General features: G+C 41.1%; 89 protein-coding genes, 4 tRNA genes and 2 pseudogenes (1 of these 95 running past the window's edge). 14 read left to right on the top strand and 81 right to left on the bottom strand.

The window, feature by feature from the left end:
• The 8 genes from DWW33_RS09970 to DWW33_RS10005 all read right to left on the bottom strand — a co-directional run.
• Positions 1-1,015, bottom strand: the 5' portion of a protein-coding gene (locus DWW33_RS09970) for a PTS transporter subunit EIIC (RefSeq protein WP_118639420.1). The gene continues 365 nt to the left of window position 1, outside the view; 1,015 of the gene's 1,380 nt are visible here — the first part of the coding sequence; the start codon lies at positions 1,013-1,015; its stop codon lies off the left edge, out of view.
• 38 nt (positions 1,016-1,053) lie between these two features.
• Positions 1,054-2,943, bottom strand: coding sequence for an oxidoreductase (locus DWW33_RS09975; protein WP_199650768.1), 1,890 nt, complete (start codon positions 2,941-2,943; stop codon positions 1,054-1,056).
• Between the two features lie 318 nt (positions 2,944-3,261).
• On the bottom strand, positions 3,262-5,169 hold the full coding sequence (gene glgB, locus DWW33_RS09980) for a 1,4-alpha-glucan branching protein GlgB (RefSeq protein ID WP_118639421.1): 1,908 nt from the start codon (positions 5,167-5,169) through the stop codon (positions 3,262-3,264).
• 27 nt (positions 5,170-5,196) lie between these two features.
• Positions 5,197-7,620 (bottom strand): tetratricopeptide repeat protein, encoded by a 2,424-nt coding sequence (locus DWW33_RS09985; protein ID WP_118639422.1) that lies wholly within the window; start codon positions 7,618-7,620, stop codon positions 5,197-5,199.
• Between the two features lie 344 nt (positions 7,621-7,964).
• On the bottom strand, positions 7,965-9,299 hold the full coding sequence (locus DWW33_RS09990) for an AI-2E family transporter (RefSeq protein ID WP_242995133.1): 1,335 nt from the start codon (positions 9,297-9,299) through the stop codon (positions 7,965-7,967).
• A gap of 26 nt (positions 9,300-9,325) precedes the next feature.
• The gene (locus DWW33_RS09995; RefSeq protein WP_118639423.1) at positions 9,326-11,611 is read right to left on the bottom strand and encodes a hydratase; all 2,286 of its coding nucleotides are present in this window, start codon (positions 11,609-11,611) and stop codon (positions 9,326-9,328) included.
• Between the two features lie 176 nt (positions 11,612-11,787).
• Positions 11,788-14,172: a histidine kinase dimerization/phospho-acceptor domain-containing protein gene (locus tag DWW33_RS10000; protein ID WP_118639424.1), complete on the bottom strand. Its 2,385-nt coding sequence runs from the start codon at positions 14,170-14,172 to the stop codon at positions 11,788-11,790.
• A 15-nt stretch (positions 14,173-14,187) separates the two neighbouring features.
• Positions 14,188-14,877 carry a response regulator transcription factor gene (locus DWW33_RS10005; protein ID WP_022242854.1) on the bottom strand — a complete coding sequence of 230 codons (690 nt, stop codon included), beginning with the start codon at positions 14,875-14,877 and terminating at the stop codon, positions 14,188-14,190.
• Between the two features lie 234 nt (positions 14,878-15,111).
• Here DWW33_RS10005 and DWW33_RS10010 point away from each other — a divergent pair, with 234 nt between their 5' ends.
• Complete coding sequence (locus DWW33_RS10010) at positions 15,112-15,702, top strand: hypothetical protein (RefSeq protein WP_022242853.1); 591 nt, start codon at positions 15,112-15,114, stop codon at positions 15,700-15,702.
• 30 nt (positions 15,703-15,732) lie between these two features.
• Here DWW33_RS10010 and DWW33_RS10015 read toward each other — a convergent pair whose 3' ends face one another.
• The 6 genes from DWW33_RS10015 to DWW33_RS10035 all read right to left on the bottom strand — a co-directional run bounded on the left by DWW33_RS10015 (position 15,733) and on the right by DWW33_RS10035 (position 22,765).
• Entirely contained in the window at positions 15,733-16,464 is a 732-nt protein-coding gene (locus DWW33_RS10015) for a hypothetical protein (protein ID WP_117698888.1), read from the bottom strand.
• 21 nt (positions 16,465-16,485) lie between these two features.
• A complete protein-coding gene (gene purM / locus DWW33_RS10020; protein WP_118177324.1) occupies positions 16,486-17,424 on the bottom strand; it encodes a phosphoribosylformylglycinamidine cyclo-ligase in 939 nt (312 codons plus the stop codon).
• 61 nt (positions 17,425-17,485) lie between these two features.
• Complete coding sequence (locus tag DWW33_RS10025; RefSeq protein ID WP_118173479.1) at positions 17,486-19,435, bottom strand: bifunctional metallophosphatase/5'-nucleotidase; 1,950 nt, start codon at positions 19,433-19,435, stop codon at positions 17,486-17,488.
• A 113-nt stretch (positions 19,436-19,548) separates the two neighbouring features.
• Entirely contained in the window at positions 19,549-19,710 is a 162-nt protein-coding gene (locus DWW33_RS15695) for a hypothetical protein (RefSeq protein ID WP_158552118.1), read from the bottom strand.
• Positions 19,711-19,974: 264 nt separating this feature from the next.
• Positions 19,975-21,084, bottom strand: coding sequence for a DUF362 domain-containing protein (locus DWW33_RS10030; protein ID WP_118639425.1), 1,110 nt, complete (start codon positions 21,082-21,084; stop codon positions 19,975-19,977).
• A gap of 268 nt (positions 21,085-21,352) precedes the next feature.
• Entirely contained in the window at positions 21,353-22,765 is a 1,413-nt protein-coding gene (locus tag DWW33_RS10035; RefSeq protein ID WP_118639426.1) for an aspartate ammonia-lyase, read from the bottom strand.
• Positions 22,766-23,102: 337 nt separating this feature from the next.
• On the opposite strand from DWW33_RS10035, the gene DWW33_RS10040 reads away from it, so the two are divergent.
• Positions 23,103-23,549: an Lrp/AsnC family transcriptional regulator gene (locus DWW33_RS10040; RefSeq protein ID WP_022242847.1), complete on the top strand. Its 447-nt coding sequence runs from the start codon at positions 23,103-23,105 to the stop codon at positions 23,547-23,549.
• On the opposite strand, the gene DWW33_RS10045 is transcribed toward DWW33_RS10040, so the two are convergent.
• The 15 genes from DWW33_RS10045 to DWW33_RS10115 form a co-directional block, all read right to left on the bottom strand.
• Complete coding sequence (locus DWW33_RS10045) at positions 23,512-25,977, bottom strand: cation-translocating P-type ATPase (protein WP_243088637.1); 2,466 nt, start codon at positions 25,975-25,977, stop codon at positions 23,512-23,514. The two genes, DWW33_RS10040 and DWW33_RS10045, sit on opposite strands and share 38 nt — an antisense overlap.
• A 371-nt stretch (positions 25,978-26,348) precedes the next feature.
• Positions 26,349-26,756: an ATP synthase F1 subunit epsilon gene (gene atpC / locus DWW33_RS10050; protein WP_022242845.1), complete on the bottom strand. Its 408-nt coding sequence runs from the start codon at positions 26,754-26,756 to the stop codon at positions 26,349-26,351.
• An 11-nt stretch (positions 26,757-26,767) separates the two neighbouring features.
• Positions 26,768-28,159, bottom strand: coding sequence for a F0F1 ATP synthase subunit beta (gene atpD, locus DWW33_RS10055; RefSeq protein WP_117841866.1), 1,392 nt, complete (start codon positions 28,157-28,159; stop codon positions 26,768-26,770).
• 41 nt (positions 28,160-28,200) lie between these two features.
• A complete protein-coding gene (gene atpG / locus DWW33_RS10060) occupies positions 28,201-29,055 on the bottom strand; it encodes an ATP synthase F1 subunit gamma (protein ID WP_118639427.1) in 855 nt (284 codons plus the stop codon).
• Between the two features lie 32 nt (positions 29,056-29,087).
• Positions 29,088-30,593: a F0F1 ATP synthase subunit alpha gene (gene atpA, locus DWW33_RS10065; RefSeq protein WP_022242842.1), complete on the bottom strand. Its 1,506-nt coding sequence runs from the start codon at positions 30,591-30,593 to the stop codon at positions 29,088-29,090.
• Complete coding sequence (atpH, locus tag DWW33_RS10070; protein ID WP_118057587.1) at positions 30,590-31,156, bottom strand: ATP synthase F1 subunit delta; 567 nt, start codon at positions 31,154-31,156, stop codon at positions 30,590-30,592. The genes atpA and atpH overlap by 4 nt, the downstream gene beginning before the upstream one ends.
• A complete protein-coding gene (gene atpF / locus DWW33_RS10075; protein ID WP_117698877.1) occupies positions 31,144-31,659 on the bottom strand; it encodes a F0F1 ATP synthase subunit B in 516 nt (171 codons plus the stop codon). Before atpF ends, atpH begins: the two co-directional genes overlap by 13 nt.
• Before the next feature lie 48 nt (positions 31,660-31,707).
• Positions 31,708-31,962: an ATP synthase F0 subunit C gene (atpE, locus tag DWW33_RS10080; RefSeq protein WP_007890533.1), complete on the bottom strand. Its 255-nt coding sequence runs from the start codon at positions 31,960-31,962 to the stop codon at positions 31,708-31,710.
• Positions 31,963-31,987: 25 nt separating this feature from the next.
• Positions 31,988-32,674, bottom strand: coding sequence for a F0F1 ATP synthase subunit A (atpB, locus tag DWW33_RS10085; protein ID WP_117698891.1), 687 nt, complete (start codon positions 32,672-32,674; stop codon positions 31,988-31,990).
• Between the two features lie 79 nt (positions 32,675-32,753).
• Positions 32,754-33,161, bottom strand: a complete 408-nt coding sequence (locus DWW33_RS10090; RefSeq protein WP_117841863.1) for an ATP synthase subunit I — start codon at positions 33,159-33,161, stop codon at positions 32,754-32,756.
• Complete coding sequence (locus DWW33_RS10095; RefSeq protein WP_022242837.1) at positions 33,142-33,396, bottom strand: AtpZ/AtpI family protein; 255 nt, start codon at positions 33,394-33,396, stop codon at positions 33,142-33,144. Before DWW33_RS10095 ends, DWW33_RS10090 begins: the two co-directional genes overlap by 20 nt.
• Before the next feature lie 232 nt (positions 33,397-33,628).
• On the bottom strand, positions 33,629-34,114 hold the full coding sequence (locus tag DWW33_RS10100) for a deoxycytidylate deaminase (RefSeq protein ID WP_022242836.1): 486 nt from the start codon (positions 34,112-34,114) through the stop codon (positions 33,629-33,631).
• A 422-nt stretch (positions 34,115-34,536) separates the two neighbouring features.
• On the bottom strand, positions 34,537-35,166 hold the full coding sequence (gene upp, locus DWW33_RS10105; RefSeq protein WP_022242835.1) for a uracil phosphoribosyltransferase: 630 nt from the start codon (positions 35,164-35,166) through the stop codon (positions 34,537-34,539).
• Between the two features lies 1 nt (position 35,167).
• The gene (locus DWW33_RS10110) at positions 35,168-35,626 is read right to left on the bottom strand and encodes an arsenate reductase/protein-tyrosine-phosphatase family protein (RefSeq protein ID WP_117698873.1); all 459 of its coding nucleotides are present in this window, start codon (positions 35,624-35,626) and stop codon (positions 35,168-35,170) included.
• 11 nt (positions 35,627-35,637) lie between these two features.
• Entirely contained in the window at positions 35,638-36,687 is a 1,050-nt protein-coding gene (locus tag DWW33_RS10115; protein ID WP_118639428.1) for an L-threonylcarbamoyladenylate synthase, read from the bottom strand.
• Positions 36,688-36,859: 172 nt separating this feature from the next.
• On the opposite strand from DWW33_RS10115, the gene DWW33_RS10120 reads away from it, so the two are divergent.
• Complete coding sequence (locus DWW33_RS10120) at positions 36,860-37,900, top strand: aldose epimerase family protein (protein WP_118057584.1); 1,041 nt, start codon at positions 36,860-36,862, stop codon at positions 37,898-37,900.
• 86 nt (positions 37,901-37,986) lie between these two features.
• Here the strand turns inward: DWW33_RS10120 and DWW33_RS10125 are convergent, their stop codons facing one another.
• From DWW33_RS10125 to DWW33_RS10140, 4 genes are all read right to left on the bottom strand, one after another.
• Positions 37,987-38,745: an N-acetylmuramoyl-L-alanine amidase gene (locus tag DWW33_RS10125; RefSeq protein ID WP_117698870.1), complete on the bottom strand. Its 759-nt coding sequence runs from the start codon at positions 38,743-38,745 to the stop codon at positions 37,987-37,989.
• 226 nt (positions 38,746-38,971) lie between these two features.
• On the bottom strand, positions 38,972-40,795 hold the full coding sequence (locus DWW33_RS10130) for a glycosyl hydrolase family 18 protein (RefSeq protein ID WP_199650770.1): 1,824 nt from the start codon (positions 40,793-40,795) through the stop codon (positions 38,972-38,974).
• Positions 40,796-41,154: 359 nt separating this feature from the next.
• Positions 41,155-41,715 (bottom strand): hypothetical protein, encoded by a 561-nt coding sequence (locus tag DWW33_RS10135; protein WP_118087993.1) that lies wholly within the window; start codon positions 41,713-41,715, stop codon positions 41,155-41,157.
• 6 nt (positions 41,716-41,721) lie between these two features.
• Positions 41,722-43,005: a serine/threonine protein kinase gene (locus tag DWW33_RS10140; RefSeq protein WP_158561858.1), complete on the bottom strand. Its 1,284-nt coding sequence runs from the start codon at positions 43,003-43,005 to the stop codon at positions 41,722-41,724.
• A gap of 227 nt (positions 43,006-43,232) precedes the next feature.
• Between DWW33_RS10140 and DWW33_RS10145 the strand changes: the two genes are divergently transcribed.
• Positions 43,233-44,015: an adaptor protein MecA gene (locus DWW33_RS10145; protein WP_118639429.1), complete on the top strand. Its 783-nt coding sequence runs from the start codon at positions 43,233-43,235 to the stop codon at positions 44,013-44,015.
• 146 nt (positions 44,016-44,161) lie between these two features.
• On the opposite strand, the gene DWW33_RS10150 is transcribed toward DWW33_RS10145, so the two are convergent.
• From DWW33_RS10150 to DWW33_RS10170, 5 genes are all read right to left on the bottom strand, one after another.
• On the bottom strand, positions 44,162-44,806 hold the full coding sequence (locus DWW33_RS10150) for an ATP-binding cassette domain-containing protein (RefSeq protein WP_118087991.1): 645 nt from the start codon (positions 44,804-44,806) through the stop codon (positions 44,162-44,164).
• A 2-nt stretch (positions 44,807-44,808) separates the two neighbouring features.
• The gene (locus DWW33_RS10155) at positions 44,809-45,651 is read right to left on the bottom strand and encodes a hypothetical protein (RefSeq protein WP_117698865.1); all 843 of its coding nucleotides are present in this window, start codon (positions 45,649-45,651) and stop codon (positions 44,809-44,811) included.
• Positions 45,648-46,445 carry a hypothetical protein gene (locus DWW33_RS10160; RefSeq protein ID WP_117947278.1) on the bottom strand — a complete coding sequence of 266 codons (798 nt, stop codon included), beginning with the start codon at positions 46,443-46,445 and terminating at the stop codon, positions 45,648-45,650. The genes DWW33_RS10155 and DWW33_RS10160 overlap by 4 nt, the downstream gene beginning before the upstream one ends.
• 4 nt (positions 46,446-46,449) lie before the next feature.
• A complete protein-coding gene (locus tag DWW33_RS10165; RefSeq protein WP_147404719.1) occupies positions 46,450-47,634 on the bottom strand; it encodes a hypothetical protein in 1,185 nt (394 codons plus the stop codon).
• A 654-nt stretch (positions 47,635-48,288) separates the two neighbouring features.
• A complete protein-coding gene (locus tag DWW33_RS10170) occupies positions 48,289-48,498 on the bottom strand; it encodes a DUF1858 domain-containing protein (protein WP_117699346.1) in 210 nt (69 codons plus the stop codon).
• A 217-nt stretch (positions 48,499-48,715) separates the two neighbouring features.
• Between DWW33_RS10170 and DWW33_RS10175 the strand changes: the two genes are divergently transcribed.
• Positions 48,716-48,886: a DUF362 domain-containing protein gene (locus DWW33_RS10175; protein WP_022242564.1), complete on the top strand. Its 171-nt coding sequence runs from the start codon at positions 48,716-48,718 to the stop codon at positions 48,884-48,886.
• 92 nt (positions 48,887-48,978) lie between these two features.
• Here the strand turns inward: DWW33_RS10175 and DWW33_RS10180 are convergent, their stop codons facing one another.
• Both DWW33_RS10180 and DWW33_RS10185 read right to left on the bottom strand, forming a co-directional pair.
• On the bottom strand, positions 48,979-49,560 hold the full coding sequence (locus DWW33_RS10180) for a MerR family transcriptional regulator (RefSeq protein ID WP_118173603.1): 582 nt from the start codon (positions 49,558-49,560) through the stop codon (positions 48,979-48,981).
• 112 nt (positions 49,561-49,672) lie between these two features.
• On the bottom strand, positions 49,673-50,536 hold the full coding sequence (locus tag DWW33_RS10185) for a hypothetical protein (RefSeq protein ID WP_118639431.1): 864 nt from the start codon (positions 50,534-50,536) through the stop codon (positions 49,673-49,675).
• 329 nt (positions 50,537-50,865) lie between these two features.
• Here DWW33_RS10185 and DWW33_RS10190 point away from each other — a divergent pair, with 329 nt between their 5' ends.
• Positions 50,866-51,231, top strand: coding sequence for a zinc ribbon domain-containing protein (locus DWW33_RS10190; protein WP_118639457.1), 366 nt, complete (start codon positions 50,866-50,868; stop codon positions 51,229-51,231).
• A 130-nt stretch (positions 51,232-51,361) separates the two neighbouring features.
• On the opposite strand, the gene DWW33_RS10195 is transcribed toward DWW33_RS10190, so the two are convergent.
• The 20 genes from DWW33_RS10195 to DWW33_RS10290 all read right to left on the bottom strand — a co-directional run bounded on the left by DWW33_RS10195 (position 51,362) and on the right by DWW33_RS10290 (position 71,675).
• Positions 51,362-52,177, bottom strand: a complete 816-nt coding sequence (locus DWW33_RS10195; protein WP_243088639.1) for a Fic family protein — start codon at positions 52,175-52,177, stop codon at positions 51,362-51,364.
• Positions 52,178-52,329: 152 nt separating this feature from the next.
• Positions 52,330-53,661 (bottom strand): replicative DNA helicase, encoded by a 1,332-nt coding sequence (gene dnaB, locus DWW33_RS10200; protein ID WP_117699176.1) that lies wholly within the window; start codon positions 53,659-53,661, stop codon positions 52,330-52,332.
• A gap of 16 nt (positions 53,662-53,677) precedes the next feature.
• Positions 53,678-54,124, bottom strand: a complete 447-nt coding sequence (rplI, locus tag DWW33_RS10205; RefSeq protein WP_118639433.1) for a 50S ribosomal protein L9 — start codon at positions 54,122-54,124, stop codon at positions 53,678-53,680.
• Entirely contained in the window at positions 54,121-56,172 is a 2,052-nt protein-coding gene (locus tag DWW33_RS10210; protein WP_022242557.1) for a DHH family phosphoesterase, read from the bottom strand. The genes rplI and DWW33_RS10210 overlap by 4 nt, the downstream gene beginning before the upstream one ends.
• Before the next feature lie 90 nt (positions 56,173-56,262).
• Complete coding sequence (locus DWW33_RS15700) at positions 56,263-56,439, bottom strand: hypothetical protein (RefSeq protein ID WP_158577477.1); 177 nt, start codon at positions 56,437-56,439, stop codon at positions 56,263-56,265.
• A gap of 114 nt (positions 56,440-56,553) precedes the next feature.
• Entirely contained in the window at positions 56,554-57,954 is a 1,401-nt protein-coding gene (locus DWW33_RS10220) for an alanine/glycine:cation symporter family protein (protein ID WP_117842215.1), read from the bottom strand.
• A gap of 172 nt (positions 57,955-58,126) precedes the next feature.
• Positions 58,127-58,915, bottom strand: coding sequence for a polysaccharide deacetylase family protein (locus DWW33_RS10225; RefSeq protein ID WP_243088641.1), 789 nt, complete (start codon positions 58,913-58,915; stop codon positions 58,127-58,129).
• Positions 58,912-59,553: a beta-phosphoglucomutase gene (gene pgmB / locus DWW33_RS10230; RefSeq protein WP_118639435.1), complete on the bottom strand. Its 642-nt coding sequence runs from the start codon at positions 59,551-59,553 to the stop codon at positions 58,912-58,914. Before pgmB ends, DWW33_RS10225 begins: the two co-directional genes overlap by 4 nt.
• 1 nt (position 59,554) lies before the next feature.
• Positions 59,555-60,376 (bottom strand): alpha/beta hydrolase, encoded by an 822-nt coding sequence (locus tag DWW33_RS10235; RefSeq protein WP_118639436.1) that lies wholly within the window; start codon positions 60,374-60,376, stop codon positions 59,555-59,557.
• A 26-nt stretch (positions 60,377-60,402) separates the two neighbouring features.
• Positions 60,403-62,712, bottom strand: a complete 2,310-nt coding sequence (locus DWW33_RS10240) for a glycoside hydrolase family 65 protein (protein WP_118639437.1) — start codon at positions 62,710-62,712, stop codon at positions 60,403-60,405.
• Between the two features lie 15 nt (positions 62,713-62,727).
• Positions 62,728-63,576, bottom strand: coding sequence for a carbohydrate ABC transporter permease (locus DWW33_RS10245; RefSeq protein ID WP_022242550.1), 849 nt, complete (start codon positions 63,574-63,576; stop codon positions 62,728-62,730).
• Positions 63,576-64,445 (bottom strand): carbohydrate ABC transporter permease, encoded by an 870-nt coding sequence (locus DWW33_RS10250; RefSeq protein ID WP_118639438.1) that lies wholly within the window; start codon positions 64,443-64,445, stop codon positions 63,576-63,578. The genes DWW33_RS10245 and DWW33_RS10250 overlap by 1 nt, the downstream gene beginning before the upstream one ends.
• A gap of 65 nt (positions 64,446-64,510) precedes the next feature.
• Positions 64,511-65,773, bottom strand: a complete 1,263-nt coding sequence (locus DWW33_RS10255; protein ID WP_118057747.1) for an ABC transporter substrate-binding protein — start codon at positions 65,771-65,773, stop codon at positions 64,511-64,513.
• 327 nt (positions 65,774-66,100) lie between these two features.
• Positions 66,101-67,057 carry a LacI family DNA-binding transcriptional regulator gene (locus DWW33_RS10260; protein WP_118057746.1) on the bottom strand — a complete coding sequence of 319 codons (957 nt, stop codon included), beginning with the start codon at positions 67,055-67,057 and terminating at the stop codon, positions 66,101-66,103.
• A 206-nt stretch (positions 67,058-67,263) separates the two neighbouring features.
• Positions 67,264-67,998, bottom strand: coding sequence for a hypothetical protein (locus DWW33_RS10265; protein ID WP_118057745.1), 735 nt, complete (start codon positions 67,996-67,998; stop codon positions 67,264-67,266).
• A 251-nt stretch (positions 67,999-68,249) separates the two neighbouring features.
• Positions 68,250-68,561 carry a hypothetical protein gene (locus tag DWW33_RS10270; protein ID WP_118057744.1) on the bottom strand — a complete coding sequence of 104 codons (312 nt, stop codon included), beginning with the start codon at positions 68,559-68,561 and terminating at the stop codon, positions 68,250-68,252.
• A complete protein-coding gene (locus DWW33_RS10275) occupies positions 68,561-68,959 on the bottom strand; it encodes a hypothetical protein (RefSeq protein ID WP_118057743.1) in 399 nt (132 codons plus the stop codon). The genes DWW33_RS10270 and DWW33_RS10275 overlap by 1 nt, the downstream gene beginning before the upstream one ends.
• Positions 68,960-69,016: 57 nt before the next feature.
• Positions 69,017-70,123 carry a lysylphosphatidylglycerol synthase transmembrane domain-containing protein gene (locus tag DWW33_RS10280; RefSeq protein WP_118057742.1) on the bottom strand — a complete coding sequence of 369 codons (1,107 nt, stop codon included), beginning with the start codon at positions 70,121-70,123 and terminating at the stop codon, positions 69,017-69,019.
• Entirely contained in the window at positions 70,065-70,616 is a 552-nt protein-coding gene (locus DWW33_RS10285; RefSeq protein WP_117947264.1) for a hypothetical protein, read from the bottom strand. Before DWW33_RS10285 ends, DWW33_RS10280 begins: the two co-directional genes overlap by 59 nt.
• Positions 70,617-70,649: 33 nt before the next feature.
• A complete protein-coding gene (locus DWW33_RS10290; protein ID WP_118542057.1) occupies positions 70,650-71,675 on the bottom strand; it encodes a glycosyltransferase family 2 protein in 1,026 nt (341 codons plus the stop codon).
• Positions 71,676-72,334: 659 nt separating this feature from the next.
• Here DWW33_RS10290 and tyrS point away from each other — a divergent pair.
• Complete coding sequence (gene tyrS / locus DWW33_RS10295) at positions 72,335-73,561, top strand: tyrosine--tRNA ligase (protein WP_022242538.1); 1,227 nt, start codon at positions 72,335-72,337, stop codon at positions 73,559-73,561.
• Positions 73,562-73,665: 104 nt separating this feature from the next.
• Here the strand turns inward: tyrS and DWW33_RS10300 are convergent, their stop codons facing one another.
• The 14 genes and pseudogenes from DWW33_RS10300 to DWW33_RS10365 form a co-directional block, all read right to left on the bottom strand.
• Positions 73,666-74,565 carry an Rpn family recombination-promoting nuclease/putative transposase gene (locus DWW33_RS10300; RefSeq protein WP_118639439.1) on the bottom strand — a complete coding sequence of 300 codons (900 nt, stop codon included), beginning with the start codon at positions 74,563-74,565 and terminating at the stop codon, positions 73,666-73,668.
• Between the two features lie 357 nt (positions 74,566-74,922).
• Complete coding sequence (locus DWW33_RS10305) at positions 74,923-75,360, bottom strand: hypothetical protein (protein ID WP_117699244.1); 438 nt, start codon at positions 75,358-75,360, stop codon at positions 74,923-74,925.
• A 9-nt stretch (positions 75,361-75,369) separates the two neighbouring features.
• On the bottom strand, positions 75,370-76,128 hold the full coding sequence (locus DWW33_RS10310; RefSeq protein ID WP_158577478.1) for a putative ABC transporter permease: 759 nt from the start codon (positions 76,126-76,128) through the stop codon (positions 75,370-75,372).
• Positions 76,122-76,592, bottom strand: coding sequence for a phosphohydrolase (locus DWW33_RS10315; RefSeq protein WP_117947259.1), 471 nt, complete (start codon positions 76,590-76,592; stop codon positions 76,122-76,124). The genes DWW33_RS10310 and DWW33_RS10315 overlap by 7 nt, the downstream gene beginning before the upstream one ends.
• A 128-nt stretch (positions 76,593-76,720) precedes the next feature.
• A pseudogene (locus DWW33_RS10320) lies at positions 76,721-76,969 on the bottom strand (Gfo/Idh/MocA family protein); the annotation flags it as partial.
• A 157-nt stretch (positions 76,970-77,126) separates the two neighbouring features.
• Positions 77,127-78,350, bottom strand: a complete 1,224-nt coding sequence (locus tag DWW33_RS10325; protein WP_118639441.1) for a hypothetical protein — start codon at positions 78,348-78,350, stop codon at positions 77,127-77,129.
• Positions 78,340-78,822, bottom strand: a complete 483-nt coding sequence (locus DWW33_RS10330; RefSeq protein WP_118639442.1) for an RNA polymerase sigma factor — start codon at positions 78,820-78,822, stop codon at positions 78,340-78,342. The genes DWW33_RS10325 and DWW33_RS10330 overlap by 11 nt, the downstream gene beginning before the upstream one ends.
• Positions 78,823-78,961: 139 nt before the next feature.
• Complete coding sequence (locus DWW33_RS10335; RefSeq protein WP_118639443.1) at positions 78,962-79,936, bottom strand: PfkB family carbohydrate kinase; 975 nt, start codon at positions 79,934-79,936, stop codon at positions 78,962-78,964.
• 122 nt (positions 79,937-80,058) lie between these two features.
• Complete coding sequence (locus tag DWW33_RS10340; RefSeq protein ID WP_118639444.1) at positions 80,059-81,540, bottom strand: glycoside hydrolase family 32 protein; 1,482 nt, start codon at positions 81,538-81,540, stop codon at positions 80,059-80,061.
• A 24-nt stretch (positions 81,541-81,564) separates the two neighbouring features.
• Positions 81,565-82,671, bottom strand: coding sequence for a glycoside hydrolase family 172 protein (locus tag DWW33_RS10345; protein ID WP_118173683.1), 1,107 nt, complete (start codon positions 82,669-82,671; stop codon positions 81,565-81,567).
• Positions 82,672-82,691: 20 nt separating this feature from the next.
• Positions 82,692-83,519, bottom strand: coding sequence for a carbohydrate ABC transporter permease (locus DWW33_RS10350; RefSeq protein WP_118639445.1), 828 nt, complete (start codon positions 83,517-83,519; stop codon positions 82,692-82,694).
• Positions 83,516-84,448 (bottom strand): carbohydrate ABC transporter permease, encoded by a 933-nt coding sequence (locus DWW33_RS10355; RefSeq protein WP_117842185.1) that lies wholly within the window; start codon positions 84,446-84,448, stop codon positions 83,516-83,518. Before DWW33_RS10355 ends, DWW33_RS10350 begins: the two co-directional genes overlap by 4 nt.
• 87 nt (positions 84,449-84,535) lie before the next feature.
• Positions 84,536-85,825, bottom strand: coding sequence for an ABC transporter substrate-binding protein (locus tag DWW33_RS10360; protein ID WP_118639446.1), 1,290 nt, complete (start codon positions 85,823-85,825; stop codon positions 84,536-84,538).
• A 1-nt stretch (position 85,826) separates the two neighbouring features.
• Positions 85,827-87,287 (bottom strand): glycoside hydrolase family 32 protein, encoded by a 1,461-nt coding sequence (locus tag DWW33_RS10365; RefSeq protein WP_118639447.1) that lies wholly within the window; start codon positions 87,285-87,287, stop codon positions 85,827-85,829.
• Between the two features lie 146 nt (positions 87,288-87,433).
• Here DWW33_RS10365 and DWW33_RS10370 point away from each other — a divergent pair, with 146 nt between their 5' ends.
• Positions 87,434-88,597, top strand: coding sequence for a substrate-binding domain-containing protein (locus DWW33_RS10370; RefSeq protein WP_242986301.1), 1,164 nt, complete (start codon positions 87,434-87,436; stop codon positions 88,595-88,597).
• Positions 88,598-88,623: 26 nt separating this feature from the next.
• Positions 88,624-89,262: a YesL family protein gene (locus DWW33_RS10375; protein WP_118639448.1), complete on the top strand. Its 639-nt coding sequence runs from the start codon at positions 88,624-88,626 to the stop codon at positions 89,260-89,262.
• Positions 89,263-89,264: 2 nt separating this feature from the next.
• Here DWW33_RS10375 and DWW33_RS10380 read toward each other — a convergent pair.
• Positions 89,265-89,335: transfer RNA gene (locus DWW33_RS10380), tRNA-Cys, on the bottom strand.
• Positions 89,336-89,524: 189 nt separating this feature from the next.
• Here DWW33_RS10380 and DWW33_RS10385 point away from each other — a divergent pair.
• Positions 89,525-90,079: a hypothetical protein gene (locus tag DWW33_RS10385; RefSeq protein WP_118639449.1), complete on the top strand. Its 555-nt coding sequence runs from the start codon at positions 89,525-89,527 to the stop codon at positions 90,077-90,079.
• 76 nt (positions 90,080-90,155) lie between these two features.
• Here DWW33_RS10385 and DWW33_RS10390 read toward each other — a convergent pair whose 3' ends face one another.
• Genes DWW33_RS10390 through DWW33_RS10400 form a run of 3 tightly spaced genes read right to left on the bottom strand, consistent with a single transcriptional unit; the run spans position 90,156 to position 93,821 of the window.
• Positions 90,156-91,538: an NCS2 family permease gene (locus DWW33_RS10390; protein ID WP_118173679.1), complete on the bottom strand. Its 1,383-nt coding sequence runs from the start codon at positions 91,536-91,538 to the stop codon at positions 90,156-90,158.
• 26 nt (positions 91,539-91,564) lie between these two features.
• A complete protein-coding gene (locus DWW33_RS10395; protein WP_118639450.1) occupies positions 91,565-93,271 on the bottom strand; it encodes an adenine deaminase C-terminal domain-containing protein in 1,707 nt (568 codons plus the stop codon).
• Positions 93,255-93,821, bottom strand: coding sequence for a phosphoribosyltransferase family protein (locus tag DWW33_RS10400; protein WP_118639451.1), 567 nt, complete (start codon positions 93,819-93,821; stop codon positions 93,255-93,257). Before DWW33_RS10400 ends, DWW33_RS10395 begins: the two co-directional genes overlap by 17 nt.
• A 776-nt stretch (positions 93,822-94,597) precedes the next feature.
• Between DWW33_RS10400 and DWW33_RS10405 the strand changes: the two genes are divergently transcribed.
• Positions 94,598-95,476 carry a LysR family transcriptional regulator gene (locus DWW33_RS10405; protein WP_117842179.1) on the top strand — a complete coding sequence of 293 codons (879 nt, stop codon included), beginning with the start codon at positions 94,598-94,600 and terminating at the stop codon, positions 95,474-95,476.
• A 137-nt stretch (positions 95,477-95,613) separates the two neighbouring features.
• On the opposite strand, the gene DWW33_RS10410 is transcribed toward DWW33_RS10405, so the two are convergent.
• Positions 95,614-95,684 (bottom strand) — tRNA-Cys (locus tag DWW33_RS10410).
• Positions 95,685-95,753: 69 nt separating this feature from the next.
• A tRNA-Glu gene (locus DWW33_RS10415) sits at positions 95,754-95,825 on the bottom strand.
• 246 nt (positions 95,826-96,071) lie between these two features.
• On the opposite strand from DWW33_RS10415, the gene DWW33_RS10420 reads away from it, so the two are divergent.
• The 3 genes and pseudogenes from DWW33_RS10420 to DWW33_RS16325 all read left to right on the top strand — a co-directional run.
• Positions 96,072-96,965, top strand: coding sequence for an ABC transporter ATP-binding protein (locus DWW33_RS10420; protein WP_118639452.1), 894 nt, complete (start codon positions 96,072-96,074; stop codon positions 96,963-96,965).
• 1 nt (position 96,966) lies between these two features.
• Positions 96,967-97,761, top strand: coding sequence for an ABC transporter permease (locus DWW33_RS10425; protein WP_118639453.1), 795 nt, complete (start codon positions 96,967-96,969; stop codon positions 97,759-97,761).
• Between the two features lie 282 nt (positions 97,762-98,043).
• A pseudogene (locus tag DWW33_RS16325) lies at positions 98,044-98,214 on the top strand (IS91 family transposase); the annotation flags it as partial.
• 211 nt (positions 98,215-98,425) lie between these two features.
• On the opposite strand, the gene DWW33_RS10440 reads toward DWW33_RS16325, so the two are convergent.
• Positions 98,426-98,498: transfer RNA gene (locus tag DWW33_RS10440), tRNA-Asn, on the bottom strand.
• Positions 98,499-98,641: the final 143 nt, after the last annotated feature.

Genomic DNA, 98,641 nt, shown 5'->3' on the forward strand with positions numbered 1-98,641 from the left:
CTGCGTAGTTACCCATTCCACCTGCTGCCAGCGCCGGCTCAAAGCCCTGCTCTGCCATAATTCCAAGAAGAATCGGAGTAACTGCCCAGTGCATACCAAGAAGGATTACCAAGGAGAATAATCCACCAAATACAATGCCTACAAGAATCTTGCTTGCGCTTACTACACCGTATACGGCATTAATTCCATTTGCAACAAGTCCGCCCAGTGGTCCAAATACAAGAATGCTAAGTGGAACAAATACAATCAAACATAAGAATGGAACAAGGATAAACTGCACTACCTGTGGTAAAATCTTTTTCAGCCATTTTTCAAAATAGCTCATGCAGAATACTGCCAGTAAAATCGGAATAAAGGAACCGCTGAAATTATATGCGGTAAAGTTAATTCCCAATAAGGAAGCTTTCTCACCGGTTACCAGAAGGTCTGCTACGCCAGGATACATAATGGATGCACCCAGTGTTACGGCTACATATGGATTACATTTAAAATGCTTTCCTGCTGTAAATGCCAACAGAATCGGGAAGAAATAAATCAGCGAATAAAAAATAGAATAAAAGGTCTGGTAAGTAAGACCTGTGCTGTCTACTACGCCAAGGTTTGCCAGTAATCCAATTAATCCGGATGCGATACCACCGGTTGCCAGAATCGGAATATACGGTGCATATACATCGGACATCATTTTTGTAAATCTGTCTAAAAGTCCGACTTTCTTCTTCCCGTCATCCACAGCTTCTGCTGGATTTTCTACTTTTAATTTGGATTTCAGTGCCGGAACTTCTGCAAGCTGTGCATAAACATCACCTACATTTGGTCCGATTAATACCTGATAATATCCGGAGCCGATTAAGGTTCCCAGTACACCTTTTACTTTCTTTAAGGAAGCCTGATCAAATTTTGCTCCATCCTTTAATGTAAAACGGAGTCTTGTTGCACAGTGAATACAACTTTCAATATTATCTGTGCCACCCACGCCGGCGATAACCGCCTGAATTAATTCTGAGTAGTCTTTCATTCGTATTACCCCTTTCTTTTGTGTAATTCACATTTTTCTTATATATTTAATCCTGCTGCAAACCCTTCAAAATTTGCATTCATAATGTTCGATGGACTGATACAGTCCCCAATTGCTATGGTATCTTTACAAATTCCGTAAAATGCTTCTACAAGCTTTTTCTGTGCCGAAAGTCCGGTAGAAAGAATCAGGTTGTCATAGGAAATACTCTTCTCTTCTCCCTTTTCATCCTTATAAACAACAACATCCTCTTCGATTCTGCTGCAACCGCATTTTAACAGGCTGTGAAGATTCTCATACTGCAAAAACTTCTGACGTAATGCTTCCCGGTATAAAGAGTTGGCATTTGCTGCCAGTGTATCGGTCAGTTCCAGAATGGAAACATTCTTTCCCTGCTCGGCAAGCTCTAATCCTATCTCGCATCCAATACTTCCTCCACCGAGGATTACTATCTCCTGTCCTAGCTGTTCCGGATGCATAATCGCTTTTGTTGCAAGCTGTACCTTGGGATTATCAATTCCCGGAATCGGAAGAACCCGCTCCGTAGCACCAAGGGCAACTATCAATGAATCCGGCTGAAGCTCTTTTATAGACTCCGGTGTTGCTTCTGTGTTCAGACGAACCTCTATCTTTCTTTTTGCCATCTGCATCCGGTAATAGTTTAAAAGCCGCTTAACTTCTTCCTTGTGTGCTTCTTTTTCAATGAAGCGAAGCATGCCGCCCAGTTCACTTTCTTTTTCCAGCAATGTCACCTGATGTCCCCGGTCATATGCTGTCATGGCAGCTTTCATGCCTGCCGGTCCTCCACCAACGATTACCACATGTTTTTTCTCTTTTGCTTCCGGCAAATCAAGACCTGATGGAATAAATTCCTCATTGTGATATCTTGGATTTACCGAGCAGCCTACATTCCAGTGGTCTGTGGAAATGTGATAACAGTTGGAGCATCTGAGACACGGAACAATGTCTTCCGGATGCTCCTCCAGTGCTTTCTTCGGCCAGTTCGGGTCTGCCAGAAGTGTTCTTCCAAATGCCACCATATCCACGTAACCCTTTGCAATAATTTCATCTGCCATTTCCGGGGTCATAACGGCGCTGACCACAGAAACCGGAATCTTAAGCTCCTGTTTTGCAATTTTTGCCCATTTGAGATTCGGCATTTCTTCTTCCAGATTGGTTGTGATGCAATGCACATTTGCTTCAAACACTTTATCAATTCCAGATGAAATCTGAACAGTATCCACATACCGCTCTGCCTGCTTCAGGAAGTACATCACATCCTCAAAGCTTATGGAATCTTCAATCCATTCATAGGCACTGACACGCATATCAATCGGATAATCTTTTCCAACTGCTTTCCGGACGGTTTCTAATATCCGAAGTGGAAAACGGCTGCGGTTTTCGATGCTTCCACCGTAGGAATCTGTCCGGTGATTGTAATGTGGGGAAAGGAACTGTGCCGGAAGCCAGCCATGTCCGAAGTGAAGAAAAATGGAATCGAAACCAATTTTTCTTGCACTTGCTGCGGTCTCGGCATACCACTGCAACGTTTCTTCCATCAACGCTTCATCCATTTCCTTTACTTCCACTCCATCCGGGCGGATAAATCCAGACGGTCCTTTCGCATAATCCACCGTTCTTGCATCCTGTCCTGCGTGAAAGATTTCGATAGAAGCTTTCGCTCCGCCTTTGTGAATCTTCAACACTTTCTTTCTGGTTGCTTCTCTTTCATACTTGGCAAATGGATACGGTTCTTCCGGACTTGCAAAACTGGAACGTCCCGGTTCTACTATTGCATGTCCCGCAATTACAAGTGCTGCACCGCCCAATGCTTTTTCTTCAAAATCATCACCTGTCGGTGTTGCCACAATTCTATTTTTTAATATCATTCCATTAATAGAAATTGGCTGAAATAAATGATTATACACGTTCTTCTCCTTTCTGCTGTATTTTATTTACCTTCATCTTAAGGCACTTAAACCGCAGAAACAAGCCACTGAAAACAACTGGAAAATATTTTTCACAATCTCTATTTTTCATCATTTATTTATGAAATTTATTATCTTTTTATAATTTAGGGCTTCACTTTTTGCTTTTTTGTCTATTTTTATCTACAGAACCTGCCACCGGCACATTCTCGCGGAGCGTTTTTTACTTTATAGGAAAGTAATTTCCTGTAAAGCAAAAAAAGCACGTTAACCAACCTGGCTAACGTGCTGCTTTGTTTTCTTATTATTCTTTGCTTCCTACATTACCCGGAATACTGCGACGCCAAACGGTGGCAGCGGATAGGAAATGGAATATTCTCTTCCATCACATTCCGACTTCACCGCCTTATAGCTTGCCGGTCTGCTCTTATCTGCTTCTGTTCCGCCGAAACGCTCTTCATTGCTGTTCAGCAGAAGGTGATAGGTGCCTTTCTTCGGTACACCCACACGGTAATCATCTCTGGCTACCGGAGTCATGTTACAGACAAAGAGAAGTGAGTTCTTGCCATTCTTGCTCTTGCGGACAAAGCTGTAGATGCTTCTGTCTGCATCATCTGCATTAATCCACTCGAAACCGTTCCAGTCGCTATCCTGCTCATACATTGCCGGATATTTGCGGTAAATATGGAGCAGTTCACGGAAGTATTCATTCATCTGTCTGTGACGTGGTTCTTCCATAAGATACCAGTCTAATTCCCGTTCTTCACTCCATTCACGAAGCTGTCCGAAATCCTGTCCCATAAAGAGAAGCTTCTTACCCGGATGTCCCATCATAAAGGAGTATGCGCTCTTTAAATTGCGGAACTTGTCTTCCTCATCACCTGGCATCTTCTCCCACATGGATTTCTTCAGATGCACAACCTCATCATGAGACAGCACCAGTATGTATTTTTCAGAGCTGTTATAGCTCATGGCGAAAGTCATCTTGTGATGATTATTTTTACGGAAATACGGGTCTAAAGACATATAATCCAGGAAATCATGCATCCATCCCATATTCCATTTGTATGTGAAATTCAATCCACCCTTGTCTGCCGGTCCGGTTACCATCGGCCAGGCGGTAGATTCCTCTGCAATCATGACAGTACCGTGATTTCTTCCGGTGATTAAGGTATTGATATGGCGGAAGAATTCGATGGCTTCTAAGTTCTTGTTCTCACCATATTTATTGGCAATCCACTGTCCGTCTTTCTTGCCATAGTCAAGATATAACATGGATGCCACCGCATCTACACGGAGTCCGTCAATGTGATAATGTTCAATCCACATTAAGGCACTTCCGATTAAGAAGTTCTTTACTTCGGATTTGCCATAATCAAAAATCTTAGTACCCCACTCCGGATGTTCACCCATCCGTGGGTCAGAATATTCATATAACGGGCAGCCGTCAAAATCAGCCAGTCCGTGGGCATCCTTCGGGAAATGTGCCGGTACCCAGTCTAAGATAACGCCAATGCCATGCTTATGCAGGTAGTTTACCAGATAAACAAAATCCTCCGGCGTTCCATACCGTGAAGTTGGTGCATAGTAGCCGGTTACCTGATAGCCCCAGGAACCATCGTATGGATATTCGGAAATTCCCATTAATTCTACATGGGAATATCCCATGCCTTTAACATATTTTGTCAGTGCTTCTGCCATTTCACGGTAGGAATAGAATCCCTCATCTTCTCTTCCCGGATGGCGCATCCAGGAACCCAGATGTACCTCGTAAATTGCCATCGGCTCTGCATAGACATCTTCTGTCTGTTTCCGTTTGTCCATCCACTTATCATCTGTCCATTTGAAATGCTCAATATCAGCAATACGGGAAGCTGTTCCCGGGCGTACCTCTGCATAATTGGCATATGGATCTGCTTTATACAATTTCCGTCCATCTGGTGTGATAATCAGATATTTGTATAGGTCTCCTAATTTTGCCTTTGAAATAAATGTTTCATAAATTCCAATTCCTGACGGCTCTAACCGCCGCATCGGATTTGCTGTCTCATCCCAGTCATTAAAAGTTCCAATGACATAGACTTCTGCAGCATGTGGTGCCCAGACATCGAAAAGAATCCCCTTTTTCTTCCTTATCTCTGCCGGATGAGCTCCCAGTTTCTTGTAAATGTCATAGTGTGTTGCCTGGCCAAATAAATACATATCCAGTTCTGTGAAGTTCCCCATTTATACTACACCTCATTTCTTTCTTTCCTATTCTTCGAAATCCTTTTCATGAAGGATGACATAATCATCATCTTTGTATTTCTTTGAGAAAAATACTTTCTTAATGCTGAATTTCTCGGAATTGGCAATTGCTTCGTCCACGATTTCTTTCACCTCGGTCAGCGTGGTCGCTCTGTCTAAGCGTTGAATGTTACTAATTCTGTTGTATAGAGCAAGAACCGCCATCTCATCTATTTCATAGGTCAGTTCGTGGGCATACGATTTTGCAAAGGATACCAGCTCGTCACTGGTAAATATCGGAAGCGTAATCTTCTCGGTAAATCGTCTGGCAAAGGACTCATCTCTTCCCATTGCTTTGGTGATTCCCTCTCTGGTATCTTCTGCGATTACAAGGATTCCGGTGTCATCTGCTTCTAATGCCAGTGATAATTTCACGGCTGTTTCCCGGCTGATTCCTCCGATTTTTTCTATAATAAGACATCCACCGGCAACTTTCTTTAAAAGTTCCGGGATATTTTTCTGATTTAATGAAACGGCATCTATCTTTCCGACACGCTTGCCCGGCTTTCCGATTTCATTCTGGATTGCCTTCACCAGTGCGGTGGCAAGTACGGTCTTACCGCTTCCTCTTGCTCCCTGAATCAGGATGTTTCCACCTTTGATTCCCTTTTCTAAATGTTCAATGGATCCTTCCATTGCCTGACAAATCTGCGGCTCCATTCCGGATACCGGAACAAAATAAGTAAAGATAGCTTTCTGCTCCTTGGAAAGATGGGTAATCGGTTTTCTCTCTCCGATGTTATCCTCATCTGAATCCGGCTCTGCAATCTCCGGAAGTTTCTCCTCCGGCTTTGCATCCTCTGTCTCAGCTTCCGGTTCTAACTGTATCTTCGGTAAGACTTCTTCTGATTCTGTTGCTGCCACTTCTTCTGCTATATCATCCGGCAGTGCAATCTCTGGGAGTTCTTCTTCCGGCGAAAGTTCTGTCATTTCTTCTGTGCCAGCCGGTTCTTCTTCATCGGCAGCTGCAATACCTTCTCCTTCCGGAATTTCCATCGCATCTGCTGCACCTGCAGCCGCCTCTCCTCTCTGTCCCGGTACACCGGCAGCTAGGAATTCATCGATTTTCGCATTTGCCTGACTGATGGAATCAATCTGCTGCTGCAAAATATCATTCATATTGGCAACAAGTTGTCCGGCTTCTTCCTCCGGCAGCTTGCCTAAGTATTCTTTTTCTAATAATTCTTTGGAGGTAAGTCCTGCATCCAGCTGCGGAATTACATCTGCAAGACGCTCCATGATATCTCCGGCTTCTGCTAATGCCTTTGCCTTGGCAGATTCTAACTTCTGCTGCTCCGCTTCCTGTAATGCTTTCTCTGCGGCACGCTTGGTCTTCTCCCACTCCTCTAAAATATCCTGTATGCTCATCTGTCCGGTAATCTGTGCTTCTAATGCACTCTTCTCCGGGACTACCATACGCATCTGACCATCATAATCTTCGCCTAACATCTCCTGGAAATTAATTTTCAGGGAGCCATCGATTTCTTCATCGGTTGGGATATCCGCAAAACGCTCTTTCTGTGCCTCTTCATCCTGTGGGAGCTGCAAATACGGAATCTCTTCTACAATTTTCTTGATGCCCTGCATGGTATCTGCCACTTCTTCTTTCTCTGTGGCATTCATAATCTGCTGCATGCTGCGGGCTAATTCTTCCTGCAGATTTACCGTATTAAATTTCTCTGCATTGGTGGTTACCGGTTTAATCTGTACCGGCTCCTTGATAATCTCACCGGATTCCAGATAATCCTCCGGCCGCACTTCCACGATGCCGTCTTTCCGCTGTTTAAACTGGCGGTACTTGTCCTCCTGTGCCCGGTTTAATGGCTGATAAAGCATCTTTAATTCCAGTGCTTTCTCTACATATGGACCATCGCCAAACCAGAGAATCAGTTCATCACAGGCATTGATACATTCTTCGCTGCGTCCTGCCTGATGATATAAATATGCCAGTTCAAATGCCCATTTCTCGGTATATTCCTGTTCCTTTAACTCTTCGAGAATCTGAATTAAGACATCCAGACCTGCACCCTTTGCTTTATTCATCTCATAGCGGAGAATATATTTCAAATTATCATGGGGTGCAATCTCTACAAACTCATCATAATATTCCTGTGCTTCATCAAATTCCTTCGTTTTGATGGCAATCTCTGCCAGCTTATAGATAATCATTCGTCCGATAGGAGAACGGTCATATGCCATCAGGAGAATCTCTTTTGCTTCATCATAACGACCAATCTGTGCATAAATATCTCCGGCTTTCATCAGTGCGTTGACATTACGGACCTTTCGCCAGTTGATACTGTCAGCAATTTCAGCAGCTTCTGTATACTGCTTCTTCGCCATCAGATTTTTTATTTCATCTAGTTTTAATTTGTATTCATATTTATCCAAAATATGTCACCTCAATATCTATTTCAAGTAAACTTAAATTCATCTTTTTTCGTCAGGGTATACTGACCCCAATTATTGTTTTAAGTGTACCATAAGGGGTGCCTTCTGTCAAAAATAATCGAACCGGCACGACGGACTTTTTCATGTTTAAAAAAGAATGTACCTTGCACATTCTCGCGCCTGCGGCGGTCGCTTGCGACATCTACCTTATACGCCGCAGTGCGCATCCTTGCGGAGCGTTTTTTACTTTACAGGAAAGCAATTTCCTATAAAGTAAAAAATCCGAAGAATCATAACATTTTATCTGCTATCATTCTCCGGATTATTTATTTCTTTACCAGAATTTACTTTTTCTCTTTTTTCTTTAAAGATGGAATATGAAGTTCCTTTTTCTCAGAGGCTTCCTCTACCGGCTCCTTCAAAAGTACGATTTCATTGGTCTTTTCATCGACTTTTTCCAGGCAGATATATTCGTCCGTATCCTCCGGCAGCTTTCGTTTCCGCAGACAGTAATCCACGGTCTTATCGATAATATAATAGATGACTGCGAAGGTCGGAACACCAAGAATCATTCCGCCGATTCCAAAGAGTCCGCCGCCTACCATGATGGCAAATACCACCCAGAAGGAATTCAGTCCGGTGGAATCTCCTAAAATCTTCGGTCCGATAATATTTCCATCTACCTGCTGCAAAATAAATATAAATATCAGGAAATAGATTCCCTTAATCGGGTCTGCCAGTGCGATGATAATAACACTCGGTATTGCTCCGATAAAAGGGCCAAAGAACGGAATAATATTAGTCAGTCCCACAAATACGGAAACCAGCAGGGTATATGGCATCTTCATAATCAGAAGACAGATATAACACAATACACCGATAATGGCGGAATCCAATAATTTACCGGAAATAAATCCACCGAATATTTCATTGCTCTTCCGGAAGGTGTCAATAATTACATTGCCCCGCACCGGCTTGAAAATGGCATATACAATCTTTTTGGACTGACCGATAAATTTCTCCTTCGTCATCAGCACATAAACAGATACGATAAGTCCGATGATTGCATTCATCAGCACCTTAACCATATTGATTACACCACTGGTAATGGATGTAATGTAAGTCTGGATGTTTGGCAGGAAAGACTCCTTTACCCAGTTTTCAAGGTACGTTACCATATCCATCATGTTCGTTTCTAATGACTGTATGATTTCATTATCTGAATTTGTCAGTCCATTGAACCAGTCAATAAATGAATCCACCTGCTTTGGCAGGGAATTTACCATTCCAGAAATACTGCTGATTAACTGCGGAATCATCATGGCAAACAGCAGGATTACAATTAATACAAAGACAACTACCGCTCCACCGGTTGCAATACTCCTTGCAATCTTCCTGCACTTCTTCTCTTTCTGCACTCTTGGTTCTAAGAAATGCAGCAAATGCTTTTCAAAGAATTTCATAATTGGATTAATGAGGTATGCAATCACAAGTCCGAAGGTAATCGGCTGTAATACCCTCATTATAGTGTCCCAGCCCTTTGAGACACCATTGTACCGGTATATCATAAAGAAAAACATTGTGCAGCAGCAGAACAGTACAAATACCAGCACTGCAAGGCTGATGTACCAGCGCATCCCATGTTCTGTTTTCCCGCTCTTTTTCTTATCTTCTTCCATTCCGTTCTCCTTCTTTTTCCGGAATTTTATTTCCGGTTATAGTTAATGAGGCATCCTTTACGGATAATCTCTCTCTCCTCGTCAGTAAGGTCACCCAAGGTTAATGAGAACTCGGTTAACTGTCCGTCTTTTACGGCATACGCTTTTACTTCCGGAGCTTTCTCTTCTACTGCTTTGCGGATTTCCGGTACAAAGAGATAGTCTCCGTTGGCAAATGGCAGTTCTCCTTCTTTGATGATAAATGGAAGCATACCCCAGTTAATCAGGTTGGAACGATAACGCTTGGTTGCATATTCGTTGGCAATGTTTGCCCAGCCGCCTAATACTTTCTGGCAGGATGCTGCCTGCTCACGGGCAGAACCGTCGCCTGGTTTTACTGCAAAAATGGTACTTCCGATTCCGGTATTCTCTTCATTGATATCCGGGAACTGTGTACGGATTGCATCTACAGCTGCCTTTAATTCCGGCAGCACTGCGTATGGCTCTTCGCCTGCTTCTCTTGCCGCTTCTGCCTTCTGTACTTCTTTCGCACGTCCAACGTATGCAGGGTCTTTTCTGGAAAGTGTGAACTCTGCCAGTCCCAGCGGGTTAGAACGGTAAGAAGATGTCTCTCCGGAAGGAATCAGCTCATCGGTTGTAGTTACCGGATCATGAATCTCGGATACTACCTTTAAGATGAGGTTATCGGTTAATGCTACCATCTTTGGCCAGTCTTTGATGTTTGGTCCCATCTGGATTTCTACAGATGGATCTGCTACACCATGGCTGTCAAAGACGCGGTTCTCATATATGGTCTTATCAAAGAAATATTTTGGCTTACTGAAGTTCACATCCACATCAGTTGCTGCGGTTAAATATCCCTTGTTTGCTGCGGTTGCTGCAATAGAACGGGCATCCATCAATGCTACGGATGCAATCTGGCCGTTCTGTACCTTGGAGCCTTCACGGTTCGGGAAGTTTCTGGTAGAATGTCGGATGGAGAATGCATTGTTAGCAGGTGTATCTCCTGCGCCGAAACATGGTCCGCAGAATGCAGTCTTAACGATTGCTCCTGTCTCCATTAATTTTGCTACAGCTCCGTTTTTCACCAGTTCCATGTAAATTGGGGTACTTGCCGGATATACGCTTAAGGTAAATTCATCCGGTCCGATGCTGCTTCCCGCTAAGATGTCTGCTGCATCACAGATATTTTCAAATCCACCACCGGCACAGCCTGCGATGATTCCCTGGTCTACATATAGTTTTCCATTGCGGACTTTATCCTTAAGATTTAAGTCTACTGCTCCATTGAAGCTTACCTGTGCTTTCTTCTCGCAGTCATCCAGGATCTCCATAAGGTTTGCATTCAGTTCTTCAATGGTATAGGTATTGCTTGGGTGGAATGGCATTGCAATCATTGGACGAATGGTGCTTAAGTCAATTTCAATCATGCCATCATAGTAAGCAACCTGTCCCGGATTTAATTCTTTGTATTCTTCTACTCTTCCGTGAATGTCATAGAATTCTTTCACTTTCTCATCAGTTGCCCAGATAGAGGAAAGACAGGTAGTCTCTGTGGTCATTACGTCTACGCCGATACGGTAATCTACGCTTAAGTTTGCAACACCAGGTCCTACGAATTCCATTACTTTATTCTTTACATAGCCATTGGCAAATACTTCACCGATGATTGCCAGTGCGATATCCTGCGGCCCAACGCCTTTTACCGGTTCTCCGGTTAAATATACGGCTACAACGCCCGGCATATTGATATCATAAGTCTGCTCTAAAAGCTGTTTTACAAGCTCCGGTCCACCTTCGCCCATTGCCATGGTTCCCAGTGCTCCGTAACGGGTATGGGAATCAGAACCAAGAATCATTTTTCCGCCGCCTGCAAGCATTTCACGGGCAAACTGGTGAATAACTGCCTGGTGAGGTGGTACATAGATTCCGCCGTATTTCTTTGCACAGGTCAGTCCAAACATGTGGTCATCTTCGTTGATGGTTCCACCTACTGCACAAAGGCTGTTATGACAGTTGGTCAGTACATAAGGAATTGGAAACTTTTCCAGTCCGGATGCTCTGGCTGTCTGGATAATTCCAACATATGTAATGTCATGGGAAGTCAGCTTATCAAATTTGATTTTCAGCTTCTCCATGCTGCCAGATGTGTTGTGGTCCTTTAAAATACCGTATGCAATGGTATTTTTTGCTGCTTCTTCTTTGCTTACCGCAGTGCCTGTCATGGATGCAATAGCTGCGGATGCTTCGCTATTGTCTTCTACTACGGTACATCCGTTTACGAGATATGCCCCTGTCTCATGTAACTTCATGAATGTTTCCTCCTGTTTTCTGAACTGATTACTATTTTATACCTCTTCCTATATAGGAAGAAATCGGCGGGGAAAAAGCCACCGCCGATACTCTTTTTCTAATTCGTTATTATAAAGAAACGTCTGTTAAAAATCAACCCTTTTCAAGGATTCCCCACGGTTTGCAAGGTTCCTTATTATGCCAGCGGAAAGGTAATGGTAACAGAGAATAAATCACCGTCCAGAGTTACTTCAAAGGTTCCGCCCATAATCGTGGTAAGATTCTGGGCAATGGAAAGTCCCAGTCCGCTTCCTTCCGTGGTTCTGGATTCGTCTCCTCTTGCAAAACGCTCCGTCAGCTCTGCCGCACTTCCATGCAGTGGCTGCTCGGAAATATTTTTAATAGAGAAGATTACCTTCTGCTCCGATGTCTCCATGGTCACATAGACTCTGGTATGTGCCATGGCATATTTTGCCACATTGTTATAAAGGTTCTCTACCACACGCCAGATTCGTCTGCCGTCTGCCATAATGACAACGGATTCCTTCGGCAGCTTTGTAATCGTGGTCAAATCCTTGGCTTCGAATTTCTCATTAAATTCACCTGCAGTCTGGTAAATCAGTTCCACAAAATTAATTCTTGTCATCTGAAGTGTAATATTTCCGGAGCTGATTCGTGATGCCTCTACCAGATCTTCTGTAAGCTGCCTTAACCGCTGGGATTTTTCTTCCAGTACATTCAGATAATTCTGCATCCGCTCACTTTCCGGCTTCTCCATTTTCATAAGGTTTACATAATTCAAAATAGAAGTCAGCGGTGTCTTGATATCATGGGATACATTGGTGATTAAGTCTGCCTTCATACGCTCGTTTTTGGTATTCTCTTCCACCACAAGATGCAGGCTGTCTCCAATGCTGTTTACTGCCTCTGCCAGCTTTTTGCTGTCGCTGTGAAGATTCTCTAACGGAATCTTATAGGATAAATCTCCTTCCGTAATCTGTCTGATTCCCTTCATGATTTCCTGCTTCTGTACTACATCCCGGAGATAGATTACACCGATAACAATAATCTGAAGTGCCAGAAGAATTCCACCTAACAAATGTCTTCTTGTAAAGAACTGATACGCCAAAAACAAAAATAACAACGCATTAAATACAAAGGTAACAATGACACGCACCGATGCTTTCCATGTTCCAAGTACTCGCAAAGTGCTGACATATACCCAGTTGGTAAAGCTGTATTCCCAGAACACGCCGGCTTTCATACGCCTTATAACACTGGTATAGAAAATCTGGAACATGCCGTCATAGATAAAGGAAATCACTCCTACTACCACAAGCATTCCCGGAATATCCCACTCATAGGATGCCGCAGAAAAACTTAAAACCAATATCAGTGCAGAAAATACAATAAATATCAAAAAGAAAAATTCCGTCTTAATATGGTCAATCCAGTTTAAATGAATCTTATCATCCTTATTATTGCGTCCTGCTGCAAGGGTAAGATAAACCAGTGTTACAATCCAGCCTAAAAGGCTTACCACAATGGTAACAATAGAAATCATACCCCACGGATGCAGGGTCATAAATTCTGATTTTGCTTTTGTAAAGCCATCTTCATTTGGAAATGTGGTATCTACCGCTACCAGAAAGACTGCATTATTTCCAATGCCGGACATGGTTCCGTCGATGTATTTGTAATAATAATCTTCCATTCCCTTTACATTGCTGCGGAATTTCAAATCCTTATCATTACAGTAGAGATAACTTCCCTTTTCTTTTCCGTAATCTAAAAGGTTATGCGCTTTGTCTCCGAATACATAAGAGGTGATATCTTCTTCCGTATCCTCTAACATATTTGTGTAGATAACCTGCTCATTTTCAATAAAGACATAAGATAAATTCGTCTCGGAATCGTCAAATTCATTTAATGCTTTCCGATATGCGGTCTCTTCCTGTCCGATACGGTCCAAAGTCTTTGCCAGTGCCTGATACAGCTCCTGGCCTTCCTCTTCCGTAAGCCTGCCCTCCTGTATGCCCTGGGCAATGGAAATACCGCTCTGTGGCAGGTATTTTTCCTCGATTTTATCGGCATACTGCACATATCCTTCCTTCGACCATGCCACCAGATCACTTAAGGTATAATTTTCAAACTGTGCCTTGTCATTTTCCCCGTCATACTCTTCTGCGTTGGAGATACTGCTGTCATCATACATCCAGTATGCCGAGGCACCATTCCGCACCAGTGTCATGGTATAGCTTTCTTCTGCGTCGTTACGGATAATGCCGCTTCTTGCGTATTTGATAACATTGACCGGTTTCTCCGAATCGTATTCCCCGTTGGTCTCAAAATTTTTCCGGGTCATTAAGAAATTAGTCAGTTCCGTTACCTTCTGTTCATAGACATAGCTGTAGTAACTGGAATCCACATAGCTCTGATTCGTCAGATTATCCATGTCTATCATATGCTTTCCGTTTAATGCCGCTACCATAAAGACGGACATCAGCAGCAGGACAGAAAACAGTAACTGCAGGAGAATAATGGTATTTTTCCATACATTTCCATAGTGTCTGTTCTTCATATTTGCTTTCCTTCGTTAATTCTTCTCAACTTTATATCCAACGCCCCATACTACTTTTAAGTATCTTGGCTCTTTCGGATTAATTTCAATCTTTTCACGGATATGACGGATATGAACAGCAACGGTGTTATCTGCACCAATTGCATCTTCATTCCAGATATTTTCATAAATTTGTTCAATAGAAAATACTTTACCCTGATTCTTTACCAGAAGCAGAAGAATATTATATTCAATCGGAGTAAGCTTCACTAATTCACCATCCACAGTGACTTCTTTCAAATCATCATTAATCATAAGACCGCCAACCTGATATACAGTCTCATTGCTTTCGCTGACATTGCCAAGCTGGGTATAACGGCGAAGCTGTGATTTTACTCTTGCTACCAGTTCCAGCGGGTTAAAGGGCTTGGTCACATAATCATCAGCACCGATGTTAAGTCCTAAGATTTTATCAGAATCCTCGGATTTTGCTGATAAAATAATAATTGGAATGCTGCTTTCCTCCCGAATCTTTAAAGTTGCCCGGATACCATCCAGTTTCGGCATCATGACATCAATAATCAGAAGATGCACCTCATTTTTCTTAAGCATATCCAGTGCCTGTTCTCCATCATATGCTTTCAAGACATGATAGCCTTCCTGTTGCAGGTAAATCTCGATTGCTTCTACAATTTCTTTATCATCATCACATACCAGTATATTCATTTCGTCCTCCTGTCCTCATGCTCTATCTTTACTGATTTTTGAATACTTCATACTGCGAACACATAAACTACCTCATAATTATCTATAGCGTATCAGATTTTTCTTAATAGGAAAAGCGTACTTTTCTTAAAAAACATTTAAAATTGTGTTATACTATACTAAATCCGTATCTTTCATAGCATTTTGTTGTGAAAATATCTGTTTTATGATTGATTATTTTTGAAAGGACTGTTTATGAAGAAGCATTATACCTTTATTCCTTTAAAGGAAAAAGATTTATCCTCCTTCCGGAAAGCATTAATCAGCAGCCTGTGGTTCCGCCCCTGTGCCTGCCTGCTTGCCCTAATTGTCATTGGCATCATCGGTTACCGGAAGCTTGCGGTGCTCACCAGTGAGATGTATTTTCTTATTCTCTATGGAATTGCCGCCGGTTTCATTCTCTACCGCATGATACGAGAACTTGCCAATCTGCATCAGGTCAGCACCCTGCGTAAATCCAGCCTGCTTCCTTTTATTCATACTGCCAAAGAAGACGATACCTTCTATTCGGAGGAATTATCCGGCGGGTTTATTATCCAGACCGAGCCAATTAATCTGGTAGAGTTATCTACCAGCAAAGAAGTACTCGCTGAGCTTGCCGCCAACTGCGAAACTCAGAATCCACTCTTTGCTTATCTGGAATCCTGCATCAACAGCGGTGATGAAAAATTAATAAACAAAGGCGTCATCTATATTGAGATTATTAAAAAACAATTGGAAAAAGGAAATGTGGATATTCTTGCCACATATGACAAATTAAAAAATTGCAGGGAGGAACTTCTCTAAAGTCCTTCCTGCAATTTGGTTTACGTAGTTCTATTTCTTTTTGTTATCTTTTTCTTTTGCTTTCCACTTGAAGTACTCTGCATCCAGATCCACCGTAACTTCCGGAATCTCTTTCTTTCCTTCGGCCGCATCTTCCTCCGGTTCTTCATCCTCTAAAGGAATTCCTGCTTTCTTAAAGTATTCCGGATTAATCCGGATTTCCGGCTTGATTGCCTGATATGAGGATTTCTTTTCTTCCCTCGGCTCTTTCTTCTCCTTTTCACGTTCCTTTTCCAGTTCGTGGTTACGTTCTTCGATTAATTTCAGATACTTTTCGGTATCTACCATATCCTGAAGCTGGCTCTTAAGCTCTGACTGGTTCTCCCGGATAACCACCTTCTGGGTCTTCATATCATCCTGGGCTTTCTTCAGAATATCCTGAAGGGCATCTGTTGTATCCTGCATAATATGCTGTACCCGCTGAAGGGCATCATCGGTATACAACACAGCGGCTGCATAGACATCTTCAGCATTCCGGCTTGCTTTAAAAATCATGGCATCGCCTTTTTTGCGTGCCTCCCGTTCTGCCTTGTCCCTGCTCTGCTGCGTCACTTCATATTCATCCATCATCTCGTAAATACAGGCATTCAGATGATTGAGATATTCAAACATTTTCTTCTTCTCAACAATAATCTTCTCACCGGTATTGTCATAAAGTTCACTTCTGGATATTAATACATGTATATCCCGTAATACCCTCTCCAGTTTGTCCTGTGTACTCATGATATTCTCCCTTCACCTTGGCTATATATATCGTACAATGTCCGAGCCTGTCTCTGCAAGACCTAATTCCACCGGTTCTTCTCCCGCTGCTTCTAACAGTTCTACCACCCGGTCTGTATCTTCTTCTGCCACCAGTATCAGCATTCCGATTCCCATATTAAAAATATTTCTCATCTGCTCTTTGCTGATATTACCATCTTTATGCAGCATATCGTAAAGTGGTGGAATATCTTCTTCCCGCTGCTTTATCACTGCACCGGCAGCATTATGCATCAGAGTATGTACTGCCTTATCAATACCTCCATGAGCCACCTGTACGCAGGATTTGATTTCTATCTCACTCTGAAGCAATGCTTCCATGGCATCCCGGTACATACGGGTCGGTGCCAGAAGCAGATCTCCTAACGTAGAACCTAATGATTCATAATAGATTTCCATAGAAGTTTTCGTCAGATATAGTTTTCTCCTGGCTGCCACATAGCCGTTATTATGAAGTCCATTGGATGGAAGTCCAATAATAACATCTCCAGCTTTCACCGGTGCTATTCCTATTTTCTTCTTTTTCTCTACAACTCCGGCAATAAAGCCAACCAGATCATACTGGTCATAGGAGAAAATATCGGAAAGCTCCTTAATTTCACTTCCGGCATAAGTCACATTTCCCTGCCGGCAGCCATTTTCCATACCCGCTTCCATGTCCCGGATATATTCAAACTTGGGACGGGCACAGGAAATATTATCATAAAAGAGAAGTGGTTTTGCTCCCATTGCATACATGTCATTGATACAGACAGCTGCACAATCATAACCTACCGTATCAAACCTCGACATTTCCGAAGCCAGCAGCAGTTTTCCACTTACCGCATTAGTTCTCGATACCAGAACCGGCTCCTCATATTTTAAGAACTCTCCCAAAGGTATTTCATTTGTCAATTCTTTTAGGTCAAATTTATCTCGCACTTTCTAACTACTCCAAACTTTTTTCATCTGTTCTATAGCATACCACACTTCCACTCATGTGTTAACTTTTTTTCAATTTTCTTCTGCGGATGCGGCGTATGACTTTGACAATCAATACGATTATGAAAATCAGAACAAGGAGTACCACAAGAACAACCCCCACAATCATTGCTGCATATTTATTCGGATTTTTCAGTCTTGCGCCAAGGCTCTTATCATCATCTACCACCTTGCGGTCATGAAGTCCGTTATAATATTCCGGCATCTCTGCAATACCATTTTCTCCTTCTTCAAAGGATTCCATATAGCGGGCAATGGATACCCATGCCTTTAATTCCTGGTCACCATCATAAATAATGCAGTCTTCAAAATCTTCTACTTTACTTCCATCTGCATTCTTTGGCACAATGGAAAGCAGTCCATATGACATATCCGTTACTGCACTAAGCATCTGGCCGCTGTAAAGGTCAGCTACGACGCAGTATAATTTGTCATCTTCAATTTCTTCTCTCTTATCATCCTTCGTCAGATATACATCTGTTACCCGGTTTAGTATCAGACGGTTCGGATTATAGGTCATATTCAGTCCGGAGCAGTAAAGTCTTGCTGTTGTCATATAATCGGAAATGGAAGCATCAATCTCTGCTACCGTTTTTAATTCTTTTCCGGTCAGGTATACCTTAATCAGCGGGTAACCCGGCACGCCATCTGCCCCGATTCCAAGGGAAAAGGAGTTAAAGACATCTGTTACCGTAACATCCCCCGGCACATAGGTATCACGGACAGTTCCGCTTGGAACGACTGCCACATCAATTTCTTCGCCGTCATAATCCTTCGTATGGGTTGCCCCATAAATATAAGCATCCGCCATGAGATCCCCCAGATTGTGCTCCGTATGTTCCTCATACAAATCATCTACAGATGCAAATTCATATTCATTCTCACATAATACTTCCGATGCAGTATATCCAAACTGTTTTAAATATACTTCATCAATATTGGCTTCGAAAGTATCTATCTTCTCCTGGGCTGCTTCATCTGCCTCTATATCCGGCCGGATTGGAATAAGCTTATAATCTTCTACCTCCCAGCGTCCTTCCTTATTCTGTGCTAAATGCATGGTTCCAACATTGATTCCATACTCTCCGGCAGAAACAATTGCAGTATTTCCCTGTATAATCGGCTCTTCCAATGTGGTATGGGTATGTCCGCTGATGATAACATCCAGCTCCGGCACTGCCTTTGCAAGAAGTTCATCCTCGGATTTCTTTGGGTCTTCACTGGTTCCACTGTGGGAGAGGCAGACTATCATATCCACATCTTCTTTTTCCTTTATGGTTGCCACAGTCTCCTTCACCGCCTCGATTGGGTCTTTAAACTCAAGAGCACAGGTTGGTGCACAGGAAAGGGAATCCTTGCCGAATACTCCAAGTAATGCGATTTTTACACCGCCCTTCTCGATGACTTCATAATCCTTTACACCATAATGATCAAAGGCATCTTTTAAAAGCTGTCTCTCATCATTCATCTCTGACCAGTCAACATTACAGACCAGCAGGGACGGCACTACATCACCACTGGCTGCCGCTGTATCAAGCATCTGCGCTAAGCCTTTGCTTCGATAATCAAATTCATGGTTTCCAAAGGTCGTTGCATCATAGCCAAGATAGCCTAACATCCGAAGCTCAGATGCCTCTTCTTCATAAACTGTCTGGAACAGTGTTCCCATGGAAAAATCTCCACCGTCTACCACCAGCGTATCCGGATTTTCTTCCTTCTTCTCATCAATGACTGTTTTGATTCGTGCAAATCCGCCTGCTTCCACATTTTCTCCATCTACTACCGTACGGAAGCTGTTCAAATGGGAATGGGTATCATGGGTAAATACGATATCCACCGACTTCGGCTTTTCTTCTGCTGCGGATGCTGTTGTTACCTGCAGACTGCATACCCCCATGCATGCTGCCAGTAATAGTGCTTGTAGCTTTGCTCTTATTTTTTGTCCCCTCATATTGTTCTCCTTTTTTTCTATTTTAGATGCGAAAGAAATTTTTAGGGTATTGTAATTTTGTTTTCTGGTTTTATCCATTAGATTTTCTTTTAAGCAGAATACGCCTGCTTCTTTCAGACATTTTTGCTTTCTGCCGTTTTGTCTTTCCGGTTGCTTTGACCGGATACTTCCGACTGTCCGTCTGCTACGGATACCAACATTATGTCTGCAAGGGACTCTAAGAATTTCGATATACAATCTATATTTTGCGGCAACCGGCGCAAATTCACATCCATGTTCAGTTGCGCCTCGCTGGCACGTCCCTGCGCCAGCGTTGCCGGTTGCTGTCGAAATTCTAAGAGTCCCTAACAGACTGCATAAATGGTATCCGTATGCAGACGAACCGCCGGAAGTATACTGTCAAACATTGGAAAGACAGGACGCTATAAGAAAAATAAAAATGTCTGAATTAGAAGCAGCTGTGTTCTGCTTTTGGAAATCGTTGGATAAATCCGGAAAACGAAAACAATACATAAAATCTCTTCCGTATCGAAATTCGTTTAAATACGGACTAACTCGTAGTTCCGGGTTCCAAGTCCGATTTTTTCTGCATGCTCTACACAGGATTCCCAGTTGGTATCCGGATGCACCATATGAAAATGATCTTTCTCATGAACATGCTGCATCTGTTCTTCCAATACACTGCCGTGTACTACCGGCTGCTTATTGCAGGCATCTGCACATGCCATGTCCAGTGCTACCGGATCGAAGGATGCAAACATTCCTACATCCGGGATGATAGGAATATCATTTTCTGCATGGCAGTCGCAGTTCGGTGACACATCACATACCAGCGAAATATGGAAACACGGGCGGTTCTGGCAGACTGCCTTGGAATACTCTGCAATCCGGTAATTCAAAAGATTGGAAGCATCCCAGTTGGTTGGATTGACTGCGTCTTTTGGGCATACGCCGATACATCTGCCACAGCCCACACATTTACTTTCATCGATACCTGCCTTGCCATCTGTGATATGCGGTGCATCATGGGCACAGATTCTTACACAGGCTCCACAGCCTACACACAGGCTCTGGTCTACCGCCGGTTTTCCGGAACAATGCATTTCCATTTTTCCGGCACGGGAACCACAGCCCATTCCAATATTTTTTAAAGCACCGCCAAATCCGGCCCCCTCATGTCCTTTAAAATGTGTCAGGGAAATAAATACATCTGCATCCATCACGGCTCTTCCGATTTTGGCTTCCTTCACATATTCCCCGTCTACCGGAACCAGTGCTTCGTCCGTTCCTTTCAGTCCATCTGCGATAATCACATGGCATCCGGTGGAAAATGGTGTAAATCCGTTTTCATATGCTGTATCCATATGATCCAGTGCATTCTTTCTGCTTCCTACATAAAGGGTATTGCAATCCGTAAGAAATGCTTTTCCTCCACATTCTTTTACAAGATCCACCACTACTTTGGCATAATTCGGACGCAGAAATGCAAGATTTCCTAACTCTCCGAAATGAATCTTAATTGCTGCATATTTATCTTCAAAATCAATATTTTTCATTCCAGCTGTAATACAAAGGCGACGCAGCTTCTGCAACAAATTTTCTGAGCCGCTGGTTTTAAAACTGGTATAGTATACTTTGGACGCTTCCATATGTTTTTCTCCTACTTGTTTTTACTTATTATTTACACACTTTTTATACTTCATATCATAATATAATCCGCCGCTTTTTTCAATAAAATGCAGACTGTTTTGTATCTTTGTGCGTTCTTAAAATTATTTCAGCACTCGTTAAATCTGCATGCAGGTATGAAATTTTTTCTTCTATTATTCCACCAGAAAAAAAGCAGCATCCGGTTTCGTGGAATAAAACTTTCGTTTTTCCTCAATCGTGACGCTGCTTCTGTTATTTTTATATTGGCTACATTGCTTTTCTCTGTTCAAAATGTACTTCTGTCATCATTTCCGGATTCAGCACATGCTCTAAATCTGCTTCGCTCATCAGTTTCCGTTCCAGAACGATTTCTCTTACACTCTTGTTCTCCCGGAGTGCTGTCTTTGCGATGTCGGCAGATTCCTTATATCCAAGATACGGGCAAAGTGCTGTGGAAATTCCAACACTCTTGTCTACCAGACTGCGGCAGTGTGCCTCATTGGCTGTGATTCCATGTATACAATTCTTTGTCAGTGTCTCAACCGCTTCTTTTAAAGTATCGATGGAATCAAAAAGGCTGTAAAATACCACCGGCTCAAAAGCATTCAGTTCCATCTGTCCTGCCTCTGCCGCCATGGTAATTGCTGTGTCATTTCCAATGACATGGAACGCTACCTGGCTTACCACTTCCGGAATAACCGGATTTACTTTGCCCGGCATAATAGAAGAACCATTCTGTCTTGCCGGAAGGTTAATTTCACCAAACCCGGTTCTTGGTCCGGAGGATAACAGTCTTAAATCGTTACACATTTTTGAAAGGTCTACGGCGCATGCTTTCAGTGCACCGGATACCATCACGAATCCATCCAGATTCTCTGTAGCATCAAATAAATCCTCTGCCTGCTTCAGTGGATAACCGGTTATCTTTGCCAGTGTCGGCACCACGTTAGATAAATATGCCGGAGAAACATTGATGGCAGTTCCAATTGCGGTTCCTCCCAGATTTACAGTAAACATTTCACATCTTACTTCTTTTAACCGGTCATAATCACGTTTTATCATGGTTGCATAGGCATGAAAGGTCTGTCCGAGACGCATCGGTACTGCATCCTGAAGCTGCGTTCTTCCCATTTTTAAGATTCCATCAAATTCTGCTGCTTTAATCCGAAGCTCCCTCTCCAGTCCATCCAGCTCTGCCAGCAGCGGTTTTAACAGCTCCAGCACCGTAAGTTTTCCGGCTGTTGGAATCACATCATTGGTTGACTGGGACATATTCACATGGTCATTCGGATGAATCCGGCTGTAATCACCTTTTCTTCCTCCCATCCATTCATTGGCACGGTTTGCCAGCACCTCGTTCATATTCATGTTGGCACTGGTTCCGGCACCACCCTGAATAGCATCTACAATAAATTCATTGGCAAAACATCCACGAATCACTTCATCACAGGCTCTTATAATTGCTTCTGCCTTATCTGCCGGAAGCGTCAGCGCATTCCGATTACTCTGTGCCGCTGCCTTCTTTACTTTTGCAAGGTTACGGATAAATGCAGGATGCAGACGCTGTCCTGTAATCGGAAAATTCTGTTTTGCCCGCAAAGCCTGTACGCCATAATAAGCCTCTTTTGGCACTTCCATTGTTCCAATTGAATCGGATTCCATACGCATTTCTTCTGTCATGATGTTTCCCTCTCTCTTTCTTATTTTTTTACCCTTCTTAGTAACGCAAATAGCGTCAAGACAGTCTTATCCTGTCCTGACGCCATTGTCACAAGGGTTTGTTTTCAATTTTTATTTTTGTTTTTTGGTTCTGTCAAAGACTAGCACTCTTTGACCCGAAGGTAAATAGTTTTAAGTCAAAACATGCTTTATATTTGTTTTTAGTGTAGTTTTGATTAATTATTTTAATATTGTTTGTTGTTTTTTTTATTTTCTTAAGTGTCTGTCTTTTCAGAGAAATACTTTTGTGCTACAATGAGTGAAAGCAAAGCGCTGTATGAGAACGAAAGGAGCCTCTATGGAAAAAGAATTAGACAACATTGACAAAAGCATCATCCGAATCTTACAGGAAAATGCCCGCACTCCGGTCAAGGATATTGCAAAGGAAGTCTTTTTATCTTCCCCGGCGGTTTCTGCCCGGATTGAGCGGTTGGAAAAACGAGGGATTTTAACCGGCTATCATGCCACTGTAAATCCCATGCTCTTTGGCTATCACATTAAAGCTTTCATTAACCTTGAAGTGGAACCGGCACAAAAAAAGGAATTCTACCCTTTCATCGATAGAATTCCCAATGTGATTGAATGTAATTGTGTCACCGGTGATTATGCCATGCTGGTGGAAGTCATGTTTCAGACTACCATCCAGCTTGACCACTTCATCAACGAACTGCAGCATTTCGGACGAACCAAAACACTAATTGTATTTTCTACTTCTGTGGAGCACCGCGATGTGCCCGTGAACTGATGAATTTTGCAATTCCTTCCACCCCGATTGTCAGGTAACGGAACAGTGACTCTGCAGCAAAAGCAAATACAATCATCAGAAGAATACTAATCTTAGACATCTGGCTCATGGCAAATAACTGGTTTAAGCAGATGCCGCAGAAAAGCAGCCCGGCGATATTAAAAATTAAAATTCCATATTTAAACTTATTCATCGGATGGCTGATTTTAATCAGAATCATAAATCCTACAACACATAAAAGCATGGTGGATGCAGTTGCCACATCGGAGGCAGGTATAGAAAATACTTCTCCACAGACTACCAGCGAACCAACGATTAATACATCGGTCAGTCCTGCCGGAAATGCTTTTAATAATACTTTCCGTAAAAACCGTCCTTCAATACGGTTGCGGTTTGGCTCCAATGCCAGTAAGAATCCCGGTGCCCCAATGGTAAACATACTGATGAGGGAAATCTGTGCCGGCTCTAACGGATAAGTAATTGTCGATACCACTGCAAAGATTGCCATTAACAGTGAGAATATATTTTTTACCAGAAACAGGCTGGCAGAACGCTGCACATTGTTTACTACCTGCCGTCCTTCTGATACCACATCCGGCATATGGGCAAAATCGGAATCCAAAAGAACTACCTGTGCCGCCTGCGCTGCTGCTTCACTTCCGGACGCCATTGCCACGCTGCAATCCGCATCCTTCATTGCCAGAATATCGTTAACTCCATCGCCAGTCATTGCTACGGTATGTCCCGCATCCTGCAATGCATGTACCAGCTTCTGCTTCTGTTTCGGAGTTACCCGTCCAAATACGGTATAGCGGTCCGCCGCATCATAAATTTTCTCATCGGTATCCAGTGTGCCTGCATCCACATATTTCTCCGCATGCTCGATTCCGGCACATCGTGCCACTTCGGATACGGTCTCCGGGTTATCACCGGAAATTACTTTCACTGCTACACCCTGAGTCTTAAAATAACCAAAGGTCTTCTTCGCATTTTCACGAATTGGATTGGAAAGAATCACATAACCCAGCGGCTCCGGTTTTTCGGTCAGGGTTCCCTTGATATCACTGCCCGGATATTTTGCCAGCAAAAGCACACGATAACCTTTTTTCGTATATTCCCTAATCTCATCTGCAATTTCTTCAAAGGCATTTCCCATGACAAATTCCGGCGCACCCAGAAGATATTTTCCATCCTCAAATACAACGCCACTGTATTTTGTTGCAGAAGTAAACGGCATAACCTCCAGTGCTTTCCGCCGGGCAGCCATAAAGGTCTGTACTTCCGCTGTTTTATCTTTATTGCTGTCGTTATCGGTATCGGTATCACTATCTCTATCCTTATCTTTGCCCTTCCGCTCCAGATAATCACGAATTGCTTCCATAGTAGCATTATTATCCGGCACTGCTGACGCATAATCCCGAAGCAGAGACTGAAGAAATGTATTTTCCGCATCCTTCGCCGGAACAATTTTTGCCACTTCCATACCGGCTTCCGTTATGGTTCCGGTTTTATCGACACAGAGCACATCAACTCTTGCCAGTGCTTCGATACTCTTCATGTCATGGAGCAGTACATGCCGCTTTGCCAGACGCATGGTTCCAAGTGCCAGGGCAATGGTCGTCAGAAGATATAATCCCTCCGGTATCATTCCGATAATTGCTGCCACCATGGAAACGATGCTCTTCTGGAAAGTCTCTCCATTTACGATATAGCCCTGCCAGAATAAAATGATTCCAATCGGAATAATCACAATACCAATCCATTTTACCAACTGGTTAATAGAGCGGATCATCTCGGACTGTTCTTCATTTCCCATCGCTTTTGCTTCTGCAGTCAGCCTGGAAATGTAAGAATGCTTTCCTACCTTCTCCAGTCTCGCATAACATTCTCCGGATACCACAAAGCTTCCGGACATCAGCCTGCTTCCCGGTGTTTTCTCAATTTCATCGGCTTCTCCGGTCAGCAATGATTCATTTACCTGAATCGTACCTTCCAGAACAACGGCGTCTGCACAAATCTGGGTTCCTGCAGTCAGTAAAATGACATCATCCTTCACCAGCTGCTCCGATAAAATTTTCTTCTGCTCTCCATCCCGGATAACAATGGCATGGGGTGCATTCAGAAGGCTCATCTTATCTAAGACTTTCTTCGCCCGCAATTCCTGAATAATTCCAATCAGCGTATTTCCGATGATGATTGGCAGGAAAGTCAGGTTCCGGAAAGAACCGACCACACAAAGCAGAATCGTAATGACTAAGAAAATAAAGTTAAAGTACGTAAATACATTGGACTTTACGATTTCCTTTGCACTCTTCTCCGTGCTGATGTCTGTTTTATTTACAAATCCTTCTATAAAGCGTTCTTCTACTTCTTCCTTTGATAATCCCCGCAGGATACGTTTTTCTTCCGGCATTCTGTTTTCACTCATAAACTGTTTCTTCATCCTTTTCATTCTGTTTGAAATTCATTATATAGCTTTCCCCTATGGTATGGTATAAATATTTTCTTAAATTATTATAAACTATGTAGAAACCTCTCTTAAAACATATCCCCCTTTTTCACTCTACCGGAAAACAATTTCCTGTAAAGGAAACAAAGAATGTGCCTCGGCACATTCTCGCGCCTGCGGCGGTCGCTTGCGACATCTACCTTATACGCCGCAGTGTGCATCCTCGCGGAGCGTTTTTTACTTTACAGGAAAGTAATTTCCTGTAAAGTAAAAAATACCCTCTCTGCCGGTTTCTACGGTAAAGAGGGTATCTTCCTTATATCATATTTTATCTTTTGTATACACCGTTTTTAGTGTTTCACTTCAATTCGCACCAACGCCTTACGCAATGCAAATTCCGCACGAAGCATATCTGTATCTGCAGCCTTAGCTGCAATACGGGCTTCGGCACGCTCTTTTGCTGCCTCGGCACGCTTCTCATCGATTTCATCCGGCCACTCGGCAATCTCTGCCAGCAGTGTTACCTTATCGCCCAAAATCTCTGCAAAGCCTGCATGAACCGCAGCTTCTTTTACATCTTCGCCATTGGTAATGGTCACAACACCGGGAGCAAGCACCGTTGTCAGCGGAATGTGGTCCGGATAGACACCGATTTCTCCTTCTGTTGTATTGAATTCTATCATGGTTGCTTCCCCGGTATAAAAGATTCGCTCCGGGGTAATGATTTCTACCTCAAATGCTTTCTTCTCGTCTGCCATGGCTTCACCCCTTACTTCATACGGGCACGTACTTCGTCAATACTTCCGGCATTCAGGAAATAGCTCTCCGGTACATCATCATGCTTTCCTTCTAAGATTTCACGGAAGCCGCGGATGGTCTCGGCTACCGGTACATATTTTCCATCAAGACCGGTAAACTGGGTTGCTACGAAGAATGGCTGTGACAAGAAACGCTGTACTTTTCTTGCACGGCTTACTACCAGCTTGTCCTCTTCTGACAGCTCATCCATACCAAGAATTGCAATAATATCCTGTAATTCTTTATATTTCTGAAGAATCTCCTGTACTCCACGGGCTACTTCAAAATGCTCCTGCCCTACAATACGAGGGTCAAGGATTCTGGATGTAGAACCAAGTGGGTCTACTGCCGGATAAATACCAAGCTCTACGATAGAACGATCCAGTACAGTAGTGGCATCCAGATGGGCAAATGTAGTTGCCGGAGCCGGATCAGTAAGGTCATCCGCCGGTACATAGACTGCCTGAACGGATGTAATGGAACCATTCTTGGTAGAAGTGATACGCTCCTGCAATGCACCCATCTCAGTCTGTAAGGTCGGCTGGTATCCTACTGCGGAAGGCATACGCCCTAACAGTGCAGACACCTCAGAACCTGCCTGTGTGAAACGGAAAATGTTATCAATGAATAACAGTACATCCTTTCCACCTTTATCACGGAAATACTCCGCCATGGTAAGTCCGGTAAGACCTACACGCATACGTGCTCCAGGCGGCTCGTTCATCTGACCGAATACCATGGTGGTCTTATCAATAACTCCGGATTCCTTCATTTCATAATAAAGGTCATTTCCCTCACGGGTACGCTCACCTACACCGGTAAATACGGAATATCCACCATGCTCGGTTGCGATATTATGAATCAGCTCCTGAATCAATACGGTTTTTCCTACTCCTGCACCACCGAAAAGTCCGATTTTTCCACCCTTCTGGTAAGGGCAGAGAAGGTCAACAACCTTGATTCCTGTCTCTAACATTTCTGTAGAAGTTGCCTGTTCATCAAAGCTTGGGGCTTTCCGGTGAATCGGCATATATTCCACATCCTGTGGTGGAGCCTCATTATCAATTGGCTCGCCTAATACGTTAAACATTCTGCCTAAGGTATGCTCGCCGACCGGCACGGAAATCGGTGCACCGGTTGCCTCTGCATCCATACCACGGATTAAGCCGTCGGTAGGTCCCATGGCAATACAACGTACGACATCATCTCCTAAATGCTGTGATACCTCTACTACCAGAACTTCACCATCTTTTCTGGTAATACGGATTGCTTCGTTGATTGCCGGAAGCTTTCCTTCGGTAAATTTAATATCCAATACAGCACCTATTATCTGAGTGATTTTTCCAATATTTGTTTCTGCCATCTTTTTCTATCACTCCTTATTCTCTATTCTTATGGATATGATTAAGAAATTGCCGATGCTCCGGCTATAATCTCTGTCAGCTCCTGTGTAATGGAACCCTGACGGGCACGATTATACTTCAGCGACAGATCACTGATCATATCCTCTGCGTTGCTGGTTGCAGAATCCATTGCCTGCATTCTTGCACCATTTTCACTGGCTACTGCTTCTACCAGTGCTCCATAAAGAAGGCTTGTTACATACTTTGGTATGATTAAATTAAGCGCCTCCTCCTGGTTTGGTTCATAATTCATCAGCACATTATCTTCTTCCTGCTCCGGCATATCTTCGATATCCACCGGAAGAAGCTTGATTAATTTCGGCTCATGTACCACCGTATTCTTAAAATGTGTATATGCAAGGTAAATTTCGCCAACTTCACCTTTTTCATAGGCTGCCAGCACTTCCCTTGCCAATGTGGACGCCTCATCATAAGCCGGTGTCTCTATCAGCTCCGGAAGTTCCTTTACAATAGAATATCCCTTATGTTCTAAGGACTCTCTTCCCTTATTACCAACTGCATAAATGGAAAGCTTGTCCTTTGGAAGGTCACTCTCTGTAATCAGCTTTACGACATTCGCATTATAGCCTCCTGCCAGTCCACGGTTCGAGGTAATTACAATCACTGCCTTCTGCCCGGAATCTTTACCGGTAAGGTAAGGATGATTGATGGAACCGCTCTTTGCCAGCATGGAAGTTACGGTCTGATACATATAATTAAAATACGGATTTGCCTGTTCTGCATGTCCCTTCGCTTTCTGCAGTTTTACGGTAGAAACAAGCTTCATGGCCTTTGTAATCTGCTGTGTGCTGGAAATACTGCTTTTGCGCCGCTTTATATCACGCATGGACGCCATAGTCTCTCACCGCCTTTTACCATATTACATGCCTATTTGAAATCTTTCTTACATGCTTCAATTGCTGTAATTAATTTCTGCTCTGTTTCTTCGTCTAACTGTTTTGTTTCACGAATGGATTCGAAAATCTCCGGATACTTGGTATCAATCAGTTCTAACAATGCTTTTTCAAATGCCAGAATCTCATCCACCGGAATATCCAGTAAATATTTCTTGGTTGCAGCATAAATAATTGCTACCTGTTTTTCCACCGGCATCGGCTGATACTGTGGCTGTTTCAACATTTCACGGATTCTTTCGCCCTGTGCTAATTTCTCTTTGGTATCAGCATCCAGCTCAGAACCAAACTGTGCAAATGCTGCCAGCTCACGATACTGTGCCAGCTCTACTCGGATTGGTGCTGCAATCTTCTTGATTGCCTTAATCTGCGCAGCTCCACCAACCCGGGATACGGAAAGTCCTGCATTGATTGCCGGACGGAAACCAGCGTTAAACATATCTGTTTCCAGATAAATCTGACCGTCTGTAATGGAAATTACGTTGGTCGGAATGTATGCGGATACGTCTCCTGCCTGTGTCTCGATAATCGGCAGTGCAGTCAGGGAACCTCCACCCAAAGCATCGGAAAGTCTTGCTGCACGCTCTAATAATCTGGAATGCAGATAGAATACGTCTCCCGGATAAGCCTCACGTCCTGGTGGTCTCTTAAGCAGCAAGGAAAGGGTACGGTATGCAGCAGCATGTTTACTCAAATCGTCATAAACGATTAATACATCCTCTCCGTTCTCCATCCACTCTTCACCAATTGCACATCCTGCATACGGTGCAATATACTGTAATGGTGCCAGCTCACTTGCTGTTGATACAACAACTGTAGTATAGCTTAATGCACCGAATTCTTCTAATGTTTTTACCAGGGATGCTACGGTAGATGCTTTCTGACCGATGGCAACGTAAATACATTTTACGCCCTGTCCCTTCTGGTTAATGATGGTATCAATTGCAATTGCCGTCTTACCGGTCTGCTTATCTCCGATGATAAGCTCACGCTGTCCACGTCCAATCGGCACCATGGAATCGATTGCCTTAATACCGGTCTGTAATGGTGTATCTACAGATTTTCTGGAAATAACACCGGATGCCACACGTTCAATCTGGCGGTATTTCTCCGTCTCAATCGGTCCTTTTCCATCAATCGGCTGACCCAGCGCATTTACTACTCGTCCCAGTAATGCATCTCCGACCGGAACCTCTACTACACGTCCGGTGGTCTTTACGGTATCACCTTCGTTGATGGAACGCTTATCTCCTAACAGAACCGCACCTACATTATCTTCCTCTAAGTTCAGCACCATTCCATATACTTCGCCCGGGAATTCCAAAAGTTCTCCCTGCATTGCATTTTCAAGGCCGTGAATTCGTGCAATTCCATCTGCCACCTGAATGACAGTTCCTACGTCTGCCACTTCCAACTGGGATGCATACCGCTCGATCTGCTCTTTGATAACGGAACTGATTTCTTCTGGTTTCAATTTCATGAAGCGGTTTCACCTACTTTCAACTGTATTTTGGATAATTCACTGGTTAGCTTCTGCAGCCTGGTTTTGATACTGCTGTCCACTACCCTGTCTTTTATGCGGATGACCATGCCTCCAATGAGTGATGCATCCACCTCATAATTCATTTCAATTTCTACATAATGTGTGGTTTCTAATAGTTTCTTTACGATTTCGTCTTTCTGCTGCATTGACAGCTCCATCGCAGAAATGACATATGCCGTTCCGATATTTTTATATTCTTTTACGGAATCCACAAAGCATGCAAATACGCTTTCCATATCTTTAAAGTGGTCTTTTTCTATCAGCTGGCACATCAATCCCACGATCTCGTCCGCGGTCTTTCCCTTGAATATGTTTTCAATAATCTGAATCTTCTCTTCTTTTACAATCTGTGGATGATTCATCAATTTTGCCAGTTCCTCATTCTCATGGAGAATCTCAAGAAGTGCTTTCGCATCTTCTAACCAGGCATCTTCACATCCCTTTTCCACGGCGAGTTCAAACAATGCATCTGCGTATGTTTTGGAAACTAATTTTGCCATGTTGTATCACCCATCTCTTTCAAGGTTTCTTCCACGAGGGCATCCTGTATTGTTGTATCAATGGATGCGGCTACCACTTTGCCTGCCATCATAGATGCAATTTCTATCATTTCCTGTTTCATCTCATCCATCACGCGTTTTTTCTCCAGTTCTGCCTCTTCATTGGCACGCCGGATAATCCGCGCAGCCTCTTCCTTTGCCTCGCCAATGATGCGGTTCTCATTGCGCAGGGCTTTGGTTCTGGCTTCACTTAAGATAACCTCCGCCTCTTTATCGACGTTCTTAAGCTTCTCTTCATACTGCTGTCTTAATTCTGCTGCTTCTGCCTGGTCGCTTGCCGCAGATTCCAGTTCCGTCTTTATCTTCTCCTGACGTCCCTTTAACATCTTACGAACCGGCTCGAAAAGGTTATAAGACATTACGGTAAACAATACGAAAACGGATATCGCCATAAGGATGGTATCATGCAATAACTGAAAATCAAGATTAAATAATCTGGTCATTTTCTTCCTGCTGTGCCTCCTTTCTTTTCGTAATCATTCCTTCGCACTTTATACCAGTGGTTTTACGAAAAGCAGAAGCATTGCAATCAACAGACCATAAAGACCGGTAGTCTCTGCTACTGCCTGTCCAAGAAGCATGGTTGACATAATATCTCCTTTTGCTCCCGGGTTACGGCCTACAGCTGCTGCTGCGTGTCCTGCTGCAATACCCTGTCCAATACCAGGTCCGATACCTGCGATAACTGCAAGTCCTGCACCAATTGCTGAGCATGCTAAAATTAAATCCTGTCCTGTAATGTTCATAATTATAAATCCTCCTTATACTGTTCTATTCTGTTTCCATCTGCTGGTTCACATATGTCATAGTCAACATACAGAATACATACGTCTGAATTGCTCCTGAGAACAAATCAAAGTACACATGAAGCGCTGCCGGCCAGACAATTGCAATCTTGGACAACAGTCCATAGACCAATGCCATCATTACGGTTCCTGATAATACGTTTGCAAACAAACGAAGTGACAGAGAAATCGGCACGGCAATCTCGCTGATGATATTGATTGGCAGCCACAGTGGCAGCCATGGTGGTAACGGCGAACACATATCTTCCCAGATTTTCTTTGGTTTCTGGTACTTTATCTGGCAGATATGGATAAGCGAAAAGGTGATAAGTCCCAACGCCAGTGTCGTTCCATAATCTGCGGTAGGCGGTCTTAGCCCGAATAATCCAGATATATTACTCATGAGAATAAAGATAAAAATGGTGCTGATGTAATTCACCAGCTTCGGTGCATTTTTCCCCATGACACCGTCAACCACGCCATCTAATTTTTCCACCATAAGTTCTACTACATTCTGGAATCCGCCCGGTACCTCCGTTGCCGCTTTCATCTTATGCTTTACAATAAATGAAAAGGCAATCAGTATCAGCATGATTATCAGAATACATACATGAGAAGTCGTAATCCATACCTCATGTCCGAAAATCTTATAGGAAAACAGTCCATGAATCATAAAATCTATATCCTGGGCACCCGCTGCTAAAATTCCGTTATCCACGCTTTCACCTCCTTATATTATATTTTTCTTCACCCTAAGAAGATTCATCACCTCTCCCTAAAAGTTTTAAAATTACTTTATGTGTAAAGGGTTGAACGTAAGCTCCAACCTTCAATCCCATTACTCCCACAAATGCTACAATCACATTGCCTATTTCAAAGTATGCCGTAACAAAAAAGACTGCTACAACTACGAGATACCGCAGCACATACTGCAATGCGATCCGTCTTGTCCTTCCGGATTCTGCCATATCCATACTGTCCCGCAGAACCACTGCCATATGGACTGCCATTCCGATTGCGGTTGCTGCTCCAATCAGAAGGCCGATGGAATATCCCAATTTGTCCTTTACAAACCAGATACCGGTAAATTCCACCACAATTTCGTATATAAGGATTCCCAGAATCAATTCCGGTAATGCATCATTTATCCTTTTTAACATCTGATTTAACCTTTCCCGTGTCTTTTTTCTGCCAAAGCCTCTGTGCCATCCGGTAGCAATTCTGGAATCCCGCTGCCGCCCCAAGGAAAAACAGCAGAATCACCAGCCACGGATGCCCGTATCTTCGGTAAATAAAAACCCCGAGTCCAACACATAAAAAAATAGGAACTATCATGTTGATACCGAACTGCATGATTAAAATCAAGGAATCATACACTTTATTTCTGTTCTTCATGAATAGCTCCTTCCCTTACATTTTCGTGAAACGCTCTGCAAATACTAAGCTCATTATATCATTTTTTCATAAATTGTCTATAAACATTTTATGAAAAATGTCTATAAATCAGCTTTATCATTTTACAATTTTACATAATTTTAACAAATATTACCAGTGGGTTTTTCCTGCACCTTCGTCATTTGTTCAATTGGTTGTAAACCTCTGCCATTGTTCGTTATTTCTCCAGTCGTTACAAGGTAATATTTATTTCCCGGTTGGTGTGGGTGTACTGATAGTAGCGCACGCCTGCCGCATCTAACATCCGTTTGGAAGCAATAACTGCCGGTGTATTCTGATACTTGTCACTGTCATATACGATAGTCTTGATTCCAGCCTGAATGATTGCCTTGGCGCACTCATTACAAGGGAACAGGGACACATACATTTTCGCTCCCTCCAATGAACCACCCCGGTAATTTAAGATGGCATTCAGTTCGCTGTGTGTCGTATAAAAGTATTTATTCTCAAGCGGTGCACCTTCTCTTACCCATGGAAATTCATCATCGGAGCAGCCCTTCGGCAGTCCGTTGTATCCCATGGAAAGGATCTTGTTATCCTCACTGACAATGCAGGCTCCCACCTGTGTATTCGGGTCCTTGGAGCGCATTCCGGATAACATTGCCACGCCCATAAAATATTCATCCCAACTAATATAGTCTTCCCGTTTCTGGCTCATTTTATTTCCTCCTTGCTGCGTTTTTTCTGTTGCTATTTTACCATATTTTTTTATGGTTTTATACGCTTTCTGTAAGATTTTCACGGAAATGACACAGTTCTTAGCTGAATAAAGTACTTGCCGGGGCGAAGCCCGCTTCCTTCACTTGGGATACATGATAAAGGCTGTTAGGGGCACTTGGAATTTCGTCTGTTTCTAGGCAACACCGGCACAGGGATGTGCCGGTGAGGTGCAGATGAACATGGATGTGAATTTGCACCGGTTGCCGGAATAGACTGTATCTTTTTCGAAATTCTTAGTGTCCCTTGCAGGCTTTATGCCGTATTCAAAGTGAAGGATGTGGACTGCGCCAGACAGTAATGTAAAAAAGGTTCTCAAGCCTTTCAACTTAAGAACCCTTCACATTTCATATATCTTCGAACTTATTTTGTTCCGAATATTCTGTCTCCTGCATCACCAAGTCCTGGTACGATATAGCAGTGCTCATTCAATTTCTTATCTAATGCTCCGATATAAATGTCTACGTCCGGATGTGCTTCCTGCATTGCCTTTACACCTTCCGGTGCTGCAATGATGCACATAAACCGGATATTCTTTACACCTCTGTCTTTTAACATCTGGATAGCTGCTATAGAAGAACCACCGGTTGCCAGCATCGGGTCTACAACAAATACTTCACGCTCATCGCAATCCTCTGGAAGCTTGCAGTAATATTCTACCGGTTTTAATGTCTGTGGGTCACGGTAAAGTCCGATGTGTCCGACTTTTGCTGCAGGAATCATTGCAAGCATTCCGTCTACCATTCCAAGACCTGCACGCAAGATTGGTACTACTGCCAGTTTCTTTCCTTTTAACTCTTTTACAGTTGTCTTGCAGATTGGAGTCTCGATTTCGATATCGGTAAGTTTCAAATCCCTGGTTGCCTCGTAGCACATTAACATAGCGATTTCGCTGATTAATGTACGGAACTCCTTAGAACCCGTTTCTTTTCTTCTTATCCAGCCGATTTTATGCTGAATCAGTGGATGATCCATTACAAATACTTTTGACATATCATTCTCCTTCGTTTAATAATTTCACTAATTTTTTTATACTCTTATTCATGGTCTCAAAGCAAAGCCCGTATGACTGAAGTGTGCCGCCGTAAGGATCTAAGATTTCCAGTTCATCCCCTACTAACTCCGTCAGTACCTGGACATTTTCTTCCTTCGCCTCCGGAAACATTTCCAATAATTTCTGTCTCTGCTGTGCTTCCATTGTAAGCACCAATGTATCTTCGCCAAAATCCCCTGCTGTAATCTGGCTTGACATAAAACCTTCCATGTTAATGCCATTGCTTATCATAACAGCTTCTGCCTTCTGATTCAGTGGTTCCGGGAATAATACCACAAGACCTCTCACCAGCACTTCTACCGGATGATTCAGGGAATATTCCCGAAAAATACCGGCCGCCATGGGTGCCCTGCATGTTCCGCTTTCTGCCACGAATACAATGCGATTGTATGGCTTCATAAAAACCTCCTCTAAACTGTAATCACCTGATGTCCTGCAGCCTTCAGCAGACGATTCATAATTGCCTGCCCAATACGCGGAGTTGCAAAACTCTCAGAGTAAATAATATCTACTTCTTTCTCATCAAAGTCCCGCAACAGTTTATACAAATGCTTTGCAATTGCATCCTCATCACTGCGTGCACCAATACTTACCACTTCGCCTTCCGGATAACGGTCTATCGTTTCGTCTGTTCCGATGATTCCTACCTTCTTCCCCAGTAGAACCGCTTCCTTTGTCAAAGCATTAATCTTTGTTACTACCTTCTCTTCTTCTCCGTCTACCAGAATCAAATCTGCTTTCGGTGCATAATGCTTATATTTCATTCCCGGTGCTTTCGGCTTCTGCAGCGAATCCGAAGCAATAATTCCAGGATCCATTTTCACTTCCCCGATTACCTTTTCTAACATTTTCGGTGTAATATAGCCCGGTCTTAAAATCATTGGTATGTCTTCTGTCAGATCAACAATCGTGGATTCAATTCCAATTCCCACAGGACCCCCATCCAGTATCATCGGAATTCTGCCATCCATATCAAATGCTACATGCTCTGCCAGAGTCGGACTCGGTTTACCGGATGTATTGGCACTCGGTGCCGCAATATATCCACCGCTTCTCCTGATCAGTTCCAGTGCAACCGGGTGATTTGGCATGCGGACTGCCACCGTATCCATCCCCCCTGTAGTTTCATATGGAACCTTATCATTCTTGCGCACAATCATGGTCAGCGGGCCCGGCCAGAATGCATCTGCAAGTTTCTTTGCTTCTTCCGGCATCTCCTGTGCGATTTTCTCCATGTCTGAAAATTCTGCCACATGGACAATCAAAGGATTATCAGATGGTCTTCCCTTTGCCGCATAAATTTTCTTCGATGCCTCTGCACTCAGTGCATCTGCGCCCAGTCCATATACCGTCTCAGTTGGAAATGCCACCAGCCCTCCATCCCGGATAATTGCGGCTGCACGTTCCAGTGCTTCTGTATCCATATTATTCTGATCTATTTTTATCACTTCTGTTTTCATAACGCTTATTATATCACGTTCCCTTTATGTGTTCAAGAACTGGAATTGTTTTCAAAATCCATTTCCATCGAAAATCGAAAACACCCGAAAACCGCACTTCCTACTTGCTATGTAGCCCTAAGTGTGGCATAATCAGTATGTTCACTAGAATATTATGGAAAGGAGTTTCCAGATGAAAATTACAAAAAGCGAATTTGGCATGACCAAAGATAATCAGCCGATTTCCCTTTATACTATTGAAAATGCATCCGGTGCTTCCGTTACACTTTCGGATTATGGATGTCGTATTATTAAGATTATGGTTCCGAATAAAGAGGGAAAACTGACCGATGTAATTTTAGGCTTAATGAATGCCGATGAGTATCTTGCTGATGATGCCAGCCTGGGAGCTGTTGTCGGTCGATGCGCCAACCGTATCGCCAAAGGGCACTTTACCTTAAATGATAAAGAATACAATCTTGCCATTAATAATGGGCCAAACCACCTGCATGGTGGTCCTACGGGATTTGGTCAGCGTGTATGGACCGGAAAAATTACAGATGATAAAGTTACTTTTACCCGCATTTCTCCGGATGGAGAAGAAGGTTATCCGGGTAACCTTACAGTTTCCGTTACCTACGGATGGTCTGAAGACAATGAATTATCTATTGTTTACGATGCAGCCTGTGATCAGGATACTGTATTTTCTGTTACCAGCCATGGTTATTTCAATCTGAATGGGGAAGGAAACGGTACCGTATTAGATCAGGAATTACGCATTGATGCAGATGCGATTACAGAACTGGATGACACACAGTGTCCTACCGGTGCATTTCTCTCTGTGGAGGGAAGCCCATTTGATTTCCGTGAGATGAAGAAAATCGGTGACGGCATTCACTGTGACAATGCCCAGTTAAAATTAGGTGGTACTTATGACCATAACTTTGTAATCAACGGGGATGGCTTAAGAGAGGCGGCTGTTTTACAGTCTAAGGAAAGCGGCATACGGATGACCTGCTTTACCGACCAGCCGGGTGTACAGCTCTATGTCCCTTGTTATACCCTTCATCAGAAAGGAATTGATGGCAAAGATTATCCGCCATATTCCGCAGTATGTTTAGAGACACAGCATTATCCAAATGCAATTAATATCGAACATTTCCCTTCTGTTGTTTTAAAAGCAGGCGAGAATTTCCGTTCCAAGACACTCTATCATTTTTCTGTGATGGGCTAAACCCGAAAAAAATATAAGAAAGCAAAAGATTCCAGACCATTATGGCTGGAATCTTTTTTGTAATCTTTCTTTATTTCTGATGCATTTCAATGCTGTTTCACTTTCTGTTTTTCTGTATCTGCAGTCTCATTACTCATGCCGGCTTCTTCTGTATCTGCTGTTTCATTGCCCAGACAGTCTAGAATTCCATCTGCAATAGCTTCTGCCACTGCCTCCTGATATTCCCCGGTAGATAATTTCGCGGCCTCCTCAGAATTACTTAAGAAGCCGCATTCTACGATTACCGTAGGATATGCCGTTTTTTTCAGGAGATAATAACTCTCATTGGCTTTTGCTTCCCGCTTATTTTCCGTATCCAGATGCGACCGCAGGCTTTCCTGCATAATCCCGGCAATTTTTCTGCCCTCCTCGGACTGTCCAAAATAGAAGCACTGAGCTCCGCTTATGGACTCTTCCGTATAACTGTTCTGATGGACACTTATGGTAAATAACGGCTCCGCCTCATCAATCAGCCGGCAGCGGTTACGCATATCTGCCACCTTTTTGCTGCCGCTCTCCCCTTTATCAAGACTTTCGTCTGTCTCCCGGGTCAGAATCACTGTTATATTTTCTTTTTCCAGACGGGCTTTTACCTTCTTTGCAATGGCAAGGTTAATGTCCTTTTCCAGTTCGCCGTGAATCCCGATTTTGCCCGGGTCATCACCGCCATGGCCTGCGTCCACAACGATACATGGCTTTTCTTCTGCTGCCCGCATGCTGCTTACCAGCACTGCTCCTTCTTTTGATAACAGGCATACTGCCACCAGTAGAAGAACTGCCATATATAATTCCATTCTTTTTTTCAAACCACACTTCCTAATTCTTTTCTTTATAATAAATATGAAAGTGCCGGCTCAATTATCCTGTTTTATCTGCTAATCTACTTTAAACTTCGCAATTTCTTCGGTAATCTCTACTACAATCCGTTTCAGTTCCTGTCCGGCTTCCACTACTTTGTCGCCATCCCTGGAAAATTCTTCGGAAATATCCATAACAACTTTTTCACGGGCCTCTCCTTTGCGGTTTTACACTTTAGTTATTTGTATATTTTATAATGGTATCCCAGATGCTGTCTGTCTCAAAGCCAAGCTTCCAGAAAGATATTCCCGCCAGTTTATTTGACTTCATGACTTCTAACTTCTTCTCAAGGGAAGCTGCGTCTTCTATCCAGACTTTATAGGTAACCCCATCATTTACATATTCTGCGTAATTCTGCCCATCTTCTTCCGACCAGGTCGGCGTTGCTCCATTTAATTCCAGACGTTTCTGTACCGTATCCATACCTACAGCTTCGCTGGTCAAATCATATGGTACATAATCCTCTGCTGCTGCAGCTGTTGTATCTTCTTCATCATCTGCCTTTGGTGTCTCTGCCCATATTCTTGTATAGAACGGACATCCCAGAATGATCTGGTCTGCAGGTACTTCCTTTAAGGTATCGGCTACTCCGTTGGTTACAAATCCAATGGATGCAACAGATCCTTCATCTGAACCAGCATAATGCTCATCATATCCCATAATCACTACATAATCCGCAAAATTTGCCTGTTCTTCCCGGTCATAAAATGCGGTATAAGCACTCGGCACATAGTTGTCCACGGATAATACCACGCCGTTGTTTGCACATTTTAAGGAAAGTTCGCGGATAAACTGGATATAGCTGTCTCCCACTGCTTCACTGTTTAAGGATTCAAAATCCAGATTGATTCCATCCAAATCGTACTGGATTGCTGCTGAAATAATCTGATTGACCAGATACTGTCTGGTAGAGGTATGGGTCAGAACAGCAGCTGTGTCCACTTCTTTATTTTCAAGATTGCTTACCAGTCCCCAGACCTCAATATTATTCTGATGGCAGTAATTTACATAATCCAGCGATGCAAGGTTTGCAATGTTACCGTTATTATCATTTAAGTAGAACCAGGTCGGTGCGATTACATTGATTCCTTTGGTATTCTGCAATACCGTTGCAATGGTGCTGTTGGCATCCTTTGTTGTCACCTGATGCCATGCCATTTCTATGGTAAAGTCCTTGGAAATATGGGTAAATTCCGGCTCTGTAAAATCATTGTTCAAGGTTTCAGTGGTTACTTTTCCTACGAACTTATTCTTAAGGTATCCGATAACACCATCTTCTGTCATGGCTTTGGTCCATCTGTCACCTGCATCCAAAATTGTCAGGGTCTCACCTTTTTCTAAGTCTTTCACAATCGGGCTCTTGATACCGCCCTTTAAACGAAGCTGTGTTGCCTTCTTCGCCGGTGCTGTATCCACATCCCCCCACACGGTATTGATTACGGTACGATTCGGGCCTTCATATACTTCGTGGGTAATATTGGTATACTGCTCTACGAAATCAAGTGCAAGATACATGGTATTGCTGTCATTCCGGACAATTGTATAATCTGCACTCTGGTTTTCCTTCCCTACCTGATAAGTATTGCTGCCTGCTGCCACGGTAACGAGATTATCAGGCAGTGTATAAAGCAATACATTTTCATTGGCATCCCAGTAAAAACGGTCATTGAAGCGGTCATGTACCGTTTCATAATCCACATATACTTCGCCGTCTATATATTTGCCCGGTGTTTCTAACACTTCATGATCCACCACCAGCGAAATATCATCATCCGCCTGTAAATGATAATATTCTGTCATATCCTGATGCTCTTTACTCGGAATATATTTCTGAATGATTTTCGTTCCTACGGCAATCAGCAGCACCAGTAATATCAATACGATTACCACAATAACCGGTGCTAATTTCGTGTTTTTTCTGTTCCGTCTGCGGTTCCTGTTTCTATTTCTATTTCTATTTCCATTTGTCGGTCTGTTCGTTCGCTGCGTTCTCTCCAAGCCTGCGTCCTCCTGTACTTTACTGTTCTATTTTCTTATGGTTTTCCATTTTTGTTTTCTTTGCCATAAGCATACGTCATTGGTGGGAAAATTTCAAGTAAAAACCACCTGGAAACACGCTTTGCGAGTTTCCCGCGTAAAAAGAGGCACAGACTATCATTTTTGTCTGTGCCTCTTACCTTTCTTTTTCTTTACATTGTGCTGCATTCTGCAGCGGTGTGAGTAAGCATTCAGGGTAACCTTCTCACATCAAAAGCATATATTTCTATTTATTCATCTTTTTTTATTTTTGGTTTCTGTTAAATTTACATGCCTGCTTTCTACTTTCCTTTTCCAAAAGGATAAGCGTTCGTGATATGTTAAACTAAAGTTTTTAAAAACAGGCGCTCTGCTTCTTTTAAATGAAGCGGGTCCTCCATAAAAGGAAGGGTATGGATTGGTATGCGGTATTGTTTCTGAAAATCTTTTTTATCTTTTTTCATCCCAAACTGTGCCAGAAACGTCACGTTATCCAAATACTTTTCCTCTTCCCATATGACGGACATAAAATACTCTAATTCCTTTCGTTTCCATGGACTTAAGGAAACCAGAATCAGCTTCCGGTCACAGCGCAAGAATTCCCGACGAATCCTGTAAAACTCACTTCCGCCGTCTATGATGTAATATTCATAGCCCTGTCGGATATATTCCGGCATATTATCACTTCCCGCATTTGCAAAATAGTGTTTTCTGTCCGGCCGCCCCCATTTACCCTGCTGCTGTTTCTGCAGTTCTTCCAATTCGTGATTTCCACTTAATTCCACCAATGCCGTGTGACTTTTCAGGCAGTCCGCACAGTAATGGGTCAGCGCAGTGCACAGATGCGTCACACCCACGCCCTGCTGCACACCAAATATTCCGATACTTTTTCTTTCTTCCATGGTTTGTTATCTTCTCCCTTCCTTCGAAAGCATTTGTGTGAAGAATGCTTCCTTTTCTCTGCCACCATCAAATGGCATTGTGTCCCTCGGATAACAGTACACTTCTCTTCCGATGAAAGCTGCAAATTCTCTCGCCTCCATGGGGCTGCTGTGATTACAGATAATTTTAAGATTTGGTACACAACGTAACGTTTGCCAGGCTTTCATGGAAGCCTCCCGCTTCCACAAAGACAGATTCACTACGAGTACTGTAATCTCAGCCTCTTCCATGCAGGCTTCTTCCACTGCAGCTCCATAATCGAAAATGAGTGTATCTTCCCCGCTGCCGATAGACTCACTTCCCCGGAAATTCCGGCAGATGACGATATCTTCTTCGCACTCTGCCTCACGGCTCCGCCCAATTTGTTCCACCACATTACTTATCTTTTCCCTCTTTTCGGACTGAATTTCCCGATACAGGGCATTTGCGCCCCCTGCATTAAAAAATGAAGTCAGTGCAATGGCTATATGGGTGGTTCCGACTCCGGATTCTGCCCCCACAACAGATATGCTTTTTAAGAGATGCTCTTTCCGATTCCCCTTCTGCTTTAACGCACGGGTCAGTGCCTGTTGTAATTCCCCGGCGCTTTTGTAACGCTTGTTTGGATTTTTTCTTGTGGCTTTTTGTGCGATATGCCGGAATGCCGGGCTGCTTTTGTGGGAATGCTTCTTAATATAAAGTGAAAAAACAGCCCCGATTGCATAAATATCGCTTGCCGTATGCAGTTCATATTCCCCGTACTGCTCCGGTGCCGCAAAACCTTTTGTTCCATAGTTCTGATAATTTTTTCCACGACTGGTAATATATGATGCAATTCCAAAATCGATTAATTTTACCTGATTCCCACATACTATAATGTGTGACGGTTTTAAATCCTGATGTAATACCGGAAATGGTTTCTGGCTGTGCAGGAATGAAACGATTCCGCAAAGCTGTATGCCAATCTGTATCATATACTCCTGGGAAACTGACGTATTCCAAAGCAACTTCTCTAACGATTCCCCTTCAACATATTCCTCAATGATATAATAAAAGGCTTCGTCTTCCTCTATATCATATACAATTGGAATTCCGGGATGTCGTAACTTAGCGAGAATGTTCGCTTCAGAAAGAATTGAAGACGGCATAGAACGTGTCTTTGAAATACACTTTATTGCACGATATGTCTCCAACTTCAGATGTCTGGCAAGATACACCTTTCCTGCTGCGCCGCTTCCTAACTCCGACAACAGCTCGTATCTGTCAAACAAAATTTGTGTTTCTATATGTTCCGCCCCTTCCTTCTTTCAAAGGAACCGGAACGCATCTCTTGGAATAGTTTATAGCACAAAGCAATTATGCTTTGCAATAGAAAATCTGTTTTTTTAGACTTTTTAGAAAACTTTAATATTTTTTACCGGTTTACAAGTATTTTTGATTCCATTATAATATAGGCGTAAACTTCATACAATTTTCTATAGATAAGGAAGTGATTTTTATGAAAATTGAAAAAGTGAATGACAACCAGATTCGCTGCACACTTACCAGAGCAGACTTAGATGACCGCCATCTGAAGCTGAGTGAGTTAGCATATGGCACGGAGAAAGCAAAGTCCCTGTTTCGTGACATGATGCAGCAGGCGAATTATGAATTTGGATTTGAAGCCGAGGATATGCCTCTTATGATAGAAGCCGTTCCCCTGACACAAGATACAGTATTGCTTATTATTACCAAGGTAGAATACCCGGAAGAGTTAGACACCCGGTTTTCCAAATTTTCAGAGCCGGACGAAAATGAATATCCGGATTTTGCAGATGCAAAGAACACTCCTGCAGCCGGAGCCGATGATATTTTAGGCTTCTTCAAACAGCTTCAGGAGAAGCAGAAGAGCGAACTTGCCAAGTCAGTGAAGGCTGCTGCCCCGGCAGAAGCTCCTGTCAAGAAGGCTGCCGCTCCTGCTCCGAAGCCTGTCGTAGAACCGGTGGTAGATATTACCCGGCTGTTCGTCTTCGACAGCTTAGAGAAAATCAGCAATCTTGCCCGTATTTTAAATGGCTTTTATAACGACCGGAATTTCCTTTACAAGAATCCGAATAAGAGTGCCTTTTATCTGGTACTGCACAAGGGACACCATTCTCCGGAAGATTTCAATAAGGTCTGCAACATCTTATCGGAATACGCTTCCACCGAGAAATACAGCCGTGCTTCGCAGGCTTACTTCGATGAGCATTTCCTGCCTCTGATCAAAGAGCAGGCATTACAGGTACTTGCTGGTATCTAGGTCAGAAGATATATGCCCTGCAGTAATCTGACCGCACAACTGTGGGAAACACATTTTGTATATTTTCCGCGTACGCGTAAATGAAAAGGGAACTGCCTTTCTGCCTCATATCACATGAGACAGAAGCAATTCCTTTTTCTTATTCTCTATTCTTCTATTTTATGTAACCTTCCATGTTCCATTTCATATACTTCATCACATAGCAATTCGATGTCTTCCCTGTTATGGCTTGCCAGCAATAAAGTTTTTCCCTCTTCTTTAAAAGAAAGAAACAATTTTCTCATTTGTTCAACCCCATCTTTATCTAACCCATTCATCGGTTCATCTAAAATAAGAATATCCTGGTTCTCCATGGTTGCCTGTGCAATTGCAAGACGCTGCTTCATACCCAGAGAATATTTTCCCACCGGTTTCTTTAACTCCGGATCAAGTCCGACTTTTCTCATACTTTCTTTTACATATTCCCGATTTTTCTTATGATTAATCATATATAACAGTTCAAGATTTTTAAGTCCGCTGTACTGCTTTATAAATGCCGGTTCTTCAATAATTGTTCCCAGATTTTGAACCACATCCATATCTTTTCCAACCATTTTCCCACGAACTGTTATTGTTCCTTTTTCTACAAGATAGAATCCACTAATGCACTTAAAAAGTACTGATTTTCCTGAACCATTATACCCTACAATTCCATATATTTTTCCACTTTCACAAGTCAATGATACATCCTTTAATACTTTATGCTTTTTAAAAGATTTCTCAATATGTTCTACTTTAATAACCTCTGCCATAGCTATTCCTCCCTGCTTATCCAGTCTATTCTCTGAATCTGTCTCTGACCTGCAACCACCAGCAGAAACAGAATCAGAAAATAACCTACATAGATATATACAAAATTTGGTTTACTCAAATCATATCCATATCTCCAATTTCCCACATTTTCCCATGAAAATGGTGAAAAATATATAAGTCCTAATTTTGCACCGGCATCCAGATAGTTTACCATTGTAGAAAAGAAAATAAGCAAAATAGTGACTATATATGCACCTACTCTTCTAACATAAAGACTCAATGTATATAATAGCATTCCAATTACTGCAAATGCTAATATATCCATTAAAATTACATGCCCTATCATCTGGTAGGGTGTAAATGCTGACATTACTTTTGTATCCACAATCAGCGGAATCTGATATTTTTCCATACCATAAACAGAAACCGTCCTGTACAGACTTCCCCATGAATTGCTAAAATCAACTGCCGGAAAGTTCAATAAAATGCTTAATAATACCAGTATTACAGCTAATAAAATACTGCTTCCGAAAATATAAAAAATATTTCGACTTCCCCACCGCTTTTTTCCTATACGCTGTACAAAATATAATTCATTTCTCTCCATAAATGGAGCATTCGAATAAAAACATAACACACTTAAAAGTACAACCTTCATAAAGAAATCATCATTTTGAATAAAAGGTAATATTGCAAAACTGTCTTTTACGTTCAATTCCATTGCAAGATTCCGGTAGAGTCTTAACATATCATCTACCATAAATCCCCAAATGATAAGTAATGTCAAAAAACGCATGGACTTCATTCTGCAATAAAGATTCTGTATTTTTGACTGCAAATTCACATACTTTCCCCCCTTATCTCTTTTGTTACTCTGGCTGCAATCAAATTACCCAATACGATAACACAAAGTATTGTCATTAAGAATATGTATCCAAGACTTATCCATGCATTTCCAAATACATCTGTAGAAAACATAAACAGAGAATTCCAATCCCAAATACCACCTTGCGGAAATAATACGCCAAGATATGTAACTATAAAATAATAACCAGCCATAGGAATGCAGATTGCAAACATCTGATTCTTAGCCAATAGAGACAGCAGCATGGATACCAGACACAGAATGCCTCCTAACAATCCAAATATAATTGCAGAAAAAACCAAATATAATATTGGCATTCCATGCATTGCAAACCATCCAAAACAATTTCCACGCAAATCGACACCATTTGCTGTAAAAAATTCATCCTCTAACATCAGCAGGGGATGCCAAAAACTATCCTGCTGAAAAAAGAGTAACTGTCCTGCGAAAACAGTAATATCTGCTGCCAGAAATCCGCTTAATACTTTTGACCATATATAACTCTTTAAATCTCCACGCAAAATTTCATTCTGCCAAAAATGATGTTCCTGATCTTCTCTTAATGCATTTCCATATGCAAAGCTGCTAAATGCAAATATTGCAATTGTAACACTCTGAAATTTCATAACTTTATATCTGCTAATAACATCTATTGCCGGTTGTCCAACCTTCGCCATTAGATTCATCGTAATATATACACCTATCACTCCAAGCCAAAATGGTGCTGAAGTAAATACCCTGTATAAATCCATTTTTAAATATTTTTTCAGCATATTACTACTCTACCTCCAGTTCAACCATCTCTTCTCCTGTGACAGCATTAATTGGTATATAATTATATGATTCATTCCGTCCTTCTCCCTGATATTTCCCAATCTGACATATCCATACCGGCACCATATCATATACCCCGTTCTTCTTTTGTAATGGATACATTACAAGCTGACATTTCCGAACAGTTATTGGTTCTTCCGTAATAACACTTCCATAGTTCTTTTCTAAAACCTCTGCAATTTTATCAAAAGAAACCAGTGATAACTTCTTTTTTTCTAATTTGCAGGAATATAAAACAGGAATCTGAAGTTCCCCTAATCCATCTTTCATTACATACACCTGCATATCACCATACATTCCCGGATAATCCCTGATATTTTCATACCGGAAAATTTCGATTCCCTGTAAAGTCTGAGAAAAATAGAATAAATAACCCTCCTCGTCCTTTGACCAGCTTTCTTTTGCATCCTGTGCAGATAAACTGCCATCCTTTAATAATCTTTGCGTCTGCTCCTCCAAATCTTCTATGTGCATACAATAACTTTCCTTGTATTGTAAATTACCTTCCTCTATTCCAAGCTGATTCATTTGTTCACATGCACTTTCCCACGCCTGCGTTCTGTCAAAACCAGATAAATCATCTGCATCCCTAAATACAGCCTCATTATCCATTGGATCCTCTGCCCCATATTCACCATTCATATGCAGTACCTGCACTAAATATCTCATTAACGGTTCTTTCCAGTAAAGTCCCTGTTCGGCATCTAAACGTAAAAATCCCTCTAATTCATTATCGTAAACTTCAGCATTCAACCTGTCCCCATTTCGGCTTTCTGTTTCAAAATAGCTTTCTTCATAGTTTAAATTATCCTTTAAGAACATTGTTTTCCACTTATCCGCATCCGGATAAACAATGCTTGCTGTTGATGCATATAAATTTTCATAATCAATATTTTCCCCTGTAATTATCTTTGCATCAAACGCAAAATTATCGTTCACTGTTTTTTTATATTCTTCCGGAAAAGATACTGAACTCTGTTCCTTTTCTGTGTCATTTTCCGCTATCTTCTGATATTCTGTTCGTTCATATGGCAGATGAGCCTGCTGCCATAAAATTGCTATGCATATTATTACTACTGTATAAAAGGCAATTGTTTTAATAACTTTTTTACAGTTATTTATTTTCATATCTACTCCTTTTGCAGGTGGGGCTAACCCCACCTGCAATATATATAAGTTCTTTCCATTCTTTAAGATGTGTACCTTCCAGATATTGTTATGGTATGAGAATGTGCTGCGCGCCTGTGATTCATTTTTTACAGAAACAGCAAACGGACTTGCATCATTTGTCAATTTCCAATATTTTGGAAATAAATTTAAATATCACAAAATAGAATTCTCTTTTCTTTACTTAAAGAACCGGAATCCTCTGCTTACATTTCTCTATATCATTTTATTCTGGGAAATTTGATATCCAAGACTTTGAATATCAAATATAGCGATAACCGCAACTAAGAATTTTCTTGTCATCATAACTCCCTCTCCTCTTGTTTTCAATAACTATAAAAAGCTTAGTATTTTTCATTTTTTCTGTCAATATGAATTATTATCAAAACGAATTATAAATATTTGTATATTTTATACAATCTTACCTGTATATTTTAACTTCAAAACTCACTTTTTCTATCACACTATTTCTGTATCATTATAATCTGCAGAACCTGTCACTGACAGCTTCTTACGGATGCACGACTATAAAAAAAAGACCAGAACGCACGATATCTTCAAGCCTTAAGGCATTCGATTATCGGACTGTTCTGGTCTTTTATTTGTCTCTATTTCTTACTTGCCGTCTTTTGCAAGGAAATCATTGATTTCATCAACTAAAGACTGTGGCTCGATTCCATGAACCATTGCTGCCTGTTCAATTGTCTCCATCTGTGAAGATGGGCATCCTAAACAATGCATTCCTATGTTTAAAAGAATCGGTGCAATATTCTCATCGATCTGAAGTAATTCACCAATCATGGTATCCTTATTAATCTGTGCCATATTTTTTCCTCCTTCTTATTTTCAATGGTGTTATTATAATCCCTCCCGATAAAATATGCAATTAGTTTTCCCTTTTGTCCGTAATTATATACACGATTGCTTTTTCTTTAGTACATGCGGAAGAGGTATTGTAAATCATAATTTTTTGTATTAAAATAATTGCAAGCTAGAATTCTAGCCTATACATTGTTTATTATTTTTAAAGGAGGACGATAAAATGGCATATGTAATTTCTGATTCATGTGTAAGCTGCGGTACTTGCGAAGGTGAATGCCCAGTTGGAGCTATCTCTGCAGGAGATGGAAAATACGAAATCGCTGCTGATACTTGCATCGAGTGTGGAACTTGTGCAGGTGCTTGCCCTACAGGAGCTATCAGCCAGGAATAATTTTCGTACTTAATTCAAAAGAAGCTGTTGGTTTCGCCACACAGCTTCTTTTTTTACGCGAGAATCTCGTAGTTATGCCCTCATTTGTGAGGCTATGCTTCATTCGGTTTCCATTCCTGTTTCTTATGAAACAGCTTCTTCTCTTTCTTTCCCTTTGCCTTCAGGCTCTGACGAATCAGCTCGTCCAGTTTCTTATAGCGTTCTTCCTCCGCTTCATCCTGTTCCCTCATCAGATAATTCATTTCTTTTAATACATAATCCCGCACCAGTTCGCTGACTTCTTTTCCCAATGCATGATTATTTTCGGCAATCGCGCCTTTTACAATCTGTGCCATCATATGCTGGAACTGCTCCATCCGCCTTGTGTTGTCCTCTACCTCCGTGGAAAGAGTCTGCTTTGCCGGATCCGATGCTGCTGTTGCCGCTAATAGCTCCGGTGCATCTTCCCTGCCGCCATTATGTATTAAAAGCTTGATTGCCTTTAACTGATAACCCTGCTCTTTCCATTCTTTTATCTTCATGAATTGCTCAATGTTTTCTTTTGTATAATAACGGTGTCCCATTTCGTTGCGGGGTACCGTAAGTTCTAACTCTTCTTCCCAGTATCTAAGTACATGGGATTCTACATTTACAAGTGCTGCAGCATCTGAAATCATATACCGTTGCTTGTCCATAATTGCTCCTCCTTTGCCACTGCTTCTTCTTTAAAATTATAACGCTGCGGCTTTTGTCAGTGCAATTATTTTCCATCGTATTATTCCGACATATTGTGCATGGTTCGCACAATTATTGACATTTCAGGAAGACTCCTGCAACATGTTTTACCACAATCTGGCTGCCCGCTGTCAATGCATTTCCATCTTCATTCGTGGCTCCGGTCAGCTCCAGTGCATATTGTTTTCCACGTATCATCTGCTGGTCTGCACTCACCATGGTCCCATTTTCGATGGCATAAAATTTCTTATTTTTGCCGGATGCCGGATTGATTCCATTGGAACCGACCTCTACCGCTCCTGCAAGGTTCAGTAAAATGTAATCATCTTCCGGCTCTGCTATCGTATCAAAATCCAATGCATTTACCATTTCCAGTACGGCATCCCACGGCATAGCCTGCATGGTATCTGCCGATTCAGACTCTTTGATTTCCTTTATCTCAACGGATTTTTCCATGCCATCCAATGAAATCTGATATTTTTTATCATTTACTTTATCAAAAATAATGAATTCCGACTTTGCAGCATAACGTCCCAGAAGGTTTCCATCTTTCTCCAGATAAAATGCACCTTCCATTACCTGACAATCATCAGAAACCGAATAGCTGTCCTTTAATACTTTATCGCATTCTTTTAAGACTTCACCAATTCCCATCTGTTTTAAACGAATAGAATCTGATAATCCTATTATATTATCCACAGAACTATCTTCATCTTTACCAGCATTCTCTTCTTTCTCTATTTCTTCTGATTCTTCACCTTGTTCTTGCTGGGATTCTATTATTTGTCCAATCTGTTCCAGAAAAGAATTATTGTCTTCTATTAACCTTAGATTTGTTGTAGAAACCACTACTTTTTCTCCTAAATAGTTTTTTCCACCACAACCGGATAGAATTGAAATTAGAATAAATACTATTAAAATATTATAATTTTTCATGCACTCACCCCTTCTCTCTATATAGAAAACTAATCTATATTTTAGATATAATATTTTTTATGTATTTGTCAAGCCCTATGTGGAGATTTTTTAGGTAAATTTTTATTTCTTTCGGTGCAATTATTTTCGGTGTTCTTACCATCCGCTGTCCTATCTGCCACCGGCAGTTACATTTAAAAGATATTACGCCGGATGATTTTTGTCCATTCTGTGGGGAAAAGCTTCATATTCCGTCTGGTAATGGGATTTTGATAAAGGAAAATGGATTTGCAGGAATCTGGAAAATGCGTTATGGTATACAAAAGATGCAGGAAGGATGGTTTTGCTTTATGTTTTTTATTATGGGAATTTCAAATGGTGAGAAAAAGCTGGCTTTTGACCAGTTAGAAATATGTAATTGCTGCGGAAAATATGGACATCTGGAAGTGTATATGACTTACATGTTCTTTTCTTTCTTTTTTATTCCGCTGTTTAAATGGAACCGCCACTACTATGTGCGCATGAATTGCTGTAATGCCACCACCGAAATCAGTGCCGACTTAGGCAAGGCAATTGCCAGAGGAGAGGTTACAAAGATTCCGCTTGATACCCTGCATTTTGGTAGATATGAAAATCGTATGAAGCATTGCAGTTACTGTGGATTTACGACAGAAGAAGACTTTCAGTATTGTCCGAAATGCGGACGGGAATTGTAGTGGGGAACTGCGGCGTATAAGGTAGATGTCGCAAGCGACCGCCGCAGGCGCGAGAATGTGCCGAGGCACATTCTTTAATCCAAATACCTGACAATTATAAGAAACTTGCTTTGCTTGTTTTCTCATATTATCAGCTTTTCACATATCTTTGATTTCTGCTGTTCGGTTTATCCGGTATCGTCATCTGAATCAAATTCATTTTAAGTGATGGATGAAGATAATTTCTTCGGAATCCCTCTTTCGAACTTAATCCAAGTTTTTCCATCAACGCTTTGCTTGTATAAGGAACATCATATTCCATAGCTTCAAGCAATTTTTGTACTGCTTCCGGAAGATATTCATTTTTCTCACTAATTTGAACAGAAATATCATCCAGAATTTTATCAATTTGAGCCAGCATAAATTCAATAAAAATTGTAGACTCTCCCGCAACGTGGCACCGGGAAATGGCATCGTAATATTCATCCTGAAACTTCTCAATCTGGCTTTCAATCGGAATATATTCAAACACCGGTTTCCAGTCAGAGAGAATAGCCGTGTGCCACAGTCTTGCCATTCTGCCATTGCCATCCAAAAAAGGGTGGATAACTACAAATTCATAATGAAATACACTACTTAAAATCAGTGGATGTACATTATCCTTCGCTTCTTTCATCCAGGTAAATAACTCATCCATAAGCTGTGGTACAAGTTGTGCCGGTGGAGCCATGAAAATACATTGATTTCCATTAAAGACACCTTCTTCACCGGAACGAAATTCACCGGATTCCTCCACAAGATACTTTGTCATAATTCCATGAAATTGTTTTAACTGTCGAATGTTATAAGGATTAATTTCTGAAAGACGCTCATAAGCAGCATAGGCATTCTTTACTTCCTGAATTTCTCTTTGTTCACCAAATACAGTCTTACCGTTAATTACATCCCGAACCTGTCCAAACGTCAATGAATTGGCTTCAATTTTCAAAGAGGAATGTATCGATTTTATTCTGTTATTCTTTCTCAGGTGCGGTTTTGCTTCAAGATTACTGATTGCTGTTATACGTCCTATCTTTTCGGAAATAGATGCTACCTCTATCAGGCAACACCCGGGAATGTTTATTTCTCCATATTGGCAAATCTCGTGTACTGAGGCAGCCATACCAGGTTGACGGTTCCGATAGGACCGTTTCTTTGTTTGGCTACGATGATTTCGGAGATTCCTTTCATTTCACTGTCCTTGTTGTAATAATCATCACGGTAAATGAACATTACAACGTCGGCATCCTGCTCGATAGCTCCGGACTCTCGAAGGTCGGATAACATTGGTCGATGGTCAGGACGCTGTTCTACGGCTCGACTCAACTGGGACAGTGCCACTACCGGCACATTCAGCTCACGGGCCAGCGCTTTTAAGGAACGGGAAATATCTGAAATTTCCTGCTGACGGGATTCGGAATGTCTGCCGGAGCCGGACATCAACTGTAAGTAGTCGATGATGATTAATTTCAAATCGTGCTCTAATTTATATTTGCGGCATTTACTTCTAAGCTCGGATATAGAAATACCCGGCGTATCATCAATGATTAATTTGGAACGGCCTACGTTGCCTGCTCCTTCAATCAGCATTTCCCAGTCTGCATCTGTCAAATTACCGGAACGCAGCTTCTGGGCATCTACTCTTGATTCCAGAGAAAACATACGGTTTACCAACTGTTCCTTACTCATTTCCAGAGAGAATATTGCTGTTGTCTGCTGGGAATGAATGGCTACATACTGTGCGATATTTAATACAAACGCCGTTTTACCCATGGAAGGACGGGCTGCAATCAGAATCAAATCGGAAGGCTGCAAGCCTGCCATCTGGTAATCCAGATCCACGAAGCCGGTAGCAATTCCGGTTACGGAGCCTTTTTGCTTGGATGCTTTTTCAATCTTATCCAGTGCATTGATTACGACCTGCTTAATCGGGACATAATCTCCGCCGCCACGATTCTGCACCAGATTAAAAATGCTCTTCTCGGTATCTGCCAGAATGTCTTCAACACTTTCTTTTCCAAGATAACATTCATCTTCAATGGACTGGGTGGTCTTAATGAGCTTACGCAGAACTGCCTTCTCTTTGACGATATTGGCATAATATTTTACATTGGCGGATGTCGGTACAGATGTTACTAAGTCTCTTACAAATTCCAGGCTGCTGATTTCCGCCGGCACATCCTTTTCTTTTAACTTATTCTGCAATGTAATCAGGTCAACCGGTTCTCCTGCATTAAACAAATCCAGCATGGATTCAAATAGAATTCCATACTGCTTGTGATAGAAATCCTCTTCGATGAGAATCTCCCCGGCTGTCATAATTGCTTCTTTATCCATAATCATGGAACCGATAACTGACTGCTCGGCTTCCAGACTGTTTGGCATAATCCGCTTTACCAGTGCCTCTTCCATGGAGGTTCCTCCTAATCTACTCTTCCGTTACTTTTACACGTAATGTTGCAGTTACCTTTGGATGAACCTTAACCGGCACTTCATATACACCAAATGATTTGATGGCTTCTTTTAACTGCATTTTCTTCTTGTCTAACTCAAGACCCAGCTGATCATGCGTTGCCTGGGAAATCTCTTTGGTGGATACAGAACCAAAGGTTCTTCCGCCTTCTCCGGCTTTCATTTTCACTTCTACGGTCTTATACTTTATCTCATCTGCCAGCTTTAATGCTGCCTGATAATTCTCTTCTGCAACCTTATCTGCATGTTTGTTCTGCAGCTTTAAGTCATTTAAGGTCTTGCTGTTTGCCTCAACTCCCAATTTCTTCGGAATTAACTGATTTCTTGCGTATGCATCGCTTACATTTACTACCTCACCTTTTTTTCCAAGGGATTTTACATCTGCTAATAAAATTACTTTCATTCTTCTATATCTCCTTCCTCAAGCATTTCGTCGATGGTGTCTTCTATGATGCGTTGTGCCTGGGACACGGTACAGTCACGAAGCTGGCAGCCTGCCATATTCAGATGTCCGCCTCCCCCAAGACGTTCCATGATTTTCTGCACATTGATTTCATCGATGGAACGGGAACTTACATATATTTTGCCCTGATATTCGGTTAATACAAAGGACGCTTTGATTCCGACAATATTTAACAGCTCATCTGCCGCCTGGGCTCCTACGATGGTAGGGCTTTCAATCTTATCTGCCGGACAGATGGAAATGGCAAATGCACCGCGGTATACTTCCGCATGGCGGACCACTTCTGCTCTGGCTTTGTAAGCATCCATATCATTTCGAAGCATTTTTCTTACACGGGTTACTTCCGCTCCGCAGCGTTTCAGATAAGCAGCTGCTTCAAAGGTACGGACACCGGTCTTGGTCATAAAGTTGCTGGTATCGATTAAGATTCCAGCATAAATACAGTCCGCTTCGTGGGGTGCCAGCTTGATATTTTCTGTAAAATACTGCAGCACCTCTGCTACCATTTCACAGGTAGAAGATGCATACGGCTCAATATAGGAAAGTACCGGATTGGAAATGACCTCACTGCTCTGGCGGTGATGGTCAAATACTACGATACTGTCGGTCCGCTTCAAAAGACCCGGACACTCCGTATGGCTCGGACGGTTTACATCCACCACCATAACCAGTGTGTTATAATCCGTCAGCTCCAGCGCACGTTCACTGGAAACAAACATATCCGGCGGATAACCCTTCTCTGTGGTAAAACCTTCCTTCAATGGACGAAGGGATGAAGTTACCTGGTCTAAAACAATCTGCGCTTTCTTTCCTAATACTCTTGCGGCGCAGTAGATTCCGATTGCCGCACCAAAAGCGTCTGTATCGGAAATAGAATGTCCCATAATCATAACATGCTCACGGCTCTCGATAATCTCCCGCAGTGCATGGGCTTTGACTCTTGCTTTTACACGGGTGTTCTTCTCTACCTGCTTGCTGTTACCGCCATAGTAGACAACATTTTCACCCTCTTTGACTACCACCTGGTCGCCGCCCCGACCCAGTGCCAGGTCGATTGCCATACGGGAATATTCATAATTCTGATTATAAGTATCACCGCCGACACCGATTCCGATACTTAAAGTCACCGCCATTTCATTTCCGACTTTGACAGTCTTAACATCTTCAATCAGGCTGAACCGGTCGCTCTGCAGCTCCGCAAGATATTTATGCTGGAATACCACAAAGTATTTATCCTTCTCAATCTTACGCACCAGCGCATCCATTTTCGTAAAATACTGGTTTACCTTCCGGTCAATCAATGCCACTAAAAGAGAACGTTTTACGTCTTCAATACTGTCTAACGCCTCGTCATAGTTGTCTATGTATACAAGACCTGCCACCAGCTTCTGTTCTTCATTTTCACGGATGTAATTATAAAGCTCTGTCTCATCAAAAAGGTACAGCGCTGTCAGATACTGTTCATCCTCTTCAATAGATACAATGCTGCTGTTTTCCGCCATTTCCTCAAAATAAATCTTGCTCATTTCAATACGGAAATTATGCTCCTGCCAGACCATATTTACATCTTCCACGAACTGCTCCTGCTGAATCAGCTCTCTGGTAATGCCCGGGAAAATGCTGGTGATGGATTTATGGAAATTTTTGGTCTTTCCTGTAATCTCCGTAAATTTCTCATTGACCCAGAGAACCTTTCCGTTATAGTCCAAAAGTGCATACGGTATTTCGAATTCATTGAGCAGCTTCTTCTGCACCGTTCCGTACTGAGTGGCAAAATTAATCAGCTCATTCACCAGCACCGGTTTATTAACATTATAAGATATCACCACAACAATGAGATAAATCCCAAGGAAAATGGATACCAGTAACGCTGCCCCTTCATTTACAAAATACATCGGCACGTTCATGCATGCCAGCAAAATAGTAAGCATCAGCGGCCAGTACATATAATTTTTCAGATGACCCTTCAGCTTGATTTTTTTCTTCATAAATTTCTCCTATATAAATGCGGATATTTTTACACAATTGTTACGACCACATACATATACAGAGTGTATTATAGCATTGTTTTATCTGTTTTACAATTCGCTTCCGGCATGAATCTTCTTTTCGTAGGATAAAAGCAGGTTTTCTATCTGTAATCCGATGCTTTCCGGGAAAGTTCCGGCATACTTCAGTGGTATTTTTATCCAGAAATCAAGATTCTGATAGCGTTTCTGTCCTCTGGTATTCGCCCTGTCCTGTTTTGCTGCCACCCGGATTTTCACCTGCGCCCGTTTCTGCTCCAGCAGCGGCACCAGAATATAATAAAACCGGTCATCTTTTAATGAAAGATAACCTGCTGCCTCGCCGGACTGCTTCTTTATTTCTTATTGGCTTACTTCTTCTTTGCCATCAAAATAATCTTTTACCATCTTCACCACGACACCGGACAATAAGAATACGGCAATCAGGTTCGGGATTACCATAAGTCCGTTAAAGGTCTCTGCTATACTCCACATCAGTCCCAGATTCATAGTTGCACCCACGATGGCAACCAGTGAATAAAGGAGCATAAATGGCTTATTGGCTCTGCTTCCAAACAGGAATTCTATACAGCGGGTTCCGTAAAGTCCCCAGCCAATAATCGTTGAAAATGCAAAACAGCACATGGCAACTGCAGTAAAAATAGACACCCAGCCGCCATATACAGAAGTAAATCCGCTGATGGTAAGTTCTGCGCCTGCTGCCGCACCATATCCAACCGGAACTCCACTGCAAAGAATGACAAGTGCAGTTAAAGTACAGATTACAATGGTATCTACAAATACTTCAAAAATTCCAAAGAAGCCCTGTTTTACCGGTTTTCTGGTGTCTGCACAGGCATGTGCAATAGAGCCGGTACCAAGTCCTGCTTCATTGGAAAAGATTCCACGGGATACTCCTTTTTTCATACTCATAAAGAAACTTCCCACTGCACCGCCTGTTACGGCTGCCGGGTCAAATGCGCCCCGTATAATAGAAGAAAATACGGTCGGAATGCTTCCTATATGTACTACTACGACACCTACTGCCAGCAGAATATACATAATTGCCATAAATGGCACCAGTTTCTCTGTCACCTGTCCGATTCTCTTGATTCCGCCCAGGAGAATCAGTGCAATCAGAACCGCCAGTACGATTCCGATAACAAGATTTAAGGTTGCTGCTCCATCTTCTGAGAGTAGATTATAATTATATAATGCAGAATCAATTGCTGTTGTAATGGTATTGACCTGTGTGGCATTACCGGTTCCGAATACCGTCAGCACACCAAATGCAGAAAACAGATATGCCAGCCAGTGCCAGTGTTTCTTTAATCCATTTTTGATGTAATACATTGGTCCGCCAACGTAATCGCCCTCTTTATTTCTTTCCCGGAAATGCACCGCAAGGGTTACTTCCGAGAATTTGGTACACATTCCCAGCAATGCGGATATCCACATCCAGAATACAGCTCCCGGTCCACCAATGGCTATCGCACCTGCCACGCCGGCTACATTTCCGGTTCCTACTGTTGCCGCCAGTGCCGTACAGACTGCCTGGAATGGAGTCAGTGCTCCGTCAGAGGCTTCTCTTTTCTTGAGCATCCGCCCTAATGTAATTTTCATCGCATATGGGAATTTACGAATCTGTAGAAAGTTGGTCCGGATACTCAAATAAAGTCCGACCCCGATAATGCAGATCATGGCTGGAACGCCCCAGATGAAATTATTCACTGCACTGTTGATGGATTCAATCATTGCTAACATTATGTGTTCCCCTTTTATCTTATTTTCCGGTGGGATGGAGGGGGAAAAACATATCCGGAGAGAAGATTATGAAAATCAGGTTTTCGGATGTCTCCTTTCCACCCTTCATCCCACCTGTAAAGTCAGTGTAACGCATGAATTATAGCATAATTTTTCTCAATTTACCATGACTTTAAACAGAATATAAGCCCGGGTGAATGCAGATTTTCTCTCCGTTGCGGAGAAGATAAATATCCTGTCCGCTTCCGTTAAATAATATTTTTTCATCCACGCTGGTATATACGCTTTTTACTGCCATAAGATAATGGCAGACCTCTGCATTGGTAGCATACCAGATATCTTCCCTGCCGCCTGTCATTTTGCAGAATTCTTCTATCACATCCCAGTTCTTATCCCGGTCAAATTCATAGCTGTGTCCCCAGACATAGAAAAGATACTGGAACTGTGGCAGATCAAAGGCAAGAAATTCTTTCGCATGTTCGAGCAGTCTGTTGTTATGGTGACAGGTAGGATTCCATTCATAGAAATCCTGCGGATGCGTGTATTTTCCGCTGTCCGTTGCTGTTCTGGCATAATGGATGCCAAGGGAGGGAAGAAGTGTTTTTATTTCATGGCTGTAGGAACCATTCGGATAAGCATGACCGCAGACGATTTTTCCGGTCAGTTCTTCCAATGCCTCGCGGTCGTTTAATATTTCTTTTACTACATCTGTCATAGGACAGCGGGCTATGGTCAGATGTTCCACGCCATGGGTTGCAACTTCATGTCCCTTATAAAGCTCTGCTATCCTGTCTTTTCCAATTCTTCTCTCTTCCTGCATACAGCCAGAATTCAGGTTGAAGGTTCCCCGAATTCCATAGCGGTTCAATATTTCCAGTAAATGCACATCTGACCATAAGCCATCATCATAGCTTATGGTCAGTGCTTTATTCCGGAAACCCGGATATGTATAATAAATCACAATGCAATTTCCTTAAGATCAGCAAATGTTGTCATCGGATAATCCGTTTTCTCATAGAAAGCGGCATCTCCGATTCCGGCAGCCTTCATTCCACCGCGTTTTGCTGCTTCAATTCCGGCAACTGCATCCTCAACTACCAGACACTCTTCTGGTGGAAGTCCGATATACTCTGCCGCTTTTAAGAATACTTCCGGGTCAGGTTTGGATTTTGTAATATTGGTGCCGTCAGAAACTGCATCAAATACATCATCCAGTCCTACCTGTTTTAAAATAAATTTGGTATTCTTGCTGGAAGAACCAATCGCAACTTTTATGCCTGCTGCCTTTAATGCAGCTAAGGTCTCCCGGACTTCACCTGTTACATCATCCGGTGTCATGCTCTTTAATTCTTCTTTATAGTAATTATTTTTTTCTTCTGCCAGTGCTTCCTTTTCTTTCTGGGAAAGTGCCGGTCCATGGTAGTTTCTTAAAATAATTTCAAGGCTTTCCATTCTGCTTACACCCCGCAGCAGATTGTTAATCTCTTCATTAAAGAGAATGCCGCATTCATCAGCTATTTTCTTCCATGCACGATAATGGAGCTTATCGGTATGAACCAGTACTCCATCCAGGTCAAATAAAATTCCTTTAAATTTCATCTTATCCCTCCAAATCTGCCACCCATTTTCCAGCTAATGTTATCCAGTCCTGACAACGTTTCTGAATACCGAATCCTGTCTCCGTAATCTGCGTTTCTTCATTGGCAAGCGAAAGTCCATGCAGTCCTTCCGGGAAAATGTGAGCTTCCACGGAAACCTGATTCTTTACCAGTGCTTCCGTAAACATCAGTGTATTCTGGATTGGCACCGACTGGTCCGTTAAGGTATGCCAGATAAACACCGGCGGCACCTGCTTTCCTACCTGATGCTCCAGACTTAAAAGCTCTTCTAATTCTTTGCTCTTTTTCGTTCCCATCAGGTTTTCAATGCTGCCGTGATGTGCATATGTTCCAGATGTAATTACCGGATAAGAAAGCAGTAATCCATTTGGTCGCATCTGCTCTGCGGTAAGTCCTGTTTCTTTTGCAAGCCAGTCCTTATCCCAGAAGACCCCAAGACTTGCTGCCAGATGACCGCCGGCGGAAAATCCGGATACGATAATTTTATCCGGCTTAATGCCATATTCTTTTGCATGCTCTCTTAAATATGCCACACTCCATGCCAGTTCGCAGAGGGACTGGGGAAATTCTGCAGGAGCTACGCTGTAGCGCAGGACGCAGGCATGAAATCCTCTGGCAATATACTGTACTGCAACCGCTTCTGCCTCCCGGTCGGAGGTAAATTCATAGCCTCCGCCCGGACAGATAAGTACCAGCGGGCGGGTGCGGTTACTGTCGATTTCTTCAAAATTATCTAATATATAAGTATACAATCTTGCATCCGTTGCCTTCGGCGTCTGAACCGGAATAATATTGTATTTCATAGCTTCACCTTCTTTTTATTTTTCTCTTAATTTTCCTGATATGGTACTTCCACTTTCTGATTAGCTGCTTCTAACACATACTCTTTTCCATATAATTCCACGGTAATGGCTGTGCCTTCTAACTGTTCAATACTGCAGGTCTCTTTATTTACGCTGACCTCTAAGAGGCTTCCGTGATAACGGATACGGAAATGATAACCCTGCCAGTTTTCTGGCAAAGCCGGTGCTAAGAAAAGCTTGTCCTCTTCTGCCTGCACTCTGGCAAATCCATTGACAATTGCCATATAGCTTCCACCCATATTTGCTGCATGTATTCCATCCTTGCTGTTCTTGTGGGTATTCAAAAGGTCCATCTTGGCAGAGTCGCCAAAGTAATAGTATGCCTTATCCTTTAAGCCCAGTCGGGATGCCATGATACTGAATACACAGGTGGAAAGGGATGAATCATGGGTTGTAATTTTCTCATAATAGCGGAAAGAGTTCTCTTCTGTTTCTTTGTCCTGATAATCCGGAAAAAGATAATGTGCTAACACTGTATCTGCCTGTTTACATACCTGATAACGGTATAAATGTAACGGATGATAATGCAGTAACAGAGGGAATTCTTCCTGTGGTGTGTGCTCTAAATCCCAGATTGGTTTCTGCAAGAAGGAGTCATCCTGCGGATTGATGCCAAGGGTTTCATCATATGGAAGATACATCTTTTCTTCCGCTTCCTTCATTGCCTGAATTTCTTCCTCTGTCAGGTCATTTTCTTTTACAAACTGCTGGTAAGCATCCTTTTCCTCTGCCAGGCGTTGGATAAATTTCAGACACCACTGCATGCTGTATTTTGCGCTGGCATTGGTATAATAATTGTTGTTTACAATACAGGTATATTCATCCGGTCCGGTTACATCATTGATTACAAAGCGGTCTTTATAGTAGTTTCCTACATCAAGCCACAGCCGGTTGGTCTCTAAGAGAATCTTTAAACCCATTTCCTTGATGAATTCCCAGTCACCGCTGGTCTTATAATATAAAATAACTGCGTATGCAATATCTCCATCAATATGATACTGGGCTGTTCCGGATGGGAAATAACCGGAACATTCTTTGCCGGTAATGGTACGCCATGGATAGAGTGCACCTTTTTTATGTCCTAATAAAGCCGCATTTTCTTTGGCTTTTCCCAATGTCTTATAGCGGTATTCCAAAAGCTTTCTAGCGATTGCCGGATTGGTCATGGCAAAATACGGTACCATAAACATTTCCGTATCCCAGAAATAATGTCCTTCGTAGCCTTCACCACTTAAGCCTTTCGCCGCAATGCTGGAATATCCGTCGTAACCGGCTGACTGCAGAAGCTGATACATATTAAAGCAGAGGGATTCATTTAAGTCTCTGTCTCCCACGATTTCCATGGAAGAGTTGTTCCAGAACTCTTTTAAATATTCCTGCTGTTTTTTATAATAAGAAGCAATTCCCTGCTCCACTACTTTGGAAAGCTTCTCGTCTGCGGCTTTTCTGCAATCCTCTTCCCGGATAGAATCTGTAAAAATACTGTATTTTATGATTCTTACTTCATCTCCCGGCCGTATATCAAAGCGGTAGCTTACGTCCATTGCATGTGCGGTCTCATCATAGGTTACTACTTCTGATGGCTGGCGCTTCTGGTTAACAGTGACTATGTTTGCCACTGCACTTGCCACCTTAAGATGGCTCTCTATGGTAGAACTTACGAGACATGCACCGGATTCGCATATGTGAACATCTTCTTTTTTCAAATGATTGTGGCTTTCCCCTGCCAGTCTTGGGTCATTTGGATTAAAATAATTTCTGACCAGTCCTAAATGTCTGGAATGTATTTCTACTGTTCCGGAAAAATCAATGGACTGGAAGCAATAATCAATGGTAAAAAGGGAACGTTCTTCAAAGGAAGCCATTCTTGTAATATTAAAATGAAGCTGCTTTCCTTCCTTGTTGCTCCAGTCTACTTCACGTCTGGTAATTCCTTTTTCCATATCCAGCGTTCTTACATAACGGCAGTCTGCGTCATCCGCCATGGAAAATTTCTGCCCGTCAAAGGACACCTCTATGGTCTGGGTATCTGCCACATTTAACATACTCTCTTTGTCTTCCACGAGATTGCAAAGTTTTTCTGCCTGCTTCATAGGTGCAATATCATAAAAGCCATTAATATACATGCCCCGCATGGTGTCGAAATCTGCTGGAACGCCTTCTTCCAGGGTGCCGCGTACTCCGATATAGCCATTGGCATTATGAAAAATTGTTTCCTGCAGCTGCAGGCTCTTCTCATTTAATCCAATTCCTGTTACCTGATAAATTTTACTCATATACGCTCCCTCTCTTTAACCCTTTACTGCACCGGCTGCTACACCTTTGATAATATGTTTCTGGCAAAGCAGATAGAAAATGATAACCGGAATAATGGTAAATGTCAGTGCCGCCATTGCCATATTCCACTCGATGGTATACTGTCCAAAGAACAGTGACATTGCCAGCGGAATGGTCTTATTTTTGATACTGGTCAGTGTCAGTGATGGTAATAAGTAGTCGTTCCAGATCCAGATAACATCCAGAATAATTACAGTTACGGTAATGGATTTTAAAATTGGGAATACAATTCTCCAGAATAGCTGCCAGGTATTACATCCATCAATAATTGCGGCTTCCTCTAAGGATACCGGAACGGAGGATTTGATAAATCCATGGAATAAGAACACACCCATGCCGGCGCCAAAGCCTACATACATAAAGATTAATCCACCTAAGGAATCTTTAAACGGAATACCGAAGAATTTCCCAAACTGATTCATTTCCTGCATCAATGGCATCATAATGGTCTGGAACGGAATCAGCATGGTAAGAATCAGAAGTCCGTATAAGAATTTACTTAATTTATTATTAGAGCGGACAAACATCCACGCTGTCATAGCACTCAGTAATACGATAATTCCTACTGCAATTACTGTTACGATGATGGAATTCTTAAATGCCATTAAAAAATCCATTTTCTTTAAAGCGCCCTGGAAATATTCCAGTGTAAAATGTTTTGGAAAGGCGAAGATATTTTCATATAATTCTGCACGGCTCTTGAAGGCATTTACGATTACCATATATACCGGAACCAACCATACGCAGCACAACAATATTACCAGAATATTTACGATTATTTTTCCAACTGGTTTTCTCTTCATTATGCTGACACCTCCTTATCGCCAGTAATCTTAACCTGAATTAATGTAATCAATGCAATGATGACAAAGAATACGATTGCTTTTGCCTGTCCATATCCGAAATGGCTCTTGGTAAAGATTTCATTAAAAATATTCATGGACACCATTTCTGTTGAGTTGTTTGGTCCACCGCCTGTCAGTGAAACGTTTACATCATAAATCTTGAAACAGTTGGATAATGTTAAGAACAGACATATTGTAATGGATGACATAATCAGCGGAAGCTTAATGTTGATTAAAGTTCTCCAGAAGCCTGCCCCGTCAACCTCTGCAGCTTCGATTACATCATCGGAAATTGCTTCTAATCCTGCGATATATACAATCATCATATATCCTGCCATCTGCCATGTAGATACTACAATCATGGCACAGAAAGCCATTTTCTTATTTACAAGCCAGTTAAAAAATATGTTTGTTAATCCGGTCATATCTCCGATTGTACTCATTGCGTCTCCAAGAACGTACTGCCAGATATAACCTAAAATCAATCCACCAATCAGGTATGGTAAGAATAACATGGTTCTTGCCACATTACGCACCTCCAGTTTGGTTGTTACCAATACTGCAAATGCCAGTGCCAGTACATTGACAATTACTACAGTAATTAATGTAAATAATGTTGTTCTTACTAATGATGTCAGAAATTGTTTATCCGAAAAAATCTTTGCATAGTTGGACAATCCTACAAATACCTTTTCACTTTTTGCCAGTCCATCCCAGGATACAAGGGAATAACCCATTCCCGTGAAAAACGGAATGATTACTATAATGCAAAACATAATCATCAATGGAGCGGTAAATAATGCATACCAGCCTTTTTTTATCTTCATCTTTGTCCCTCATTCCTTTTCTAAAGTGAACAGGTGCTGCCAAAGGCAACACCTGCAATTAATGTTTACTCATTTGCTGCTGTTACGAATGAATCATTTAATGCTCTTAAGAATTCATCGGTTGTCATATCCGAGGAGAAGTATTCCTCTGCGTTCTGTACCAGGTAAGTTGTGATGATACCTGCAGGCCACTCCTCATTGAATGTCCAAGGAATGATGTTGCCTTCTGCGATTGCATCAGATACTGCCTGTGATAATGGGTCTAAGTTATCAGCTTCCATACCATCTACTACCGGAATGAATCCAAATTTGTTGGTAAGGTAATCAGCTCCTGTTTCACTTGTATATAACCAGTTTAAGAAATCTTTTGCTAACTGTTTGTCACTGTCACTTGCGTCTGTATTTACACACCATACAGATGGAATACCGACTGCGATGGATTTGTTGCCTGCGATTGGTAATGGAGCAATTCCCATATCAAAGTCTACATCATAGGATGAAAATAGGGAGTAGCACCAGTTACCCTGATGAATCATTTCTGTTTTACCGGTTGCAAAGTCACCACAGTTGTCATCATAAGATACTTCCAGTGGATTCTTCTGGTTCTCTTTGATTGCTTCGAAAATCTGTCCAAGTTCCTGGAACTCTTTTACGTCAGCGATGTTTACCTTTCCATCGTATACATCCTGACAGAACTGTGCCGGATCATCCTGTAATGCGAATGGAGTATTTAAAATCTGTCCGATTAAGAAGTACGCTTCCTGTGAAAGTCCAAGTCCTGTCTCCCCATCGGCTGCTGCATCTTTGATAGTCTGAACCAATGCATCGGTTGTATTAATCTGGTCTTCACTGATTAAGTTTTTGTTATAAACCAGTCCGAAGCCTTCTGCTGTCATCGGAACACCGACTGTCTTATCATCGCTCTTTGCAATAAGGTCATCATTAATCTTGTCTAAGAAACTCAAATCACTTAAATCCTCTAAGTAAGCGGACATTTCCGCAATCTCTGTGCTGGAAGAAAGTGAAAATACGGTAGGACCGGATTCACTTGACATATAAGTCTTTAAGTTCTGGTAATAATCATCTCCGGAAATCTGCCAGACTTCTACTTCTACACCGGTCTCTTTTTCATAGTCTTTAGCAAGTTCTTTCAACTGATCATAAATCTCTGTTTTCTGCTGGAAGATGGTAATCTTTCCTTTACTCTCTCCGCTTGCGCCCTCTGTATTGGAAGCATCAGATCCTCCCTTAGAACCGCATCCTCCTAATACCATGGAAGCACCTAAAACTGTTGCCAATACTAATGATACGATTTTTCTCTTCTTCATTTTGTACCCTCCTTGTGTTGCTTTGTTTTTGATAACTATACTTTACATAAATTTTACTAATTCGTCAATCCTCTTCGTTATCTTTCTACCTTTTTCACTGTTTTTACATGGTTTTGTTGTGCAAAACGACCGTTTCAAGACTTGTTTTTAGTAAATTTAGTAAATATTTACCTTTTTTTAGTAAAACAAGCAATATTATTATAGTAAATTTTCGCTACTCTCACAAACTACACGAAACACGCTTTGCGAATTTCTCGCTACTCGCGAAAAAAAGAAGAACCCTCTGTACCAGAAGATTCTTCCATGTCCTATTTTTTATCTTATTTTCTATCGTGTGGTCTTTCTCCAGTGAACCTTCGCGGCAATCTTAAAGGTGTCAAAACTGCAGCTTCCCGCAATATTCTGAAGCAGAAACTGGGCCGCCAGATAGCCTCTCTCATAATCCGGGATATCTACCGTGGTAAGTCCCATCAGTTCTGACATCTCGGTTCCATCGAATCCGGTTACTGCTATATCATCCGGAATCTTAAGACCTTCCTGCCGCAGTGCCTTCATTGCTCCGATTGCCATATTGTCATTCGCACAGACTAACACTTCCGGAATATTATCTGATAAAAGCATCAGTCTTGCTGACTGATAACCGCTCTTTTCATAATAATCTCCCAAGAAATAATTTTCCCGGCTGAATGTAATTCCATTTTTCTGCAATACATCTTTTAATGCCCGATAACGTTCCTGGTTATCCAGCGTATCTATTCCTGCAATATATCCAAAGCGGCGATAGCCTTTATCCACCAGCCCCTGCACCAGCTCTGCCATTGGCGCATAGTTATTGACTACCACGCTCTTAATATTCGGCACATCCATAATCCGGTCCAGTGCCACAATGGGATAACCTTCATTTGCCTTCTGGATTAAAGTGGAATTCTTACATTTCATATCCAGCATGATGGTTCCGCAAGTCAATGCCGGGTCCATAAATTTTTCACAGGATTTATTGGTACATATCATTAAATCATATCCTCTGGAATACACATAATCGCTGATTCCATGAATGATTTTCAGATAAAAGTTACGCTCATAATCACTGAAATTAAAAAGAATGGTATTGGTATCTTCTGCCGGCTTCTTATTTTTCCCCTTGTTAATATCATAGCCATTTTCCTTGCAAATCTCTAAGATCCGCTGTCTTGTCTCTTCCCCCACATTATTCCGGTGATTCAGTACATTGGATACGGTTGCCGGTGATACATTCGCCAGCTTTGCAATTTCTTTTACTGTCATACGCTTCCTCACTTTATTTTCTGCTCCCAAAGTAAATAATTACCTTTGTTTAACACCTCTTCAGTAAACGTATCACATTTTTTATATAAATTCAACTGAATGTTATAACAAAAAATGTGCCTTGGCACATTCCCGCGCCTGCGGCGGTCGCCTGCGACATCTACCTTATACGCCGCAGTGCGCATCCTCGCGGAGCGTTTTTTACTTTACAGGAAAGCAATTTCCTGATTAGAACGCTCATCTGCTATCAGCCGGTCAAATCGTCTTTCTTTTACAATCGGAAGCAGCTCATCCAAAAGCTGAAATGCATACTCTTTCCGGTCACTTAAGAAATAGCTGACTGCACACAAAAGATTCATTTCACATAAATCCATGACGCGGTCACCCTTTCGCAGCGGCTCCCTCAAATACTCTGCCAGCGAAAGCATTGCCAGATATTTTTCTTCCAGAATATATGCCCGCATCTTTATCATATATTTATAGGTATCCAGCATATTCAGTTCTCCAAATTCGCTGGGCGCCTCATTTTCCATCCATTCCGTTACTGTATCCACATCACCATCATACAACAGTCCCCAGGCTTTCATTGCTCCGAAATTCTCTAAAAGCCATCTACTCTGTTCCTTATGAAGCCTCTGATATATCTCTTCCAGAATCGGATATACCACCGCTATCTGTCCGGTTGCTATCATAATCCGCATCTGAAGGCTCAAAGCAATAAACAGAACAGCAATTTCGCCTTCTTTTTCTATAAATGGAATAATTCCAACTAATGTAGTAATTGCTTCAAAACATTCATCTCTCTGATAGCATACTTCTGCATAAGTTATTTCTGCAATTCCAAGGGAACTGTCTCCATAGAAGCATTTTACCCAGTCCTTTAGCTGTTCCTTCCGGTCATGCACATAATTTCCATACATGGTCATATCCCGGTTTTTCATGCATTCCCCTCCGACACGATTCAACACTTTTTATCTGTTTTTATAATAATTACGAATAACCTGCCTGTAAACTACCCGAAAGTGTAGGTTTTTCATTTACCCGGGAATTTTTTAAAACAGGGAATTTAAAACACTTGACCGGAAGATAAGTTAAAGTGCAAGAATTGCACTGCACAGTAAAACAGCAAGAGTCAGCTATTGCAAACTCTTGCTGTTCGAATATACCTTTAAAAAAGGGACTATTAATATTTCTATTTTCTCTGTAACCGCTTCTGCAGCACGCCCTTTGGATCTTTGATTAAAAACATTATCAGCCAGATGATTAATCCCAAGACCACTACGGATATTCCAAGAAAGAAATCATTCAGCATGTCCACCGGTTCCGGTGTAAAATACGCCGCCTTTAATTCTATGTACTCAACTACCGCATCTACCAGCCACATCAGTGTGGCGCCCCAGTACATAAGACTTAAGGTTCCTATTCGCATCTCGTTGGTGCCGTCCTTAAAATACCATACCAAAGTTACAATCACTGCCGCAATGGCTGCTGTAAGTAAAGTCATTACTGTATCTCCTTACCTGTTCCGATAACCGGACGTTTCTCGATGACATTGGATACTGCTACCATACCAGCCCACACAGCCGTAACAAGTACTGCCATGGCAACACCAGTTGTTGCCATCTCATGGAGCATTGCCATCGCATCCTCCGGATTTCCTGCTGCTGTTAAAAATGGGAACCATGGTGTCACTTCGCCATGCCAGATATGTTCAAATGCCAGCAGCGCAGAACCGCCCCAAAGCATATGGTTTAACCATTTTAATTTATGAGAAAATGGTGTCTTACTGCTCTCACTTAAGGTAACTTCCTCTTTATTTATGCGTTCCTCTTTCCCCTTTACTACATGCTCTGCAATTGTGGTAACCGCAGCTTCCGTTGCCGGAACTAAAAAACATGCCATATTTATATCCTCCTTATAAAACTGATACTTTTATTATATGAGGGAATTTTCTCAAAGTCAATTGTATTCGGCTGTTTCTGCGGGTTTCTTTCTACTGCATTTTTGCTCGAAGATATATACTATCACCGTAAGAATTGCGGAAGTTATCAACAAAAAGTAGAAATTTATTCCACGGGATACACACATGGATGCTGTAAGATAAGTGCCCGGAAATACTCCCGCGAAAATGCTCTTATACATCAGCTCCGTAATTCCCTGTGCTCCCGGCAGTGGCAGCATGTCCACGGCGATATAGACGGATGCCTGGAGCATCATGACTGTAAGCACATCTGTGCCTTTTAAATGAAAGCCAAGATATACAAGATAAGTCAGGAAAAATACACTGCATCTTTGCAGCACAGTGAATAATGTGGCCGCCACGATTTTTCCCTTATGTCCGGCAAAAAACTGCACGGTCTCACGGTATTTTTCCACAAAGCCGGAGAGTTTCCCGATTCGCTCCTCCGAATACTTCAGCAGATGAATCCGCACGCAGAACCGCTCTACTCCTGTCACAATATTGTGAAACAGCTTTGGCCCGAACATCACGATTAAAAGAAAAATCACCAGCACTGTATTTAACAGAAGTCCCAGATAAAAAAGCCACATATAGCTTCCCAGATAATTCTTTAGCGGATGATAGCCAAACAGCAGCATGAAAAGTCCAATCACCACCAGCACAAATTTGTAAAGCACTGCTACCGTCATTAAGACCACAGTACTTTCCGATATTTTTAACCCATCCTTTTTCATATGATAGAGCTGCATCGGCTGTCCGCCTGTAGCGGACGGTGTGATTCCCGAATAGAAAAATCCGATAAAGGAATATTTGATACACCTGCCTGCTGCAACGGGATTTCCCAGTGCCCGCAGAAGATAGCAGATCATCAGCCCTTCTGCCGATACGAAGAAAATCCCCAGACCCATGGCCCCAAAGAGATACCACGCATCCATTTTTCTTACTGCCTTTGCAACCTCTGTCATATCATTTCCCTTACAGATAGCAGAGAAAGTCAGTGCCGCCAGTAAGAGAAACAGCAGGACACTGATGAGATTCTTTTTATTCTTATGCAATTTCTGTCCGATACTGCTCCATACGGATGAGCTGCTTAAGTTCTCCTTCATAGATGACCTCTTTCTGCTCTAATTCATAAAAATCTTTTGGAGTTACCAATGAAAAATGCTTCGAAAAAAGCTTTAATCCATTCTCCTCTAGCACACGGGCAATAAAGGAGGAACAGGTATAGCGTTTCTCCCGGAAGAATTCCTTCTGCAATAAAATAAAAGGCAGCCCTGCGATGCAGTAATGATATTTGTAGCGGTTTTCATAGCATTTTTTCAGCTGCTTTCTGATATTTTCCTTCTGCTCCTCCGTGCAGTCTATGGCAAATATCATATAACGCGCCGTTGGAAATGCCCGCATGATTTTCTCCTTTTCTTCCCGCTCGAAGCCCGCCAGAAGCGGTATTGAAGGAAATCTTCTTCCCACACTGTAGCACTCATCCAGCATCTCGTCCATGCCAAGCACCACATGTATGTAATCCTGCCGGATGGCTTTGCGGATCATCCACGCAAACAGCCCCGGAGTATCTACTAATCCGATGTATAATTTTTCCATTTTCTTATCCTCTTATACGATTTCTGCTGTTTCTTACTGGAACTGGTACATTTTCCGTGCCAGGCGATAGCCGGTCAGGGTTACAAAGCCGCCTGCCGCACCACCCGGCAGATAAGTAAATCCGCTTAATCTCCGGTATTTTAAAATGCTATAAAGCTTTGGATGCAGTGCCTTTATATGCTCCCAGAGATTCTCCCGTTTCGCATAAGCTTCCTTATCTCCAATCAGCAGCAGGTGGATGGAAGAAATTGCCATCATGATAGAGATATTTCTTGTCATATAGGCTGCCAGCTTCGGATAAGTTTTTGACACCTCACCAAGGTTCACGCAGTCTGACACCAGTTTGGTTACCTTAATCTGCTGGTCAATCCGCTTCATTAAGACTTTTTCATTTACGGACTGGTCATCTCTTCCCAAAAAATAGTGATACAAATCCAGATTCAGATAGCAGATATTTTTTACATAAGGTAATGGTTTATATGCAAATATGTTATCCACATAAAAAGTATGCTTCGGCAATTGCAGCCTGCAGTCCCGCAATATCTGGGTGCGGTAAAGCAACGCATGCATCACAAGGTACTGGGACGGCTTAAAATTGCCCATGTCATTCCAGGTACAAAGCTTCTTCTCCGGAAATACATTGGTATAGCGCATTGGCTTTGTCCTGTTCTCATAAAGGTGGTCATAGACGTAATTGCAGACTACCAGATCCACTTCTTTTTCCTGCCATTCCCATTCCCGAAGCTCTGAAAGAAGCTCCTTTAAGCTTTCCTCATCCAGCCAGTCATCAGAATCCACTACTTTAAAATAAGTCCCTGAAGCTGCCTCAAGTCCTGCATTTACGCCGGAACCATGTCCACCGTTTTCTTTATGTATGACTTTCACAATATCCGGATATTCCTTTGCATACTCGTCAGCAATCTCTCCGGTTCTGTCGGTAGAGCCGTCATCTACAATGATAATTTCCCCTTCCTCCTTGCATACCAGAAGGGAATCTATGCAACGTTTCATATAATCCTGTGAATTGTAACAAGGTACTGTAAATGTAATTTTCTTCATTTTCCTAACCTCCTGTATCTCTGTTTACTAAAACGAATGAACTTTCCTTTTATCTTCAATTTTCTTTTTGTGTATTACTCCATTAATACAATTACACAATTAAAGCAATTTGTCAATTTACATTTCCTTAAGATTTGTTAAACAATAAATAACAAATTTTTAAATCCGGCTTTTAAAATCTTATGTTTGACAAATTTTAAGTTACCCCCTATAATGGGGATAATTAAGGCAGTTACAGGCTTTGATGGGAACGAGTAATAGCAAAGGAAACCTACAGAGAGTCACCGGTTGCTGAGAGGTACAGGGGCAGCTTGTTATGAATACATCCCGGAGCTTCGCACCAAATATTCTATATTTGTCAAATCAAAATTAAACTTTACAAATGAATGGTTTGTGCAAATTTGAATGAGTAGGCTGCGACGGATTAGCACACGTTATCGATGCGTAAGTTGCCGGATATCCCTAAGGCACTGCAGTTGGCAGTACTGTCGGTGGAGGACACTTACTGAGGCAGGTTATGCGAATAATCTGTGAAAAAAGGTGGTAACACGAGACTTCGCCCTCGTCCTTTCATAGGACGGGGGCTTTTTTATGCGGGAAACAGGATAAAAATATTTCCCGGAATTTTAAAAAATACATTTTCAGAAAGGATTTTTATTATGACTTTATATGACGAATTAGTTGCCCGTGGACTGATTGCCCAGGTAACCGATGAAGCTGAGATTAGAGAGCTCATCAACAATGGAAAAGCTACTTTTTATATTGGATTTGACCCAACCGCAGACAGCCTTCACGTTGGACATTTCATGGCACTTTGCTTAATGAAACGTCTCCAGATGGCTGGCAACAAGCCTATCGCCCTGATTGGTGGCGGAACCGCCATGGTCGGTGACCCATCCGGACGTACTGACATGCGTCAGATGATGACACCAGAAACCATTCAGCACAACTGTGACTGCTTTAAGAAACAGATGAGCCGCTTTATTGATTTCTCCGATAACAAAGCTCTTATGGTAAATAACGCTGACTGGCTCATGGACTTAAATTACATTGAAGTATTGCGTGAAGTTGGTGCTCATTTTTCTGTAAACCGTATGCTGACCGCAGAATGCTACAAACAGCGTATGGAAAAGGGCTTAAGCTTCTTAGAGTTTAACTACATGATTATGCAGAGCTACGACTTCTATACCTTATACCAGAAATATGGCTGTAATATGCAGTTTGGTGGCGATGACCAGTGGAGCAACATGTTAGGCGGAACCGAGCTGATTCGTCGTAAACTTGGAAAAGATGCTTACGCGATGACCATCAACCTTCTTCTGAATTCCGAAGGTAAGAAAATGGGTAAAACACAGTCCGGTGCTGTATGGCTTGACCCGAATAAGACTTCTCCATTTGACTTCTATCAGTACTGGAGAAATGTTTCCGATGCAGATGTATTAAAATGTCTGCGTATGTTAACCTTCCTGCCGTTAGAGCAGATTGACGAAATGGATAAATGGGAAGGCAGCCAGTTGAACCAGGCAAAAGAAATCTTAGCTTACGAACTGACCAATCTAGTTCACGGCGAAGAGGAAGCCAAAAAAGCACAGGAGAGTGCAAGAGCATTATTCTCCGGCGGCAATCATGCAGATATGCCTGCTGCTGAAATTGCAGAGGCAGACCTTCGCGATGGCGTTATCGATATCATGGGACTTCTTGTTTCTGCCGGACTTTGTGCTTCCCGTTCCGAGGCACGTCGTGCCGTAGAGCAGGGTGGTGTTACCGTCAACGGCGAAAAAGTAACCGACATCAAGACCACATATACTCCGGATGATATCAAAAATGCAGAAGAATTTGTTCTGAAACGTGGAAAGAAGAAATTCTGTAAAATTGTAATGAAATAATCTATTAAAAAGCCAAAAGAGTTGTACCGATTTGTCCTGATGGACGTTCCGGTACAACTCTTTTTTGCCCTATAACCCGCTATTTCTTTCTAAATCTTATCGCTTTATAAATCCAAAGTCTTTCCATACTTTTCTAATACCTGTTTTGCCTGCTCTTCCGTTATCTGTAATTCTTCCTGCAGCAATGCCAGGATTTCGGCATCTGATTTTCCAAATTTACTACCGAGCTTTATGATTTCTACTTCTTTTCCCTCCTGCAAGCCTTCTTCTAAACCAGCTTTCTTACCTTCTTCCAGTCCGGCTTTTCTTCCTTCTGCTTCGCCTTGTTTTCGAATCCGCTCTTCTCTCTCAAAACTCTTCATATATGCAAGACCTACCTCTCCATCCTGCTTAACTGCCGTTACCATCCGATGTAACTTTTTCAAGTTTTCAGATGGAGCATTCTCTATGGATGAATGCTCCATGTAATGCAGTAGCTGTTTTAATTCCTCCGGCGGGTTTCCTTCCCTTCCCCTTGTATACAAGAATATCGTCTGTGCGCCATCCTCATATTCTAATTCCGGTACTTCGATACATCCATTTTTGATTGTATACACCATACGATTCAGTCCAAAAGGATCATAAGTTGTAATAAAGATTACGATGACATTCCGAAGACTCCCATAGGTATCCCCTGCTGTCAGATTTCCTGCGTCAATCTTCGCATGGTAAAAACGGACTCTTCGGGGCAGTGATACGATTTCTTCTTTTCCATCATTCTGGTCTGGTTCTATATCAAAGATTTCTCCGTTCTCTTCATCCAGATATACATCCAGCCGAATGCCGTGAGTCTCTGTATTCTCTCCACAGAAGAAGCGCTGCGGCACTACTGTAAGCTTTCCTATCTGCCGGTGCAGAATGCATTCCAAAATGTACCTCGCCGACTGTTCCCCGTAAATTTTGTGGCTGGTCAGGCTGTTTACCAGAAAGTCATCCACCAGATTCAGTTCTTCTAAAGTTTTCATGTTTCCTCCTTTTCCCATAGTGCAAGGAAAAGCAGGATGATATACTTGGCTTTTCGTAAGAACGAATTTTCATATCGTTCAAACTTATTTGTCAGGTACTGTTATCATAATCTCATTTCCGATTCTGAAATTCCACCTATCCAATGCACTATGCGTTCGTAAATTGTAATTAGAATTTAAAAGCATAGAATTCATTGAATTGATACCAGAAATTTAGATTGGCTTTCGCCACTCGAAAATCAGAATATATGCTTTGTGTTGATTGTAACAAATGCCCTTGAAGAAAACAAGTAAAATATTTATAAAATAAACTGCCTCTCCATCCCACTTTACTGCCATTACCATCCGGTGTAACTTTTATCCATTATTTTGGGGTTTATCAGACACTAAAACGATACTAACTATTGCAAGTATAATTAACACATGCAGTATAATATGATATAAATCCGGAACATATCTTCCAGAAATGTTTACTACCTGAATACAATCCTTAAAATATTTTATCTTATTTTCTACATTTCCCATAAATCCATTTCCAAAGATTGTATACCACTCGTGGCTTAAAAATTGTGTTATAAACCACATGGAAAGCCATATCAAATGAATATATTTACCGATTTTTCCTGCAAAAACAAATAACAAAAATGTAACTACAGGAATAACCATAAACATCCATTCATCCCTGAATGCTCCCTCTACCAAATATTTGCTGCCAATTTTAACTCCTGTCATAGCAAGAAAATACCAGATTAATAGTATAACATTTGCTATTATCGCATATTTCTTTTTATCCATTCTTTTCTTCTACCCCCGGAACCGGTCTTTCACTTTCTCCACATATTGAACGCACAATTCTTTCCGTTCTTCCACAAAACTGCTGCAACGCTCCTTCTTCTCTTCGAAGTAAATTTTACAGTACTCCTTCTGCTCCCCTGCCATATAAAGGTAACATTCTTTCCGGTCCCGCATCTGCCGTGCCAGCTTTTCCATTCTTGCACGGACGGTTTCCATATGTACGGTCGTATAAACCACATCAACTACAAAGAGAATATATAGGAAAAGTACCACTCTGGTGAGCACCAGCTCCGGAATTGCTGCGGTAAGCTGCATGATTACCGGATGAACGAAGCGGAGCAGTATCACGTTTCCGATTCCAAATATGATGCAGCCATAAAGACAGATTCTCCCGTTCAGATTATATCTGTATCTGGTATAATCCCACCAACGTTTGTGGAACATACGCTCCATCGCATAAGAAGTAATATACTCTACTACGCCGGAGGTAAACATGGCTGCCACAAAGATTGCCGGCACATTTCCAATCCAGCCGATGAGCCAGTAATTAAGCACTGCTCCCACTCCATAAATCGGAATCCACGGACCTCTTAAGTAGCCACGGTTGATAAATTTATGATATTTTATCTGGGAGCAAATGGCAGATTCATAAAGCCATCCTGCTGCACTGTAAATCACAAACCACAGGAAATAAATTCTGCCGGCTACCAGAAAATGCAGGAACACATTTCCGCATGTGCCCATAAATTCTCTTACCTGTACTAACATACTTCCTCCCTGCATCTGCGCTGTAAGGTCTCTCTGGTAGAACATCTCTTGTCAATCCAGCAGACAATCCAGCTTTCCAAGTATTTCGGCGGCACCAGCGTCAGCGGAAACATATGCTTCTTGATAATGTCATGCTCTATCGGAGTTAATTCCACATCCATGCTGGCATTCCGCAGTGCTACACCCGGATGGAAAAATCCATGCAGATGATGCGGCGTCAGCTGGTTATGCCAGTCATATAAGAAATAATCGTGAAGCAATGCACCCCGGATCAGCTGCTCCATTTCTACCTGAAGCTGATGTTCTTTTGCAAAAAGGTAACTTTCATATGCCACCTGAACGCAATGCTCGTATACCGTGGTGGTTCCATGCTGGATATGCTCCCTGGACTGCAAAATTCTGGTTTCTGCCTCAACCTGCTTTAATATATTCATGAAATAAGTATCTTTACTATAAGCTTCCATTTTCTTTAACTTCCTTACCTCTCATCTTATTCCATCTTAATCAATATCATGTGTCACGTCAATGCCCGGATTCTTACGATTTCCTTAACCTGTAACCATGAGTGTTTTTTATGAATGCCTAAAAGCTATAAAAACACCTTTTCACAGCTTATCATTGCCCGCTTTGGCTGCTTAGAATGCATGGAAAGCGCAACTGTTGCCATCTGGTCTGAATCATTTTTTAATAAGATGGTTGCCTGCTCGTCTGAACCAGTTGGTGATACCTTTCTCTGGCTCACGACCTCTTCCGGCTTTTTATCCATGAAGCTTCTTACAATAGAAAGTGCATATACGCCAATGTCAAGCATTGCCCCGCCTGCAAGATTCATATTAAAAAAACTTCATCTATGGAATCATAGACCTTTGCAATGCTCTCACTTTTGCCATAATCTTATCATAAGAAAATGCATTTTAAAAGAGGCTGCCACAGCCGGATTTTTAGGGAAAAATCTATCCGGTGTAACAACCTCTTTTTATGTCATATCTTTACTAAATTTACTTTATCAAATCGACGCAGTCCGGTTTGATCTGATACAATGCTTCTGTAAGACTTCCATCTTCATTGCGGAAAACAACGGAAATCCGAAGTGTGGAAGCATCTTCTTTTCCATCGTTTCCTGACATGGTAATCGCATTGACGCTAAAATATTCATCCTCTGCAAGCCAGTTGGAAACTTCGCCGCTTCCGCCATTTGCAACATAATCTTCTTTTTCAATATACTGTGTTCCAAAATCCACCCAGCCATTTTCGTCCGGCATAGCAGTAAATACCGGGTAATCTTTTACGATTTCAAAATAATCCGATAAATTATCTGCTGTAATGCCATCCACGAAATCTCTGACCTGCTGATTCATATAGCCTGCTGCAGCTTCACTTTCTGTTCCGGTGATTATGCTAACTTCTGCTCTGCCGGCAGTTCCTTCCGTATCTGCTGCCTCAGCTCCTACCGCAGCTTCTTCAAGCTTCTTAAGGTACTCCTCCGCTGCCGCCGGGTCTGCCTTAGTGGTATCTAATGGCAGGGTGAAAAGTGCAATTGTGCCAGCATAGTCTTCCACTTTACGGTAAGAGCCACTTTCATTGTCCATTCGAAATGCAGCCGTTTCGCTCCCGAAGCTGTCCACAATTCCCAACTGTACGCCACGGTCTGCAAATATTTCCAAATCATCGCATTCTATCAACTCATAAAGAACGCCGTCTTTACAGAACCAGGTAAGTGTCTCATCCATGGTTGCTGCATTGGCATCCAAAAAAGACACACCATTGATTAACGGTGCCACAAAAAAATTGCGGTCTTCCATATCCGTTCCGTCACTTTTTGCAATGGCAATGGCTGCATAGGTATGTGATTTGCTGACATTTTCCCGAGTTTCCTGTGGTACACAAAGCTCTAATTTTTCTCCGGACACCAGTCCTAATAAGGTAATATCATAGCCATTGCTCTGCTGTGTCTCATTGACGCTTACCGCATCCTCTCCGGCAAATGCCCGGCTCAATGCTCCATTGTCCGCTACTTCATCTGCAATCTGTGACGGACTTAGGAAATGATACGCTGCATAGGCACTGCTGCCACCTAACAACAATATGGCGCAGGCACTTGCTGCGATTAATTTACGTGTTGGATGAAATTTTCTATTATGATTCATATTGACCTCCAAAGAAATATGTCCGGAGGCATGCAAAGAAGAAAAAGCCTGTTTATATCTTTCTTTATCTGTCATTTTCCCATTCCTCCTTTAATACATTTCTGAGCAGTCTGCGACCACGCGTCAACCTGACCTTCACGTTGCTTTCTGTCACATTCATAATCTTCGCGATTTCCCGGATGGTGTAATCCTCATAATAAAATAAATGTATGACGATTCGATACTTCTCTGGAAGCTTCATGACTTCTGTAAACAGTGTCTGGGCTTCTAGTGTCTCAAATGTCAGTGTCTCCATATATTCTTCTAACGGCACACCCTTCTGCCGCCAGAAAGAAAGATATATATTCTTTGCTTTATTGATTGCCACCCGAATGAGCCATGCTCTGATATGCTGCTCATTTTCAAATTGTCTGTTGATTGTATGATATTGAAGAAAAGTATCCTGCACCACATCATCGGCATCTGCTGCATTTTTACAGACATTGAATGCCGCTGCAAATAAATGGTCTTTGTACTTTTCCACCAATACCTCAGTTGCTATTCTCATGAGTGATCCCTCATATTTCTTTTCTGTTTAAAAGGCCTTTCACTATATATACAAGTGGGGATGGGAAAAGGTTACAAAAAAAGAGCTGACCGACCCAACCTCTGACTGTGCCACAGCTCTTTTTATTGTCCAAATCTTTTTATAAATATAACATATTCCTTTGAAGAAGTTCTTCTATTTCACTCTTTTTTGGTATTGCACGGATAACACCTTTTCTGGTTGTCACTATAGCTGCCGCTGCATTTGCCAGCTTTAAAAGTTCCTCCAACTGCTTTTCTGTCAAATTATTAAAATCATGTTCCAGAAGATAATTCAGCACACTTCCCATAAACGTATCTCCTGCACCTGTTGTCTCGATTGTCTTTACAGAAAATCCACTACATTCCACACGCATTCCCTTATAATAAGCGCGGCTTCCTTCTTTTCCCATTGTTAAGAGAATGAGTGGTATCTGATATTTTTCCTGAAGGCATCTGATTCCCTCATCATAATCTTCTTTTCCAGTAACAAACTGAATCTCATTATCAGAGATTTTCAATATATCACATTGACTAAATCCATAATTCATCTGTTCTTTGGCTAATTCTAATGAACTCCACAAAGGTTCCCTTAAATTTGGATCAAATGAAATGAGTGCTCCACTCTCCTTTGCCGCTTTAACCGCTTTCTTTGTTGCAGCTCTTACACTATCCTGTGTCATAGATAACGTTCCAAAATGGAAAATTTTTGCCTGGGAAATAAATGTTGTATTAATTTCATCTTCTGTCAGCATCATATCAGCACCCGGATTACGATAAAAAGAGAACTCACGGTCACCATCCGGAAATGTATGTACAAATGCAAGTGTTGTATTTACAGTACTGTCTGTAAAAAGATTGGAGGTATCAATTCCAATATCATTTAACGTATTTCGAAGCAATTTTCCAAACTGGTCTTTTCCAACTTTGCCAATAAATGCTGTTTTCTTTCCCATTTCATTTAACATTGCCAGAACATTACATGGCGCTCCACCAGGGCATGCTTCAAACAAATCATTCCCCTGTTCACTCTGTCCATTCATCGTAAAATCAATTAATAATTCTCCCAATGCAATAACATCAAAGCTCTTTTTCATATTACGATTCCTCCTATATTTCTTCCTTTTGTTTTTATAGAAATGAAACCAGTTCTTTTCCGAACTGGTTTATCATTTCCTTTTCTTCTATATCATCATACCATGAAATGAAATTCATTTTTTCACGGTTCAATTCCATACACTTCTACATTTTCCAGCACAACACTGCCTTCTACTGCCTGAAAATATATTTTATTTTGTTCATTTCCCGCAAATACATTCATAGAATGATTATTTTGATAATTATCAGTAAATAATTCTAAGGAACTTTGATCAGATAAAATATGAGCATCTAATACATCTTTTTCTTTTAAAAAGAGTATACTGTGTGATATCCCTTTACTCCATCCATCTGCCTTATTACGATTTACTTTTAATTCTCCATTCTTCAAATCAAATATACAAACTGTTTGATTTATTTCATCGCATCTTAATTTTACAAGTAATTGCTGTGCATTGCTCGCTCGTAAATTTATATTAAATTTCAGCTCAAATGCTATCCCATCATCTGATTTTAACTCTTGTTGCGAATCACAAATCACCAACTTGTCCTGAACATATTTACCAGTTTTTTTTCTATATTTTTTTAACTCCCGTATCGGAACAAAACTCAATCTTCCACTTTTGGTCATATTAACTTCGCGCGGAAAATTAAAGAATCCACACCAGTCTTCCCTGTAAGTCGGTCCCCAGTCTTTAAAAAACGGCATCCATTCCCATTCATTTGCCCATGCAACCATAATTCTTCTTCCATCAGGTGCCTGAAATGATTGTGGTGCATAATAATCAAAACCCCAATCAATTTCTCCTGAAACATCATAATCAAACCTGCCGGTATCATAATCAAACGAACCGGTTAAATACACACAAGTCCTCTCTCCTGCATCAATAGGTGAAAAAGTTAAAACATACCGGTTTCCTATACGAAAGAAATCAGGACATTCCCACATGGTTCCCCATTCTCCCCTGCTTTCTGCTAATACATTTATAAATGTCCAATGTATCAAATCTTCTGAGCGATACAATAACGCCTGTCCTTTTTGATTTTTTGAAGCTCCGCATACCATATAATAGCTGTCTTCGTGTTTCCATACCTTGGGATCCCGGAAGGAATCTGGCGAAATCCCTTCCGGTGCTGTTAAAACTGGATTTTTTTCATATTTTTCAAAATGAATACCATCTTCACTATAAGCAACACACTGTGTCTGGACAAATCCATTTCCATGATTCGTTGCTGCTGTGTATATTAAATATAGCTTTCCGTCAAATTCAATTGCACTTCCGGAAAAACATCCACCCTTCAAATGATCTTCATAAGATTCACTTGGTGCTAATGCAACCGGAAGATACTCCCAATGAATCAAATCATCACTGACAGCATGTCCCCAGTGCATATTTTCCCAAAAACTCTGATATGGATTATACTGATAGAAAAAATGATACTTTCCTTTGAAATATATCAATCCATTAGGATCATTAATCCATCCCGTTTCTGCCATAAAGTGGTATTTCTGCCTCATTTTTCCCTGTGAAACTTTTTCTTTATTCTGATTAATTACTATTTGTGCCCGTTCAATTTCCTGAAGCATTTTTTCCTTTGACATCAATTGACCTTTCTGCTCCCTTTTCTATCTTGGCCATCTTTTTTCTTTCTCAGGAAGCTTTGAAAAAACATTATGTGGTTCCTTCTGATACCAGTATGCAACACTTGACAAATCATCCTGACGTTCAAATAAACCTTTATGTCCAACACCAATCTGTTGCACAGTAACCTTAAGCTCCTCATCAAAAAACACCGGATCCATGACATGCCAGCGATAAAAACCGCGCATCGGCGGACAATCATCATTATGATATAAATTATTTACCAGATCATCATGCCTTGAATAAAATGGATATCCAAGAAAAGGAGTTGTATATGTCTGTTCTATCGTTTTTCCGTCCTCATGTCTGGCAAAACTCCAGGAACCTCCAAAATAATCTTCCATTCCGGTTCCACAGATTGTTGGATATTGTTCATCTCCATCAATATAAAACTTTACTTCTCCTTCACCCCACCAATATCTTTGAAGTGTAGACAATGCTATATATGTACCGATATAATGACCACTACCTTTTATTCCATCTGCAATAACATAATCTTTTCCCAGCTCGGTAAGAGCTTCTCTTCTCCAGCTTGCGTGAAAATATTCCGTTTCTTCTGGCAGATAATTGTATAAATTATAATCAATCTGATAAAAAAAAGCCGGAATTGCATTTGCATGCTGATTTTCTAATGTAATAACTGCTCTCTTTTTAAATGGCATCTGAATATAAGAATTTAACCCTCTGGATGGAACAACTGTTATAAGACTGGAATTAATATAACACTCTTTTCCAAATCCACAACAGAAAAAATCCCCTAACGGTGCTTCTACTGATGGATTTTCCTCACCATCCCAATACATTCTGAGAACCAGGTCTCTAAGAACAAAGCAATCTCCTTCTGATGTTTTATTATCCGTTGTTATCCATATATGATGAATAATTCCCGGACCATCTATTTCTCCTAAAACAACCGTCTCTCCCGGCTGGATATCATTCAAACACGGACTGCCTTTTCTTGATTTTCCGAGAACGCTGGCTGCCATACCTCCCTTTCCCTTTTCTCCTGTCCTGTTTTCAGCATTAATCGCCCTGCTTTTTCCATGTGTCAGATAGGGAAGCATTGCTGCTGTTCCTGGCAGCATAATCATATTTTTATCCATTTTATACCTTATCCTTTCGTTGCACCCATAGTCATTCCAGCTGTTACCCATTTATTTAATGCAAAATAGATTACCAATGGAGGAAGAATTGAAATTGCTATTGCAGCAAAGGTTGAACCCCAGTCCACATTTCCAAATGCTCCGACATAATCTTTTAATCCCATTGCCACTGTCTTGGCTGAAGTATCACTAATAAATGTATTTGCAAAAATAAAGTCATTCCAAATCAGAATACTATACATGGAAGCAATTGTAATAACGGTATTTCTTGCTAATGGGAACACAATCTGAATAAACGTCCGAAACGGTGAACACCCATCAACAACCGCTGCCTCTATCAATTCATTCGGAACAAATTCGTAAAAACTTACAAACATCATAACTGATAAAGGTAATGCAAATCCTACCTGTGGTAATATTAAAGAAAAACTTGTATTTAAAATACCTAGTTTACTATAAAAAATAAATAATGGTATTAATGTAATCTGTACTGGAACCATAATTCCAAATGTAAAGAAAGAATAAATTGTTTTTGTTCCTCTTACTTTAAATTTTGACAATGCATATCCTGCAGTAGAACTTAATACTACAATCAGAATCAGCGAAATAACGGTCACCTTTAAACTATTCCACATATACATACCGATTTTACCATCTGATAAAACCTTAGAAAAATTTTCCAGCGTAATACTCTTTGGAAATGCAAATGGAGCTGCTGACAACTCTACGGTTGGTTTCACACTTGCAACAAACAACCATATGACCGGATATATCTGAATGATTAAGAAGAGAATAATCAATACTGCAAATATTATTTTTATTATTTTTTTCTTCAATGATTTCCCCTCCTATTCCTTCTGATGCGTTCTTTTTCAATTCTTTTTTCTTCTTTTTGTTCCTTTGAAGTAAAAATTTTTCTTAAAATATAAACAACTAAAATACTTTCAATAATAATAAACACCGCTAAAGTACTGCCATAACCATACTGGTTACTTGAAAACGCCTTTTTATACATATATGTAGACATTAATTCGCTGGCATTTCCCGGTCCACCACTTGTCAATAAAAATGGAATATCAAATCCTCTTAATGCGCCTGTCAGACACATCGTCAAAGTCAGAAGTATAATATCTTTTATCAATGGCATTTTAATTTTAAATAATATCTGCATTTCAGAAGCGCCATCTATTTTGGCAGCTTCATATACAGAAGGATCTAATGAAACCAGCGCAGCATAAAATATAACCATATACATTCCAGTAAATCTCCATCCTTCCGGTATGGATACAGCTGGTAATACAGTACTTACTTTCGCAAGCCAGGACGTTACCATTCCACCTAAACCTACTTTTTGTAATATCTGATTCAATAATCCCATAGGCTCTGTTGAGTACATACTTCTAAAAAGCTGTGTGATAGCAACTGTTGTAATAATACATGGTACATAATACAACGTTTTAACCAGTGTCACATGCTTTGTCATATATGTCAGCAATATTGCAAAAAACAGTCCAATTAATAATTGCATGGAAACTACAATAACAAGGTAAATCAGATTGTTAAAAAATGCCTTATAAAAAACTTCGTCGTGAAACATAGTCACATAATTTTCCAATCCGACAAACTGCTTTTTTCCTATTCCTCCCCATTTCATAAAACTTAATCGAATAGACTCTTCTATTGGATAAAATACTGCCAAAATATAGAACAATAATCCTGGAAGTAAAAATGCCAGAAAGGCCTTTTTGTTTCTTATAACGCCCATTATAACTCCTTCCTTTTCATTTATATAAATCTGTTACGAGATATGTATTACCAATCATGATAATACATATCTCGATATGTCATTTACTTATTTTGTATATTCTGCAATAGAATCATCTACCAGTTTACAAAAATCGTCTACTGATAAATCACCGGATGCCAGCAATAATAAATTATCCTGCATAACGGTATTGGTATTGGAATCAAGGTATGTATCCCAAGGCTTCAGGAAGTTTTCACCTGTAGACTGCATATCTTCCTGAATTTTCAGATAAAGATCTGAGTATTCAACATCATCCGGTAAATCGGTTTTAATTGGAGACATCTGCTGTTTTCCAGCATATAATTTACCATAATTATCAATTACATATAAGATAAAATCTTTTGTTTTTTCATCAAATGTTTCTGCATTAAATGCCATACCAATTCCAGAATTTATACAAAATTCATTTGGCTGTGTTTTTGCACCTTCAATAGTAGGAAGATAAAAATAATCAATTTTACCCTGCTCATATGCATCCTGCATAGCGCCGATTTCCCAGTCACCAATATAATACATTGCAGATTTTCCATCTAAAAACATTGATTGTGCTGTTGCATAGTCTGTTGCAGCAAATCCATCATTAAAATACTGACCCATTTCTTTCATAAATTCTGCTGCTTCTCTTCCGGTTTCACTGTCCATTTTCTCTTTTCCATCTCTTAAATTAATGATAAAATCATTTCCGGTTTCTCTAAATGGAAGCATTGCTAAGTATCTCTGTACCGGCCATCTGTCAACACCATCTACCGAAATCGGTGTAATTCCATTATCTTTTAAGGTTTTACATACATTCAGCCACTCATCCATGGTAGTTGGTGGTGTCAGATTATACTGTTCAAAAATTTCTTTGTTATACCATGTCATTTCCACATGATATTCTAATGGTAAAGTATACATGGAACCATCTGTAAATTCCTGATATTTTAATGCAATCGGATAGAAATCATCATATCTGTCATTATCTTTTAAAAATTGTTTTACATCTACTAACATTCCTGCATCTACCAGCTCCTGACAATATGGATCGGCATCAATATCAATTATATCCGGCATATTGCCTCCGGCAATTAATGTCTTTAATTTCTGTAAATAGGAAGGTCTGTCCGCTGTTGTTTCAAATTCAATTTTCCACTTTCCGCCTTTTTCTTTACTGTACTGATCTGCAATTTCATGCATTACCTGATCTATTTCACCATCCACAGGTCTTGATGTCATCCACGTAACAGTTACCACATCATCATCATTTTTTGCTTCTTTTTTTGTAGAACCACAGCCTGCAATCAACCCTGTTACCATTGTTGCTAACAATAAAATACTCATCATTCTCTTTTTCATTTTAATCCCTCTCTTTTCTTGTTTTTATCACAAAATTGTTTAATTCTACTTCTCCCTGTACCACATAAACACCGGCATAGCCACCTTTGTGATCATACATTCTGGTAGATAATACAATTTCATCATTAATATACACAATACAGATATCATCTTCTCTTATTATCAGTAAATGATATTCATCTGCATCCGGAAGCCTTCTGGATGTTTCTATCTGGTATGGTACATCACCTTTTATCTGCCATTGATAGATGCCCTTTTCTGAACGTGGCCACATATCCCATGCTACTTCCTTTTTCCGTTGATTCATTCTTAAAAAATAACCCTTTTCCATTTCAGAATCAACATGTAACGCTATTCCGAATTCATGTCCCCGCTTCACACAGACATCCATTTCAATTGAAAAACAATCTTCCGGAATTTCATAGACACCGGAGCCTAAGGTATCACTTATTACATGAATTCCTTTTTCTGTCTTTATTATCCGGCTATTATAGCCTGCTGCTGGTTTCATATCCTGTACTTCATCATAGAACTCTTTCACACCTGGAATAACCCGGACTTTTAATGTTCCATCTTCCGGATTCTGAATCAATTCATGGAACACCATTGTTCCACCCCATTCCCATGGTCCAAAATCTTTATTTCCATATTTGCTTGCAATCCATCCAAATGCAAATCTTCGCTGTCCATCTGATGCGGTTTTGATTGCATAATCTGATCTGGTGTCAAAGACATCATCTTCAGGAATTTCCCATGGTCCGTTTGGACTTTTTGAAATTCTATAATGTGTAGTAAATTGATCCGAAAAAGTGGAGAAAACCAGATACCAGTAATTTCCCATCTTGAAAATTTCAGGACATTCCATGGTGATATACATGCCAGGGGCATAAAACGGTTTTTCATAGATCCATTGTTTCAAATCCTTTGACTTACACAGTGCAATACAGCCTCCCCGTAATTCACCTCCTCCTTTGATTCTTGAAGCCAGAAGCATGTCATAACATTCATCTTCTTCGTTCCAGTATACAAATGGATCCCGCCAGTCAAATTCTTCATATTGCTTTCCATCAGAAACAAACAAAAATTCTTCTACTGTATTAAGATGTTCTAAATCTGTTCCTACTGCCTGCATTACAGACTGTACACTTTTTCCGTTAATTTTTATATCTTCATTATACGCAGTAAAAAATGCATGATAAAGATTTTCTTTGTCTTTTATTACGGAACCAGTGTAAGCATTCTTATTTGGCTTGTCATCTCCTCCTCTCTTGATTGCTTCCCCTTTGTATTCCACATTTACAAAGTCTTTTGTTGTTACAAGATGCCAGGTAGTTTCTTCTGCATACTCCTTGTCTCTGATTCTTGGATCATGCAGATAATAACCATAAAAAGTTCCATTTTCATAATACGGTATTAAGTCTCCAACCCATGCATCTTTTGGTCTGTACAATAATTTTTTCATATGCACCTCTCTTTGCACTATTTGCATGTTTTTTATCGTTCTTTTTATGCTCAAATTTTAGCATATGCACCATTTATTTTCAACAGACCTTTCTCTATTTTATCTTTTTCTATCTTTTTTACATAATAAAACCCGTTGTTTTATACATGTTATACATCTTTTCATTGTTATTTTGTGCATTTCGTGCATTTTCATTTTTTGCACATTTTCTTCTTCCTTTATTCTTAATAAAGTGTTACAATAAATCTGGAGGTGGTAGTATGAAATGCACAATTAAACAATTAGCCGAAGAATTAAACTTATCCAGAAATACTGTTGCTAAAGCTTTAAAAAACAGTAATGAAGTTTCTTCGAAAACAAAGCAGCTGGTTTTAAATAAAGCCAGAGAACTGAATTACAATAACATAAACAAAGAACTTTTTTCCGAATCGGGAGATGTTACTTCTCCATCTAATGTGAATAATGGTTCTATCCTGTTTCTTACCAAAACCTATGCACCAGACTCTGAATTCTGGGCTGCGGTTTTAACAGGTATTGAATCCATCTTATCTAATGCACATTATCATCTTGTAATTGGAATCATGTCTGAAAGTGATTTGAAAAAAATGGATTTTCCTACTGCATTAAATGATCCTTCCATTAAAGGTATTATTCTTGTGGAAATTTGTGATGGGGCTATCTGCAATGCATTGTTACAATATAATCTTCCAATTATTACTGTTGATTTACCAAAGGATTATAATCCTGCTTTAGATATGATAGATATTGTTACTATGGAAAACAAAAGAAATATTCACCGGATTGTAAATCATTTAATTTCCAAGGGTGCCGAGCGTTTTGCCTTTGTTGGAGATATTTATTCCGCAAATGTAGGACGAGGTTTTCAGGAACGTTTTGATGCATTACAAGAATGTCTTTCTGATAATCACCTGGAACTAGACCGGAAACATTGCTTATTAACAGAAACTTCTGATGAATTTCAGGACTTTCAAATAGTCGTTAAAAAATTACAAAAGATGGCTTCTGTCCCGGATGTATTTATTTGCGGGAATGACCGTACAGCAATCCAATTAATATATGCTCTTCAATTTTTGGGTTATCAGATTCCAAAAGATGTAAGTGTAGTAGGATTTGATGGTATTCCTGCTTCTGAAAGGATTACGCCTTCTCTCACTACAATACAGACTCCAAAAAAATACCTTGGTATTGCTGCAGCCCGCCAGATGTTAGAGCGGATACAATACCCAAACTCTCCTCATTCATATATGGAATATGAAACAAAACTTATTATCCGGGATTCCACAATATAGAATTAATTTTGAAAGGATATTATACTATGGAAAACTTCTTTTCACTTGATGGTAAATTTTTTCGATTTATCAACAAATTTACCAGTTTAATTGCTTTAAATTTTTTATTCATTATTACATCCCTTCCTATCATTACAATCGGGGTATCCTTTTACGCCCTTTATCAAACAAATTTAAAACTTTCACAAAATACAGAATCCTATATTGCAAGAACTTATTTTTTCTTTTGGAGAAAAAATTTAAAGCAAAATATTCTTCTTTGGCTACCTGTAATGATTTTATTTATATTTTGTCTGATTAACTTATACATTTTACCTTTTATGCCAGAAACCTTTTTCAGGTCTCTCACTCTCTGTATACAATTTCTTATTTTGTTGTTATTGCAGGGATTTCTTATTTATGCATTTTCTCTTCCGGAGCAATACAGAACTACTTTAAAACATACCGTAAAAAATGCAGTTATATTGACTTTTAAATATCTTCCAGCCACTTTTTTATGTATTTGCATAAATGCATTACCAGTTTCTATTTCCTTATTATTACCAAAAATAACCGGATATGTGTTAGCAGCTTTTATTATAATAGGCTTTTCCGGGATTTCATTTCTGCATACTTTCATATTACAGTTACTATTAAAAAAAGAGAACCTCTTCGGTTCTCTTTAAAAAGGCGTCTGCCGGATTTGAACCGGCGATAAGGGTGTTGCAGACCCGTGCCTTACCACTTGGCTAAGACGCCGCATATTTAATTGTGTCAATTCACACTCATATAGTTTACCAAAGCCGTGCGAATCCGTCAAGAGAGAATTCACAGATTTCTACCTGCTTTTTACACAATTCCATGCAAATTTATTTGCTTTTTTTACATAAGAACAGTATACTTATAATGTTATAAAATATTAAACCATTTTTAGGAGGAACAAATATAATGGAAAAAGGTAAGTTAGGAATCAGATTATCATTTTATGCAGTAGCCGCATTTATCCTTGCATTCTTAGGATACAGCACTGTTCTTGCATTACTGACTGGTTTCGTTCTCATCGTGGAGAAAAATGAATGGGCTTCCCGTCAGGTAATTCAGGCATTTTTCTTATGTATCTTTGCAGATATTGTAAATGGTATTTTAAACATTTTCGATTTCTTATACCAGATACCTCTTATGGGTTCTGTATGGGGAACAGCAATTTCTGTCATCGATGGTATTGTAAGCCTTGTAGTTCTGATTTTCTGTATCATGGCTCTTGTAAACACAGCCAAAGGAAACGAAGCAAACGTTCCTGGATTAAACGGACTTGCAAACTGGGCTTACGGCATTGTAGCTCCAAAGGTAAATCAGGCACAGCAGGCTTATTATGGACAGCAGCAGTTCAACGGACAGCAGCAGTTCAACGGACAGTCACAGCAGTTCAATGGTCAGCAGCAGTTCAATGGTCAGCAGCAGTATCAGCAGCCAGAACAGCAGAATCCAAATCAGCCACAGTAGAATTATTACATAGCGAAAAAATTTAAGCGCAGAGCATTCATTGCCCTGCGCTTTTCTTATGCAGTTCTTCAAAAGATTATAAGGAAATCATCAGATAACGGATAACAAAGAGTGCGGATAATACTACTGTGATAATATTTAACTCCTTGAACTTTCCGGTAAAGATTTTAATTAATGTATAAGCAATCAATCCAACGGCAATTCCGTTTGCGATGGAGTAGGTAAGCGGCATCATGATTAATGCCAAGTATGCCGGAATTGCTTCAGATACATCATCAAATTCCATATCTTTGATGGCACTTAACAAAAGACCACCTACGAAGATTAATGCCGGTGCTGTTGCACAGGATGGGATGATGCTTACAAACGGAGCAAAGATGATTGCTGCTAAGAACATGATTGCTGTAAATACAGAAGTCAGTCCGGTTCTTCCTCCTACACTGATTCCGGAGATACATTCACCATAAGTGGTAACGGTGGAAGTACCAAATATAGAACCGCCAACCGTTGCAATTGCATCACAGAGAAGGCTCTTCTTTGCATTTGGAATATTTCCATCTTCATCTAACATATTTGCGGATTTTGCAGTTCCGATTAATGTTCCGATCGTATCAAACATGTCAACCATGGAGAAGGTGATAATCAGCATGATTAAAGTTAAAATTGCCTGTCCTACCGAGCTTCCCATAAATAATTCCCGGAAACCGCGGAAACATGCGAATAAGGAAACATCTGCAAAATCTTTTACCTGGGCACCAAAGTTAATCTGGAAGCCATCAAATACAGTATTTCCGGTGAAAATTCCAAGAATAGTTACTACAAAAATACTGATTAAAATAGAACCGGTTACTTTTTTCTTATAAAGAACGGTGGTAAGCACGATTCCAAAGAAGGCTAAAATTGCACCCCAGCAAGCCACCGGATTTTCAGAAAAAGTAGAAAAATCCACCAACGATACCATGGTGCTGTCATTTCCTACGATAAGACCTGCATCCTGGAAGCCGATAAATGCAAGGAACAATCCGATACCTACCGATATGGCAACTTTTATATTTTTGGGAATTGCCATTACAATTTTTTCCCGGAAGGAACATAAGGTAATCAGGATAAATAATGCACCGGAAATGAATACCATTGCCAGTGATGCTTCATAGGAATAACCCATGCCAAGCATTACGGTGTAAGTAAAAAATGCGTTCATTCCCATACCAGGTGCCTGGGCAAACGGCAATCTGGCAAGAACTCCCATTAAGAAGGTTCCTAAAAATGCAGACAGACAGGTGGCAAAAAATACGCCGTTGAATACCTTATCATACATATCGGTTCCTTCAAAAGGTGTGGCAAGCATTGCCGGATTTACCATGATGATGTAAGCCATGGTAACAAATGTTGTGATACCTGCAATAAACTCGATTTTTACGCTGGTACCATTTTCTTTCAGTTTGAAAAACTTTTCCATAATAAACGTCCTTTCTTTTGTTTTATCTAAACCAGTTCACAGACTGGAATAAATCGATTATTTATAATATCTAATAATCCCCGGTTGGTAATTGCCATCTCCGGAATGACGGCAAGGGAAATCTGAAGACTCATGGTGAGGATTGGATTCTTAAGGATACAGCCGTGTTTCCATAAATCAGCTAAAAGTCTATCTGTTTCCTCTACAAATGCCTCCATTGGCTTCTGGCTTAATATGCCAAGTACCGGAAGTCCTACAAACTGTTTTTCTTCTCCATCCCTTACATAAGAAAGACCACCCTGTTTTGCAATCACCTGATTAAATGCCAGCGTCATATCCGAAAGAGAAGTTCCAAATGCAATCAGATTCTGGGTATCCTGTCCTACCGAACCGGCAAATGCTCCCTGCAGTGCTCCTGCCTGGCTGATGATGCCGATTCCGATGGAACCATCTTTCCGGTAACGGTCTACTACTGCACAATACATTAAGTCATCCTCTAAAATGAGTGCACCGTTCTTTACCGGAAGCTTTCTCTCTTCGTGAATTGTCTCTAAGGTTCCGTCCACGATTTTTACAATATTGACTTTTACTTCGCCATCTATGCAGCCTTCCGGCAATGGAATCGTAAGTTCTCCTTCTTTTAAATCATCCCGCTTTATGGAATGGATCACTTCTTTCGGATAATCCATTCTTGGATAGGAAGTTTTTGCGATTTCTCCATTTACAATAACATCCTGCACCTTAAAGTCTGTTAAATCCTTCACAAGTATCATATCTGCACGATATCCCTCTGCAATGACACCTCTGTCTTTTAAGCCATAGGCTGCTGCCGGATAAATCGTTGCAAGCTTGATTGCCTGAAGCGGCTCCACACCTTCTTCCACAATCTGCGCCAGTGCATAGTTCATATGTCCATGCTCTGCCATATCTTTTGCTGTAATACAGCCATCGGTAGAAAGTAAAATATGGTCGCTGTCTCCTGCTTTATCTAAGAATTCTTTTGCACTTGCAGGCTCTTTTAAGGAGCCACGGCGGATAATGACATACATTCCTTTTCTGAATTTTTCTAACATTTCCTCCACCGTTACACTCTCATGGTCGGAGCTTACGCCTGCTGCAATATAGGTATCTAAGTCAGCTCCCAATACACCCGGCGCATGTCCGTCTATTTTTAAACCTTTTTCTTTTCCATAATCTAAGATTTCTTTTAAAGAAGCTTCCTTTGCAATGACCCGGTTATAATCCATGGCTTCTGCAATTCCATACATGCCATATTCTTCCACCATCACTTTGACATCGGAAAGCATCACCTGTCCATAACAGTCTTCATATCCCGGTGCTGACGGAACACAGGGAGATGCCATCCAGACCGGTGTAAGCTCTGTCTCCTTCATCTCTTCCATCAGATATTTTGCACCTTTATGTCCTAAGACATTTACTGCATCATGAGGGTCTAAGACTGCTGCTGTGGTTCCGTTTTGTATCAGTGCCTCTGCAAAAGATGCACTGCTTAACATGCTAAGCTCCACATGGGTATGGGCGTCAATTAATCCTGGTAAAGCCGTAAGTCCTTCGGCATTTATTATGGTAAGCTGCTCCTTTTCCTTTATCTCGCTGGTCGGAATAAGCTCTGCAATCTTTTCAAAATGGCCATTGGAAATATAAATATCTCCTGTTTTTATTTCATTTTTTTGTACGTCTACTATAGACGCATGCTTAATCAACAGGCTCATAGGATTCTTTTCCTTTCTGAAACAATGGTAGTTTCTGTAAAAATGTGATATCTGTCCGCTCTGCCGCTTTTCCCTCTGCCAGAATTGCAAGCCTGCTGCAAACCTCTCCTCCGGCTTTCTGCACCAGACGCTCTGCCGCAGCCAGGGATTCTCCTTTTGAAATCACATCATCCACAATTGCAACTTTCTTTCCCTTTAACTTCTCTGCATCCGTTTCATCCAGAAAAATGTCCTGATTTCCCTCTGTTGTAATGGAATGCACCGCATCCTGGATAAATGATTTCACATAGGACTTCACGCTTTTCCGGACTACCACAAATTCCTTCATATGAAGCTGCTTTGAAATTTCGTACGCCAGGGCAATTCCTTTTGCTTCAATAGTCAGGATAATTTCTGCTCCATTGGCAAATGCCGCCAGTTCCTTACCTGCTTTCTCAATCAGCTCTGTATCACTGATTACCACAAAACTTGCATACGCTGTTCCATCTGACAGTTTAACAAAAGGCAGTTCACGTTTCAGACCACATACTTCTAATTCATAATGTTCCATTTTATCTATATCCTCTTATCCATCATTATATATCCGCCGGAGAATGTTCTGTCCCCTTTGGATGTATTGTAACTATGAAAAACACGAAAGGTACAACACGTCCCCGTATTGCACCTTTGCTTTACATACATTTGCATTATAATAGAAATTGTTTTATAATAAAAATACTATTTTTACTTGGTTTCTATAATATTTTTATTATATTGTGTGGAGGAAGATTGAAAAAATATTTACTTCAATATAATTAGCCGGTTATGCAGGAAGATCATTTTATCTGATATGAAATGTCTGCAGTTCTTAGTTACATGTTTTTCTTGATTATAAACTGTCTTTCCATTGCTTTAAGAGGATAACTGCTCTGTCCGCCGAGTACGGATGCTGAATAATGTCTGCAAGGGGCACTAAGAATTTCGACCTATAACTGAATAAGCCTGGCAACCGGCGCAAATTCACATCCATGTTCATATGCGCCTCGCTGGCACTTCCCTGTGCCAGCCTTGCCGGATGCCAGACGAAATTTCAAGTGCCCCTAACAGCCCTTAAAATGCATCCGTACTTCGGCGAACCGGGCAGTTATCATGTCAAACATTGGAAAGACTGTTTTGATAACAGAAAGAAAAACATGTGCTTTAGAACTGCGGCATTTCATATCAAAAATAATCTTCCCTGCATACCCGGAACTATATTGGAAATCCTATATTTTTTACAATCCCCCCTACAAACCACATAAATTATATTTTCAAATGATTCCTACAAAACAAAAGAGGTATTTTATTATGACATTAGACTCCTACCGTAACTTTGTAACCATTGTAGATTGCGGCAGTATCGTAGCGGCTGCCAATAAGCTTCTGATTGCACAGCCTTCTTTGAGTAACCAGCTAAAAAATATTGAGAAAACCTATGGTGCGAAGCTTCTTCTCCGGGGAAACCGTTCTTTAGAGCTGACGGATGCAGGAAGAATCTTTTACAAACGTGCCAAAGAGATTTGCATGATGGAAGAGGGCTTACGAAATGAATTGCTGAATCAGAAAGCCGGCTTCTCTGAACTGTTGAAGATTTCGATTCCAGCCGGTAACTCTCCTTATTTTCTGCACAAATTTTTTGATGCCTTTATCGCAAAGCACCCGAAAGTAAATTATGACTTTTATGAGATTCCAAGCGAATTTGTTATTCCGAATGTCTTAAATGGAATTACAGAGATTGGGCTGATTCGCTCTGCCGCACCCGGACATGGTGCGCTTACACTTTATCCCTATGAAAGAGAGGATATTGTTGCACTGTTTCCAAAAGACCATCCCCTGGCTAAAATCAAAGGAAAGCTTTCTGTCCCGGACCTTGCCAACTACCCGCTGGCAATTCCTTTTGACTGTCTGGATATTGTTTATGCTTCTTTTGGACACTATCTTCTTTCGCCAAATGTTTCCATGATTACTTCTCCGAAAACCACTGCCATTGAATGGGCGCGTTCTTTTGGAAGTGTAGCCTTAGTCTCCCTGACGAAAGAGGACATACGTGAAATTAAGGATATGTGCATCAAATATATTTCCGATGAAAACCTCTATATTATGAGTGCTTTTATTATCAGCAAAGACCGGCACCTTTCGAAGATTGCGAAGGAATTTTTGCAGGTGCATGGTATTGAAGTTTCTTAAGGTGCTCGCCAACTACGAGAAACACGCTTTGCGAGTTTCTCGAGTTATCGCGGTGCTCGCCAAATCTGCATGCAAGCATGCGATTTTTCTCGCTACTCGCGTAAAAAAAGAGAATCTATAAAAGATTCTCCTGAAAGAGGCGACAACCAGATTCGAACTGGTGATAAGGGTGTTGCAGACCCGTGCCTTACCACTTGGCTATGTCGCCATATTCTGTTGTAACACTTCCAGTATATGCAGTGGCACATTTTTTATGCCTCATATTCTGTTTGTGTAGTGACTCCGACGGGAATCGAACCCGTGTTACCGCCGTGAAAGGGCGATGTCTTAACCGCTTGACCACGGAGCCAGATACGTTCCAACGACCGTCAGAACGTGTTTTAGTATACCATAGAGTAGTGGTGATGTAAAGCGTTTTTTAAGAATTATTCGTCATAATTTTGCTGGAGTAATTTTGCTCAAAATTTTGTCTCAAAATTATTCTCTTTAAGGGTACACTTCTTTTCCCCTTCTGTCCATCTTTTAAAATTTTCTTCTTGACATTACTGTCTTAGTGTATTATTGTAGTAATACAAATAAAGAAGGAGATATGTTTATGGAAACAATATTGCAAACAACGAATCTTTCCCGGCAATTCGGTAAGAAGATGGCTGTAAATAATGTAAATATGACCATTCACAAAGGTGATATTTACGGATTCATTGGAAAAAACGGTGCCGGCAAAACAACTTTCATGCGCCTTGTCTTAGGTACTGCTTTCCCTACCAAAGGAGAAATCAAATTATTTGGCGGCGAGCCTTTCGATAAAGCCAGACGCAAAATCGGTTCTTTAATCGAAGCGCCTGGACTTTATAAAAACTGTACCGCCTATGAAAACTTAAAGCAGTTTTCCTTAATTTACGGTGGCACCGATGCAGAGATTAAGGAAATCCTTTCTCTGGTTGGGCTTGCTGATACCGGCAATAAGAAAGCCGGCAAATTTTCCCTCGGAATGCGCCAGCGTCTTGGTATTGCCATTGCACTTCTCGGCAATCCGGAGTTCTTAGTCTTAGATGAGCCGGTAAACGGTCTTGATCCTGCCGGAATGAAGGAAGTCCGTGATTTAATTTTAATGCTGAATCATGAGAAAAATATTACAATTCTCATTTCCAGCCACTTATTAGATGAGCTGTCCAAAATCGTTACCAGATATGGAATTATCAACGACGGTATGCTGATTGAAGAAGTTACTGCTGCAGAATTAAATGAACGCTGCCAGCACAAACTGATTTTTACAGTAGATGATGTGCAGAAAACAGCCACTATTTTTGCAGAAACTATTCCGGCAGAACAGATTCGCATTGCCGGCAATCAGGTGATTCTCTCCTCACATCTTGAGGAAGCCGCTGAATTAAACAAACGTCTGGTTCAACAGGACGTTGCGGTAAATAGTTTCTGGGTGCATGCAGAAGGACTTGAACAATACTTTATGAAACGGATAGGTGGTTAATATGGGACAATTATTTAGATTTGAATTTCGAAAATTATTCCGTCAGAAGAGCTTTTACATCTGTGGCTGTGTGTTAATCGGATTAATTCTTCTGACCGCAGTAACATTAAATATGATTTACAGTTTATCACAGGGAAATATGGAAGCTGGCGGCGTAACCGTAAGTGCTTCTGATGATGGATTTCTTTATACTGGCATCTATATGCTGGTTGGTGCAGTATCTTCCAGCAACTTTACGATTGTACTGGCTGTATTTCTTTCCCTCTTTGTATGCAGCGACTACACCAATGGCACTTTAAAAAATATCATTGCAAGAGGCTACAGCCGCACCCGCATTTATGCGGTAAAATACATGGTATCCTTAGCTGCCACAACGGTTTATACCATTGTCTGCTGGCTTACCGGATTCCTTTCCGGCACTGCATTCTGGGAAGTTGGAAGCCTTTCCGGTACCACAGGAGATCTGGTTATAACCCTGCTTTTACAGCTTCTTGGTAACTTTGCATATACCTCCCTTTTCTTCCTGATTGCAGTTCTATTTAAGAAAACAGGCGGTTCCATTGCAGTCGGTATCATCGGTCCACTGGTTTTATCCATGATAATCTCACTGGCAGACACCCTGACCCACAAGAAATCCTTTGATTTTGCCGACTACTGGCTGGATAACTGTATGGTTGAGACTGCAACAGACCTTATGGCTTCAAATATGATTACCCGCTGTCTCATTTGCTTCCTTATCTATGCGGTACTGTTCTATGTAATCAGTATCTTCGTAGGAAGACGCAATGAAGTGTAACTATATGAAAAACTCTTTATGAGTTATTCACCATAAGAACTTGCTACCGGCAGCTTCTTACGGATGCTGAGCAGCATAAAAAACTCCCGCAGATATGTCATGATATCATGAGCAAAATCAGTTCATCATATCATGATGTTATCTGTGGGCGTTTTTTTGTGCTATTTTTTAACGCTATTCTTCAGTGATACTTATAGTGCTATTTCTTAACGTTACTTCTAATGCTGCTTTTTAACGCCATTTCTTACACCTACGACAATTTCCATTTTTCATTTGCCCTGTAAGCTTGTTGCCTGTGTTCACCGTCATTATGTTTTCACTATCCCGGAAGAGCTACGTGCTTATTTTCTCAAAGACAGATCTCTCTTAGATTGCTTATTCCATTCTGTCCGCGATGTTGTCCTTCGTATTTTTTCTAAAATGAATAAAACGGAAAACTTCACTCCATTCTTCTCTCTTTCGGATACGACCCTCTCTGTTATTCCGAATGTGGTACTTCTATGTTGGTTTTAGAAGTTTACCACAAAAAAACTGCACTATTTACCATTCGCTTTTTTGTTATGTTATTTTTTATTTCTAGTTCATTATACATTATTTCTGACGATTTAAGGAATTTCCTATAAATTAAAAAACTCGATAGCAAAATCTGCTATCGAGCAATCAGCTCCCCGAGTAGGACTCGAACCTACGACAGCGCGGTTAACAGCCGCGTGCTCTACCAACTGAGCTATCGAGGATTATTAAGTTAAAGAATGACGTTCGCCTGAAATCAGGTAACGTCATTGTTAAAGGTACATACCTTCAAAACTTCATACAGATTGTTTCCGAGTTGCTTTGGTCAAGCCCTCGACCGATTAGTAACAGTCAGCTCCACACGTTA

Source organism: Roseburia sp. AF15-21 (assembly GCF_003479505.1).
Lineage (GTDB): Bacteria > Bacillota > Clostridia > Lachnospirales > Lachnospiraceae > Roseburia_C > Roseburia_C amylophila.

Coding starts and splice junctions, on each gene's coding strand:
- glgB (WP_118639421.1), bottom strand. CDS start 5,169: ATGGGGAACTTCACAGAACTGGATATGTATTTATTTGGCCAGGCAACA.
- DWW33_RS09990 (WP_242995133.1), bottom strand. CDS start 9,299: ATGGAAGAAGATAAGAAAAAGAGCGGGAAAACAGAACATGGGATGCGC.
- DWW33_RS09995 (WP_118639423.1), bottom strand. CDS start 11,611: ATGAAGTTACATGAGACAGGGGCATATCTCGTAAACGGATGTACCGTA.
- DWW33_RS10000 (WP_118639424.1), bottom strand. CDS start 14,172: ATGAAGAACAGACACTATGGAAATGTATGGAAAAATACCATTATTCTC.
- DWW33_RS10005 (WP_022242854.1), bottom strand. CDS start 14,877: ATGAATATACTGGTATGTGATGATGATAAAGAAATTGTAGAAGCAATC.
- DWW33_RS10010 (WP_022242853.1), top strand. CDS start 15,112: ATGAAGAAGCATTATACCTTTATTCCTTTAAAGGAAAAAGATTTATCC.
- DWW33_RS10015 (WP_117698888.1), bottom strand. CDS start 16,464: ATGAGTACACAGGACAAACTGGAGAGGGTATTACGGGATATACATGTA.
- DWW33_RS10025 (WP_118173479.1), bottom strand. CDS start 19,435: ATGAGGGGACAAAAAATAAGAGCAAAGCTACAAGCACTATTACTGGCA.
- DWW33_RS15695 (WP_158552118.1), bottom strand. CDS start 19,710: ATGGATGTGAATTTGCGCCGGTTGCCGCAAAATATAGATTGTATATCG.
- DWW33_RS10030 (WP_118639425.1), bottom strand. CDS start 21,084: ATGGAAGCGTCCAAAGTATACTATACCAGTTTTAAAACCAGCGGCTCA.
- DWW33_RS10035 (WP_118639426.1), bottom strand. CDS start 22,765: ATGACAGAAGAAATGCGTATGGAATCCGATTCAATTGGAACAATGGAA.
- DWW33_RS10040 (WP_022242847.1), top strand. CDS start 23,103: ATGGAAAAAGAATTAGACAACATTGACAAAAGCATCATCCGAATCTTA.
- DWW33_RS10045 (WP_243088637.1), bottom strand. CDS start 25,977: ATGAGTGAAAACAGAATGCCGGAAGAAAAACGTATCCTGCGGGGATTA.
- atpC (WP_022242845.1), bottom strand. CDS start 26,756: ATGGCAGACGAGAAGAAAGCATTTGAGGTAGAAATCATTACCCCGGAG.
- atpD (WP_117841866.1), bottom strand. CDS start 28,159: ATGGCAGAAACAAATATTGGAAAAATCACTCAGATAATAGGTGCTGTA.
- atpG (WP_118639427.1), bottom strand. CDS start 29,055: ATGGCGTCCATGCGTGATATAAAGCGGCGCAAAAGCAGTATTTCCAGC.
- atpA (WP_022242842.1), bottom strand. CDS start 30,593: ATGAAATTGAAACCAGAAGAAATCAGTTCCGTTATCAAAGAGCAGATC.
- atpH (WP_118057587.1), bottom strand. CDS start 31,156: ATGGCAAAATTAGTTTCCAAAACATACGCAGATGCATTGTTTGAACTC.
- atpF (WP_117698877.1), bottom strand. CDS start 31,659: ATGACCAGATTATTTAATCTTGATTTTCAGTTATTGCATGATACCATC.
- atpE (WP_007890533.1), bottom strand. CDS start 31,962: ATGAACATTACAGGACAGGATTTAATTTTAGCATGCTCAGCAATTGGT.
- atpB (WP_117698891.1), bottom strand. CDS start 32,674: ATGATTCATGGACTGTTTTCCTATAAGATTTTCGGACATGAGGTATGG.
- DWW33_RS10090 (WP_117841863.1), bottom strand. CDS start 33,161: ATGTTAAAAAGGATAAATGATGCATTACCGGAATTGATTCTGGGAATC.
- DWW33_RS10095 (WP_022242837.1), bottom strand. CDS start 33,396: ATGAAGAACAGAAATAAAGTGTATGATTCCTTGATTTTAATCATGCAG.
- DWW33_RS10100 (WP_022242836.1), bottom strand. CDS start 34,114: ATGAGCCAGAAACGGGAAGACTATATTAGTTGGGATGAATATTTTATG.
- upp (WP_022242835.1), bottom strand. CDS start 35,166: ATGTCAAAAGTATTTGTAATGGATCATCCACTGATTCAGCATAAAATC.
- DWW33_RS10110 (WP_117698873.1), bottom strand. CDS start 35,626: ATGAAGCCATACAATCGCATTGTATTCGTGGCAGAAAGCGGAACATGC.
- DWW33_RS10115 (WP_118639428.1), bottom strand. CDS start 36,687: ATGAAAACAGAAGTGATAAAAATAGATCAGAATAATATGGATACAGAA.
- DWW33_RS10120 (WP_118057584.1), top strand. CDS start 36,860: ATGAAAATTACAAAAAGCGAATTTGGCATGACCAAAGATAATCAGCCG.
- DWW33_RS10135 (WP_118087993.1), bottom strand. CDS start 41,715: ATGGAAGAAAGAAAAAGTATCGGAATATTTGGTGTGCAGCAGGGCGTG.
- DWW33_RS10145 (WP_118639429.1), top strand. CDS start 43,233: ATGAAAATTGAAAAAGTGAATGACAACCAGATTCGCTGCACACTTACC.
- DWW33_RS10150 (WP_118087991.1), bottom strand. CDS start 44,806: ATGGCAGAGGTTATTAAAGTAGAACATATTGAGAAATCTTTTAAAAAG.
- DWW33_RS10160 (WP_117947278.1), bottom strand. CDS start 46,445: ATGCTGAAAAAATATTTAAAAATGGATTTATACAGGGTATTTACTTCA.
- DWW33_RS10165 (WP_147404719.1), bottom strand. CDS start 47,634: ATGAAAATAAATAACTGTAAAAAAGTTATTAAAACAATTGCCTTTTAT.
- DWW33_RS10170 (WP_117699346.1), bottom strand. CDS start 48,498: ATGGCACAGATTAATAAGGATACCATGATTGGTGAATTACTTCAGATC.
- DWW33_RS10175 (WP_022242564.1), top strand. CDS start 48,716: ATGGCATATGTAATTTCTGATTCATGTGTAAGCTGCGGTACTTGCGAA.
- DWW33_RS10180 (WP_118173603.1), bottom strand. CDS start 49,560: ATGGACAAGCAACGGTATATGATTTCAGATGCTGCAGCACTTGTAAAT.
- DWW33_RS10185 (WP_118639431.1), bottom strand. CDS start 50,536: ATGAAAAATTATAATATTTTAATAGTATTTATTCTAATTTCAATTCTA.
- DWW33_RS10190 (WP_118639457.1), top strand. CDS start 50,866: ATGTTTTTTATTATGGGAATTTCAAATGGTGAGAAAAAGCTGGCTTTT.
- dnaB (WP_117699176.1), bottom strand. CDS start 53,661: ATGGAAGAGGCACTGGTAAAGCGGATTATGCCAAACAGTCTGGAAGCC.
- rplI (WP_118639433.1), bottom strand. CDS start 54,124: ATGAAAGTAATTTTATTAGCAGATGTAAAATCCCTTGGAAAAAAAGGT.
- DWW33_RS10210 (WP_022242557.1), bottom strand. CDS start 56,172: ATGAAGAAAAAAATCAAGCTGAAGGGTCATCTGAAAAATTATATGTAC.
- DWW33_RS10220 (WP_117842215.1), bottom strand. CDS start 57,954: ATGTTAGCAATGATTGAATCCATCAACAGTGCAGTGAATAATTTCATC.
- pgmB (WP_118639435.1), bottom strand. CDS start 59,553: ATGAAATTTAAAGGAATTTTATTTGACCTGGATGGAGTACTGGTTCAT.
- DWW33_RS10235 (WP_118639436.1), bottom strand. CDS start 60,376: ATGAAATACAATATTATTCCGGTTCAGACGCCGAAGGCAACGGATGCA.
- DWW33_RS10240 (WP_118639437.1), bottom strand. CDS start 62,712: ATGAGTAAAATTTATCAGGTAACAGGAATTGGATTAAATGAGAAGAGC.
- DWW33_RS10245 (WP_022242550.1), bottom strand. CDS start 63,576: ATGAAGAGAAAACCAGTTGGAAAAATAATCGTAAATATTCTGGTAATA.
- DWW33_RS10250 (WP_118639438.1), bottom strand. CDS start 64,445: ATGAAGATAAAAAAAGGCTGGTATGCATTATTTACCGCTCCATTGATG.
- DWW33_RS10255 (WP_118057747.1), bottom strand. CDS start 65,773: ATGAAGAAGAGAAAAATCGTATCATTAGTATTGGCAACAGTTTTAGGT.
- DWW33_RS10260 (WP_118057746.1), bottom strand. CDS start 67,057: ATGACAGTAAAAGAAATTGCAAAGCTGGCGAATGTATCACCGGCAACC.
- DWW33_RS10265 (WP_118057745.1), bottom strand. CDS start 67,998: ATGAAAAACCGGGATATGACCATGTATGGAAATTATGTGCATGACCGG.
- DWW33_RS10270 (WP_118057744.1), bottom strand. CDS start 68,561: ATGACTTTACTTACAGCAGCCATTGCGGCAGTGATTGTAACTTTGGTA.
- DWW33_RS10275 (WP_118057743.1), bottom strand. CDS start 68,959: ATGGCATGTTTTTTAGTTCCGGCAACGGAAGCTGCGGTTACCACAATT.
- DWW33_RS10280 (WP_118057742.1), bottom strand. CDS start 70,123: ATGAAGGAGAACTTAAGCAGCTCATCCGTATGGAGCAGTATCGGACAG.
- DWW33_RS10285 (WP_117947264.1), bottom strand. CDS start 70,616: ATGGAAAAATTATACATCGGATTAGTAGATACTCCGGGGCTGTTTGCG.
- DWW33_RS10290 (WP_118542057.1), bottom strand. CDS start 71,675: ATGAAGAAAATTACATTTACAGTACCTTGTTACAATTCACAGGATTAT.
- tyrS (WP_022242538.1), top strand. CDS start 72,335: ATGACTTTATATGACGAATTAGTTGCCCGTGGACTGATTGCCCAGGTA.
- DWW33_RS10300 (WP_118639439.1), bottom strand. CDS start 74,565: ATGAAAACTTTAGAAGAACTGAATCTGGTGGATGACTTTCTGGTAAAC.
- DWW33_RS10305 (WP_117699244.1), bottom strand. CDS start 75,360: ATGGATAAAAAGAAATATGCGATAATAGCAAATGTTATACTATTAATC.
- DWW33_RS10310 (WP_158577478.1), bottom strand. CDS start 76,128: ATGTTAGTACAGGTAAGAGAATTTATGGGCACATGCGGAAATGTGTTC.
- DWW33_RS10315 (WP_117947259.1), bottom strand. CDS start 76,592: ATGGAAGCTTATAGTAAAGATACTTATTTCATGAATATATTAAAGCAG.
- DWW33_RS10325 (WP_118639441.1), bottom strand. CDS start 78,350: ATGACAGATAAAGAAAGATATAAACAGGCTTTTTCTTCTTTGCATGCC.
- DWW33_RS10330 (WP_118639442.1), bottom strand. CDS start 78,822: ATGAGAATAGCAACTGAGGTATTGGTGGAAAAGTACAAAGACCATTTA.
- DWW33_RS10335 (WP_118639443.1), bottom strand. CDS start 79,936: ATGAAAAAGAGCTTTGATGTTATTGCATTGGGAGAATTATTAATTGAT.
- DWW33_RS10340 (WP_118639444.1), bottom strand. CDS start 81,540: ATGTCAAAGGAAAAAATGCTTCAGGAAATTGAACGGGCACAAATAGTA.
- DWW33_RS10345 (WP_118173683.1), bottom strand. CDS start 82,671: ATGATTATGCTGCCAGGAACAGCAGCAATGCTTCCCTATCTGACACAT.
- DWW33_RS10355 (WP_117842185.1), bottom strand. CDS start 84,448: ATGGGCGTTATAAGAAACAAAAAGGCCTTTCTGGCATTTTTACTTCCA.
- DWW33_RS10360 (WP_118639446.1), bottom strand. CDS start 85,825: ATGAAAAAGAGAATGATGAGTATTTTATTGTTAGCAACAATGGTAACA.
- DWW33_RS10365 (WP_118639447.1), bottom strand. CDS start 87,287: ATGAAAAAATTATTGTACAGACCAAAAGATGCATGGGTTGGAGACTTA.
- DWW33_RS10370 (WP_242986301.1), top strand. CDS start 87,434: ATGTTATACATCTTTTCATTGTTATTTTGTGCATTTCGTGCATTTTCA.
- DWW33_RS10375 (WP_118639448.1), top strand. CDS start 88,624: ATGGAAAACTTCTTTTCACTTGATGGTAAATTTTTTCGATTTATCAAC.
- DWW33_RS10385 (WP_118639449.1), top strand. CDS start 89,525: ATGGAAAAAGGTAAGTTAGGAATCAGATTATCATTTTATGCAGTAGCC.
- DWW33_RS10390 (WP_118173679.1), bottom strand. CDS start 91,538: ATGGAAAAGTTTTTCAAACTGAAAGAAAATGGTACCAGCGTAAAAATC.
- DWW33_RS10395 (WP_118639450.1), bottom strand. CDS start 93,271: ATGAGCCTGTTGATTAAGCATGCGTCTATAGTAGACGTACAAAAAAAT.
- DWW33_RS10400 (WP_118639451.1), bottom strand. CDS start 93,821: ATGGAACATTATGAATTAGAAGTATGTGGTCTGAAACGTGAACTGCCT.
- DWW33_RS10405 (WP_117842179.1), top strand. CDS start 94,598: ATGACATTAGACTCCTACCGTAACTTTGTAACCATTGTAGATTGCGGC.
- DWW33_RS10420 (WP_118639452.1), top strand. CDS start 96,072: ATGGAAACAATATTGCAAACAACGAATCTTTCCCGGCAATTCGGTAAG.
- DWW33_RS10425 (WP_118639453.1), top strand. CDS start 96,967: ATGGGACAATTATTTAGATTTGAATTTCGAAAATTATTCCGTCAGAAG.